Source organism: Streptomyces sp. a15 (assembly GCF_059026085.1).
Window position 1 is genome coordinate 1 of the sequence record NZ_JBWLKM010000006.1, and the last position, 115,343, is coordinate 115,343.

90 protein-coding genes and 5 pseudogenes (1 of these 95 running past the window's edge) are annotated in these 115,343 nt (G+C 70.6%); 52 read left to right on the top strand and 43 right to left on the bottom strand.

Translation table 11 applies throughout. The features are described 5' to 3' along the window. Positions 1–1,884 (bottom strand): annotated as a pseudogene (locus AC5P09_RS08955) (RHS repeat-associated core domain-containing protein); the annotation flags it as partial. 312 nt (positions 1,885–2,196) lie between these two features. On the opposite strand from AC5P09_RS08955, the gene AC5P09_RS08960 reads away from it, so the two are divergent. Beyond that, on the top strand, positions 2,197–5,385 hold the full coding sequence (locus AC5P09_RS08960; protein WP_493873318.1) for a VCBS repeat-containing protein: 3,189 nt from the start codon (positions 2,197–2,199) through the stop codon (positions 5,383–5,385). A gap of 148 nt (positions 5,386–5,533) precedes the next feature. Here AC5P09_RS08960 and AC5P09_RS08965 read toward each other — a convergent pair whose 3' ends face one another. After that, a complete protein-coding gene (locus AC5P09_RS08965) occupies positions 5,534–6,556 on the bottom strand; it encodes an NADP-dependent oxidoreductase (protein WP_493873319.1) in 1,023 nt (340 codons plus the stop codon). Between the two features lie 92 nt (positions 6,557–6,648). On the opposite strand from AC5P09_RS08965, the gene AC5P09_RS08970 reads away from it, so the two are divergent. Further along, the gene (locus AC5P09_RS08970; protein ID WP_493873320.1) at positions 6,649–7,092 is read left to right on the top strand and encodes a MarR family winged helix-turn-helix transcriptional regulator; all 444 of its coding nucleotides are present in this window, start codon (positions 6,649–6,651) and stop codon (positions 7,090–7,092) included. A 68-nt stretch (positions 7,093–7,160) separates the two neighbouring features. Here the strand turns inward: AC5P09_RS08970 and AC5P09_RS08975 are convergent, their stop codons facing one another. The 6 genes from AC5P09_RS08975 to AC5P09_RS09000 all read right to left on the bottom strand — a co-directional run bounded on the left by AC5P09_RS08975 (position 7,161) and on the right by AC5P09_RS09000 (position 14,575). Continuing rightward, complete coding sequence (locus tag AC5P09_RS08975) at positions 7,161–8,210, bottom strand: SCO2400 family protein (RefSeq protein ID WP_493873321.1); 1,050 nt, start codon at positions 8,208–8,210, stop codon at positions 7,161–7,163. A 218-nt stretch (positions 8,211–8,428) separates the two neighbouring features. Next, complete coding sequence (gene yjfF / locus AC5P09_RS08980; RefSeq protein WP_493873322.1) at positions 8,429–9,457, bottom strand: galactofuranose ABC transporter, permease protein YjfF; 1,029 nt, start codon at positions 9,455–9,457, stop codon at positions 8,429–8,431. Continuing rightward, positions 9,457–10,566: an ABC transporter permease gene (locus tag AC5P09_RS08985; protein WP_493873323.1), complete on the bottom strand. Its 1,110-nt coding sequence runs from the start codon at positions 10,564–10,566 to the stop codon at positions 9,457–9,459. Before AC5P09_RS08985 ends, yjfF begins: the two co-directional genes overlap by 1 nt. Further along, complete coding sequence (locus AC5P09_RS08990; protein ID WP_493873324.1) at positions 10,563–12,101, bottom strand: sugar ABC transporter ATP-binding protein; 1,539 nt, start codon at positions 12,099–12,101, stop codon at positions 10,563–10,565. Before AC5P09_RS08990 ends, AC5P09_RS08985 begins: the two co-directional genes overlap by 4 nt. Before the next feature lie 248 nt (positions 12,102–12,349). Beyond that, positions 12,350–13,354, bottom strand: a complete 1,005-nt coding sequence (locus AC5P09_RS08995; protein WP_493873325.1) for an ABC transporter substrate-binding protein — start codon at positions 13,352–13,354, stop codon at positions 12,350–12,352. 174 nt (positions 13,355–13,528) lie between these two features. Next, positions 13,529–14,575, bottom strand: coding sequence for a LacI family DNA-binding transcriptional regulator (locus AC5P09_RS09000; RefSeq protein ID WP_493873326.1), 1,047 nt, complete (start codon positions 14,573–14,575; stop codon positions 13,529–13,531). Between the two features lie 477 nt (positions 14,576–15,052). On the opposite strand from AC5P09_RS09000, the gene AC5P09_RS09005 reads away from it, so the two are divergent. From AC5P09_RS09005 to AC5P09_RS09040, 8 genes and pseudogenes are all read left to right on the top strand, one after another. Beyond that, positions 15,053–16,210, top strand: coding sequence for a mandelate racemase/muconate lactonizing enzyme family protein (locus AC5P09_RS09005; RefSeq protein ID WP_493873327.1), 1,158 nt, complete (start codon positions 15,053–15,055; stop codon positions 16,208–16,210). Beyond that, a complete protein-coding gene (locus tag AC5P09_RS09010) occupies positions 16,207–17,220 on the top strand; it encodes a zinc-dependent alcohol dehydrogenase (RefSeq protein WP_493873328.1) in 1,014 nt (337 codons plus the stop codon). The genes AC5P09_RS09005 and AC5P09_RS09010 overlap by 4 nt, the downstream gene beginning before the upstream one ends. A gap of 109 nt (positions 17,221–17,329) precedes the next feature. Next, positions 17,330–18,298 carry a hypothetical protein gene (locus tag AC5P09_RS09015; RefSeq protein ID WP_329341090.1) on the top strand — a complete coding sequence of 323 codons (969 nt, stop codon included), beginning with the start codon at positions 17,330–17,332 and terminating at the stop codon, positions 18,296–18,298. Between the two features lie 145 nt (positions 18,299–18,443). Continuing rightward, on the top strand, positions 18,444–19,556 hold the full coding sequence (gene chvE / locus AC5P09_RS09020) for a multiple monosaccharide ABC transporter substrate-binding protein (protein WP_493873329.1): 1,113 nt from the start codon (positions 18,444–18,446) through the stop codon (positions 19,554–19,556). Positions 19,557–19,589: 33 nt separating this feature from the next. Further along, positions 19,590–21,140: a multiple monosaccharide ABC transporter ATP-binding protein gene (mmsA, locus tag AC5P09_RS09025; protein ID WP_493873330.1), complete on the top strand. Its 1,551-nt coding sequence runs from the start codon at positions 19,590–19,592 to the stop codon at positions 21,138–21,140. Beyond that, positions 21,137–22,381 (top strand): multiple monosaccharide ABC transporter permease, encoded by a 1,245-nt coding sequence (mmsB, locus tag AC5P09_RS09030; protein ID WP_493873331.1) that lies wholly within the window; start codon positions 21,137–21,139, stop codon positions 22,379–22,381. Before mmsA ends, mmsB begins: the two co-directional genes overlap by 4 nt. Before the next feature lie 47 nt (positions 22,382–22,428). Then, positions 22,429–23,499, top strand: a pseudogene (locus AC5P09_RS09035) (aldose epimerase family protein); the annotation flags it as partial. Between the two features lie 162 nt (positions 23,500–23,661). Continuing rightward, the gene (locus AC5P09_RS09040) at positions 23,662–25,338 is read left to right on the top strand and encodes a pyridoxal phosphate-dependent aminotransferase (protein ID WP_493873332.1); all 1,677 of its coding nucleotides are present in this window, start codon (positions 23,662–23,664) and stop codon (positions 25,336–25,338) included. Positions 25,339–25,357: 19 nt separating this feature from the next. On the opposite strand, the gene AC5P09_RS09045 is transcribed toward AC5P09_RS09040, so the two are convergent. The 6 genes from AC5P09_RS09045 to AC5P09_RS09070 all read right to left on the bottom strand — a co-directional run bounded on the left by AC5P09_RS09045 (position 25,358) and on the right by AC5P09_RS09070 (position 30,811). Continuing rightward, on the bottom strand, positions 25,358–26,791 hold the full coding sequence (locus AC5P09_RS09045; RefSeq protein ID WP_493873333.1) for a family 43 glycosylhydrolase: 1,434 nt from the start codon (positions 26,789–26,791) through the stop codon (positions 25,358–25,360). Further along, positions 26,773–27,765, bottom strand: a complete 993-nt coding sequence (locus AC5P09_RS09050; protein ID WP_493873509.1) for an arabinan endo-1,5-alpha-L-arabinosidase — start codon at positions 27,763–27,765, stop codon at positions 26,773–26,775. The genes AC5P09_RS09045 and AC5P09_RS09050 overlap by 19 nt, the downstream gene beginning before the upstream one ends. Before the next feature lie 205 nt (positions 27,766–27,970). Next, entirely contained in the window at positions 27,971–28,267 is a 297-nt protein-coding gene (locus tag AC5P09_RS09055) for a hypothetical protein (RefSeq protein WP_493873334.1), read from the bottom strand. 223 nt (positions 28,268–28,490) lie between these two features. Beyond that, positions 28,491–29,144 carry a DUF4360 domain-containing protein gene (locus AC5P09_RS09060; protein WP_493873335.1) on the bottom strand — a complete coding sequence of 218 codons (654 nt, stop codon included), beginning with the start codon at positions 29,142–29,144 and terminating at the stop codon, positions 28,491–28,493. 181 nt (positions 29,145–29,325) lie between these two features. Beyond that, a complete protein-coding gene (locus AC5P09_RS09065; protein ID WP_493873336.1) occupies positions 29,326–30,234 on the bottom strand; it encodes a sulfite exporter TauE/SafE family protein in 909 nt (302 codons plus the stop codon). Between the two features lie 118 nt (positions 30,235–30,352). Beyond that, entirely contained in the window at positions 30,353–30,811 is a 459-nt protein-coding gene (locus AC5P09_RS09070) for an RrF2 family transcriptional regulator (protein WP_493873337.1), read from the bottom strand. Positions 30,812–30,894: 83 nt separating this feature from the next. On the opposite strand from AC5P09_RS09070, the gene AC5P09_RS09075 reads away from it, so the two are divergent. Beyond that, on the top strand, positions 30,895–33,894 hold the full coding sequence (locus AC5P09_RS09075) for a glycoside hydrolase family 35 protein (protein WP_493873338.1): 3,000 nt from the start codon (positions 30,895–30,897) through the stop codon (positions 33,892–33,894). A gap of 42 nt (positions 33,895–33,936) precedes the next feature. On the opposite strand, the gene arfA is transcribed toward AC5P09_RS09075, so the two are convergent. From arfA to AC5P09_RS09100, 5 genes are all read right to left on the bottom strand, one after another. Next, complete coding sequence (gene arfA, locus AC5P09_RS09080) at positions 33,937–35,451, bottom strand: arabinosylfuranosidase ArfA (RefSeq protein ID WP_493873339.1); 1,515 nt, start codon at positions 35,449–35,451, stop codon at positions 33,937–33,939. 104 nt (positions 35,452–35,555) lie between these two features. Further along, complete coding sequence (locus tag AC5P09_RS09085) at positions 35,556–36,524, bottom strand: arabinan endo-1,5-alpha-L-arabinosidase (RefSeq protein ID WP_493873340.1); 969 nt, start codon at positions 36,522–36,524, stop codon at positions 35,556–35,558. A gap of 22 nt (positions 36,525–36,546) precedes the next feature. Beyond that, positions 36,547–37,407, bottom strand: coding sequence for a carbohydrate ABC transporter permease (locus tag AC5P09_RS09090; protein WP_307674564.1), 861 nt, complete (start codon positions 37,405–37,407; stop codon positions 36,547–36,549). Further along, positions 37,404–38,342, bottom strand: a complete 939-nt coding sequence (locus AC5P09_RS09095; protein ID WP_493873341.1) for a carbohydrate ABC transporter permease — start codon at positions 38,340–38,342, stop codon at positions 37,404–37,406. The genes AC5P09_RS09090 and AC5P09_RS09095 overlap by 4 nt, the downstream gene beginning before the upstream one ends. Continuing rightward, the gene (locus AC5P09_RS09100; RefSeq protein ID WP_493873342.1) at positions 38,339–39,688 is read right to left on the bottom strand and encodes an extracellular solute-binding protein; all 1,350 of its coding nucleotides are present in this window, start codon (positions 39,686–39,688) and stop codon (positions 38,339–38,341) included. Before AC5P09_RS09100 ends, AC5P09_RS09095 begins: the two co-directional genes overlap by 4 nt. A 249-nt stretch (positions 39,689–39,937) precedes the next feature. On the opposite strand from AC5P09_RS09100, the gene AC5P09_RS09105 reads away from it, so the two are divergent. Genes AC5P09_RS09105 through AC5P09_RS09115 form a run of 3 tightly spaced genes read left to right on the top strand, consistent with a single transcriptional unit; the run spans position 39,938 to position 43,225 of the window. After that, positions 39,938–40,540: a toxin-antitoxin system, toxin component family protein gene (locus AC5P09_RS09105; protein WP_493873343.1), complete on the top strand. Its 603-nt coding sequence runs from the start codon at positions 39,938–39,940 to the stop codon at positions 40,538–40,540. Between the two features lie 38 nt (positions 40,541–40,578). After that, positions 40,579–41,829, top strand: a complete 1,251-nt coding sequence (locus AC5P09_RS09110; protein WP_493873510.1) for an MAB_1171c family putative transporter — start codon at positions 40,579–40,581, stop codon at positions 41,827–41,829. Beyond that, a complete protein-coding gene (locus tag AC5P09_RS09115; protein ID WP_493873344.1) occupies positions 41,822–43,225 on the top strand; it encodes an NAD(P)/FAD-dependent oxidoreductase in 1,404 nt (467 codons plus the stop codon). Before AC5P09_RS09110 ends, AC5P09_RS09115 begins: the two co-directional genes overlap by 8 nt. A gap of 558 nt (positions 43,226–43,783) precedes the next feature. On the opposite strand, the gene AC5P09_RS09120 is transcribed toward AC5P09_RS09115, so the two are convergent. From AC5P09_RS09120 to AC5P09_RS09135, 4 genes are all read right to left on the bottom strand, one after another. Next, positions 43,784–44,635: an SMP-30/gluconolactonase/LRE family protein gene (locus AC5P09_RS09120; RefSeq protein WP_493873345.1), complete on the bottom strand. Its 852-nt coding sequence runs from the start codon at positions 44,633–44,635 to the stop codon at positions 43,784–43,786. Next, entirely contained in the window at positions 44,632–45,405 is a 774-nt protein-coding gene (locus tag AC5P09_RS09125; RefSeq protein WP_493873346.1) for an IclR family transcriptional regulator, read from the bottom strand. The genes AC5P09_RS09120 and AC5P09_RS09125 overlap by 4 nt, the downstream gene beginning before the upstream one ends. Before the next feature lie 146 nt (positions 45,406–45,551). Next, positions 45,552–46,802, bottom strand: coding sequence for a PucR family transcriptional regulator (locus AC5P09_RS09130; protein ID WP_493873347.1), 1,251 nt, complete (start codon positions 46,800–46,802; stop codon positions 45,552–45,554). A gap of 3 nt (positions 46,803–46,805) precedes the next feature. Then, positions 46,806–46,958, bottom strand: a complete 153-nt coding sequence (locus AC5P09_RS09135) for a hypothetical protein (protein ID WP_266439968.1) — start codon at positions 46,956–46,958, stop codon at positions 46,806–46,808. A 342-nt stretch (positions 46,959–47,300) separates the two neighbouring features. Here AC5P09_RS09135 and pgfA point away from each other — a divergent pair, with 342 nt between their 5' ends. The 10 genes from pgfA to AC5P09_RS09185 all read left to right on the top strand — a co-directional run bounded on the left by pgfA (position 47,301) and on the right by AC5P09_RS09185 (position 59,585). Continuing rightward, positions 47,301–48,287, top strand: coding sequence for a cell envelope lipid trafficking protein PgfA (pgfA, locus tag AC5P09_RS09140; protein WP_493873348.1), 987 nt, complete (start codon positions 47,301–47,303; stop codon positions 48,285–48,287). Positions 48,288–48,487: 200 nt separating this feature from the next. After that, complete coding sequence (locus AC5P09_RS09145; protein WP_493873349.1) at positions 48,488–49,639, top strand: glycosyltransferase family 4 protein; 1,152 nt, start codon at positions 48,488–48,490, stop codon at positions 49,637–49,639. 35 nt (positions 49,640–49,674) lie between these two features. Continuing rightward, the gene (locus AC5P09_RS09150) at positions 49,675–50,469 is read left to right on the top strand and encodes a class I SAM-dependent methyltransferase (RefSeq protein WP_493873350.1); all 795 of its coding nucleotides are present in this window, start codon (positions 49,675–49,677) and stop codon (positions 50,467–50,469) included. After that, positions 50,466–54,674 carry a DUF3367 domain-containing protein gene (locus AC5P09_RS09155; protein WP_493873511.1) on the top strand — a complete coding sequence of 1,403 codons (4,209 nt, stop codon included), beginning with the start codon at positions 50,466–50,468 and terminating at the stop codon, positions 54,672–54,674. The genes AC5P09_RS09150 and AC5P09_RS09155 overlap by 4 nt, the downstream gene beginning before the upstream one ends. Beyond that, on the top strand, positions 54,671–56,275 hold the full coding sequence (locus AC5P09_RS09160) for a condensation protein (protein WP_493873351.1): 1,605 nt from the start codon (positions 54,671–54,673) through the stop codon (positions 56,273–56,275). The genes AC5P09_RS09155 and AC5P09_RS09160 overlap by 4 nt, the downstream gene beginning before the upstream one ends. Continuing rightward, entirely contained in the window at positions 56,272–57,000 is a 729-nt protein-coding gene (locus tag AC5P09_RS09165) for a class I SAM-dependent methyltransferase (protein WP_493873352.1), read from the top strand. The genes AC5P09_RS09160 and AC5P09_RS09165 overlap by 4 nt, the downstream gene beginning before the upstream one ends. 15 nt (positions 57,001–57,015) lie before the next feature. Next, complete coding sequence (locus AC5P09_RS09170) at positions 57,016–57,921, top strand: hypothetical protein (protein WP_493873512.1); 906 nt, start codon at positions 57,016–57,018, stop codon at positions 57,919–57,921. Next, positions 57,918–58,172, top strand: a complete 255-nt coding sequence (locus AC5P09_RS09175; protein WP_493873353.1) for a Trm112 family protein — start codon at positions 57,918–57,920, stop codon at positions 58,170–58,172. Before AC5P09_RS09170 ends, AC5P09_RS09175 begins: the two co-directional genes overlap by 4 nt. Next, positions 58,169–59,002 carry an FkbM family methyltransferase gene (locus tag AC5P09_RS09180; RefSeq protein WP_493873354.1) on the top strand — a complete coding sequence of 278 codons (834 nt, stop codon included), beginning with the start codon at positions 58,169–58,171 and terminating at the stop codon, positions 59,000–59,002. Before AC5P09_RS09175 ends, AC5P09_RS09180 begins: the two co-directional genes overlap by 4 nt. Next, a complete protein-coding gene (locus AC5P09_RS09185; RefSeq protein WP_493873355.1) occupies positions 58,968–59,585 on the top strand; it encodes a hypothetical protein in 618 nt (205 codons plus the stop codon). The genes AC5P09_RS09180 and AC5P09_RS09185 overlap by 35 nt, the downstream gene beginning before the upstream one ends. Here the strand turns inward: AC5P09_RS09185 and AC5P09_RS09190 are convergent. Further along, on the bottom strand, positions 59,582–60,400 hold the full coding sequence (locus tag AC5P09_RS09190; RefSeq protein WP_493873356.1) for an IclR family transcriptional regulator: 819 nt from the start codon (positions 60,398–60,400) through the stop codon (positions 59,582–59,584). The genes AC5P09_RS09185 and AC5P09_RS09190 overlap by 4 nt on opposite strands. A 154-nt stretch (positions 60,401–60,554) precedes the next feature. On the opposite strand from AC5P09_RS09190, the gene AC5P09_RS09195 reads away from it, so the two are divergent. From AC5P09_RS09195 to AC5P09_RS09215, 5 genes are all read left to right on the top strand, one after another. Further along, complete coding sequence (locus tag AC5P09_RS09195; protein ID WP_493873357.1) at positions 60,555–61,394, top strand: ABC transporter substrate-binding protein; 840 nt, start codon at positions 60,555–60,557, stop codon at positions 61,392–61,394. A 67-nt stretch (positions 61,395–61,461) separates the two neighbouring features. Then, positions 61,462–62,208, top strand: a complete 747-nt coding sequence (locus tag AC5P09_RS09200; protein ID WP_493873358.1) for an amino acid ABC transporter permease — start codon at positions 61,462–61,464, stop codon at positions 62,206–62,208. Then, the gene (locus AC5P09_RS09205) at positions 62,208–62,858 is read left to right on the top strand and encodes an amino acid ABC transporter permease (RefSeq protein ID WP_493873359.1); all 651 of its coding nucleotides are present in this window, start codon (positions 62,208–62,210) and stop codon (positions 62,856–62,858) included. Before AC5P09_RS09200 ends, AC5P09_RS09205 begins: the two co-directional genes overlap by 1 nt. Beyond that, positions 62,855–63,622 (top strand): amino acid ABC transporter ATP-binding protein, encoded by a 768-nt coding sequence (locus tag AC5P09_RS09210; protein WP_493873360.1) that lies wholly within the window; start codon positions 62,855–62,857, stop codon positions 63,620–63,622. The genes AC5P09_RS09205 and AC5P09_RS09210 overlap by 4 nt, the downstream gene beginning before the upstream one ends. Further along, positions 63,619–64,524 (top strand): sugar kinase, encoded by a 906-nt coding sequence (locus AC5P09_RS09215; RefSeq protein WP_493873361.1) that lies wholly within the window; start codon positions 63,619–63,621, stop codon positions 64,522–64,524. Before AC5P09_RS09210 ends, AC5P09_RS09215 begins: the two co-directional genes overlap by 4 nt. Here AC5P09_RS09215 and AC5P09_RS09220 read toward each other — a convergent pair whose 3' ends face one another. After that, the gene (locus AC5P09_RS09220) at positions 64,525–65,403 is read right to left on the bottom strand and encodes an ATP-grasp domain-containing protein (RefSeq protein WP_493873362.1); all 879 of its coding nucleotides are present in this window, start codon (positions 65,401–65,403) and stop codon (positions 64,525–64,527) included. Between the two features lie 150 nt (positions 65,404–65,553). Here AC5P09_RS09220 and AC5P09_RS09225 point away from each other — a divergent pair, with 150 nt between their 5' ends. From AC5P09_RS09225 to AC5P09_RS09235, 3 genes are read left to right on the top strand one after another with little or no spacing between them, the layout of a single operon-like run. Next, the gene (locus tag AC5P09_RS09225) at positions 65,554–66,633 is read left to right on the top strand and encodes a MerR family transcriptional regulator (RefSeq protein ID WP_493873513.1); all 1,080 of its coding nucleotides are present in this window, start codon (positions 65,554–65,556) and stop codon (positions 66,631–66,633) included. Positions 66,634–66,673: 40 nt separating this feature from the next. Beyond that, on the top strand, positions 66,674–67,189 hold the full coding sequence (locus AC5P09_RS09230; protein WP_493873363.1) for an ArsR/SmtB family transcription factor: 516 nt from the start codon (positions 66,674–66,676) through the stop codon (positions 67,187–67,189). Between the two features lie 3 nt (positions 67,190–67,192). Continuing rightward, positions 67,193–68,272, top strand: a complete 1,080-nt coding sequence (locus tag AC5P09_RS09235; protein ID WP_493873364.1) for a serine hydrolase domain-containing protein — start codon at positions 67,193–67,195, stop codon at positions 68,270–68,272. 42 nt (positions 68,273–68,314) lie between these two features. Here AC5P09_RS09235 and AC5P09_RS09240 read toward each other — a convergent pair whose 3' ends face one another. Further along, positions 68,315–69,022 carry a FadR/GntR family transcriptional regulator gene (locus AC5P09_RS09240; RefSeq protein WP_266448557.1) on the bottom strand — a complete coding sequence of 236 codons (708 nt, stop codon included), beginning with the start codon at positions 69,020–69,022 and terminating at the stop codon, positions 68,315–68,317. A 230-nt stretch (positions 69,023–69,252) separates the two neighbouring features. Between AC5P09_RS09240 and AC5P09_RS09245 the strand changes: the two genes are divergently transcribed. The 9 genes and pseudogenes from AC5P09_RS09245 to AC5P09_RS09285 form a co-directional block, all read left to right on the top strand. Then, complete coding sequence (locus AC5P09_RS09245; protein ID WP_493873365.1) at positions 69,253–70,611, top strand: SLC13 family permease; 1,359 nt, start codon at positions 69,253–69,255, stop codon at positions 70,609–70,611. 52 nt (positions 70,612–70,663) lie between these two features. Then, positions 70,664–72,124 (top strand): acyl-CoA synthetase, encoded by a 1,461-nt coding sequence (locus AC5P09_RS09250; protein WP_493873366.1) that lies wholly within the window; start codon positions 70,664–70,666, stop codon positions 72,122–72,124. Beyond that, the gene (locus AC5P09_RS09255; protein WP_493873367.1) at positions 72,117–73,469 is read left to right on the top strand and encodes a carboxyl transferase domain-containing protein; all 1,353 of its coding nucleotides are present in this window, start codon (positions 72,117–72,119) and stop codon (positions 73,467–73,469) included. Before AC5P09_RS09250 ends, AC5P09_RS09255 begins: the two co-directional genes overlap by 8 nt. Before the next feature lie 82 nt (positions 73,470–73,551). Then, complete coding sequence (locus AC5P09_RS09260) at positions 73,552–73,944, top strand: CU044_2847 family protein (protein ID WP_493873368.1); 393 nt, start codon at positions 73,552–73,554, stop codon at positions 73,942–73,944. Next, positions 73,941–75,662 (top strand): VMAP-C domain-containing protein, encoded by a 1,722-nt coding sequence (locus tag AC5P09_RS09265; RefSeq protein ID WP_493873369.1) that lies wholly within the window; start codon positions 73,941–73,943, stop codon positions 75,660–75,662. Before AC5P09_RS09260 ends, AC5P09_RS09265 begins: the two co-directional genes overlap by 4 nt. Before the next feature lie 49 nt (positions 75,663–75,711). Next, positions 75,712–76,734, top strand: coding sequence for an AAA family ATPase (locus AC5P09_RS09270; RefSeq protein WP_493873370.1), 1,023 nt, complete (start codon positions 75,712–75,714; stop codon positions 76,732–76,734). Continuing rightward, a complete protein-coding gene (locus AC5P09_RS09275) occupies positions 76,724–81,133 on the top strand; it encodes an SAV_2336 N-terminal domain-related protein (RefSeq protein WP_493873371.1) in 4,410 nt (1,469 codons plus the stop codon). Before AC5P09_RS09270 ends, AC5P09_RS09275 begins: the two co-directional genes overlap by 11 nt. 126 nt (positions 81,134–81,259) lie before the next feature. After that, positions 81,260–82,297: a rod shape-determining protein gene (locus AC5P09_RS09280; protein WP_493873372.1), complete on the top strand. Its 1,038-nt coding sequence runs from the start codon at positions 81,260–81,262 to the stop codon at positions 82,295–82,297. A 19-nt stretch (positions 82,298–82,316) separates the two neighbouring features. Continuing rightward, positions 82,317–82,718 (top strand): annotated as a pseudogene (locus AC5P09_RS09285) (histidine kinase); the annotation flags it as partial. Between the two features lie 66 nt (positions 82,719–82,784). Here AC5P09_RS09285 and AC5P09_RS09290 read toward each other — a convergent pair. Beyond that, positions 82,785–83,726 carry an anti-sigma factor RsbA family regulatory protein gene (locus AC5P09_RS09290; RefSeq protein WP_493873373.1) on the bottom strand — a complete coding sequence of 314 codons (942 nt, stop codon included), beginning with the start codon at positions 83,724–83,726 and terminating at the stop codon, positions 82,785–82,787. Further along, positions 83,723–84,070: an STAS domain-containing protein gene (locus tag AC5P09_RS09295; RefSeq protein WP_493873514.1), complete on the bottom strand. Its 348-nt coding sequence runs from the start codon at positions 84,068–84,070 to the stop codon at positions 83,723–83,725. Before AC5P09_RS09295 ends, AC5P09_RS09290 begins: the two co-directional genes overlap by 4 nt. Positions 84,071–84,266: 196 nt before the next feature. Between AC5P09_RS09295 and AC5P09_RS09300 the strand changes: the two genes are divergently transcribed. Then, the gene (locus AC5P09_RS09300; RefSeq protein WP_493873374.1) at positions 84,267–84,956 is read left to right on the top strand and encodes an ANTAR domain-containing protein; all 690 of its coding nucleotides are present in this window, start codon (positions 84,267–84,269) and stop codon (positions 84,954–84,956) included. A gap of 98 nt (positions 84,957–85,054) precedes the next feature. After that, a complete protein-coding gene (locus AC5P09_RS09305) occupies positions 85,055–85,927 on the top strand; it encodes an LLM class flavin-dependent oxidoreductase (protein ID WP_493873515.1) in 873 nt (290 codons plus the stop codon). 30 nt (positions 85,928–85,957) lie between these two features. Here the strand turns inward: AC5P09_RS09305 and AC5P09_RS09310 are convergent, their stop codons facing one another. From AC5P09_RS09310 to AC5P09_RS09320, 3 genes and pseudogenes are all read right to left on the bottom strand, one after another. Next, positions 85,958–87,079 (bottom strand): T6SS phospholipase effector Tle1-like catalytic domain-containing protein, encoded by a 1,122-nt coding sequence (locus AC5P09_RS09310; RefSeq protein ID WP_493873375.1) that lies wholly within the window; start codon positions 87,077–87,079, stop codon positions 85,958–85,960. Between the two features lie 13 nt (positions 87,080–87,092). After that, positions 87,093–87,854, bottom strand: a complete 762-nt coding sequence (locus tag AC5P09_RS09315; RefSeq protein WP_493873516.1) for a DUF6424 family protein — start codon at positions 87,852–87,854, stop codon at positions 87,093–87,095. Next, positions 87,767–89,254, bottom strand: a pseudogene (locus AC5P09_RS09320) (heavy metal translocating P-type ATPase); the annotation flags it as partial. The gene AC5P09_RS09315 and the pseudogene AC5P09_RS09320, both read right to left, overlap by 88 nt. 93 nt (positions 89,255–89,347) lie before the next feature. On the opposite strand from AC5P09_RS09320, the gene AC5P09_RS09325 reads away from it, so the two are divergent. After that, positions 89,348–89,920, top strand: coding sequence for an MTB12 C-terminal domain-containing protein (locus AC5P09_RS09325; RefSeq protein WP_493873376.1), 573 nt, complete (start codon positions 89,348–89,350; stop codon positions 89,918–89,920). A gap of 221 nt (positions 89,921–90,141) precedes the next feature. Here the strand turns inward: AC5P09_RS09325 and AC5P09_RS09330 are convergent, their stop codons facing one another. The 7 genes from AC5P09_RS09330 to AC5P09_RS09360 all read right to left on the bottom strand — a co-directional run bounded on the left by AC5P09_RS09330 (position 90,142) and on the right by AC5P09_RS09360 (position 98,542). Further along, complete coding sequence (locus AC5P09_RS09330; protein WP_493873377.1) at positions 90,142–91,620, bottom strand: ricin-type beta-trefoil lectin domain protein; 1,479 nt, start codon at positions 91,618–91,620, stop codon at positions 90,142–90,144. A 991-nt stretch (positions 91,621–92,611) separates the two neighbouring features. Beyond that, a complete protein-coding gene (locus AC5P09_RS09335; protein WP_493873378.1) occupies positions 92,612–93,019 on the bottom strand; it encodes a PIN domain nuclease in 408 nt (135 codons plus the stop codon). Then, on the bottom strand, positions 93,016–93,249 hold the full coding sequence (locus tag AC5P09_RS09340; protein ID WP_493873379.1) for a type II toxin-antitoxin system VapB family antitoxin: 234 nt from the start codon (positions 93,247–93,249) through the stop codon (positions 93,016–93,018). Before AC5P09_RS09340 ends, AC5P09_RS09335 begins: the two co-directional genes overlap by 4 nt. A gap of 1,271 nt (positions 93,250–94,520) precedes the next feature. Then, entirely contained in the window at positions 94,521–95,135 is a 615-nt protein-coding gene (locus AC5P09_RS09345) for a GTP-binding protein (RefSeq protein WP_493873380.1), read from the bottom strand. Further along, positions 95,083–95,523 carry a DUF742 domain-containing protein gene (locus AC5P09_RS09350; protein ID WP_493873381.1) on the bottom strand — a complete coding sequence of 147 codons (441 nt, stop codon included), beginning with the start codon at positions 95,521–95,523 and terminating at the stop codon, positions 95,083–95,085. The genes AC5P09_RS09345 and AC5P09_RS09350 overlap by 53 nt, the downstream gene beginning before the upstream one ends. 48 nt (positions 95,524–95,571) lie before the next feature. Then, positions 95,572–96,048 (bottom strand): roadblock/LC7 domain-containing protein, encoded by a 477-nt coding sequence (locus tag AC5P09_RS09355; protein ID WP_493873382.1) that lies wholly within the window; start codon positions 96,046–96,048, stop codon positions 95,572–95,574. After that, positions 96,029–98,542 carry a sensor histidine kinase gene (locus AC5P09_RS09360; RefSeq protein ID WP_493873383.1) on the bottom strand — a complete coding sequence of 838 codons (2,514 nt, stop codon included), beginning with the start codon at positions 98,540–98,542 and terminating at the stop codon, positions 96,029–96,031. Before AC5P09_RS09360 ends, AC5P09_RS09355 begins: the two co-directional genes overlap by 20 nt. Positions 98,543–99,077: 535 nt before the next feature. On the opposite strand from AC5P09_RS09360, the gene AC5P09_RS09365 reads away from it, so the two are divergent. Continuing rightward, positions 99,078–100,232, top strand: a complete 1,155-nt coding sequence (locus tag AC5P09_RS09365; protein ID WP_493873384.1) for a substrate-binding domain-containing protein — start codon at positions 99,078–99,080, stop codon at positions 100,230–100,232. A 45-nt stretch (positions 100,233–100,277) separates the two neighbouring features. Beyond that, positions 100,278–100,487 (top strand): annotated as a pseudogene (locus AC5P09_RS09370) (IS630 family transposase); the annotation flags it as partial. Between the two features lie 88 nt (positions 100,488–100,575). Here the strand turns inward: AC5P09_RS09370 and AC5P09_RS09375 are convergent. Then, complete coding sequence (locus AC5P09_RS09375) at positions 100,576–102,156, bottom strand: glycoside hydrolase family 32 protein (protein WP_493873385.1); 1,581 nt, start codon at positions 102,154–102,156, stop codon at positions 100,576–100,578. A 220-nt stretch (positions 102,157–102,376) separates the two neighbouring features. Here AC5P09_RS09375 and AC5P09_RS09380 point away from each other — a divergent pair, with 220 nt between their 5' ends. The 4 genes from AC5P09_RS09380 to AC5P09_RS09395 all read left to right on the top strand — a co-directional run bounded on the left by AC5P09_RS09380 (position 102,377) and on the right by AC5P09_RS09395 (position 107,110). Continuing rightward, on the top strand, positions 102,377–103,786 hold the full coding sequence (locus AC5P09_RS09380) for an ABC transporter substrate-binding protein (protein ID WP_493873386.1): 1,410 nt from the start codon (positions 102,377–102,379) through the stop codon (positions 103,784–103,786). Then, positions 103,783–104,778 (top strand): carbohydrate ABC transporter permease, encoded by a 996-nt coding sequence (locus AC5P09_RS09385; RefSeq protein WP_493873387.1) that lies wholly within the window; start codon positions 103,783–103,785, stop codon positions 104,776–104,778. Before AC5P09_RS09380 ends, AC5P09_RS09385 begins: the two co-directional genes overlap by 4 nt. A gap of 65 nt (positions 104,779–104,843) precedes the next feature. Further along, entirely contained in the window at positions 104,844–105,704 is an 861-nt protein-coding gene (locus AC5P09_RS09390) for a carbohydrate ABC transporter permease (protein ID WP_033327945.1), read from the top strand. 5 nt (positions 105,705–105,709) lie between these two features. After that, a complete protein-coding gene (locus tag AC5P09_RS09395; RefSeq protein WP_493873517.1) occupies positions 105,710–107,110 on the top strand; it encodes a glycoside hydrolase family 32 protein in 1,401 nt (466 codons plus the stop codon). Here the strand turns inward: AC5P09_RS09395 and AC5P09_RS09400 are convergent. From AC5P09_RS09400 to AC5P09_RS09410, 3 genes are all read right to left on the bottom strand, one after another. After that, entirely contained in the window at positions 107,073–108,137 is a 1,065-nt protein-coding gene (locus AC5P09_RS09400; protein WP_493873388.1) for a LacI family DNA-binding transcriptional regulator, read from the bottom strand. The genes AC5P09_RS09395 and AC5P09_RS09400 overlap by 38 nt on opposite strands. Positions 108,138–108,980: 843 nt before the next feature. Then, on the bottom strand, positions 108,981–109,646 hold the full coding sequence (locus tag AC5P09_RS09405) for a hypothetical protein (RefSeq protein WP_493873389.1): 666 nt from the start codon (positions 109,644–109,646) through the stop codon (positions 108,981–108,983). A 234-nt stretch (positions 109,647–109,880) separates the two neighbouring features. Then, a complete protein-coding gene (locus AC5P09_RS09410; protein ID WP_493873390.1) occupies positions 109,881–110,972 on the bottom strand; it encodes a hypothetical protein in 1,092 nt (363 codons plus the stop codon). Positions 110,973–111,299: 327 nt separating this feature from the next. On the opposite strand from AC5P09_RS09410, the gene AC5P09_RS09415 reads away from it, so the two are divergent. Then, entirely contained in the window at positions 111,300–112,316 is a 1,017-nt protein-coding gene (locus AC5P09_RS09415; protein WP_493873391.1) for a hypothetical protein, read from the top strand. Between the two features lie 422 nt (positions 112,317–112,738). Next, complete coding sequence (locus tag AC5P09_RS09420; RefSeq protein WP_493873518.1) at positions 112,739–114,469, top strand: DUF7380 domain-containing protein; 1,731 nt, start codon at positions 112,739–112,741, stop codon at positions 114,467–114,469. 80 nt (positions 114,470–114,549) lie between these two features. On the opposite strand, the gene AC5P09_RS09425 is transcribed toward AC5P09_RS09420, so the two are convergent. Next, positions 114,550–115,343 carry the 3' portion of a hypothetical protein gene (locus tag AC5P09_RS09425; protein WP_493873392.1) on the bottom strand. The gene runs 73 nt beyond the window's last position, so only the last 794 of its 867 coding nucleotides appear in the window; the start codon falls outside the window, past its right edge; its stop codon occupies positions 114,550–114,552.

A 115,343-nucleotide genomic window follows, 5' to 3' on the forward strand; every position in this document is an offset into this window, starting at 1 on the left:
GGACTCCAGCCACAGGGCCGGGGAGGTGCCGTCACCGGTGGCCGGGAAGGACTGGTCCAGCGCCCAGGAGTCGACGGGCTTCAGCGCGGTGCCGGAGAGCGCACTGGTGCTGATCTTCGTCAGGCGCTTGGTCGACCAGAACGTCGGCGAGTACTTGTCGGTGCACTTGGCACCGGAGGCGCACTCCTGGTCCAGCGGGGTGTCCGGCCAGCGCTTGGCGTTGGCGGTGGTCCGCTTGGCCTCCGCGCAGTCGAACGCGGCGTCGGCGATGCACCGTTCGGCCAGCGTGAACGCGACCCGGCCGGCCGGCAGGACGCCGAACAGCTTGTCGGAACGCAGGCCGTAGTCGATGCGCGAGAGCTGCGCGTTGCGGTCGTAGGACGCCTGCTGGTCGGCCTTCATGTTCTGGCCGTAGAAGTTGGCCCACTTGGTCCACCACAGGGTCATGGCGTCGCCCAGCGGGTCGACCACGTAGTCCAGGTTCCAGCGGTAGGCCTGGGCGCAGTCGGAGTCCATGAACGCGGTGGCGTGGCACGGCTCGTCCGGGTGGTTGCCGAACACCGGAACCGTCAGTGCCGAGTTGGTGACCGTGCCGTCCGGGGCGCCCGGCAGCTTGTTCAGGCCGAAGTGGTACTGGGTGCCGTCGGTGGTGGTCAGGACCCAGTACTCGCCGCCCTTGGCGCCGTTGGCGGCACCGGTCTTGCGCTGGAGGCGGGAGCCGTCGTCGTCGGCGGGACGCCACTCGTCGGTGCCGTCCTTCTTGACGAGCTCGGTGGTGTTGCCGCCCAGCGACATCACGACATGGTCGGAGCCCCAGCACAGGTCGCCGCTGTCGCCGGTGTTGTTCGGCTTGACCTCCTGGCCCTGGGCGTTCTTGATCGGGGCCTTGTCGTCCGAGCAGGAGCGGTACTTCCGCTCGATGTAGCCCGGTTCGTAGTCCCAGCCCTCGGCGATCCAGGAGGACTGCGCGTTGGTGGAGGCGGTGCGACCGTCCACGGCCTGCGAGGAGTAGGACAGTTCGACCTCGGGCTGCGGGCCGCCGGGCACCTCGGGCGCCTCGACCGGGTACGCCCAGGAGAACCCGCCGGAGGACGAGCCCGCCATCCATGAACCGGAGGGCGACAACGAGGTGGCCTCGTGGCTGCCGCCCGGCCCGGAGGCGTCGGCAGTCGCGGCGAGCACGGTGGGTCCGGCACTCGCGGTGGCGAGGTCGACGGTGGCGGTCACCGTCTTCGCGGCCGGGTCGTTCGCGCCGGGCAGTGCGGTACGGGTGCGGCAGCGTTCCAGCTCGGGCGTGGTCAGCGCACAGGCGGGAAGCCGGTGGAGCCGGAGCCGGGAGCCCCAGTCGCCGCCGTAGGTGTCCTTGAACGACGCGTAGTCCAGCTCCAGTTCGACGGAGCCGGAGGCGGCGGGAGCCAGGCCGTCACGGGCGGGTGCCGCGGTGAACAGCAGCCCCTGCACGCCGGTCTTGCGGGCGGTGGCCGCGTCCTTGACCTGGACCTCGACGGCGGTCCCGACGTCGGCGGTCGCGTGCTTCGGGGCCGCACCGCGGGTGCGGACGCCCTTCTTGGCGGCGGCCGCGGTGGATGTCTGACGGGCCTTCACGAGTCTGGTCCATGCGGCGGTGTCACCCAGGGTGGCGCCGGTGGTCAACGGCGCGCGGTTCGGGAGTTCGGCCCGGCTGTCGGTCACGACAGTGGTGAACGTACGGGCCTTGATGGTGCCGGCCACGGGCTTGAAGTCGGCCGTGGCCTCGTCGCGTACCTTCGGGCGCTTCTTGGTGAAGTTCTTGCCCGGGACGGACGGGTCGCCGCGCTTCACGTCGGAGATCCGGGTGCTTCCGGAGGCGGCTCTCGCGTCGTCGGGTATCAGCCCGATGAACATGACGAGCCCCGCGAACAGGGAAACAGATCTGTGCCAGTGTCCGAAATAGCGTAACTGTCTTATTAGTTGGTCCACTAAGGACCCCCCCCCCTCACTCTCTGTGACCGAGTGTTGAAAAACGTTCAGACAGTAAGCGCTTTCGATCGCTACGGACAAGCAAAGCGAGGGCAATGCGACAATCCCCACTTCGCCCAAGTGTTCGGAAAGAAATCGCTTTCTGCCCTGTACTGTTCGGCCTCGCGGCCCGCGTCCAAGGGCCCGCGGCGACCCCGCGAGGGGCTCGCACGGCAACGACTCCGGGGGGATTCGCCCATGCCAGAAACATCCCGAAGACAGCGCCCCATCAGGCGCTCGGCGCGCGCCGCGCTCGTCGCGGTGCTCGCCGGCGGGACGCTGGGGCTGACACCACTGACACCGCTCACGGCAGCGGCGGCCGACACCGAACCGACCACGGTGGCCGCGAACGCCGAGGAGCGCGCACTCCAGGACGCCGCCCGTACCGGGAAGGCCGTGGAGGTGCTGTCCGCCCGCACCGAGACCAGCGAGACGCACGCATTACCCAACGGGAACCTGCGCCAGACCCAGCACACCCTGCCCGTCCGCGTGAAGCGCGAGGGCACCTGGACCCCGGTGGACACGACGCTCACCGAGGTGACCGGCCGGATCTCGCCCAAGGCGGCACCCGGTCACGTCACGTTCTCCGCCGGCGGCGACACCCGCCTGGTGACCCTCACCGACCAGGGCGGCGAAATCGCCCTGACCTGGCCGAACCCCCTGCCCGAGCCCGTCCTCGACGGGGCGACCGCGACCTACCCGGACGTCTTCCCGGGCGTCGACCTGGCCGTCAAGGCAAGCCTGGACGGTTTCAGCCAGGCACTGATCGTAAAGACGCCCGAGGCGGCCGACCGCCCGGAGCTGACAGAAATCGACTTCGGGCTGCGCACCAAGAACCTGGAACTGACCAAGGACACCGAGAACGGCACCCTGCGCGCGGTGAACGCGGCCGGACAGACGGTGTTCGCCTCCTCCACGGCCCGGATGTGGGACTCGTCGGGCACGCCCGAGGAGGAGACGGCGGCGGCCCAGGCGCCGCCCCCCGCCAACGCCCCGGCCAATGCCTCGGCGAAGTCGCCCCGTACGGCCGGCGCCGGCACGGTTCGGGCCACGGCCGCGGCCGCGGCCGCGGCCGACGCCGAGCCCTCCCCGCTCACCCCGGGCACCAAGAGCAGCGAGGTCGGCGTCCAGGTCACCGACGAGAAGATCGTCCTGACCCCGGACCAGAAGCTCCTGGACGCCCCGGACACCGAGTTCCCGGTCTACATCGACCCGCGGATGACCGGCACCCGCGAGGCCTGGACGATCGCCTACAAGCCGCATCCGACCAGCAGTTACTGGAACGGCACCGGCTGGGACGGCGGTACGACGAGCGAGGCGCGCGTCGGCTACGAGTCGTCCACGGGCGGCACGGCCCGCTCCTTCTTCCGCGTGGGCTCGAAGTTCCTGGCGGGCGTTAAGGTGATCGACGCCCAGTTCCAGATCACCGAGACGCACTCGTGGTCCTGCACGCCCAAGCCGGTCGAGCTGTACCTGACCGGTTCCATCAGCTCGGCGACGACGTGGAACAAGCAGCCGTCCTGGTCCACCCGCCAGGACAGCCGCAGCGTCGCCCACGGCAACGAGACGTACGGCTGCGCGAACGCGCCGGTCGACTTCGCGGCCAAGGACGCGGCGGTCAAGGCGGCGGCCGCCAAGTGGTCCAGCATCACCTTCGGACTGCGGGCCCCGCAGAGCGCGGAGGACAACAAGGACGAGTACAGCTGGAAGAAGTTCAAGCCGGACGCCAAGCTGATCGTCGAGTTCAACCGCCCGCCGAAGGCGCCCTGGGCGCTGGACACCATCCCCAGCACCAAGGTCAGCAGCACCGAGTGCGGGAACGGTTCGTCGTACATCACCCTCGGCAACACGGACGTGACGCTGACCGCACAGGTGTGGGACCCGGACGGCGGCGCCGTCAACGTGCAGTTCCACCTGTGGGCGACCGGCAAGCACGACGTCTCGCCCGGGATCATCTTCGACAAGCGGATGAAGGTCACCGTCAAGGCGGCGGACTCCAAGGGCGCGCAGGCCCGGGTCGTCGTGAGCAAGGCCCTGCTCACGCAGCACATCGGCGCCAGCAACGGGCAGTTCTCCTGGAAGGCGCAGGCCGAGGACACCGCGGACGCGTCCTTCGCCTCCGACTGGACTCCGCCGGCGGGCGCACCGGGCTGCCGCTTCGGCTTCGACCCGAAGGCGCCGGCCGTGATGCCGCTCGTCGGCACGAAGGACGGTCTCTACCCCGAGACAACGGCCGACATGGAGCCCGTCGAAGGCGCGCTGTCCCGCACCGAGGGCGTGTTCGAGTTCAAGGCCAACGGCGTCTCGGACACCACGGAATACCGGTGGGGCCTCGACCGGACCCCGCCGGTCAACTCCGTGAAGCCAGCGGCCAAGGGCGGCTCGGTGGAACAGAAGGTCACCCCGCCCACGCCGGGACCGCACACGCTGTACGTGCGCCTGGTGGACGCGGGAGGCAACGTGGGCCCGATCTATCCGTATCGCTTCTACGTGAAGAGCCCGGGCGTGATGGACAAGCCGGGTGACCTCAACGGCGACGGACTGCCCGACATGGTCGCCGTGGACGGCACCGACAACCTGCGCCTGTACGGCGGTACGGGCAACGGCACCCACGCGACGATGATCCCCCTCTCCTCCGGAGGCGGCTGGGGCGGCTCGCTGCTGACGCACCGGGGCGACTGGACGGATGACTTCTACGAGGACCTGGTGGCACGCCACTCCAACGGCACGCTCTGGCTGTACCCGAACAGCGGCGGCCAGGGCGAGTTCACCGCCGACAACCGGGAGCAGGTGTACGTCTACCCTGACGAGGAGACGGATCAGGCGACCGACCCCGCGACCATCAAGCAGATCGTGTCCGTGGGTGACATCACCGCCGACTCCGATGCGCGCTACCCCGATTTCGTCGCGGTCATCGGCGACCAACTCTGGTTCATGCAGGGCCGCTACGGCGCGAAGATCGATTCGGGCTACCTGATCGGGGCCTCCGGCTGGGGCAACATGCAACTCGCCTCGCCGGGCGACGTCGACGGGGACGGCTTCACCGACCTCATCGCCCGCAACACCACCAACGGCGAGCTGTGGCTGTACCACGGCCGCAGCCCGGGCGACGCGGACGGCGACGGGATCTCCGACGGCGGCACGGACCCGGCATCCCTGGGCGGCGGGTCCAACCGCACGGCATACGCCACGGGGTGGACCACGGCCGCACGCCCCCTGCTGACCGCCACGGGTGACTCCAACGGGGACGGCATCCCGGACCTGTGGACCACCACCTCCAACACCACGGCGGGCTTGGAGTTCGTACCGGGCCGCAGAAGCGGCCTGGTGGGCCCCTCGGCGGTGGTCGGCGGCGGCGGCTGGCAGGCGATCAAGTTGATCTCCTGACCCGGACTCCCGGACTGCCGGACTGCCGGACTGCGGAACGAGGCGGCCGGTCGCACCACGCGACCGGCCGCTTTTGCTTTTGTCCGGCGGACAAGCGGACGACGTCCTGGCCAAGGCGCCCAGTAGGCGACCGAGCCATCCAGCACAGCTACAGCTTGACGATCATCTTTCCGGTGTTGTCGCCGCGCAGGACGCCGAGGAACGCCTCCAGGTTGTTCTCGATGCCCTCGACGACCGTCTCGCGGTACTTGAGCGCGCCCGAGGCGACCCAGGGGCCGACCTCCTGGACGAACTGCGGCTGGAGGTCCGCGTGGTCGTTGACGAGGAAGCCCTCGATGCGGCCGCGGGTCTGGATGAGGCGGGCGAGGTTCCGCGGGCCGGGGGCGGGCTCGGTGTTGTTGTAGACCGAGATCATTCCGCAGACCGCGATCCGGCCGTCACGGTTGAGCTGCCCGATGGCGGCTTCCAGGTGGTCGCCGCCGACGTTGTCGAAGTAGACGTCGACGCCGTCAGGGGCGGCCTCGCGGAGCTGCCGGGCGACCGAGCCGTTCTTGTAGTTGAACGCCGCGTCGAAGCCGTACTCCTCGACGAGGAGCTTGACCTTCTCGTCGGAACCGGCCGAGCCGATGACCCGGGAGGCACCCTTGAGCCTGGCGATCTGGCCGACCTGGCTGCCGACGGCACCGGCCGCGCCGGAGACGAAGACCGAGTCGCCCTCCTTGAAGGCGGCGGTGCGCAGCAGGCCCGCGTAGGCGGTGAGGCCGGTCATGCCGAGGACGCCGAGGTACGTGGAGAGCGGGGCGGCCTCGGGGTCCACCTTGACCGCCTGCTGGGCGTCGATGGTGGCGTACTCGCGCCAGCCGCCGAAGTGCAGCACGTGGTCGCCGACGGCGATGCCCTCGGCCTGCGAGGCGACGACCTCGCCGACCGCGCCGCCCTGCATGGCCTTGCCCAGCTCGAAGGGGGCCACATAGGACTTGGCGTCGCTCATCCGGCCACGCATGTACGGGTCGACGGAGAGGTACGCGTTGCGTACGAGCACCTGGCCGGGACCGGGCTGCCGGATCTCCGCCTCGGCCAGCTCGAAGTCCTCGGGCTTGGGCCAGCCGACGGGGCGGCTGAGCAGACGCCATTCGCGGCTTGCGGAGGGGAGTGTGCGGGTGTCGGACATGGAACCGGGCCTTCCTCAAAATACTTCAGTGCCTGAAACAACCATGCTCCTGAACATTTCAGGATGTCAAGTAACGGGGTACCCTGGATCCCATGGCCACACCCGAGAAAACCCGCCGGCCCGACGCGTTGACCATGGAGGTGGTCGAGCTGATCGGTGACGTCGTGGCGCGTTTCTACGAGGACTACGAGGAAGCGGCCGCGGAGCACGCGCTGACCGGAGCGCAGGCGCGGCTGCTGAGCCTGCTGTCGCTGGAGCCGCTGCCGATGCGGAAGCTGGCCCAGAAGCTGAAGTGCGAGCCGTCCAACGTCACGGGCATCGTCGACCGGCTGGAGGCCCGGGGGCTCGTCGAGCGCCGGCCGGCCCCGGCGGACCGCCGCGTGAAGGTGGCGGCCGCGACGGATGAGGGGCGGCGGGTCGCCCGGGAGCTGCGGGAAGGGCTGCGCTTCGCGCGGGAGCCGATGGCCGGGCTGTCGGACGAGGAGCGGCAGTCTTTGCGGGATTTGCTGCGGCGGATGCTGGAGCAGGGGTCTTAGCCGCACACCACACCCCTCGCTCACAGGGCGTCGACGCGATGAGGGTTCCGCCGGACAGGCCCTGAGCCCTAGGTGCACCACCACAAGAAGCGGTTGCACGTTTCCGGTGACGGGTCCGCGGTCGGTTCAGATGTCGTGGGGTCCGCCGTGGGAGTCGGGGACTGTGCCGGGGGCGCGGGGTCCGCGGTGGTGGGGGACGTGCCCGGGTCCGTGGTGGCCGACTGGGCGTCCTTGCCGGGGTCGTCCTCGTCCTTCTTCGCGTCGTCGTCCTTCGCGGACTCCGAGGCGGAGGGGGAGGCCGACGCGGTCGGGGAGGGCGAGTCCGACGCGCCCGCTCCGGTGCCTGCCGCGCCGTCCCGCGCCTTGGCCGACTCGCTCACCTCCGTCGCCGCGCCGTCCGCCGACTCGCCGCCGGCCGCCGCGCGCTTCGGGCTGGAGACCGGGGCGTCCATGCCGAGTTCCGCGAGGCTCAGCCCGCCGGCCGCCAGCACGAAGCCGGCGGCGACCAGGAGGGTCCGGCGGCGTCGGCGCCGGTGCGCGGCGGCCTTGCGATCGCGCCGGCTCGCACCGCCCGCGGGGCCGTCGTCCTCCTGGGAGTCATCCTCGTCGTCGTGGTCGTCGTAGCCCTCCGGAACCTCCGCGCCCCGGCCGCCACGTCCTCGCGCGCGTCTTCGTGCCGCCCGGCCGCCCGAGGGTTCCGCCACCGCCTCGGACCGGTGAGCGACCGCCTCGGTCTCGGCCGTGCCGGTGTCGTCGCCGTCAGCATGGTCGTCGCTCTCGCTCGCAGCCCCGGAGGAGGCGTCTCCGTACCCTCCAACCGTCCCCTGAGCGTCCTCGTAGGGGCCGACAGCCTGGCCGCCGCCCCCGTACGCCTCAGCCGCGTGGCCGCCTTCGTACGCCGCGCTCGCGCCCCCGCTCGGGTACCCGCCCGCGTATCCGACGCCGTACGTCCCGTCGGCCCCGTACTCCTGGTACGCCCCGGCCCCGCCCGGCGCCGCAGCCTGGGCCGGCGCGTGCTGCTGCGTCGCGTACGCGCGGACGGATTCGGCTGGGGTGCCGCACCCCGGGCAGGCGAGGGCGCCGTTGAGGTGCCGTCGGCACGGGAGGCAGTAGTCCATGACGCCGGAAGGATAAGTTCCGCACAGGGAGCGCTCCTAGAGATCTCCGTGAAGGTTCCGTGCGGAACTGGTGTTTCGCGTTTGCCCAGTTGAGGTCAAGCCCCGCCATTCCACGCTACTTCCGACACACCGGAGCGGTCCGGCGCACGGCGTACGTGCGTCGGACCGCTCCGGCGTGACAGCGTCCCTTTCAGCCGTCCCTTTCGGCGTGCCTCGGGTCAGGTTTTCCTACGGGTCGTCATGGCGCGCTGGATCAGGATGAACGCGCACAGCAGCACACCGGTGGCGATCTTCGTCCACCAGGAGCTGAGCGTGCCCTCGAACTGGATGATGCTCTTGATCAGGCCCAGGACGAGGACACCGAAGAGGGTGCCCAGGACGTAGCCGGAGCCGCCCGTCAGCAACGTGCCGCCGATGACGACCGCGGCGATCGCGTCGAGTTCCATCCCGGTCGCGTGCAGCGGGTCACCGGACTGGATGTACAGGGTGAAGAGGAGGCCGGCCAGGGCCGAGCAGAAGCCGCTCACCGTGTACACGGCGATCTTGGTGCCGCCCTGCGGCAGGCCCATCAGCATGGCCGACTGCTCGTTGCCGCCGATGGCGTACACCCGCCGTCCGAAGCGCGTGTAGTGCAGGACGTAGAACGCCACGGCGAGGACGACGAGCGCGACGATGGCGCCGACCGACAGGAAGCCCATCCCCAGCGACGCCTGTGCCTGGGCCATGCTGCTCACCGAGGAGTCGTCGATGGCGATCGACTCCTTGCTGATGACCAGGCACAGGCCCCGGAAGAGGAAGAGGCCGGCGAGGGTCACGATGAAGGGCTGGATCTCGAAGTTGTGGATCACATAGCCCATCAGGAAGCCGCCGAAGGCTCCCACGCCCAGCGCGATGGGGATGACGACCAGGATGGGCAGGCCCTGCTTCTCCACGAGCCACGCGGTGAGCATGGTCGTGAAGCCGATCACGGAGCCGACGGACAGGTCGATACCGCCGGACAGGATGACGAAGGTGGCGCCGACGGCGGCGACCAGAAGGTAGCCGTTGTCGATGAAGAGGTTGAGGAAGACCTGCGGTTCGCCGAAACCGTAGTTCGTGTAGCGGCTCAGGCCCGCGACGTACATCGCGAGGAAGAGCGTGGCGGTCACCAGGACGGGCAGGCGCCGGTCGCCGAGCAGCCGAGCGCCCTTGGACGCCGTACGACTGTCCGGTGCCTTGGCCTTGGGGGTCTGGGTGGTCGCGCTCATCACGACACCTCCATCTTGGGGGCTGCCGCGGTGGTCGGGGTGGTGTCCGCCGGGGTGGCGGCCGACGTGCCGCTTCCGTTCGCGCCGGGTCCGGAGCCCAACCTGGCGCCGAACACCTTGGCGCGGAACTTCGGGGACTGGAGCAGGCAGACGACGATGACGACGGCGGCCTTGAAGACCAGGTTGGTCTGGGTCGGCACGCCGATGGTGTAGATCGTGGTGGTCAGGGTCTGGATGACGAGGGCGCCCACCACCGTGCCGCCGATGGAGAACCGGCCGCCCAGGAGCGAGGTGCCGCCGATCACCACGGCGAGGATCGCGTCGAGCTCGATCCACAGACCGGCGTTGTTGCCGTCCGCGGCCGAGGTGTTGGAGCTGATCATCAGGCCCGCGATGCCGGCGCACAGCGCGCAGAACACGTACACCATGATCTTGATGCGGCGGGACCTGATGCCGACCAGGCGGCTGGCCTCGGCGTTGCCGCCGACCGACTCGACCAGCAGGCCGAGGGCCGTACGGCGGGTCAGCGCCACGGTGACGGCCACGACCGCGGCCACCACGAAGATGGAGAAGGGCAGGGTCAGCCAGTAGCCGCCGCCGATCAGCTTGTACGGCTCGCTGTTGATGGTGATGATCTGGCCGTCGGTGATCAGCTGGGCCACGCCGCGTCCGGCGACCATGATGATGAGCGTCGCGATGATGGGCTGGATGCCCATCCGGGCCACCAGGAAGCCGTTCCACAGGCCGCAGACCACCGCGGCCACCAGGCCGATGCCCATGGCCAGGAACACCCCGGACAGGGCGTCCTGGTCGGACTGGTCGCTGATGTACGAGCAGGTCAGGGCTCCGGTGATGGCGACCACGGCGCCGACCGAGAGGTCGATGCCGCCGGTGGCGATGACCAGGGTCATACCGACCGCCACCAGGATGAGCGGCGAGCCGAACAGCACGATCGAGACGAGGCTGCCGTAGAGGTGGCCGTCCGTCATCTTGATCGAGAAGAAGTCGGGGGTGAAGGGAACGTTGATCAGCAGCAGGACGACCAGCACGGCCACCGGCCAGAACAGGTGATGCTGCGTCAGCGCTCGCCATCGGGGAGTGGTGGTCACTGGTGCTCTCCGCTCGCGATGGTCTCCAGGATCCGGGTGGGGGTGATCTCGGGCCCGTTGGCGAGCTGCGCGACGAGCTTGCGGTCGCGCAGCACTCCGATGGTGTGGCTGAGCCGGAGCACCTCTTCCAGCTCGGCGGCGATGTACAGCACTGCCATGCCTTCCTCGGAGAGCGAGACCACGAGTTTCTGGATCTCCGCCTTCGCGCCGACGTCGATGCCGCGCGTCGGTTCGTCCAGGATCAGCAGCTTCGGCTGGGTGATGAGCCAGCGGGCGAGCAGCACCTTCTGCTGGTTGCCGCCGCTGAGCCGGCCGACGCGGGCCTCGGGGTTGGCGGGGCGGATGTCCAGCGCCTTGATGTACTTGGCGACGAGTTCGTCGCGCTGGGCGGCCGGGATGGGCCGGGTCCAGCCGCGGGCCGCCTGGAGCGCGAGGATGATGTTCTCCCGCACCGTCAGGTCGGGTACCAGGCCTTCGGTCTTGCGGTTCTCCGAGCAGAACGCGACGCCCGCGGAGATCGCGTCGTTCGGGGCGCTCATCGAGACCTGCTTGCCGCCGATGGTGACCTTGCCGCTGTCGGGCTGGTCGGCGCCGAAGAGCAGCCGGGCGAGTTCGGTGCGCCCGGAGCCGAGCAGGCCGGCCAGGCCGAGGACCTCGCCCTTCTTGATCTCCAGGTCGAAGGGGGCGACGCCGCCCACCCTGCCGAGGCCGTCAGCCTTGAGCAGCGTCTCGCCGACGTCGGCTTGCAGCTGGTGCTCGTGGATCTCCTCCAGCTGGTCCATGGCCTTGCCGATCATGAGCTGGATCAGTCCGACCTGGTCGAGCTCGCTGACCAGGTGCTCGCCGACCAGGGCGCCGTTGCGCAGGACCGTCATCCGGTCGCAGATCTCGTAGATCTGGTCGAGGAAGTGCGAGACGAACAGGATCGCGACGCCTTCGTCCCTCAGCTGCCGCATCAGGCGGAACAGTTCGAGGACCTCGTCGCGGTCGAGGCTGGACGTCGGCTCGTCCAGGACCAGCACCTTGGTGCCGGCTCCCGAGCCGTCGCTGTCGCCGGTGCCGACCGACCGTACGATCGCGACCAGTTGCTGCACGGCCAGCGGGTACGAGGACAGGGGCGCGGTGACGTCGATGTCGAGGCCGAGCCGGTCGACCAGCTCCGCCGCCTCCTGGCGCATGCGCTTCCACTGGATGCGGCCGAAGCGGGTGGGTTCACGTCCGATGAAGATGTTCTCCGCCACCGACAGGTTGGGACAGAGGTTCACCTCCTGGTACACCGTGCTGATGCCGGCCTGCTGCGCCTGCAGCGGGCTGCCGATCCGCACGGACTTGCCGTCGAGGGTGACCGTGCCGCCGTCCAGCGAGTAGACGCCGGTCAGCACCTTGATCAGAGTGGATTTTCCGGCGCCGTTCTCGCCCATCAGGGCGTGGATCTCACCGGGGAAGAGCCGGAAGTCGACACCCGACAGAGCCCGTACCCCCGGAAACTCCTTGACTATGCCCGTCATCTCCAGGACGGGCTTCGGCTCTGCCATAACTCTCCTAGCGCGGGACCACCGGCTTTGTCCAGTGGGGAAATTCACTTACCTGGCCTGTATTACGTTCGTTTCGCCCCCGGAAGGGGTCGGTTCGGGCTGGACCGCAACCTTCGGGTTGGAAGCCCCCCTCATGTGGGGTGGAGTCACGGCAGCGCTCCTCATCGAATCGAGTCGCTGCAGGCCCAGCGGGCCCGGCCGACCGAGGCTTCGGTCGGCCGGAGGCTCCTGCCGGTGGGTGCGGTCGGTCAGTACTTGCGGGTGGGGAGGGCGGCCTTGGCCTGGTCCTGCATGAAGTCGCTCTCCTTGGTCTTGATCCAGCGCTCGACCGTCTCGCCGTCCTTGACCTTCTGCACGACCTCCATCAGCTGGGGGCCGAGCAGCGGGTTGCACTCGACGATGGCGTTGATCTTGCCCTCGGACATGGCGACGAAGCCGTCCTTCACGCCGTCGACCGTGACGATCAGGATGTCCTTGCCGGGCTTCTTGCCGGCCGCCTCGATGGCCTGGATGGCGCCTATGCCCATGTCGTCGTTGTGCGCGAACAGCACGTCGATGTCCGGGTTGGACTGGAGGAAGGCGGCCATGACCTGCTTGCCCCCGGCCCGGGTGAAGTCGCCGGTCTGGCTGACGACGATCTTCCAGTCGTCCGCGTGGTCGGCGTCCATGACCTCCTTGAAGCCCTTGGCACGCTCGATCGCGGGGGCGGCACCGGTGGTGCCCTCCAGCTGGGCGATCTTCACGGCACCCTTGTGGCCGGCCTTCTCCAGGACCTTCTCCAGGATCTTGGCGGCGCGCCGGCCCTCGTCCGTGAAGTCGGAGCCGACGAGGGTGACGTACAGGGACTCGTCGGAGGTCTCGACGGAGCGGTCGGTGAGGACCACCGGGATCTTCTTGGCCTTGGCCTCCTTCAGCACCGCGTCCCAGCCGGTGACGACCACCGGCGAGAAGGCTATGACGTCCACGCCCTGCGTGATGTAGCTGCGGATCGCGGAGATCTGGTTCTCCTGCTTCTGCTGCGCGTCGGAGAACTTGAGGGTGTAACCCGCCTCCTTGGCCGCCGACTTGACCGAGTCGGTGTTGGCGCTGCGCCAGCCGCTCTCCGAGCCGACCTGGGAGAAGCCGAGGACGAGCGCCTTGCTGTCGCCGGAGGTGGAGCCCGAGGGGCTGTCGTCCTCCTTGGCGCAGGCCGCCAGGCCCGTCGCAGCCGCCACGCCGACCGCCGCGGTGAGGAAGTTCCTTCTGTTGAGCATGGGTCTTCTCCTTTGAAGAGCCGGTCCGGGGATGGACCACTGGTACTCGATGGGACCGGCCGCACTGCGTCCAGCCTGTCGATCATTGTTCGAGATTTCGTCCGCACCGGTGGTGGAAGTCGATCAGTTGGTGCGGTTGGTGCGGTTAGTGCGCTTGGTGCGGTTGGTGCCGCGTCAGCCGGGAGCGTTCCCCGGCTGCGGGACGTACGGGAAGGTGCTGGCGCGGACGACGAGTTGAGGTTCGATGGCGACGCGGGACGTCCCGGAGGGGGGCCGGCCCTCGATGAGGTCCAGCAGCAGGGCAATGCTCCGTTTGCCCACCGTCGCGAAGTCCTGCCGGACGGTGGTGAGCGGCGGAGCGAAGAACTCCGACTCCGGGATGTCGTCGAAGCCGACCACCGCGACGTCCTGGGGAGTGCGCACTCCCGCCTCACGCAGAGCCCGCAACACCCCCAGTGCCATCTGGTCGTTGGCGACGAAGACGGCGGTCAGGCCACGGCCCACCCAGCCGGCCAGTTCCTGGCCCGCACGGTAGCCGGACAGCGGACTCCAGTCACCCCCCAGCGGCAGCGGCGGTTCGACACCCGCCTCTTCGAGGGTCGCCCGCCAGCCGTCGACCCGGTCCACCGCCTCCTGCCAGTCCTCGGGTCCGGCGAGATGCCAGACCGTGCGGTGACCGGAGGCCAGCAGATGACCGGTGGCCAGCCGCGCGCCCAGGCGCTGGTCCACGTTGACGCTGGGGATCTCCACGCCGGTCCCCGTTCCCACGGCCACCACCGGGAAGGGCTGGCGCAGTTCGGCGAGGGCCTCGACCGCCGACCGCTGCGGGGCGAGGGCGATCACTCCCTCCACCCCACCCTGGCTGAGGTGGTCCAGGGCCTCGGACAGTGTCTCCACCGTCAGTCTGCGCAGACTGACCGTCGAGACGACGTATCCCTCGGTACGCGCCGCATCCTCCAGCGCGAACAGCGTGCTGGCCGGTCCGTAGAGCGTGGTGTTGGAGGCGACGACACCCAGGGTGCGGGTGCGCCGGGTCACCAGGGCCCGTGCGGAGGAGTTGCGGCGGTAGCCCATCTCCTCGATCGCACGCTGCACCCGGGCCCGTGTCTCGTCCCGCACGTTGGGGTGATCCCCCAGTACGCGGGACACGGTCTGGTGGGACACACCGGCCAGGCGTGCCACGTCGGCCATGGTGGGCGGCCGGAGCTGAGTGTGGTTCACGGCCGCACCTCCTTGGTGATCGGCTGCTGGTGAGTCCTGCGGGCCGGGCGGGTGGTTCCGCGCCGTCGGCTTCACGCCGGGGTTCCGGAGAGCCCCAGGACACCGGGCGGGAAGGCGGGTTGAGGCACTGCCGACACGACGCTCACACCTCCTTGGATGCCATGGGACGACGACTGGTGAATGCGGAGGTCATTGTGAGCGCTAACAATTCCCGTCGGTCAAGAGGGCTGCGCCAGGGTGGTCGTCACGGTTGGATAACGCGCCGGACGGGCGCCCCGACCGGCGGGTGACCGGTAACGTCCCTGGGTGCGGACGTGAAAGCCGGGACGACCGGACCGTCGCCGGCCGCCCCGGTCGTCGCACCGGAACCGTTGTGGGTTCGAACCATTGACACTCCGACCGGGTCGTCTTTACTGTCGCGACAGCATTTCGAACAAGTGACGATATCTCGAACAAGCCAAGGACTTAGGGAGTACCGTGCGCATCACGGGAATCAGCACGCACGTGGTCGGGACGCCGTGGCGGAACCTGACCTACGTCCAGGTGCACACCGACGAGGGACTCAGCGGCGTCGGCGAGACCCGCATGCTGGGCCACACCGACGCACTGCTCGGCTATCTGCGCGAGGCGGAGCAGAACCACATTCTCGGCTCCGACCCGTTCGCTGTCGAGGATCTGGTCAAGCGCATGAAGTACGGCGACTACGGCCGGGCCGGCGAGATCGTGATGTCCGGCATCGCCGTGATCGAGATGGCGTGCTGGGACATCAAGGGCAAGGCTCTCGGGGTGCCGGTGTGGCAGCTCCTGGGCGGCAAGGTCACCGACAAGGTCAAGGCCTACGCCAACGGCTGGTACACCACCGAGCGGACGCCGGAGGCGTACCACAAGGCCGCCAAGGGAGTCATGGAGCGCGGCTACAAGGCGCTCAAGATCGATCCCTTCGGCACCGGGCACTTCGAGCTGGACCACCAGCAGAGCCTGTACGCCGTCTCCCTCATCGAGGCCGTGCGCGACGCCATCGGGCCGGACGCCGAGCTGATGCTGGAGATGCACGGCCGCTTCTCCCCCGCCACGGCCATCCGGCTGGCGAAGGACCTCGCGCCCTTCAAGCCCGCGTGGCTGGAGGAGCCCTGCCCGCCGGAGAACCTGAAGGCGCTGGAGAAGGTCGCCGCCAAGGTCGACATCCCGGTCGCCACGGGTGAGCGGATCCACGACCGGATCGAGTTCCGGGAGCTCTTCGAGAGCCAGGCCGTGGACATCATCCAGCCGGACGTGGGTCACATCGGCGGCATCTGGGAGACCCGCAAGCTGGCCGCGACCGCCGAGGCCCACTACGTGCTGGTCGCGCCGCACAACGTCGGCGGCCCGGTCCTCACCGCCGCTTCCCTCCAGGTCGGCTTCACCTCGCCGAACTTCAAGATCCTGGAGCACTTCAACGACTTCGCGGACGCGGAGATCAAGAAGGTCATCAAGGGGGCGCCCGAGGTGATCGACGGGTACTTCCACCTCTCCGACGCCCCCGGTCTGGGTGTCGAGCTGGACGTCGACGCCGCCGCCGAGTTCCCGCAGCAGCAGGCCCGGTTCGACCTGTGGGCCGAGGGCTGGGAGCAGCGGAAGCCGAAGGGCGCCAAGTGAGCACGGCCGTCGTCGTCGAGGCGCCCGGCGAGCACCGCCTCACCCCGCACACGCCCCGCGAGCCGGGCGCCGGCGAGGCGCTGGTGCGCGTCCACGCCGTCGGCATCTGCGGCAGCGACCGCGAGGTGTACCAGGGCAACCGGCCCGAGGGGTACGTCCGCTACCCGCTGACCCCGGGCCACGAGTGGTCCGGCACGGTCGAAGCGGTCGGCGCCGGGGTCCCCGAGGCGCTCGTCGGCCGGAAGGTCGTCGGGGAGGGTTTCCGCAACTGCCAGGTCTGCGACCGCTGCCACGCGGGCGAGACCACCCTGTGCACGGCGGGGTACGAGGAGACCGGGTTCACCCAGCCCGGGGCGATGGCCACCACCCTCACCCTGCCTGCCCGGCTGCTGCACGCCCTGCCGGACGACGCCGACCTGACGGCGGCGGCCCTGCTGGAGCCGGCCGCGTGTATCGCGGCGGCCGCGATCAAGGCGAACGCGCGGCCGGGTGAGCGGGTGGCCGTCGTCGGCACCGGCACCCTCGGCATGTTCGCCGTGCAGTTCCTGAAGGCGGGCTCCCCGGCGGAGCTGCTGGTCGTCGGCACACGCAACGACCGCGAGGCCCTGTCGAGGCAGTTCGGCGCCACGGACTTCCGCACGAAGGACCAGACGGACCCCGGACTCCCCGACGACTTCGACGTCGTCATCGAGACCGCCGGGTCCGCGTCCGCCGCGCGCACCGCCGCCTCCCTGCTCAGGCGCGGCGGACGCCTGGTCCTGACGGGCATCCCGGCGCCGGGCGCCGAGGGCCTGGACCCGACCGACCTGGTCGTACGGCAGCTGGAGGTGCACACCGTCTTCGGTGCGCCGCCGGACGCCTGGGCGCACACGGTGCGGGTCTTCGGGGCAGGACTGCTCGATCCGTTGCCGCTGGTCACGCACGAGCTGCCGCTCGACGGGTTCCCCGAGGCCATCGAGCTGGTGGGATCCGGCGATCCGAAGGTGGGCAAGGTCCTGCTCCGCCCCTAGACGTACGCCGGTACGGGGGCGACCTGACGGCTTCCGTACCGGCGTACACCCAGCCCCCCACGCCTTGAGCCGCGAACTTCGTCCGAAATACCGAACAGAAGGACAGACAGTGACCGACGCTTCCGCCACGGCGGCCCGCAGGCCCGGTGAGCAGGCACTCACCACCCTCGGCCTGGGCGCGCCCGCCCTCGACCCCGCGGACGCCTCACCGCACACCTTCCCCGGCGGCGGCAGCTGGCGCACCGAAGTTCCCTCGTGCGAGGGTCCCGAAGCGCTGGCCGTCGTCCTGAAGGAGGCCTCCCGCCTCGACGTGCCGATCCACCGGATCAGCCAGGGCAGCGGTGTGTGGATGCTGACCGACTCGGAGATCACCGAGATGGTCGAGGCGACCGACGAGCGTGACATCGAGCTCTGTCTGTTCACCGGCCCGCGCGGCACCTGGGACATCGGCGGCTCGACCCGGACCGACTCGCGCGGCGGCGGCCTGCGCGCCCGCGGCCACGACGCGGTCGCCGGATGCGTCGAAGACGCCGTCCGGGCAACCGAGTTGGGCGTCAAGTGTCTGCTGGTCGCCGACGAGGGCGTGCTGTGGACGCTGCACCGGGCGCGGCTGGCCGGGATCATCCCGGCCGACACGACTCTCAAGGTGAGCGCCCTCATTGGGCCCGTGAACCCGGCCGCGTACGCGGTGTACGAGAACCTCGGCGGCGACTCGATCAACGTGCCGAGCGATCTGACGCTCGATCACCTCACCGAGATCCGGCGGGTTTCCGCCGCTCCCATGGACATGTACATCGAGGCTCCCGACGATCTCGGCGGCTACGTGCGGATGTACGAGGTCGCCGAGCTGATCCGGCGCGGCGCACCGATCTATCTGAAGTTCGGCCTGTCGAAGGCCCCGGGGATCTACCCGTACGGTCATCACATGCGCGACGTGACCTTGAACAGTGCCCGGGAACGGGTGCGGCGCGGCCGGCTCGCCCTGGACCTGCTGGCACGGCACGGAGCGGACGGCGACATGGCTCCGCTGGGCTCCCGGCTGCCCGGCGATCTGCGTCGGTTCGAAACGCCCTCATAACGTTCCGGACAACGCCCCTTCACAAAAGACCACGCAGCCGCACACAATCCCACACACCCCTTCTTCGGTCAGCACCTCGCACCGCTCCAGGCAGCGTCCCCGCATCGCCAGACCGAGCCCGCCCCACACATCAAGGATGATGATCATGCGTACTCGCCGAGCCTCACTCGCCGCCATAGCCGGCGCTGCCTCCCTCGCCCTGACCCTGTCCGCCTGCGGCCAGAGCGGCGAGGGCGGCAGCGAGACGGCGACCGACAGCGCCAAGGGAGGCACCATCGGCATCGCGATGCCCACCAAGTCCTCCGAGCGCTGGATCGCCGACGGCAACAACGTCAAGAAGGACCTGGAGTCCAAGGGCTACAAGACCAAGCTGGTCTACGGCGAGGACGACCCGGACCAGCAGGTCTCCCAGGTCGAGAACCTGATCACACAGGGCGTCAAGGCGCTGATCATCGCGGCCATCGACAACAAGTCGATGAACAACGTCCTGCAGCAGGCCAAGGACGCCGACATCCCGGTGATCTCCTACGACCGCCTGATCCTCGGCACCGAGAACGTCGACTACTACGCCTCCTTCGACAACGAGAAGGTCGGCGAGCTCCAGGGCAACTACATCGTCGAGAAGCTCGGCCTGAAGGACGGCAGCAAGAAGGGCCCGTTCAACATCGAGCTCTTCGCCGGCTCGAACGACGACAACAACACCCGCTACTTCTTCCAGGGCGCGATGAACGTCCTGCAGCCCTACATCGACAAGAAGCAGCTCGTCGTCCGGTCCGGCCAGACCAAGCTGACCCAGGTCAGCACCCTGCGCTGGGACGGCGGCGTCGCCCAGAAGCGCATGGACGACATCCTGACCTCGGCCTACAAGAGCGAGCGGGTCGACGCGGTCCTGTCGCCCTACGACGGCATCTCCATCGGCATCCTCTCCGCGCTGAAGTCGGACGACTACGGCTCCAAGAGCAAGCCGCTGCCGGTCGTCACCGGTCAGGACGCCGAGGTCGCCTCGGTGAAGTCGATCATCGCGGGCCAGCAGTCGATGACCGTCTACAAGGACACCCGCGAGCTCGCCAAGGTGTCCTCGAACATGGTCGACGCGCTGCTCAACGACAAGAAGCCCGAGACGAACGACACCAAGACGTACGACAACGGCTCGAAGGTCGTCCCGGCCTACCTGCTGGAGCCGGTCGCCGTCGACAAGGCCAACTACCAGACGGTCGTCGTGGACTCCGGCTACATCAAGGAAAGCGACCTGAAGTAACCGCCACCCCCCTAGTGATTGGAAGGCACGACCATGGCGGGACCCGTCCTGGAAATGCGCTCGATCGTCAAGACCTTTCCCGGCGTCAAAGCGCTGTCGGACGTCACACTGACCGTCCAGCAGGGCGAGGTCCATGCCATCTGCGGGGAGAACGGCGCCGGCAAGTCGACCTTGATGAAGGTCCTCTCCGGCGTCCACCCGCACGGCACGTACGAGGGCGAGATCCTTTTCGAGGGTGACGTCTGCGAGTTCAAGGACATCCGGGCCAGTGAGCATCACGGCATCGTGATCATTCACCAGGAACTGGCCCTGGTGCCCTACCTCTCCCTCGCGGAGAACATCTTCCTCGGCAACGAACACGCCACGCGCGGGTTCATCAACTGGAACGACACCCTCAAGCACGCCAGCGAACTGCTGCGCCGGGTCGGTCTCTCCGACCACCCGGAGACCCGCGTCGCCGACATCGGCGTGGGCAAGCAGCAGCTCGTGGAGATCGCCAAGGCGCTGTCGAAGAAGGTGAAGCTGCTCATCCTCGACGAGCCGACCGCGGCTCTGAACGACGAGGACAGCGGCAAACTCCTGGATCTCATCCTGGAGTTGAAGAAGCAGGGCATCACCGCGATCATCATCTCCCACAAGCTGAACGAGATCCGCAAGGTCGCCGACTCGGTGACGATCCTGCGGGACGGGCGCACCATCGAGACGCTCGACGTGAAGGCCGCGGAGACGACCGAGGACCGGATCATCAGCGGGATGGTCGGCCGCGACCTGGAGAACCGCTTCCCGGAGCGCTCTCCGCACGAGCCGGAGGAGGGCCGGGCGCCCGCCCTGGAAGTCCGCAACTGGACCGTGCACCACCCGATCGACCAGCAGCGCAAGGTGGTCGACGACGTGTCGCTCCAGGTGCGCCGCGGGGAGATCGTCGGCATCGCGGGCCTGATGGGCGCCGGCCGCACCGAGCTCGCGATGAGCGTCTTCGGGCGCTCCTACGGCCGGTACGCGGGCGGCACGGTCCTCAAGGACGGCACGGAGATCCGTACGAAGTCCGTCCCGGAGGCGGTCAAGCACGGCATCGCGTACGTCACCGAGGACCGCAAGCACTACGGCCTCAACCTCATCGACACCATCGGGCGGAACATTTCGCTCAGCGCCCTGGGCAAGGTCGCCAAGCGCGGTGTGGTCGACGAGCACGAGGAACGGCAGGTCGCCGAGGGCTTCCGCAAGTCCATGAACATCAAGGCGCCGACCGTCTTCGAGCCGGTGGGCAAGCTGTCCGGCGGCAACCAGCAGAAGGTCGTCCTCAGCAAGTGGATCTTCGCGGGTCCCGATGTGCTGATCCTGGACGAGCCGACGCGCGGCATCGACGTCGGTGCCAAGTACGAGATCTACACGGTCATCGACCAGCTGGCGGCCCAGGGCAAGGCGGTCGTCTTCATCTCCTCCGAGCTGCCGGAGCTGCTGGGCATGTGTGACCGCATCTACACGATGGCCGCGGGGCGGCTGACCGGTGAGTTCTCGCGGGCCGAGGCCTCGCAGGAATCACTGATGCGCCAGATGACAAAGGACAAAGAGGTAACCCGATGAGCACGGACGTGACCGCCAAGACGCCGGCCCCCGCGCCGCCCGGCAAGGGCGGTTCGGCGACCGGTGACAGCCTGCTGCACCTGATGCTGGACGGCATGCGCCGCAACATGCGGCAGTACGGCATGCTGTTCGCCCTCGGTCTGATCGTGGTGCTGTTCGCCGTGTGGACCAACGGTGACCTGCTGCTGCCGCGCAACGTCTCCAATCTGGTGCTGCAGAACAGCTACATCCTGATCCTCGCGATCGGCATGATGCTCGTCATCATCGCGGGCCACATCGACCTGTCGGTCGGCTCGCTGACGGCGTTCGTGGGCGCGGTGGGAGCCGTGCTGATGGTCAACCACGACATCGCCTGGCCCATCGCCCTGGTGATGTGTCTGGCCATCGGAGCGGCGGCCGGTGCCGCGCAAGGGTTCCTCATCGCGTATCTCGGCATCCCGTCGTTCATCGTGACGCTGGCGGGCATGCTGACCTTCCGCGGGCTCACGGAGATCTTCCTGGAGGGCCAGACGATCGGCCCGTTCCCGGAGGGCCTGCAGAAGGTCGCCAACAGCTTCCTGCCCGAGGTCGGCCCGGACACCAACTACCACAACCTCACGCTGCTGCTGGGCCTCGCCGTGATCGTGTTCGTGGTGCTCCAGGAGCTCCGCGACCGCAAGCGGCAGCAGGAGTTCGCCCTCGAGGTGCCGCCCGCCAAGCTCTTCGCGCTCAAGCTCGTCGCGCTGGTGGCCGCGGTGCTCACCGTCACGATGCTGCTCGCCAGCTACAAGGGCGCCCCGATCGTGCTGCTGATCCTCGGCACCCTGGTCGTCGGCTTCGGCTACATCATGCGCAACGCGATCATCGGCCGGCACATCTACGCGATCGGCGGCAACCTGCCCGCCGCCAAGCTGTCGGGCGTCAAGGACAAGAAGGTCACCTTCCTCGTCTTCCTCAACATGGGCATGCTCGCGGCCCTGGCGGGTCTGGTCTTCGCCGCCCGCTTCAACGCGGCCTCGCCCAAGGCCGGCCTCAACTTCGAGCTGGAGGCCATCGCGGCCGCCTTCATCGGCGGCGCGTCGATGAGCGGCGGTGTCGGTACCGTCCTCGGCGCGATCATCGGCGGTGTGGTCCTGGGCGTGCTGAACAACGGCATGAACCTGGTCGGCATCGGCACCGACTGGCAGCAGGTCATCAAGGGCCTGGTACTGCTGGCGGCGGTCGGATTCGACGTATGGAACAAGCGCAAGGTCGGTTCGTAAACGACCACGCCAGCACGTAAGGGCCCCGCCGGCAGGCGGGGCCCTTTTCCACGGGAGGCAGGAGAAAGCCGGTGAAGTCGCTCTTCGGCAAGCTCGCCGACGGCACGGAAGTCCACAGCTGGGCCCTGGAGAACGGCGGCACCCGCCTGAAGGTCCTCTCCTGGGGCGGCGTCGTCCAGTCCCTGGAGATCCCGGACCGCGAGGGCCGGTACGCCAACGTCTCCCTGGGCTTCGACACCATCGAGGACTACGTCGCGGGGAGCCCGTACTTCGGCGCGCTGATCGGCCGCTACGGCAACCGCATCGCCGAGGGCCGGTTCACCCTGGACGGCGAGAGCTACCAGGTGAGCGTCAACGACGGCGCCAACAGCCTGCACGGCGGCGCCCAGGGCTTCGACAAGCGGGTGTGGGACGTCGAGCCGTTCACCGAGGGTTCCGACGTCGGCCTGTACCTGTACCGCACGAGCGTCGACGGCGAGATGGGCTACCCCGGCACGCTCAGGACGAAGGTGACCTACACCCTCACCCGGCAGGGCGACTGGCGCATCGACTACGAGGCCACCACCGACCACGCCACCGTCGTCAACCTCACCAGCCACGTGTACTGGAACCTGGCCGGCGAGAGCAGCGGCACCATCTACGACCACGAGCTGGAGATCGCGGCCTCCCGCTACACGCCGGTCGACTCGGGGCTGATCCCCACCGGCGAGATGGCGGACGTGGCGGGCACCCCCTTCGACTTCCGTCGCCCCAAGACGGTCGGCGAGGACCTCCGGGCCGCCCACCAGCAGCTGCTGTACAGCAAGGGCATCGACCACAACTACGTCCTCGACAAGGGGATCACGGGCGAGCCGGAGCACATCGCGACGCTGAAGGACCCGTCCTCCGGGCGGACCATGAAGATCGCGACGACCGAGCCGGGCCTGCAGTTCTACTCCGGCAACTTCCTCGACGGCACCCTCGTGGGCAGCGGCGGCACCGTCTACCGCCAGGGCGACGCCCTCTGCCTGGAGACCCAGCACTACCCTGACGCTCCGAACCACCCGTCGTTCCCGTCCACCGTGCTGCGGCCGGGGCAGACGTACCGGACGACGACGGTGCACTCGTTCGACGCGTGAGTCCTCTTCACAGGTAACGCACAAGTTCTTACCCGTTTCTCAGCGGTTGAACAGCGCCACCCCAGCCTCCGTATGTAAGGGCGGCCCGTGCTCCCCCGCGCGGGCCACCCAAGACGACGGGCCCGGTCGTCCCCACCGGGCCCGCCCCATACGGAGGCTCCCTTGGCTGACAACGTCACCTCGCTGTTCCGCAGCACCGCGGCGCACAGCCCGTCGATGGCGGCGCTGACCCGTGAGGGCGGCGAAGGGGCCGGGCCGGTCGACTTCTGTATCCCCTGCAACCCCTACTTCCCCACCCCCGCCATGTTCGACGACATGGCGGCCCGGCTGCGGGACATCATCACGTACTACCCGAGCAGCGCCGACACCATCACGGCCGAGCTGTGCAGTCTGCTCCAACTCCCGCCGCAGTGCGTGGCGATGGGCAACGGCTCCACCGAACTCATCACCTGGATCGACCACCTGCTGGTGCGCGAGTCCCTCGCCATCCCCGTCCCCACCTTCGGCCGCTGGACCGACCAGCCGATGGAGACCGGCAAGCGGGTCGACATGTTCCCGCTCCAGGAGTCCAGCGGATTCGCCCTGGACCTCGCCCAGTACGCCGAGTTCATCCGCGCCCGCGGCACCCGGGTGGCCGTCATCTGCAACCCGAACAACCCCGACGGCGGCTTCCTGCACAAGCACGCGGTCGTGCAGTTCATGGACGCCATGGCCGACCTGGACCTGGTCGTGATCGACGAGTCGTTCCTGGAGTTCGCGGACGCGGAGGTCGAGCCGAGCGTCGTCCACGAGGCCATGCTGCGGCCCAACGTGGTCGTCCTGCGCAGCCTCGGCAAGAACTTCGGCCTGCACGGCATACGGTTCGGCTACCTGGTCGCCAACCCGGCCCTGGCGGGCCGGATCCGCTCGATGCTCCCCAAGTGGAACCTCAACTCCTTCGCCGAGCACGTGGTGTTCATCCTGAAGGAGCACGGCGCCGAGTACGCGCAGAGCCTCCAGCAGGTCCGCCGCGACCGGCTGGACATGGCCGGCCAGCTCGCGAACCTGCCCGGCCTGACCGTCTACCCCTCCCAGGGGAACTTCCTCTTCGTACGCCTGCCGGTGGGCGCCGAAGGCACCGTGGTCCGGGACCGGATGCTCACCGAGCACCGGATCCTCGTCCGCGAGTGCGGCAACAAGATCGGCTCCTCAAGCCGCTTCCTGCGACTCGTGGTGCGCCCCCAGGTGGACGTGCGTCGCCTGGTGTCCGGCCTGGAACAGGTGCTCTACGGGACCAGGAGGGGAGCCGCCGTGCCCGAGCTGGCTACAGGGACCAGCTACAGCTCGGGTACGGCGGCAGTTGACCGGTTGGTCGGTGCCACCAACGGCGCGGGCATGCAGGGCCTCGCCGCTCAGGCCATGGCCGCCGCGCCGGGGTTCTCATCCGCCCCGTCCGTCGGCGCCGGCATGCCGATGCCCGCCGCGGCGCAGACCGCTCAGCCGGGTCAGCCGTTCGGGGCCGGGATGCCGATGCCGGCGGTGGCCCAGGCAGCCCCGCAGCCGGTCGGCTACCCGGCCCCGACTCCGGTACCGGCGCCGAGGCCCGCGCCCATGCCCGCGCCCGCGCCCATGCCCGCGCCCGCGCCCATGCCCGCTCCGATGCCCGCGGCGGCCGCCGCACCCGCCGCCGCGATGGGGCAGACCCCACCGGGCGTCCCGGCCCGCGGCGGTCTCACCGCGGCCCAGGTCCGCGGCATGACCGCCCCGAGCTCCGCACAGGACCTGACGGCGGCCCCGGCGACCGGCTGGCCCAACGCCCAGAGCTGGCCGAACGCGGCAGGGATGGGCCAGGCCGGGTAGCCCCGTCCTACACGCCGTCCTACACCGGGTTCAGCCGCCACTGCTGGCAGGTGTTGTTCAGCCACGTCCACTGACGTACGTCGGCGGAGTCCGCGGTGGAGCAGTCGGCGACGTCGGCGACCTTGCCGGTGGCCTGGTTCGCGATCCTGACGTAGCCGCTGTCGGTGGCGACGAACCGGTACCGCTGGCAGGTGTTGTTCAGCCAGGACCACTGGCGCAGGTCGGCACCGTCGGCGGAGGAGCAGCCGGCGGTGTCGAGCACCTTGCCGGTGGCGACGTTCACCAGTCTGCTGGTGTCGTCGCCCTGGTCCTCGATCCGCCACCGCTGGTTGTTGCCGCCGCTGCAGCTGTACTGCTGCACATTGGCACCGTCGGCCGTCGAACTCCCGGCGACGTCGAGGCACTTGCCGCTGTTGCGGTTGGTGATCGTGTACGTCGTCGAGGCGGTGGAGGGCTCACCGGACGGACCCGTCACGCTCGCCCCGAGCCTGACCGGCGTACCGAAGTTCGGCGTGCCGTCGGAGTTCCAGGCGATCTTCTGGGCCCGTGCCGTACGCCCGTTGTCGCAGCCCTCGGAGGCGGCGTCGTTGGCGTGGTAGACGATCCAGTCCTCGGTGCCGTCGGGGGACTTGAAGTGACCGTGGTGACCGGGGCCGTAGACACCGTTCGCGTCGTTGCGCTGGAACACCGGTGTGGACTTCTTCGTCCAGGAGGACGCGGCCAGCGGGTCGGAGCCGGTGAGCGTGAGCTGGCCGAGCTTGTAGTCGGGGGTCCAGCAGCCGCTCGCCGAGTAGATCAGGAAGGTCCTCCCACCGCGCTGGAGGATCTCCGGTCCCTCGTTGACCGTACCGCCGGACGTCTCCCAGGAGTTGGTCGGCGTGGAGATGGTGGAGAACCCGGTGGCGAGGGTGTACGGGTTGGACATCCGCGCCGCGACGAGGTTCTGCGTTCCGCCGCTCGCGCTGCCGAACAGATACAGCTGCCCGTTGATGGTGGCGACCGACGGGTCCAGCATCCAGGCGGAGTTGAGCTGGTTCCGGTACGTGTACGGCCCGGTGGGATCGGACCCGGCGCTCTCCAGTACGTGCGTCCGCTGGGTCGGGATGTAGTCGGACACGTTCTGCCCGGCGACGTAGTACAGGTACCAGCGGCCGTTGAGGAAGTGGATCTCGGGAGCCCAGATGTTGCAGCATCTGGACGCGGCGTCGCCCTTCCACACCTCGATGTTGGGCGCGGTGGCGAGTCCGGCGAGCGTCGCGGACTTGCGCATGGTGATGACGTCGGTCCAACTCGTCGTCACCATGTAGTAGTTGCCGTTGTGGTACGAGATCCAGGGGTCGGCGCCCTTCTGCGCCTTGACCGGGTTGGCGAACGAGGCCGCGCTCGCGGAGGGCTGCCCGAGCGACAGGGCGAGCAGCAGCGCGGCCAGCAGGGTCAGTATGCGACGGGCCATCCGCTGCTCCAGTTCAGAAGGTTGATGCCGAGCTTGGGCGTGCCGTTGGCGTTGCCGTCGTAGTAGTGGTAGACGATCAGGTCGCCGTCGGCGTCGTTCATGACCGACTGTCCGCCCGGGCCGATGACGCTGCCGTGGGACTCCAGCACGGGCGTCCCGCCGTTGTTCATCAGCGAGACGCCGTTCTTGTCGTAGTACGGCCCGGTGATGCTGGTGGCGCGGCCGACCTTGACCTTGTACGTCGAACTGGTGCCGGCGCAGCAGGTGTCGTACGAGGCGAAGAGGTAGTAGTAGCCGCCCCGTTTCACGATGTACGGCGCCTCGACCGCCTTGGTGCCGGTGGGGCGGGAGGCGAGCGAGTACCGGGTGGTGTTGGTGGAGAGCTGCTTGCCGGTGGCGGGGTTGATCTGGATCATCTTGATCCCCGTCCACCAACTCCCGAAGGACAGCCACCACTTGCCGTCGTCGTTCACGAAGAGGTTCGGGTCGATGGCGTTGAAGTCGCTGGACGAGCTCGACGTGTAGACGGTGCCCTGGTCGGTCCAGCTTCCCGGCTGGCCGGTGCTGGAGGTCGCGAGCCCGAGGGCCGAGGTGTTCGAGCCGAACTTCGAGACGGAGTAGTACATCAGGTACTTGCCGCCGTGGTACGAGATGTCGGGCGCCCACGCCTCCGGGACGGAGGAGTAGGTCCGCCACCAGCTCGGCCGGCTGGAGAAGGCGTCGCTGCCGTTCCTGAAGGCGGTGCGGTCGCCGGACGTCTTGCTGGCGATGCCGCCGCCGGTGGCGTAGAGCAGGTACTGCCCGGACGAGGTGCGGACCATCGTCGGGTCGTGGGTGACCACGTCGCCGGTGACCCGGCCGGGGTTGGGGTACGCGGACGCGCTGCTCGGGATCAGGGCGAGCAGGACGGCCGCGGGGACGGCGAGGAGTGCGGTTCTGCGGGGGATACGGGGCATGCGTGGCGAGCGGGGCATGCGGGAGGTGTGGGAGGTGCGGCTCACGCGGGGCCTCCTTGCGTGGGGGTACGGTCCGTTCGGTGTTCGTTCGGTATTTCGATCACCGATCAGAACTTCGGACGGACCGTAGAATCGAACCCCTTGCGCGTCAATGGTCCGCGCAGCCCCAGTAGTCGCGGCTACGGCTGGGGCGAGGCCCCCTCAGACCCTCTTCGGACCCCCTTCAGACCCCCGGCCCGAAGTCCGCCTCCAACCGCTCCCTCCAGCCGGCGTCCGCCAGCCCCGCTCCCACCAGCACGTCGCGCCAGTCCTCCTTGGCCAGCTGCAGTGCGTCGAGGAGGCGGTCCATCCGGCCGCGGCTGCACAGGAGGGTCGCGGCGGCGATGCGCTCCTTGTCCTCCTTGTCGCCGCGTTCGGCCAGGTGGTGGACGAGTTCGGCCAGGAGTTCCTTCACGACCTGGCCGTCACGTCCGGGGAAGTCCTTGGCGATGCGCTGTTCGACGCGTCCGGTCAGCCTCATTCGTACTCCCATACGCAAGCCCTCCGAAACTTTTGTCCCGTTTCGTCCCTTTAGGACGCCACGCTACCTCGCCCCGGCCCGCCCGCCGGGCTGTCCGACGGGCTGTCCGCAAGGGACTTGACGGATCGTCGCTTCATCCGTCAACGAAATGACCGACGGCGGCCCCGTCACCCACGGGGCCGCCGCGGAACCGTCAAGGGCGACCGGACCCGGCGCCGCTCCCCTACGCCTCCGGACACTCCTTCCACGCCAGGTGGTAGACCGTGCTGATGTCCCCGTCCGTCGAGTCCATCGTCATGAAGCTGACCTTGCCGGGGGACTGCGTCCCGGCGCTCACGCGGAGCTCCGTGTTGATGTTGAAGTTGCGCTGGACTCCGCAGGGCGCCCAGACCAGTTGGGCCCAGTCCGTGGTGTCGGTGGCCTGCCAGTTGTCGCTGTGAGGGCCGGCGAAGGGGTGGTTCTTGTACACCGTGCTCGACGAGCCCTGGAAGTAGTACGACGCTCTCTGGACGGCGCTCGCGCCGGGCTGGAGCGCGGCGAAGCCGCGGTAGTCGGCGCTGGCGATGGCGTAGGTGAAGCCCTGCGGGACGTGGACGATCAGGTTGAGCTGGCAGTTCTTGCGGAAGGCCGTGGGGTCGGAGTTGCCGCCGGCCTGGGCGAGGTAGTCGCTGTAGGTCACGGTGAAGGCGGTGTTGTCCTCGGAGACGGCGATCGCGGCCGTGCCCTGCGGGCAGCCGGAGCCGTTCACCGTGGCGACCTTGATGACGATCTTGTCCGGGGGCGGGTCCTCGAACCCGGAGGACGGGCCCTGCGCGGGCAGTGCGGCGGTGAGCAGCGCGGTGATCGCGGCGCCACTCAGGAGCAGGCCAGTAGTCACTGTCTCTCCCCTTCGGTGGGATCGGTGGGGGGTGGATGCGCCCCGGCTCCGAGCTCCGGCTCTGTGGAGAAACTGTGAAGTCGCTGTGGAGGATCGGGGCGTTCGCATCGTAGGAAGCCCGATGCGTCATGGACAGGTCAAACTCCGGCCATTCACCCCGGCCCGTTCACACCCACCCGGATCACACCCGCACCGGCTGCGGTTCGGCCGCCGCCTCGGCCGCGGCCTTCTCCCTCAGGTGCGCCCGGACCGAGTACGCCAGCGCCCCCGCCCACAGCGCGTACAGCACGACGTACACCGCCGCCGCGAGCGTCCCGGACACCGCGAGCCAGTCGCTCTTGAGCAGCGTCCGGGCGTTCGTGACGAGGATGACCCCTCCCACCGCCGAACCGAGAACGCGCGGCGGCATCAGGCGCACCAGCCACGCGGCGAGCGGCGCCGCGATCAGGCCGCCGAGGAGGAACGCGGCGACCCAGAGGAAGTCGATGCCCTGGGAGCCGAGGGAGAAGAGAAAGCCGAGGCTCGCGGCGACGGCGACGAGGAACTCGCTGGTGTCGATGGAGCCGATCACCTTGCGCGGCTCCATGCGGCCGTCGGCCAGCAGCGCGGGCGTGCCGACCGGGCCCCAGCCGCCTCCGCCGGTCGCGTCGAGGAAGCCGGCGACCAGGCCGAGCGGGGTGAGGAAGCGGCGGCGCAGGGGCTTGCCGAGCTTGCCCTCGGGCAGGCCGCGGAAGGTGAAGCGGGACAGGACGTAGAGGCCGAGGCCGAGCAGGATCAGGGACATCACCGGCGCGGCGACCTCGGTCGAGAGCTTCGACAGGACGGTCGCGCCGAGGAAGGAGCCCACCGCTCCCGGCACGCCGATCTTCGCGACGACCTTCCAGTCGACGTTCCCGAAGCGCCAGTGCGAGGCGCCCGACATCAGGGTGGTGCCGATCTCGGCGAGGTGGACCGTGGCCGAGGCGGCGGCCGGGTTGGTGCCCAGGGCGAGCAGCAGGGTGGTGGAGGTGACGCCGTAGGCCATGCCGAGGCTGCCGTCCACGAGCTGGGCCCCGAGGCCCGCGAGGGCGAGCAGAATCAGCGTGCGCATGGATCGTCGTCCCGTCGTGTCCTGGGTCTCCTACCGGGTGAGCAGGGATGAACGGGACGTGACCCTAGGTCGTCATTCTGAGTGCAACCTGAGACCCGGATGAGGGCCCTTCACAGGCTCAGGGGTTCTCCCAGGCCGCCGGCTCCGCCGCCAGCTGCCGTACCGGCTCGGGCAGGGCGTCCGCCGCGATGTCGGCGACGGTGACGCCCTCCAGGATCCTGCGGACGTTGGCGCGCAGCGCGATCCACAGCGGCAGCAGGGGCTGGGCCGATCCGGTGTACGCGAGGCCGGTGGGACGCTCGCCGCGCACCGACACGATGGGCCCGTCGACTGCGCGGATGACGTCGGCTACCGTGATCGCGGTGGCCTCGCGGGCGAGCCGGTAGCCGCCGCCCCCGCCGCGCCGGCTGTCGACGATCCCGCCGCGCCGCAGATCGCCGAGAATGCCCTCCAGGAACTTGTGCGGGATGCCCTGGACGGCCGCGACGGTCTCCGCCTTCACCGGCCCGTCGTCCTGTCGTACGGCGAGCTCCAGCACCGCCCGTACCGCGTAGTCCGCCCGCGCAGAGATCCTCATACGACAATTGTGCGGCGTCCGACCGTACAGAATGACCCAGCACCCACGGTCGCGGACGACCAGGCACAACAGGAGGCGCTCCCTTGGGGCTCAGCAGACGTACTTTCAGCGCCCTCGCCGGCACCACGGCGCTCGGCCTCGCGCTGACCGGCAGCGGCGGCCTTGCGACGAACGCCCGCACGTCCCGCGGCGTGCCCACGGGCCCTCCGCCGAGCCCGCCCACCGCCGACGGCCGCCGGCACTCGGTCGGCTTCGACCGGTACTCGCTGATCGTCGACGGCCGGCGGCTGGTCCTGTGGTCGGGCGAGATGCACCCCTTCCGGCTGCCGAGCCCGTCGCTGTGGCGGGACGTCCTGCAGAAGATGCGCGCGCACGGCCACAACGCGGTCAGCGTGTACGTCGCCTGGAACTACCACTCGCCCGCGCCCGGCGCGTACGACTTCACGGGCGTCCGCGACCTCGGCCTGTTCCTGCGCACGGCCGCCGAGACCGGCCTGTACGTCATCCTGCGCCCGGGTCCGTACATCAACGCGGAGGTCGACGCCGGCGGCTTCCCCGGCTGGCTCACGGCGACCGAGGGCCGGGCCCGCACCGCCGACCCGGCCTATCTGAAGCACGTCGACGAGTGGCTGACCCAGGTGAACGCGATCGCCGCCCGGCACCAGTTCACCAAGGGCACGGGCACCGTCCTGCTCTACCAGATCGAGAACGAGTACGACCCCTCCGGCGGTGGCGACGGCCTCGGCGCGACCGCGCGGGACTACATGTCCCACCTGTACAAGAAGGTGCGGGCCGACGGGATCGACGTACCGCTGTTCCACAACGACAAGGGCCAGAACGGCCGGTGGATCCCCGGGTCGTTCGACACCGGGGGCGAGAAGGGGCGTTGGCTGTACGGCTTCGACGGGTATCCCGATCCGGCCCAGACGCCGCCGGACTGGGGGCACTTCGGGGCCGACGGCCGGACGGGCGGGGCCACGGCCAGTCCGCGGACGCCCGGGTTCCTGCCCGAGTTCGGCGGGGGCTGGTTCGACGGGTGGGGCGGGGCGACGTTCCAGGGCAAGGGGTACGCGGAGGCACGGCGGACCCGGGACGCGGCCTACGAGCGGCGCTTCCACCTCACCAACCTGGCCAACGGCATCACGCTGAACAACGTCTACATGACCTTCGGCGGCACCTCGTGGGGCTGGCTGCCCGCGCCGGCCGTCTACACGTCGTACGACTACGGGGCGGCCTTCGACGAGGGGCGCAAGGCCGCCACCGCCAAGCTGGCGCCGATGCACCAGCTCGGGCATCTGCTGCAACGCGTGCCGGACTTCGCGAAGCTGGACCGGGCGGAGGAGGTGCGGGCGACGGACGACCGGCTGAAGGTGTACCACCTCACCAATCCCGACACCGGCTTCCATGTCTACGTCGTGCGCAACGACACCGACGAGGACATCTCCTCGACCATGCCGGACGCCGGGTTCGCGGTGCCGTTCACCGTCCCGGCCCGGGACGCGCTGCTGCTGACCGCCGATCTGGCCCTCGGGCGGCGGAAGCTGAAGTACGCCACCGTGCCGCCCATGTTCTGCATCACGGCGGGGCGGCAGGACATCGCCCTCTTCGCGGGGAGGTACGGCGACATGGCGCAGATCGCGCTGGAGAGCGAACAGGACGTGGAGGCGACGCGGCTGGACCCCGAGGGCGCGTGGATCTACGACCGCGGTCTGCTGCGCGTGAACGCGCCGCTCGGCGTGGGCGGGCTGACCCGGGTCAGGGTCGAGGCCGCCGGGTCCGAGCGGCCGCTGCTGCTGCTCTTCGCCGACGACGCGACCTCGCTGCGGCTGTGGCCGTTCGACACCCCGTCGGGCACGGTGCTGGTGTACGGCCCGCCGCTGGTGCGCGAGGTGACCGTGCGCGGTGACACGGTGCACCTGACCGGCGACACGTACGGCGCGACCGGGCTCGAGGTGTGGGCTCCGCGGGGCGTCGGTCGCGTCACCTGGAACCAGCGCCCGTTGCGCACCAGGATCAGCGTCACCGGCAGTCTGCTGGCCGAGCCGCTGCTGCCCGGCGTGGCCCCGGTGACGCTGCCCGCGCTGGACTCGGGCTGGCGGCGGCGGACGGAGGACCCGGAATCCGAGCCGGACTTCGACGACTCCGCGTGGACCGTCGCCGACAAGAAGACGTCGTTCAGCATCACGCCCATGCCCGAGGGGCAGCCCGTTCTCTTCGCGGACGACTACGGCTTCCACTACGGCGACGTCTGGTACCGGGGGCGCTTCACGGAGGCAGCGGGCGCCGAATCGGTTGCCCTCTCCTACAGCACGGGCACGCAGGGACTGCTGATGGCGTGGCTGGACGGGACTCCGCTGGGCACGCACCGGATGCCGGTGCCGGACAAGGACACGGTGGGCAAGGGCAGTTGGGCGGACACCGTCACCTTCGACCTGCCCGGGGTGCTCTCTCAGGGGGCCAGTGACTCGCACGTCCTGTCCGTCCTCGTCCGGCCGATGCAGCACGACCAGGACGGCGGGGCGGACGACGCGCACAAGGTGGCCCGCGGGCTGACCGCGGTCACCTTCAAGGGGACCTCGTCCCAGCCGAAGGTGAGGTGGCGGCTGCAGGGCGCGGCCGAGCCCGATCCCGTGCGCGGGCCGCTGAACAACGGCGGGCTGTTCGGGGAGCGCGAGGGCTGGCACCTGCCGGGGTTCGCGGACGGCGAGTGGCGGACGGTGGACCTTCCGCACGCAGACCAAGGCCAGGGCGTCACCTGGTACCGGAAGACCTTCCGGCTGGCCGTCGACCCCGGGACCGACGCCTCGATCGGACTCGTCCTGGACGACGATCCGGCCCGCGCCTACCGCGTCCAGATCTTCCTCAACGGCTGGAACATGGGCCAGTACATCAACGACGTGGGCCCGCAGCACACCTTCGTCCTGCCGAACGGGATCCTGCGCACACGTGGCACCAACACACTGGCCCTGGCGGTCCTGTCCGACGGGACCACACCGTCGGGCCTGCGGGACGTACGGCTGACGCTGCTGGGCGTGGCGGCCGGAGGAGTCCCGGTGACACCGGTGAACTCCCCCGGCCGCTGATCAACGACGTCTACGCCACTGCTACGCCGCTGCAATCCGCCTCTACGCCAGCCGGATCACGTTCCAGGACAGCGGCTCCAGTACGGCGGTCAGGGTGCCGTCCGTCAGGGCCGTGCCCTCGACCGGGTGCGGGGCGACCCGCCCGGGCTCGTCGAGGGTGTTGCGGGCGTCCGGGTCGGCGTCCGCGAGGGCGCTGTGCTCGACGACCGAGGTGAGGTCGAGTCCGTTCAGGGCGACCTCGAGGGGCAGCGCGTCGGACTGGCTGCGGTTGACCGCGAAGACGGTGACCGTGCCGTCCTCGGCGCGGACGGCGGTGGCGTGCAGCAGGTCGGTCTCGCCGTACTTCTTCGTCTCGTACGTCGGTGAGTCGACGCGGACGTCGAGGACCTGGCCGCGGCCGTACTTCGAGGCCTGCGCGAACGGGAAGAACGTCGTCTGGCGCCAGGCCGGGCCGCCCGGCTCGGTCATGATCGGCGCGATGACGTTGACGAGCTGCGCGAGGCAGGCGACGGTGACACGGTCGGCGTGCCGCAGCAGTGCGATGAGCAGCGAGCCGAAGACGACCGCGTCCATGACGCTGTAGTTGTCCTCCAGCAGGCGCGGGGCCTCGGGCCAGTCGTCCTGCCCGAACGACTTCGCGTGCTCCTCCCAGTCGGGCAGGTACCAGACGTTCCACTCGTCGAAGGAGAGGTTGATCTTCTTCTTCGACTTGAGCCTCGCGCCCACGTGGTCCGCGGTCGCGACGACGTTGTCGATGAAGGACTCCATGTCGACGGCGGAGGCGAGGAAGGAGCCGACGTCGCCGTTCTCCGGCCAGTAGTAGGCATGCAGCGAGATGTAGTCGACGAGGTCGTACGTCTCCTTGAGGACCGTCGCCTCCCACTCGGCGAACGTCGGCATGCTCTGGCTGGAGGAGCCGCAGGCGACCAGTTCGACGGTCGGGTCGAGCTGGCGCATCGCCCGGGCCGTCTCGGCGGCGACCCGGCCGTACTCCTCGGCCGTCTTGTGGCCCGTCTGCCAGGGGCCGTCCATCTCGTTGCCGAGGCACCACAACTTGATACCGAAGGGGTCCTTGTCGCCGTGGGCGATGCGCTTCTCGGCGAGTGCGGTGCCGGAGGTGTGGTTGGCGTACTCCTGGAGTTCCAGGGCCTCGGCGACGCCTCGGGTCCCGAGGTTGACGGCCATCATGGGCTCGGCCTGGGGGCCGACCTTGCGGAGGAACGCGATGTATTCGGAGAGGCCGAAGCGGTTCGTCTCGGTCGAGTGCCAGGCGAGGTCGAGGCGGCGGGGGCGGTCTTCGGCGGGGCCTGTCGAGTCCTCCCACTTGTAGCCGGAGACGAAGTTGCCGCCGGGGTAGCGGATGGCTGTCGCGCCGAGTTCGCGGACCAGGTCCAGGACGTCGGTTCGGATTCCGTCCTCGTCCGCGGTGGGGTGGCCGGGTTCGAAGATGCCGGTGTAGACGCAGCGGCCGAGGTGTTCGACGAAGGATCCGAAGAGGCGGGGGTTTACTTCGCCGATGGTGAAGGCGGGGTCGAGGGTGAAGCGGGCGGTGCTCATGGGGTCCTTTCGGGGTGGTTCTGTTTCATCGCCGGGTGCGGGTCCGTCTGTGGCTGGTCGCGCCCGCGCGGCGGTAGCCGCATATCGAGCACTGCCCCGCGCCCCTAAAAGACCCTTGGCCAGCCGTTCTTTGCCCAGCTCAGCCTATTGAGCCCCAGCTTCGGCGTGCCCTCGGCCTCCGCGTCGTAGTAGTGGTACGCCAGCCAGTCCTGGCCACGGTCATGGAAGACCGACTGGCCGCCCGTGCCGACGTACCGTCCGTGGCCGGCCAGCAACAGGTCGCCGCCGCCCTCCAGCATGGGCGTACCCGTGCTGTCCACGTACGGGCCCGTCACCTTCGTCGACCTGGCCACCCTGATCTTGTACGTCGAGTTCACGCCCGAGCAACAGGCGTCGTACGACGCGAAGAGGTAGTAGTGGCGGCCGTGCTTCACGATGTACGGGCCCTCCACCGCGTACGGCGCGTCCGGTCGCGTCGCCAGGTGGTGCACCGTCGCTCCCGGCACCGCCTTGCCCGTCCGCTCGTCCAGCTCCACCATCCGGATGCCCGTCCAGTACGAGCCGAAGGACATCCACAACCGTCCGTCCGCCCTGATGAGGGCGGGGTCGATGGCGTTCCAGGTGTCGGTGGTCTCGGAGGTGAAGACCTTGCCGTGGTCGGTCCAGGTGCCGGGCAGGCCGGTCGGGGAGGTGGCCACGCCGATCGCGGAGTGGTTGGTGCCCCAGGAGGAGACGGCGTAGTAGAGCCAGTACGTGCCGGCGCGGTAGGAGATGTCGGGGGCCCACGGGTCGCCGGTGTCGTTGTACTCGTACCACCAGCTCGGCGGCTCGGCGAAGGCGTTGCCCGCGTCGTCCCAGTGGACGCGGTCCTTCGACGTGCGGGCGCCGATCACTCCGCCGGTCGAATAGGCCACGTAGCCACCGGACTTGAGGCGGATGACGGTCGGGTCGTGGATGATCTGCTGGCCGGTGATCGGCTGGGGGTCGGGGTAGGTGACGTCCGCCGTGGCCGTGGTGGGCAGCAGGGCGAGGAGGGCCGCGGCGACGACCGCGGCGAGTCTGAGGCGCTTCAACTGCGCAGCTCCTTCGGGGGAGTTACTGGCCCGCGAGGCCGGTGTGCGCGACACCCGCCACGATCTGGCGCTGGAAGAAGACGAAGACGATGATCAGCGGCAGGCCCGCCATGAGGCCGCCTGCCATGAGCTGGGCCCACTGGATGCCGTAGGAGTTCATCACGGTGGCGATGCCGTTCGGCATGGTCATCAGGTCGGGGTTGTTGGTCACCATGTACGGCCACAGGAAGTTGTTCCAGGAGGCGATGAAGGTGAAGATGCCGACCGCCGCGAGGGAGGGGCGGGACAGGGGCAGGACGATGGTGAAGAAGACGCGCCAGCGGCCGGCGCCGTCGATGAACGCGGCCTCCTCCAGCTCGCGCGGGATGCCCTGGAAGAACTTGTAGAGGATGTAGACCATCGCGGCGGGCGCGCACTGCGGCAGGATCATGCCCCAGTAGGTGTCGACCATCCCCATCTGCTGGACGGTCGTGAAGAGGGGGACGCCGAGGACCGCGGGCGAGACCATCAGGCCGGTCATCACGAGGCCCATCAGGGCGCCCTTGCCGCGGAACTCGGTGCGGGCGAAGCCGTATCCGGCGAGCGCGCTCACGAGCAGCACGACGGCCGTCACGCACACCGAGACGACCAGCGAGTTCACGAACCAGTTGGTGATGTTGCCGGTCTCGAAGATGGCCTTCCAGGCCTGGACGGTCCACACCTTCGGCAGCCAGTGCGGCGGCACCTCGACGGCCTCGGTCTCGGACTTGAGGGACGTGAACAGGGCCCAGACCAGCGGCGCGAGGAACACCGCGGAGACGGCGGCGCCGAGGAGGGTGAGCACGATCTGGCTGGGCGTCCAGACCTTGCGGGGCTTGACGCGTATCGGTGCGGCGGTGGTCATCGGCCGCCCTCCTCACGGTTGCGCAGCAGCCACATCCGGGCGAGGGCGACGGCCGCGATGAGCACGAAGAAGATGATGGAGATCGCGGAGGCGTAGCCCACGCGGTAGCTGGTGAAGCCCTGTTCGAGGGTGTACTGCACGAAGGTGCGGGTCGATTCCTCGGGGCCGGGGGTGAAGTCCATCATCACGACGGCCTGGTCGAAGACCTGGAGCGAGGCGAGGATCTGGAGGGCGATGACGAGGCCGGTGATGTTGCGCAGCATGGGCAGCGTGATGTGGACCATGCGGTGCCAGGCGTTCGCGCCGTCCAGCTTGGCGGCCTCGTAGAGGTGCGCGGGGATGCCCTGGAGGGCGGCGAGGTAGAGCAGGAAGCTGAAGCCGACGGTCCACCACAGGGTCGTGATGACGACGGCGAGCATGGCGTACGCCTTGTCGGTCAGCCAGGGCGTCTCGATGCCGAAGACGTGGTTGACCATGCCCGTGCCGGGGTTGAACAGCCATTGCCAGAGGTTGCCCGCGACGGTCGAGGGCAGCAGGAACGGCGCGAAGAAGCACAGCCGCCACAGCCACTTGGCGTGCTCGATGTGGTGGGCCAGCATCGCGAGGAGGAAGGCGAGGACGGTGATGCAGGGCACGACCAGGAGCGTGAAGTAGGCGCTGTGGCCGAGCGCGTCCCACATCAGGGGGTCCTGGAGGGCTTCGCGGTAGTTGTCGAGGCCGACGAAGTTCGCGCCGTCGCCGGAGATGTTGGCGTCCGTGAGGCTGAGGTAGACGCCGCGCAGCAGCGGCCAGATCACGAAGAGCACGAACAGGACGAGGAACGGGGCGACGAACCAGCCGCCGTGCTGGAAGCCCTGCCTGCGGCGGACGGTGGCGCCGGCCGCGGCGGTCCTCGCGCGGGCCGGGGCGAGGACGGTCTGTGCGCTGGTCGTCATGCGACCGCACCTCCCTGCGCGGCGGTCTTGCCGTCCATGGGGTTCTTCATGGCGAGCAGCTCGGTGAGCGTGTTCTTCATCCGGCGGGCGGCGGTCTCCGGCTTGGCGGAGCCCATCGTCGAGGAGACGACGATCGGGCCGACGCGCTGGGCGAGGATGCCGGTGGAGCCCGCGAACCACACCTTCGGCTCGGTGGCCTGGTGGTCCATCGCCGAGGCGTACTCGTTCTGCGGGCTCAGCTTCTTGTACGCGGCCGTGGACAACGTCGGTGTGTAGGCGGGGATGTGGCCGCCGGCCGCCCACTGCTGGGCGTGCTGGACGACGTAGGCGGCGAGCTGGTGGGCGGCCTCGTTCGTGGCGCCGCCGCGCTCGGACTGGTGCGGCAGGACGAAGGAGTGCGACTCGGCGTGGGTGGCCTGTTTGCCGAAGACGGGCGGCAGCGGGGTGGCTCCGTAGTCGAGCTTGGCACCGGAGAAGACGGGCACCGACCAGTTGCCCTCCCAGGTGAAGGGCGCGCCGTTGATGAACTGCTCGCCGTCGGCGGCGCCGGCGGTGGAGTAGCCGTCGGTGACGTGCCGGCGCAGGAACTCCAGGACCTCGGTGGCCTTGTCGGTGTCGAAGGTGACCTCGGTGTCGGCGTCGTTGAAGTAGGTGCCGCCGAGCTGGGTGTAGAACGCGACGAAGAACCACCACATGAAGTTCTGGTCGTTGGCGTGCAGCCCGAGGGTCTGCAGTCCCTTCTTGGTGGCCTTCTTGGCCTCCTTGAGCACGTCGAACCACTCGTCGGTCGAGGTGACCGGGACCATCCGGCCGTCGTCGCCGAGCAGGCCCGCCTTCTTCAGCACGTCCTTGCGGTAGAAGCAGAGCTGGACGTGGATGTCGAGCGGGAGGGCGTAGAGCTTGCCGTCGATGACCGCGCGCTTCCACAGCGCCGGGTTGAAGTCCGCTTCCCGCACGCCGTACTGGGCGAGCAGGCCGACGTCCCAGGGGTCCAGGAGGCGGCCGGGCGAGAAGCCGGTGACCCGGCCCAGGTGCATGACGCCGAGGTCCGGTGCGCGGTTGCCCGCCGCCGCCATGGCGAGCTTGGTGTAGAAGGGGCTGCCCCACTGGAGGGTGGAGTCCTTCACGTCGATGCCGGAATTCTCCTTACGGAAGGCGTCCAGCATCGCGATCATGTTGTAGCCGTCGCCGCCGCTGAAGAGGTTCCAGTACCGCACGCGCGTCTGTGAGCCGCTGGCGAGCGCGTCGGCGCCGGTCCCGAGTGCGGCGAAGCCGAAGCTGCCCGCGACCGTGAGTCCGCCCGCCGCGGCCAGGAGTTGCCTGCGGTTCAGGCCAGGTTGTCCCATTCCCTGCCCTAACTGTTCGATATTCCGGATCACGCTCGTAACTTCGAACGGGACCGTAGGTTCGAAGCGCTTGCGCGTCAATGGGGCGGACAGAAAGGGCCGCACCGAAAACCCGGCCGAAAAGAGTCGGCAAGGCTTTCGAAAAGTGATCGTTCCTGATTGAACAACGGTCGCGGGATCGCATGACGCGGACAGTTGTGGGCGCGTAATCTCGGACGAGCCGCCGAACGGCGGTGAGAAGGGGGAACGATGGACATCGCGGGCGCGCGGAGGACTGCGTCCCGGATCGCCGCGGCGCTGCGGATCCCGCGGCGCGGCGCCACGATGCGGGGCCTGGCGGCCGACCTCGCCACCGCCCTGCGCGCCAGACCCCGTCCCCCGGCCGACGTCCGCGAGTTGTGCGCGGCGCTGTGCCAGGAGATGAGCGTCCGCCGCGGCGGGCGACCCCTGGAGCTGCGCTTCGAACGGTTCCCCGACGAGCTCGAAGTCACCGGCCTGTGGGTGGAGTTCCACGACTTCGACCTCGTCATCGTCGAGGAGCGGGCCGAGGCCGTGCAGCAACTGGTCATCCTCGGCCACGAGTTGTGGCACATGCACGCCGCGAACACCCACCACCACGTGGCCGGTACGGCGGCGGCGCACGCCCTGGCCGACCAGCCCGGCTGGAAGGACGTGGCGCTGACCGTGGCCGCCCGCGACGGCTCCCGCGAGCGGGACGAGGCCGAGGCCGACGACTTCGGCCACCGCCTGGCCGCCGCCTTCCGGCCCCTGCTCTCCTCGGGCGGGGACACCCGCCTCGACCCGGTGCAGCGGTCCCTGGGCTACCGCGGACACGGAGGTACGGCGCGGTGAGCACCGCCTTCGCACCAGTGGGCAGCGCGCTGCACCTGGTGGCGGGTCCGGCGGCCCTGGCGCTGGACACGTCCCTCGGCGAGCTGAACCTCACCTTCTGGGTCCCGACCGCGGTCCTGACCGCCGCCCTGGCGATCAAGCTGCCCAGCATCGTCAAGATGTGGCGGGACCCGCTGCTGCGCGCCGTCGGCGGCCTGCTGCTCTTCGCCTGCGCGGTGTTCGTCTTCGCGGCCCCGGGCACCGTCGCCTGGACCAACCGGGTCACCGGTGTCCCGAACATCTCGTCGCCCTGGGTGTACTCGCTGATCACCACGCTCTGCGCGTCCTGGCTGCTGCTGATCATCGCCTGGCGCAACGGCCTCACCGACCGCACGGAGCGCACGCGCCGCGCCACCCGGTGGGTCGTCGCCGTCTACGCGGGGGTGATCGTCGCCCTGTGGGTGCTCTTCGCGTTCGCGGACGCCCCCGTGGAGCGGCTGCGGGACCTGGACACGTACTACGCCAACACGCCGTTCATGCGCGAGGAGATCCTGCTCTACCTGACCGCGCACACGGTGGCCTCCACGGTCACCGCCCGGCTGGTGTGGAACTGGATCCGCACCGACGGCCTCGACGCCTGGCTGCGCTGGGGGCTCCGGCTCCTCGGTATCGGCTTCACGACGAACCTGTTGTTCGCCGTGTTCAAGCTCACCGCCATCATCGCCCGCTGGACCGGCCACGACCTGGACTGGCTGTCCACCGACCTGGCGCCGCTGGCCGCCGGTGTCGCCGCCACCCTGGTCGCGATCGGCTTCATCGTCCCGCACGCCGGCCAGTACCTGCAGGAACGCTGGCGCGTCCGGCTCCGCCACCGGCGCCTGCGGCCCCTCTACCTGCTGATGCGGACCGCGGCGGGCGGCCGCGAGCCGTTCACCCTGCGCGCCACCGCCGAACTGCGCCTGATCCGCCGCGAGACGTTCATCCGCGACGGACTGCTCCACCTGTCCCGGCACCTCGACGAGAACCTGCGCGTACGGTCCTACGAGGCCGCCGTCGCCCTCGGCTTCGAGCGCGGCCGTGCGCAGGCCCTGGCCGCCGCCGTGACGATCCTGGACGCCGCCGCCGGACCACAGCGGTCCTCGGGGGGAGCGTCGGAGGCCGCCTCCGAAGAGCGGTCGCCGGAACCGGACACCACCTATCTGCTGCGGGAGATCCAGGCCGTCTCCGAAGCCCTTCGCCGCCCCGACGACCTCAAGGCGGTGCGCGCCCGCGCCGCCGCCCCGGCAGAGAGCGTGTCCGCGCATGACTGAACCGCCCGCCCCCGTCAGAACCGCCGTCGTCCTGGGGGGCTCCCACACGGGCATGCTCGCGGCGCGCGCACTGGCGGAGTCCGCCGACCGGGTCGTCGTCGTAGAACGCGACGTACTGCCCGAAGGCCCCGAGCCCCGCAAGGGCCTGCCGCAGGCGAGGCACGCCCACATGCTGTGGTCGGGCGGCGTACGGGCCGTGGAGGAGCTGCTGCCGGGTGTCACCGAAGTGCTCCGGGAGGCCGGGGCGCGCCGGGCGCCGGTCACGACGGACATGGTCGTCATGGGCCCGCGGGGCTGGTTCCGGCGCTGGCCCGAGTCCCACCACGTGATCCTGGCCGGCCGGGATCTGCTGGACGCGACGATCCGCGCGCGGGTCCTCGCGGACGAGCGGATCGAACTGCTCGACGGGGCCGAGGTGGTGGGCCTTGAAGGTACGGCGGCCGCGGTCACCGGCGTGCGGGTACGGGTGCGCGACGAGGGCGAGCGGGTCATCGATGCCGGCCTGGTCGTCGACGCCACGGGGCGCGGCTCCGGGGCCTCCCGGTGGCTGACGGCCCTCGGACTGCCCGAGGCGGAGCGGCGGGAGGTCGACTCGGGGCTGGTGTACGCCAGCCGTCTCTACCTCGCCCCCGACCAGGCCCGGGACGGCTATCCGGTCGTCAACGTGCAGCCCGACCCGCGGGACGAGGGCCCGGCCCGGGCGGGCTTCCTGCTGCCCATCGAGGACGGCCGGTGGATCGTCACCCTGAACGGCACCCGCGGCGGCGAACCCTCCGCCGACAACGACGACTTCGTGCGGTTCGCCCGCGAGGAGCTGCGACACCCGGTCATCGGCGAACTGCTGGAGCGGGCCGAGCCGTTGACCGACGTGTCCGTCACCCGCACGACCCTCAACCGCCGTTACTTCTACGAGCGGATGCGGGCCTGGCCCGAGAACTTCACCGTCCTCGGCGACGCCCTCGCCGCGTTCAACCCGCTCTACGGCCACGGCCTCGCGGTCGGCGCCCAAAGCGCCCTGCTCCTGCGGAACGTGATCCGGCGTCAGGGCTGGGGCGCGCCGGGACTGTCCCGCCGTATCCAGAAGGCGGTGGCCCGCCCCGCCGCCGCGGCCTGGGACCTCGCCATAGGCCAGGACGTCTTCTACCCCGGCGCCACGGAAACCGGCCCCACCCTCCGGGACCGCATCCTCGCCGCATACGTCGGCCGCCTCATGTACACGGCCACCGGCAACGGCCGAATCGCCCGCCGCGTGACCGACGTGACGTCCCTGGAACGGGGCGCGGCGGTCCTGCTGACCCCGCCGGTACTGCTGGCAGCGACCCTGGGACCGCTCAAGCCACCACTGAACGGCCCCCCGCTGACAGCGGAGGAACGAAAGGCGGCAGGGCTGGAGTGACACGCCCGTTGACTCGCGAGCAATCGGCCCACCGAGGCGACGAACAGCCAAAGCCGCCACTGCGGGCAACCATCCCGCCGAGAACAACGGACAGCCAAAGCCGCCAGGCTGCGGGCAACCATCCCGCCAGGGACGACGGACAGCCAAGGCCGCCAAGCTACGAGCCGCCACCCCGCCACAGGCGAAAGACAACCCAAGCCATCAAGCTGCGGGCAGTCATGCCGCTGAGGGCGGCGGACAGCCAAAGCCGCCAGGCTGCGGCCCGCCACCCCGCGCGGACAACGCACAGCCAAAGCCGCCAGCCTGCGGGCAGTCGTGCCGCCGGGGCGGCTCCCGACCCAAAGAGGCGCGGCACCCCATCAGCGCCGGGCTGCGCGACCCACCCCCCGGCGCCCACAATCCCGCCAGCCTGCGGACAATCGATGCCACCATGCCGCGGACAGTCGACGCCGCCAGCCTGCGGGCAGTCGCACCGCCGGGGCGGCTCCCGACCCAAAGAGGCGCGGCACCCCGTCAGCGCCGGGCTGCGCGACCCACCCCGCCCCGCGCCGACACGCCTCAGCCTTCGAACGCCGGTTGCTGCAGTCCCTTCCCCGCCCCCCGCACCACCAGCAGCGACCCCGCCACCGGATGCGGCGCGGACAACCCGACCCGGGCTGTCGTGATGTACAGGTCGGTCAGGTCGGCGCCGCCGAACGCGCAGGCCGTCACGCGGGGTGTGGGCAGTTCGATGACGCGGTCCAGCTCGCCGTCCGGCGTGTACCGGCGTACCGCCCCGCCGTCCCACAGCGCGACCCACACACAGCCGTCGGCGTCGACAGTGAGGCCGTCGGGGAAGCCCGCGCCCTCCTCGATCTCCACCAGCGGACGCCTGTCGACCGGCCGCCGTCCGTCCACGAAGTCGAAGACGTCGACACGGCGGGTCGGCGAGTCGATGTAGTACATCAGCCGCCCGTCGGGACTCCACCCCGTGCCATTGCTCACCGCCACGTCGTCGAGGACGACCTCGGCCGTGCCGTCACCGGTGACACGGGAGAGCGTGCCGCCGCCCGCGGCCTCGTCGTAGCGCATGGTGCCGGCCCACAGGGAGCCGTCGGGGGCGACGGCGGCGTCGTTGGCGCGACGGCCGGGGACGGGGTCGTGGTGCAGCCAGCGGAAGGTGTCGTCCTCGTCCAGCAGCCCCACCCCGTCGCGCAGGTTGAGGACGAACCCGCCGCCCGCGCGCGGCTTGACCGCGCCCACGTGCTGCTCGGTGGTGCGGGACGTACGCCGGCCGGAGACCGGGTCGTACGTGTTGATCCGCGAGCCCAGGATGTCGATCCAGACGAGCCGGCCGCCCGCCGCGTCCCACGTGGGGCCCTCGCCGAGGGTCGCCTCCGCCCGGACCGCCACCTCGTACGCGTCCGTCATGCCACGCTCCGGTAGCCGAGCCGCTCGGACAGTTCGGCGGCGCCCTTCGCGGCGAGCTGCTCCAGCTCGATCCGGCGTTCGTCGCTCCAGCGGATCATCGGCACCGAGATGGACAGCGCGGCGACGACCCGGCCGGTGCGGTCGCGGACCGGCGCGGCCACGCAGGAGACGTCCGGGTTGGACTCACGGCTCTCCACCGCGATCCCGCGCTGCCGGATCTCGGCGAGGGCCTCGCGCAGCGCGTCCGGGTCGGTGATGCTGTTGGGTGTCATCGCGAGGAGGTCCGCGTCGCCCGGGACCCGCGCGCTGAGCTCGTGCTCGGGGAGGGAGGCCAGCAGCATCTTGCCGACGGAGGTGCAGTGGGCGGGCAGGCGCCGGCCCGCCGCGGAGACCATGCGCACGGCGTGCGTGGAGTCCACCTTGGCGATGTAGATGACGTCGGTGCCCTCCAGGATCGCCACGTGCACGGTCTCGTCGCAGGTCTCGGCGACCGAGCGGGCCACCTGCTGGCCCTCGGCGGCGAGGTCGAGCTGCTCGGCGTACCGGCTGCCCAGCTGGTACGGCCGTACCCCGAGCCGGTAGCGTCCGGGCTGGCCGGGCACCTGCACGATGTACTGCCGGGCGGCGAGCGTGGTGACCAGCTCGTGCACGGTGGTGCGCGGCAGCTGGAGCCTGCGCACTATGTCGGGGGCGGAGAGCGTCCCGTCCCCGTCGAGGAACAGCTCAAGAATGTCGAGAGCCCGGGTCACCGCAGGTACAAGACGTCCCATGACCGGCCCCCTCCCTTGTATCTAAGAAGTCTGTGTTCGAAATTTCAACAGACGATCGGCATGACGAACACAGGCTAGTCACATGCGTTTGCCCGGGCAATGGGCGCGGGTGATCGGACGCCCCCGATCGCGCGCGGACGTGCTGCTCAGCCCCGCCCCCGCAGCTCCCCCAAGGTCCCCCGCAGCCGCTGCGCCCGCAGTACCAGTTCCAGCTCGAAGCGGCGGTCCGGGTCGTCGATCCCGGCGCCCCACAGTTCGCGGATCTGGCGGAGCCGGTAGCGGACCGTCTGCGGGTGGACGCCGAGCCGTGCCGCGACCTCCGGTGCCCCGCCTCTGGTCTCCAGCCACGCCAGTAACGTTTCCGCGAGTCGTCGGCGGTGGGTGGGGCCGCAGTGGGTCAGGGGGGCGAGGCAGCGCAGGGCGAGGTCGTCGATGAGTTCCTCGGGCTGGAGGAGGACGAGGGCCTCGGTGTGCTCGGTGCAGTACAGGACGCCGCCCGCCGGGAGCAGATCGCGTTCCATCAGGCGTACGGCCGCCTCGGCCCAGCGCAGCGACTTCGCCGCGTCGGCCAGGGGCACCGGCGGGCCGATCGCCCCGGCCCATCCGGTCAGGGCCCGGTGCAGCAGTTCCGGGCGGCCGGCGGCGTCCGGCTCCGGGACGACCATGCGGGGCTGCTCGTACTCCATGTCGAGCAGCACCCCCTGCCCCACGGCCGGCGCCACCGCCTCCCGCGCCGGGCGCAGCAGTACGCCCACCGCGACCTTCCCGGGCAGCGGCCAGCCGATGCGGGCGGCGCGTTCGGTGAGGGCGTCGGCGGGGTCGCCGCGGTGGTGTTCGGCGAGCAGCAGTTCCATCAGGCGGCGCTGGAGCCTGAGCCGCTCACCTGCCTGCCGTGCCGCCGCCTCCGCGTAACCCCGTACGGACTGGTCGACCAGTCCGTCCAGGTACTCGTAGCCCGCGTCCACCAGCTCGTACATCGCCGGGGGCGGGATCTCCACGCGCTGGCCGATCTCGGCGAAACGGCGCCAGGCCAGCCGTACGCCCATGCGGTAGATCGCCTGGAGCGAGTCGAGGCTGCGGCCGCCGAGGCCCTCGCCGCGGCCGAACTCCTGGAAGACGCCGGGCGGTACGGTCGGGCGGCCCGCCGAGTGGTCGGAGTGCTCCAGGTGCTGGACGAAGACCTCGATGGCGCGGCGGATGCCGATCAGGGCCATCGGCTCGCCCGACTCGTCGAGGACCTCGGGCAGATGCGGGTACTCGCGGCGGATCTCGCTCAGGATCTCCTCGGCGAGCGCGGGCGCCTCCGCCATGGCGATCGCCGCGAACCGGCGGACCTGGAGGCGGGGCACCTCGTGCCAGGCCGAGCGGGTGGTGATGGTTGCCGGACGGGACGTCACGGGTCAACTCCCCTGGCCCGCTTGCTCATACGTGATCAAGGGGGTGTTGGGCTGGTCGGGCGTCGCTTCGAGGAGCGCGACGACGCCGAGGGCCGCGCCCACGGCGAGGGCGGCGCCGAGCGCCACGGCGAGTGCGGCGGCAAGCAGTCTGGACATCGCAGGGTCAGCCTCTCTGTCCGGCACGATCCGGAGGTCCCACCCCGGCGTTCCGCCCTGCCTGTCGGGCCCAGTGTCGACAAGCATTGACACTCCGTCAAGGGGGGCTTACGGTTCCCGGCCCAAGGGCCCTGTCGTCACGCTCCCGTCAGCCCCGCGGCGTCCGGCACGCGCATCTGCGGCGTTGTCGCAGGTCACCGACGCTCCGCGTCAGCTCCCTCCGCCACCTTGCCGTCGCACGCACCAGACGCCGCGGGGCCCGCCCTCCGGGCGGACGACAGGAGCCGACGACAGGGCCGGAGCGGCCCGAACTCCGTCATCCCACGCCTCAGGAGTGCCCGGATGCGCCGTACAGCCTCACCTCTGTCTTTGATTCTGCTGGGACTCGGCACGTTTCTGCTGGTGCTGGCACCCCTGTTGGCCTGGTACGTGCAACCGCGGGCCGCCGTGAACCCCATCGACATCGACACCACCGCCGTCTACCGCGGCACGGGCAGCGTCTTCGACACCGAGCGCGTCGAAACCGTGCCCGACCAGCGGATCACCGTCACCCAGCGGGTGCGCGGCAACGTCGCGGAGAGCGAACGCAGCGGCAACGCCGTGTGGGACGTGACGACCACGGTCGACACGGACAAGTCGCTGCCGGCCGCCGATCCGCACGACGCGCTGGACTTCGTCCCGCACCGCTGGGTGATGGACCGAAAGACCACCGAGCCGGTGCACTGCTGCAAGGAGACCCCGTACATCGAGGGCGAGGCCTATCTGAAGTTCCCCTTCGACGTGCAGAAACGCTCTTACCGCTGGTGGGACAACACCCTGGGCGGGACGGTCATGCTGAGCTACCGGGGTACCGAGAAGGTCCAGGGGTACACGGGTTACAAGTTCACCGGGACCGTCCCGCCGACGAAGGTCGGCAGCCGGCTGGTGCCGGGCGCGATCGTCGACCAGCCCGACCGGCCGCAGGTGCTGGCCGAGGAGTGGTACTCCAACCACGGCTTCGAGCTGATCGTCGACCAGGCCACCGGCCGCGTGATCTACGCGCAGACGGGCCCGAAGCGGACGCTGCGGGCGCCCGGCGCGGACCAGGACGCGGCGGTCCTGCTGGACAGCCGGAAGATCGCCTTCACCACCGCGACGCAGAAGGAGGCGGTGCGGCAGGCGAAGCAGGACAGCGGACAACTGCGCGCGGTGGGCGTGACATTGCCGATCGGTGCTGCTGTGGCCGGATTCGTTCTGGTGGTCGTGGGGGGCGTTTTGGTGGTACGGGGGCGTAGGCGTCCCGAATCCGATGAAACACCCGATACGTCCAGGGTCCCCCTCACGATATGACGTGACGTCAGCTCCAACAAAGCCGGAAATTGTCACTTCCGTGAGTAGCCGTGGCGAACGGCTGGGCGAAAACTGTCCACCCCACCCCGAACACAGTCCGTCCACACCCGCCTCGCAAGAGACCCTCAGATCCCCCACAGGAACCGAAAACCCTCTTCCCCCACGCTGAGTTCCGCACCCTGACACGAGTTGGAGCACACATGCCCCAGCACGTACCACCCACGCTGCGCCCCCCGCTCCCGCGGGTGTCGCAGCACTCCTCGGCGCTCCCCCCACCTCCGCGCCGAATCGTTTTCCTTGCCCATCGCGATCTGGACAACCCGGCCGCCGGCGGCTCCGAGCTGCTGGTCGACCGGCTCGCCGACGGTCTGACCCGGCTGGGTCACGAGGTGACCCTGTTGTGCGGCGGTCCCGCCTCCTACCGGGACTACCGGGTCGTGTCGGCGGGCGGCGAGTTCGGCCACTACCTGCGCGCCCGCTCGGCCTTCGCCCGTCAGGTCGGCGACTGCGACCTGCTGGTCGAGGTCTGCAACGGCATGCCGTACCTGGCACCCCTCTGGCACCGCGGCCCCACCCTGTGCCTCGTCAACCACGTCCACACCGACCTGTGGAAGATGCGCTTCGGCGGGCCGCTGGCCCCGGCCGCGCGCATCGGCCGAAGACTCGAGCACTGGGCGCTGTCCGGTGCCCAGCAGCGGAATCTGCTGGTCGCCGTCTCCCCGTCGACGGCCCACGCCCTGCGCGCGATCGGCGTGGAACGCGACCGCATCCGGGTCGTGCACAACGGCGTGGAGGAGCCCGGCCCCCGGGCCGACCGTTCCCCCGACCCGCTGTTCGTCGCGGTGGGCCGGCTCGTCGAGTACAAGCGGATCGATCTGCTGCTGAGGCTGTGGGAGCGGGTGCGGCCGGTCACCGGCGGCCGGCTGCTGATCGTCGGCGACGGGCCGGAGCGGGAACGCCTGGAGCAACTCGCCGGTCCCGGCGTGGAGTTCACCGGGCATGTCTCCGAAGCCGAGAAACACCGTCTGCTGTGCGAGGCCTGGCTGCTGGTGCACCCATCCGCGGTGGAGGGCTGGGGCCTGGTGGTCACGGAGGCCGCCGCCCGGCAGACCCCGTCGATCGCCTTCGACGTACCGGGCCTGCGGGACTCGGTCGTGGACGGCGTGACGGGTGTCCTCGCCCACGGCGAGTCGTCGTTCGCGGCGGCCTGGTGCACGCTGGCGCTGTCGGGACATCGCCGGGAGCTGATGGGGAAGGCCGCGCGCGACCGGGCGGCGAGCTATCGCTGGGACCGGACGGTGCGGCAGTTCCGGGCGGTGGCCGCGGAGGCGGTGCGGAGCTGGGTGCCGTGACGCCTATACGCCGTGGAGGTAAGGCCGTCTCGCGAGTGCCGGTCGTTCGTGGCTGGTCGCGCAGTTCCCCGCGCCCCTTTCGGGGCGCATCACCGGACCGGAAATCGAAGGATCCCTCCTTTCGCCGTTCCCTCGCCCTCTTCCGGGCCTTCCTGCGCGAGCAGGAGGACCCGGAAGCCTGTTACTCACTCCTCGCCCGGGACGCCGTCGACCAGGTGGAGGCCTACGACGGTCCGGTGGCCGGCCGTACGGTCGTGGACGTCGGTGGTGGCAGCGGCCACTTCACCGAGGAGTTCCGCAGACGTGGCGCCCAGGCCCACCTCTTCGAACCGGACGTACGGGAGCTGGGCGAGAAGCCGCCCGAGGGGACCGTGATCGCCGACGGCTATCTGCTGCCCCTGTACGACGGGGTCGCCGATGTCACTTTTTCGTCCAACGTCCTTGAGCACGTGGCCGACCCGCAGACCTTCATCAGCGAGCTGGTGCGGGTGACCCGCCCCGACGGGCTGATCTATGTGTCGTTCACCAACTGGCTGTCCCCGTGGGGCGGCCATGAGTGGGCGCCCTGGCACTACCTGGGTGCCGAGCGGGCCCGCGCCCGCTACCGGCGCCGTACCGGAAAGGCCGCCAAGCACACCCTCGGCGAGAACCTGTTCGCCGTGCACATCGGCCCGACCCTGCGGCAGGTGCGCGCCCGTGACGACGTCAGGATCGTCTCGGCGCGCTCCCGCTACTGGCCGTTCCTCGCGGAGACCGTGGTCAGAGCCCCCGGGATCCGCGAGGTCGCCACCTGGAACCTCCTCCTCATCCTCCGGCGGTGTCCACCATGACGACGTCCACGGTCCAGGCTCCTCCCCCGGCAGCCGTTCCCACCACCGCGATCATGTCGCGCCCTCCCGAGGGCCCGAGGTCGCGACGCTGGCTGCTGGGGTTCTGGGCCGTGGTGTTCGTGCTGTTCCTGGCGGTGCAGCCGGGCCGCCAGACCTTCGACACCAAGCTCGGCGTCACCACCGACCCGGGCCGCTTCCTCGCCGACCTCGGCCAGTTGTGGCACGACCAGGGCTCGTTCGGCGGGATCCAGGACCAGTACGTCGGCTATGTGTGGCCGATGCTGCCGTTCTACTGGCTCGGCCACGCCGTGCAGCTGCCGGTGTGGCTGGTGGAACGGCTGTGGCTGTCGCTGGTCGTGTCGGTGGCCTTCTGGGGTGCGCTGCGGCTGGCCGAGCGGCTGCGCATCGGCAGCGGCGCCTCCCGGCTGCTCGCCGCCGTGGCGTACGCGCTGTGGCCGGTGTTCACGATCGTCGTCGGCTCCACGTCGGCCGCCGCGCTGCCCGGCGCGTTCCTGCCCTGGGTCCTGCTCCCGCTCGCCGACGAGCGCTACAGCGCCCGGATCGCCGCCCTGCGCTCGGCGTTGATCATCCCCTTCATGGGCGGCGTCAACGCGGCCTCGACCCTGGCAGCCCTGCTCCCGGTCGGCCTCTACCTCCTCTCCCGCCCGCCCTGCCCGAGACAGCGCAAGCTGATCGCCTGGTGGACGCCCGGCGTGATCCTCGCGACGGCCTGGTGGTGGATCCCGCTCCTCCTGCTCGGTGCCTACGGCGAGAACTTCCTTCCCTACGTGGAGAGTTCGCAGACCACGACCGAGACCATGTCGGCGACGGAGGCGCTGCGCGGCGCCGGCAACTGGGTCGCCTATCTGCACCTGGTGGACGCCTGGCTGCCGGCGGGCTGGACGGTCGCGTCCTCGGTCGTGGTGATCCTCTGTTCGGCGTTCGCGGCCGGGCTGGGGTTCGCGGGGCTGGCCCGGCGGGACCTGCCGGAGCGGCGCTGGCTGGTGCTGACCGCGCTGACGGCCGTACTCGTCCTGCTCGCCGGGTACGGCGGCCCGTTCGGCGCCCCCTTCCACGGGGCCGTGCAGGACTGGCTGAACGGCGGCCTCGCGCCCTTCCGCAACATCTACAAGTTCCAGGTGGGTCTGGCCCTCGCGCTGGTGCTGGGCCTCGCCCATCTGGTGGGCGTGGCGGCCGAGCCGCGCGGTGCCCGCCAGGTGCGGGGCCGCCGTTTCGCCCCGCTGATCGCGGCCGTGCTGATTCTGCCGGGTCTGCTGTGGCCGTACCTCAACGGCTCGATCCTCCAGCCGGGTTCCTTCCAGGAGCTTCCCAAGTACTGGCAGTCCACGGCCGACTGGCTGGAGAAGTACTCCCCCGACTCGCGCGCCCTGGTCGTCCCGGCGACCGCGCACGGCATATACACCTGGGGTTCCCCCATCGACCAGCCCCTCGACGTGCTCGCCGAGTCCCGCTGGGCACAGCGCGACTACGTCCCCTTCGGCACCCCCGGCAACCGGCGCGCCATGGACGCGGTGGAGGAGGCGCTGCTGACGGGCAGTCAAGTCCCCGGCCTGGCCGACTACTTGAGCCGGGCGGGCGTCTATTACGTCGTCGTCCGCAACGACCTCGACCCCGACCAGATCGGCAACGTGCCGACCTCGACGGTGAAGCGGACCCTGGAGCAGTCCGGGTACCAGCGGGTGACGGGCCTCGGCCCGCTCATGACCGGCGGCAAGATCCAGCCCGACACCCCGCTCCAGGTGGAGGGCCTGTACCCGAGGCAGCGGGCGGTGGAGATCTACCGTCCGGCGAGCGAGGACGTGCAACGGCCCGGGCAGGCCGGGCTGACGCCGGTCGCCGACACGGCCGTGGTCTCCGGCGGCCCGGAGGCGCTGCTGCCGCTGGCGACCGAGCTGCGGGGCCGGGCGACCGTCCTGACCGGCGACAACCATCCCGGGCTCGGTACCCCGCCGCTCCAGGTGGTCGGCGACGGGCTGCGCCGTGCGGACACCCGCTTCGGCCTGGTCAACGCGAACACCTCGTACACGTACACCCGCGACGAACGCAACGCGTCCGGCGCCGCCCAGGACGCCGGCGACAAGCCGCACCAGATCCTGCCGACCACGGGCCAGGACCACCAGACGGTCGCCGAACTGCGCGGCGCCCGCGAGGTCACGGCGTCCTCGTACGGCAACTGGCTCTTCCACCTGCCGCAGTTCGACCCGGTGAACGCCTTCGACGGCAACCCGGACACGGCGTGGACGGAGGGCGTGGCGGGTTCGCCGAACGGGCAGTGGCTGCGGATCGGCTTCACGGAGAACTACGACATGCCGTCGTCCTTCAAGGTCACGCCGTTGCCGCAGGAGAGCGTGCGGTCCGCGCCGACGCGGGTGCGGGTGGAGACGGAGAAGGGGTCGGTGACCAGCTTCCTCCGCCCGGACGGCTCGACGCAGAGCGTCAAGGCGCCAGAAGGCGCGACGAACTGGATGAAACTGACGATCACCGACTCGGTGGCCCGGCGGGCCGGGCTCGCGGGCGCGGGCTTCACCGAGATCGACCTGCCGGACGTCCAGGTCACCCGCCTGCTCCGGCTCCCCACCGACGCCGCGAAGGCCGAGACCACGGCCGCCTCCGCCGAGGTCATCTCCCTGCACCGCACCGCCGACCCGGCCGGGTTCTCCCCGACCGGCACGGAGGCGGGCCTGCACCGCCGCTTCTCGACGGTGACGGCGGGGACGTACGACGTCAAGGCGAGCGCGGTCCCGGTCACCGGCGAGGAATTCGACCGGATGCTGTACGAGATCGCGCCCGACCAGGCCGGCCGCATCACGGCGACCGCCGACTCCACGGCCGCTCTCGGCGCGGGCCTGTCGGCGCGGAATCTCACCGACGGCGATCTGACGACGGCGTGGATCGCGGGCGACCGTCCCACGATCCATCTGCGCTGGCCCGACAAGCAGCCGGTCGGCGAGCTCGTCCTGCCCGGCGCGGGCGGCCTGTCCGCCCGGCCCACCGAGGTCGACATCAGCTCCCCCGACGGCGCGGTGATCGCCGGCGTCGACGAGAACGGCTGGGTCCGCTTCCCGCCGATCACCACGGACCGCCTCGACATCACCATCACCGAGACGGCCCCGATGACCCTGCACAACCCGGTCGCCGACGAGGACCTGCAACTGCCGGTCGGCCTCACCGAGGCGTACATCCCGGCCCTCGACCGCTACCGCACACCCCAGCCGGCGGCCACACGGACCTTCTCGCTGCCCTGCGGGTCCGGGCCGGTGCTGGCGGTCGACGGGGAGCTGTATCAGACGAGCGTGAAGGGGACGGTACGAGACCTGACCGAGCGCCGGCCCGTGGACGTGACGCTCTGCCAGTCCGGCCCGGCCGACAGCGAGTTGGAGCTGACGGCGGGCTCGCACCGGGTCGAGGGCGGCGACGCGGGACCGCTCGCGCTCACCGACGTGACACTGACCCGGGGCACGGTCACGGCACCCACGCCGGTCGCCCGTGACCTGCGGATACGGGACTGGCTGGGCGACCAGCGCGCGGTCACGGTCGGCTCGGGCGCGGCGTCCTACTTCACGACCTACGAGAACTTCAACGACGGCTGGAAGGCAACGCTGAACGGCAAGGAACTGTCGCCGGTACGGCTGGACGGCTGGCAGCAGGGCTGGCGGATCCCGGCGGGGGCCGGCGGCACCGTGAAGCTGTCGTACGAGCCCTCGACGACGTACGACGCCGGGCTGATCGGCAGCGGGGTGGCGATCGTCGGGCTCGCGGGCCTTGTGCTCTGGCGGCGCCGGTCCCCCAACCCGGACGACCCGCAGCCGCTGCCGCCCGCGCCCGGCGTGTGGCTCGGCGCGGTGGCGCTGACGCTGGTCGGCGCGGTGATCGCCGGGTGGTTCGCGCTGCTGGTCCCGGCGCTGGCGCTCCTCGCGTACCGACGGCATTCGCTCCTCGTACCGATCGCGTTCGTGGCCCTCGCGGGGGCCGGGATCGCGGCGGCCGTGGGTGCCGGGAATCCGGTGGGCGCGGAGGAGGGGGCGTTCGGGCCCGCGGCCCAACTGCTGGCGTTGATCGGGTTGTTCGCGGGACTGGTGAGCGTGTGGGAGCGGCCCAAGACGCCTGTGGCCGTGGCGTCCGAGGCGCCGACGCAGCAACTGCCGCCGGTGGAAGTGACCAAGGGGAGGAGCGAGCCCGCATGACCAGCACTCCGCTGCGCATCCCGTTCCCGGTGGTGGACGAGGTGGCCCGGCACTGCCTCCAGGAGGAGGAGCCGGAGACAGTCCACATCGAGGTGCACCTGCCCGGCCGGCTGGACCCCGTACGCCTGCGGAAGGCCTTCACGGAGGCCCTGCACCGGCACCCGCGCATCCTCATGCGGGAAGCGCCGGGTCGGTGGTACCGACGCCGCTACGAATGGGAACTGACGGCCGAACCGGACGTGGAGGTGGTCAGCTTCCCGGCACCGGGCAGGGACGCGCTCCGGGACGCGCGGACCCGGGCCCTGGTGGAGGCACCGTCACTTTCGGCTTCGCCGCCGGTGCGGTTGGAGGTGGTGGAGGGGGCGGGGCCGGTCGAAGGCAGCGAGGCGACGGACGCGGTCGGCGTATCCGCCGGAGCGGCGGGCAGTCGTGCCGCCGCGTCGGCGCCCTTCCCGGCAGCGACAGGCGGCGCCCCGTGGACAGCCACAGCCGCCGCAGCCGGCGGCATTCGCGCTGCCGGGCCGGCGCCTGCCCCGGCCGCGGCGAGCAGCATGCCGGCAGGCGCTGCCGTCGGCGCCGATGCCCGCACATCCGCCGCAGCCGCGGGCTGTCGTGCCGCTGGGGCGGCTCCCGACCCACACAGAGCGGCACCCCGCGAGCGCGGGCAAGCGCCCCCACCCCCCGGCAGCAGCCCTGGCCCACGCCCCCATGGCACGGTGCTGTTCCTGACCATCAACCACACCGCCCTCGACGGCCCCGCCTGCCTCCGCGTACTCGCCACCGCCGCGGAGCTCTACGGCGGCAAGGACAACGCCCCCGCCGCACCACCCGTCCGCACGCCCGAACCCCCGCAGGGCCCCCCGGACACCCCTTCCAACTGGTCCAAACCCGCCCGCGTGGCCCCCGGCGCCCCGGAACCCTCCCCCGGCAACGGCCTCCTCGTCACCGAGCTCCCCCTCCCTCACCGCCCCAAGGGCTCGCCCTACACGGTGAACGACCAGCTCATGGTCACCACGGCACTCACCATCGCCCACTGGAACAGGGAACACGGCGCCCGCCCCCGCCCCCTGCGCATCACCATGCCCGTGGACGACCGCCCCCGCGACACCACCATGCCCATAGGCAACGGCACCCGCCTCGTCGAAGTCCCGTTCGCTCCGCACGAGTTGGACCATCCCCCGATGCCCGACCTCCTGCGCCGCACGGCGACCCGTACCCGGGCCCTCAAGTCCCTCCCCCGCCCCCAACTGGGCCACGGCGCCTCCCTCCTGACCGCCCCGGTCACCCCCGTGGCGTGGCGGGCCGCGCTCACCAGGGGGCTGCGCAGGGCCGCCGCGCCATGGACGTCGACGACCCTGCTCAGCAACATCGGCCGGATCCCGTACCCCCTGGACTTCGGCGAGGAGGCCGGCCGCGCGCACGCCGTGTGGTTCTCCGCGCCGGCCCGGATGCCCCGCGGCCTCACCGTCACCACCGCCTCCACCGCGGGCCGCCTCCACCTCGCCCTGCGCTGGTCGCGATCCCTGCTCGGCCACGGCGACGGAGCCCATCTGCGGGACCTCTTCGAGCACTACCTGCACACCACGGAGGCCGGCGCATGACCACCACCGCGCAACTCCCCAAGGAACTCCGGGACTTCTACGAGGATCCCGCCGTACCCGTCGCCTCCGGCGCCTCCCGGTCCCTGCGCCAGGCCCGCATGCTGGCATCCGCCCTCGGCACCGGGAAGGCGCACACGATCCTCGACATCGGCTGCGGCGACGGCACCGCCGCGGCCACCGCCGCCCCCCTCCTCAAGGGCCACCGCATCGTCGGCGTCGACTGGTCCCAGGACGCCCTGAAGCGTGCCCGCGCCCACCTGACGTACGCGATCCGCGGCGAACTCACCGGCGAGGGCCTGCCGTTCGGCACCGGCTCCGCGGACGCCGTTCTGTTCAGCGAGGTGATCGAGCATCTCGTCGACCCGGACGCCGCGCTCGACGAGATCCGCCGCGTCCTGCGCCCGGGAGGCCACCTCATGCTGTCCACCCCGAACCTGGCCGCCTGGTACAACCGGGCCCTGCTGCTGGCCGGCGTGCAGCCCGTGTTCTCGGAGGTCAGCCTGCGGGCGATCCACGGCCGGCCGGGCACGGAAGTCGTCGGCCACCTGCGTCTCTACACCGCCCGCGCGCTGCGGGAGTTCGTCGGCGCGGCCGGCTTCGAGGTCGTACGGGTCGAAGGCGCTCCCTTCCACGGCGTACCGCGTCCGCTGCGGCCGCTGGACCGGCTGGCCTGTGCCAGACCGTCCCTCGCGTCGATCCTCCTCCTTCACGCCCGAAGGACGTAGGCGATGTGGTGGGGGGTGGCCGCGGCGCTGCTGGCGAACGTCCTGTACAGCACCGGATTCGTCCTGGAGAAAAGGGCGTTGGCCACCCTGCCCGAGGTCAGCATCCGGCAGCCGGCCCGGCTGCTGGGGCTCGTGCTGCGCAGCCCGCTGTGGATCGGGGGGTCGCTCTCGCTCGCCGCCGGTTTCGGCGCGCAGCTCGCCGTGTACCGGACGCTGCCGATCGCCGCCGCGCAGGGCATCTTCGTCTCCGGCCTGGTGCTGCTCGTGCTGCTGTCCGCCCGGCTGCTGGGCGAGGAGACCACCGGCCGCGAGCGGTACGCGCTGGGCGCGATCCTCGCCGCGCTGCTCATGGTCGTCCTGTCGCTGAGCGAGAGCTCCGACACGGTCAGCGAGGAGGCGCCGTACCCGCTGATCCTGTTGGTGTGCGTGCCCTCGCTGGCGGGGGGCGTCTGGCTGTACAACTCCGCCGAGCGCCGCACCCGGCACCGCCACCGCGCCCCGACCACGGGCGTCGAGTACGGCGTGGCGGTGGGCCTGCTCTACGGCGTCAGCTCGCTCGCGATCAAGGGCATGTCGGGCTATCTGACGGCGAGCGGCCTGGGCGGGGCCCTTGTCGACGTGCTCCGCTCCCCGTATCCGTATCTTCTGCTGTTCACCGGCGCGTTCGGTCTCGTCATGTCGCAGGCGGCACTGCAACGCTGCCGGGCCTCGCTGATCGTGCCCGTGTGTACGACGGTGACCTGCCTGTACACGGCGGTGCTCGGCACGCTCTCGTTCGGCGAGGCGCTGCCCCAGGACCCGCTCAGACTCGCGCTGCGCCTCGCGGGCATCGTGCTCGCCGTCGCCGTGCTGCTGAGCATGCCGAAGCACGACCGGGCGCCCCAGCCCTCCCTCAGTGCCAAGGAGTTGACTCCCCCGTGAAACCCGACGACCCACTGTTGAAGATCCTGGCGTGCCCGCTCGACAAGGGTCCGCTGCACCTCGTCGTACCGGACGGCCCGGCGCGGACCGAGGCCCTCTACAACCCTCGTCTGCACCGGCGTTACCCGATCCTCGACGGCATCCCGCAACTGCTGCCGGCCTCCGGGGAGCAGGTCTCGGACGACGAGCACGAGGAACTACTGCTGCGCCTTTCTGGGGATTCCCCCCAGACCCCCGGGATGACCTCATGACGGGCCCCGCGCGCACCTGGGCGGCCCGAGTGGCCCCGCACCTGCCCACCCGCCTGGTCGCCGCCGCCGCCAGAGCCGTGTACCCGCGGTTCGAACCGGAGCTGGCGCGGCTCGCCGACCTGTGCCCGGAGGGCTGCGCCACGGCCGTGGACGTCGGCGGCTGGTACGGCCCCTGGACGCGGCGGCTGTCCGAACGGGCGAGCCGGGTGGTGACCGTCGAGCCGGTTCCCCATCTGGCACGGCTGCTGACCTCGGCGGCCCCGGCGAACGTCCGCGTGGTCCAAGCCGCCGCCGCGGACCGCCCGGGCACGGCCCGCCTGTGGCTGCCGCCGGACGACGCGGGCGACCGGGGTGTGTCGTCGCTGGTCCGCCGGGACATCCACGGCCGCGCGCTGGAGGTGCCCTGCATCACCCTCGACGAACTGGCCCTCAAGGACGTCGGCTTCATCAAGGTCGACGTGGACGGCAGCGAGCTGGCGGTGCTGCGCGGGGCGACGGGGCTGCTGGCCCGCGACCGGCCGGCCCTCTTCGTCGAGCTGGAGTCCCGTATCCAGCCGATCGCGCCGGTGGTGACGTATCTGGCCATGCTCGGCTACGACGGCTGGGTGCTGCCCCGCGACAACTGGGTGCCGCTGGCCGCGTTCCCGCTGGAGGCCCATCAGTCGGTGGCCTCGTACGTCGTCGCGCACGGCCTGCTGCGCCGGGTCCTGCCCTTCCGCAAGCGCCCCCGGTACGTGAACTCGGTGCTGTTCCTCCCGGACGGCCGTCGACCGGGGTCCCATCAGGTGGGGGACGATGGTTCGCATGCCCTCCGGAAAGCCCGCCGCTAGTCCCTTCACCCCGCTCGACTTCCAGCTGGTGCTGCTGCGCCGCATGGCCGACCACAACCCCGACCTCGTGGAGGAAGCCCGCCACCGCCTCGGCGTCTCCCTCACGGACATGAGGGAGGCCAACCGACGCTGGCAGGCGATGGTCCGCTCCCCGCGCTCCCGGTCCGCCGCCGCCCGCTACCGCTCGGTCCTCGGCGAGCCCGAGTCGGTGCTCACCCGCAAGGTCGGCGACCTGGAGTGCGAGGCCCGCCTCTGGCCCCTCCCCCTCTGGCCCGACCTGCGTTTCGAGGTGCTCCTCGCCCCGAACGGCGGCGTCTGGAACGAGTGGCTGATCCGCGCCCCGGGAGCCGAGGCACCCGCGCTGCGGACCCTCGACGACCTCACCCCCTGGTCCTGCACGGTCGACGAGGCGGCCCGCGCCTTCGCCCCGGCCCGGCCGCTCCAGGGGTCGGCGCCGACGCGATGGGGGCTGGCCTTCACGGCGCCGGACGGGCAGGGCGGGCGGTGGGAGTGTGCCGCCGAGTTCACCTGGGGGCTGTTGCAGCGGGTGGCGGTCAACGACCGGTCAACCGGGGGCAGTTAGGCCAGATCCTCCACCCCCGGCGCCACTCCCCCGAGGCTCTCCGTGATGGCGCCGGTGGCGGCGACGAGGAGGGCACCGAGTTCCGGGACGCGGTCGCGGGTGACGCGGGCGGCCGGGCCGGAGACGCTCACGGCCGTGGTGACCTCGCCCTTGTGGTCGTGGACCGGGGCGGCCACGCAGCGGATGTCGAGTTCGTTCTCCACGTCGTCGACGGCGTAGCCGCGCTGCCGGATGAGCGCGAGCTCCTCGCGCAGCCGCTCGGGCGAGGTGAGGGTGGCCGGGGTGCGGGCGGGCAGCCCGGCCGCGATCACCTTGTCGACGACGTCGTCGGCGCTGTGGGCGAGGAAGACCTTGCCGGTGGCGGTGCAGTAGGCGGGCTGGCGGCTGCCGATCCGGGAGTGCATACGAACCGCCTGGGTGCTCTCGACCTTGTCGATGTAGACGATCTCCGGGGGGTCGAATGTCACGAGGTGGACGGTCTCGCCGCTGTCCTCGGCGAGCCGGTGCAGCACCGGCGAGGTGATCTGCCGGGTGTCGCGCCGCTCCAGATAGGCCTGGCCGAGCAGCGCGTTCTGCGGGCCCAGACGGTAGCGGCCCGACTCGGGGTCCTGATCGACCAGCCGCACCTCCCGCAGCGGGGCGACGAGGCGCAGCACGGTGCTCTTGCTCATCCCGAGCCCCTCGGCGAGGTCGGTCAGGGTGACGCCGTGCGGATGGCCCCTGTCCTCGGCCAGGTACATGAGGATGCCGAGCGCGCGCCGCAGCGAGGAGGAGGCGTTGCGGCGGGCCGGAGGCGTGTCGGGTGCGTCAGTCACGTCCGCATCCTACCGTGCTGCATAGCAAAACTCCGTGTTACATATTGAAATCCCCCATTGACGGTCACGAACACCCGGGGCTAGCTTCGGCGCAACGTTCTGCGAAACGAAGTTTTGCATTGCAGAACAACCTCTCCCCGAAGGGATCCCCGCGATGCGACTTCGTCACCGTAACCGCCCCCTGATGCTGATGTGCACCGGTGTGACCGGCGCCGCCCTCCTCACCGCCTGCAGTTCCGCTTCCGGTACCAGCGGCGCCTCCACCGCCCAGTCCTCGACGCTCCAGACGGTCATCAAGCGCGGCACGCTGAACGTCGCCAGCTGTCTGACGTTCCCGCCCTTCGGCTCGCTCAGCAAGGACAACAAGCCGCAGGGCTTCGACGTGGACGTCGCCGACGCGATGGCCAAGGCGCTCGGCGTCAAGGTCAAGGTCGTCGACACGACCTCCGCCAACCGCATCCCCAACCTGCAGACCAAGAAGGTCGACGCGGTGGTCTGCAACTTCACCACCACCGCCGAGCGCGCCAAGCAGGTCGCCTTCAGCGACCCGTACATCGTCGCGGGCGAGGTCCTGCTGGTGAAGAAGTCCAGCGGCATCGCCACGATCAAGGACCTCAGCGGCAAGACGGTCGCCGTCACCAAGGGCTCCACCAACGGGGACGCGGTCAAGGCCGGCAACCCCGCCGCCAGGATCCAGGAGTACGACACCTCCTCCGCCGCCGTCCTCGCGGTCAAGCAGGGCCAGGCCGACGCCATGGTCGAGGACTCCAACTTCCTCAACTTCCAGGCCAAGCAGGACCCTTCGCTCAAGGTCACCAAGGACTCCGTGGTCCCGCTGGAGTACAACGGCATCGGCGTCCAGCTGGGCGACCCCACCTGGCTCCAGTGGGTGAACACCTGGCTCAGGGAGTTCAACACCTCCGGTGAGTCCGGCGCCCTCTACAAGAAGTGGTTCGGCGTCGACCGCGTCTACCCGCTCACCCCGTCCTACTGAGTTCCGGCGGGCGGCGGCACCCGGCCCACGGACCGTCGCCCCGCCCGTGAACGTGTGGAGGAGCCCCATGCTCACCGACTGGTCCTATGCCCTCCAGGACTGGCCCACCTACCTGAGCGCGGCCTGGCTGTCGCTGAGACTCTCGCTCGCCGCCTTCGCGCTGGCCTTCGCCCTCGGCCTGGGCGGCGCCCTTGCCCGCAGATCCCGGTACGCCGTGCTGCGCGCACCGGCCGCCGTGTACGTCGAGGTCATCCGCAACACCCCCGTGCTGCTGCAGATGTTCGTCGCGTACTTCGCCCTGCCGTCCGCCGGTATCCGGCTGAGCCCCGTCCAGGCGGGCGTCCTCGCGCTCGGCGTCAACGTGGGCGCGTATCTGACGGAGATCTTCCGCGCCGGCATCCAGGCCGTCCCGCCCGGCCAGCGCGAGGCGGCACGCGTCCTCGCCCTGAGCCCCGCCCGCGCCTTCGCGCACGTGGTGCTCCCGCAGGCGCTGCGCAACGTCTACCCGGCGGTGGTGAACCAGCTCGTGCAGATCATCCTGGGCTCGTCGCTGCTGTCCGCCATCTCGGTGCCCGAACTCACCGGCACGTCGATGGTCATCAACTCCCGCACCCTGCTGACCGTCCAGGTCTTCGGCATCGCCGCGGTGCTCTACCTCGTCCTCACCAACCTGGTGGTCCTCGCGGCCGGGCTGATCGGCCGGGTGGCCTTCAAACCGCCGCTGCCGACGGCCGTACGACCGCGCCCGCCGGCCGCCGTACGCCGGCTGCTGCCCACGCGAGCCGTGCCCAACGTCCGTAAGGGGGCGGCGTGATGGACTGGTCGGTCATCTGGTCGAACCGCGAGCTGTTCACCGACGGCCTGTGGGCCACGGTGCTGCTGTCGCTCGCGGCCATCGCCACCGGGACGCTCACCGGGCTCCTCGTCGCGGCCGTACGCACCAGCCGCATCCCGCTGCTGGCCCAGCTCGCCCGGGTCTATCTGGAGGTCTTCCGCGGCACCCCGCTGCTGATCCAGATGCTGTTCCTCTACTTCGGCGCGGCCTATCTGAACCTCGCGGGCATCACCGTCTTCGGCGCGGCCCTGCTCGCGCTGACCCTGTACCAGGGCGCGTACATCGCGGAGATCTTCCGGGCCGGCATCGAGGCCGTGCCCCGGGGACAGTGGGAGGCCGCGCGGGTCCTCGGTCTCAGCCGGACGCAGACCTTCACCACCGTGATCCTGCCGCAGACCCGGGCGATCGTGCTGCCGCCGCTGGTGGGCCAGTACCTCTCCCTGGTCAAGGACACCTCGATCGCCGTCGTGATCGGCTACGTCGAACTCGTGCGCCAGGGCCAGGCGGTCATCGACCGCGCGGGCGGTCCGGCCACCACCTATCTCGCCGTGGCCGCCCTGTACTTCGTCATCTGCTACCCGCTGTCGCTCGTCGTGCGACGGATGGAACGAAAGGCTGTCATCGCATGACGACCACCGACACCACGACCGCGGAGAAGACGGTCGCCCGTATCTCCCTGTCCGGCGTGCACAAGCGGTTCGGCGCGCTGGAGGTCCTCAAGGGCGTCGACATCGACGTCGAGCCGGGCGAGGTCGTCGTCCTCATCGGCGCCAGCGGCTCCGGCAAGAGCACCCTGCTGCGGATCATGTGCGACCTGGAGCGGGCGGACGACGGCGACGTGTGGGTCAACGGCGTACCGCTGCACGACCGCAAGCGCGCCCCCGAGATCTTCGGCCAAGTGGGCATGGTCTTCCAGCAGTTCAACCTCTTCCCGCACAAGACCGCGCTGGGCAACGTCACCCTCGCCCTGCTCAAGGTCAGGAAGCTCTCGCGGGCCGAGGCCGAGGAACGCGGCCGTGCCGCACTGGCCCGGGTCGGGCTCGCCGACAAGGCCGACGCCTACCCGGCGCAGCTCTCCGGCGGCCAGCAGCAGCGGGTCGCCATCGCCCGCGCGCTCGCCATGGACCCGGCGATCATGTTCTTCGACGAGCCGACCTCCGCGCTCGACCCGGAGCTGGTCGGCGAGGTCACCGGCGTCATGCGCTCGCTCGCCGAGGACGGCATGACCATGGTCGTGGTCACCCACGAGATGCGCTTCGCGAAGGACACCGCGGACCGGGTCGTCTTCATGGACGGCGGGGTCGTCCTCGAACAGGGCCCGCCTCAGCAGGTGTTCGGCAACCCGGCGGAGGTCCGCACGCAGCAGTTCCTGCACCGGGTCCTGGACACGTGAGCGGCACCGGCCCGGACGTCGTGTGCCTCGGCGAGACCATGGCCGTGCTCAGCCCGCCGGACGCCGGGCCGCTCGCCCGTCAGCGCACCCTCGCGCTGACCGTGGGCGGCGCGGAGTCCAACGTGGCCTGCTCGCTGGCCGCCCTCGGGCACCGCGTCGCCTGGCTGAGCCGCGTCGGCGCCGATCCGCTCGGCCGCCGCGTGCTGGACGACCTCACGGCCCGCGGCGTCGACGTCCTGGCCGTGGAGACCGACCCCGAGCGCCCCACCGGCGTGTACTTCAAGGACCCGACCCCGGACGTGACCCGCACCTACTACTACCGCCGGGGCTCGGCGGCGTCGGGCATGAGCCCCTCCCTGGCCCGCCTCCCCCTGCTCCGCGAGGCCCGGCTGCTGCACCTGTCCGGCATCACGCCGGCCCTGTCGGACAGCTGCGCCGCCCTGATGGACGTACTGATCACAGGAAGGACCGCCCCGGGCCCGCTCATCTCCTTCGACGTCAACCACCGCCCCGCCCTGTGGCGGCACCGGCCCGCCGACGCGGCACGGGTGCTGCTCCGGCTGGCCCGCGGCGCCGACGTCGTCTTCGTCGGCCGGGACGAGGCCGAGACTCTGTGGAGCACCGGCAAGGCGGCGGACGTACGGGACCTGCTCCGCCCCGCCCGCGTCGTCGTGGTCAAGGACGCCGGACACGGGGCGACGGCGTACACCGAGGACGGCGAGGAGACCTTCGTCCCCACGCCCCCGTCCCGGGTCGTCGAACGGGTCGGCGCCGGCGACGCCTTCGCCGCGGGCTATCTCTCGGCGGCGCTGCTGGAAGGCCGCGGCCCCGAGGAGGGACTGCGCCGCGGCCACGAACTGGCCGCGGCGGCACTGGCCACGAGGGACGACGTCCCGGCCTGATCAGCGAGCCGCCGCCAGGATCGCCGCCACGACGGCGGGCAGCGAGTCCGGGTGCAGGAACAGGAACAGATTCGGCTCCACCAGCTCCAGCTCCATCACCCGCGGCTCCCCGTCCTCCCCGTCCACCCCGTCCACCAGGTCGACCCGGGCGTACAGCACCTCGTGCTCGTCCGGTACGACGGCCAGGGCGCGCTCGGCGACGGAGAGTTCGGCCGGGGTCGGCGTCCAGGGCTCCAGGCCGGGATGCGCGACCTTGGCGGCGTCGAAGGCCGTACCGGGGGCGAGGACGGCCCGCTTGCGGCTGGCGTGCAGCAGCCGCCCGCCGAAGAACTGCAACGCCCGCTCACCACGGGCGTCTATGCCCTTCATGTACGGCTGCACCATCGCGGTGAGCCCCTCCGCGTGCATGCGCGCGAGGTGTCGTAGGGCCGTCTCGTGCTGCTCGGGCGTGTAGCGCGCGGCGTACCGGGCGCCGGCGCCGGAGGTGGGCTTGACGACGTACTCGTGGTCGTCGGGGAGCTCGGCGGCGTCACCCGGCGCGAGGTACCGGGTGGGGACGACGGGCACCCCGGCCGCCGCCAGATCCCCGAGGTACCGCTTGTCGGTGTTCCACCGCACCACGTCCACCGGATTCGCCAGCCGCGTGACCTTGGCGCAGCGCTCCGCCCACGCCACGAACTCGGCCGCCCGCCAGCTGTAGTCCCAGGTGGACCGGATGACGGCGAGGTCGTAGGCGCCCCAGTCGACACCGGCGTCGTCCCAGAACACGACGTCCGCCTCGGCCCCGGCCGCGCGGAGCGCGTCCCGCAGCACGGGCAGGTCGTCGTCCCTGCTGGGCTCCGGCCGGGGATCGTAGGTGACGAGGGCGACTCGGGGCACGGCGGGCTCCATTCTCGTACTGCTCGACTCTCGTACGGCTCGACCAGGCAGGTTAACCGCCGCCCACGCAACCGCGGCAACCCGTTTGACCTTCACCTTTGGTGAAGCCCCAGCATCGGTGGCGAGGAACGAAGGAATCCGGGGGTGCCCATGGACGACGGCCTGCTGACGATCGGCACGTTCGCGAAGGCGTCCCGGCTGTCGCCCAAGGCGCTGCGGCTGTACGACGAACTGGAGTTGCTGCGTCCGGCACGGGTCGACCCCGACACGGGTTACCGGTACTACGCGGTCGGGCAGCTGGAGCGAGCGCGGCTGGTGGCGTGGCTGCGGCGGCTCGGGATGCCGCTGGCCCGGATCCGTGAGGTGTGCGACATGTACGCCCTCGACTCCGAGGCCGCCGCCGGGGAGATCCGTGCCTACTGGGCGCGGGTCGAGGCGGAGACGGCCGTGCGGCGGGAGCTCGCCGCGTTCCTCGTGGACCAACTGACAGTGAAACCGAGGAAGGACACCACCATGCTGGAACTGCGCTACTTCGCCCACTCGGACCGGGGGCGGGTCCGCCCCGAGAACCAGGACACGGCGTATGCGGGCACCCGGCTGCTCGCGGTCGCGGACGGCTTCGGCCCGGCGGGCGCGCCCGCGAGCGGCGCCGCCGTGGAGGCGCTGAGGTTCCTGGACACGGAGGATGTGCCGGCGGGCAACGTCCTCAACCTCCTGGAGGTCGCGGTACGGAGCGCCACGGAGGCGGTCCAGGACGTCACCCGGGGCGCGGAGGACATGGGCACCACCCTGACCGCCCTGCTGTGGACGGGCTCCCGCCTCGCGCTGGTCCACATCGGCGACTCCCGCGCGTATCTGCTGCGCGACGGCGGCCTGTTCCGCATCACCGACGACCACACGATGGTCCAGTCGCTGATCGACGAGGGCCGCCTCACGCCCGAGGAGGCCACCGCCCACCCCCAACGCTCCCTGCTCCTGAAGGCCCTCCCGTCCGCCGCCCCCGCGACCCCGGACCTCCGCCTCCACGACGCCCGCCCCGGCGACCGCTACCTCCTGTGCTCCGACGGCCTGTCCACCGTCGTCCCCGACGACCGCATCCGCACCCTCCTCGGCGCCGCCCCGGCCCCGGACGAGGCCGTACGCACCCTGGTCGCCGAGGCGAACACGGCCGGCGGGCCGGACAACGTGAGCTGTGTGGTGGCGGACGTGGTGGAGACGGCGGCGACCTGAGAGGTTGCTCCGTTATTCCGGAATAACGTAACGTCGGAGCATGGCCGATGACCCCTTGCAGGAGCGAGTCGCCGCGCTCGAAGAACGGGTGGCGCGGCTGGAGTTGAGACCGCGGGCGCCCCAGAGTGAGGTGTTCTGGGCCCTCGAAGGGCTGCGCGAGCGGCTCACCGGGGACGGTGAGGTCCTCTTCACCGGCGCCGTGAACCTGCCCACAGGCGAGCACTACGCATGGCAGCAGGGTGCGGCGACGGCGGGACTGCTCGAAGCGAACTGGGCGGACCACGCCGCGCCGTACGCCGCCCTGGGGCATCCGGTGCGGCTGACCCTGCTGCGCGCGGTGCTCCGTGGCACCCGCTCCGCGGCCGAGTTGCAGGAGACGGCGGGGCTGAACACCACCGGGCAGCTGTACCACCACCTCAAGCAGCTCACCGCCACCGGCTGGCTCCAGGCCGAGGGGCGTGGCCACTACCAGGTGCCCGCGGGCAGAGTGGTCCCGCTGCTCGTGCTGTTGTCCGCGGTGGTGCCGGCACCGAACCCGACGACGACGCAGGAGTAGTTCATGAACCGACGGAGTTTCCTGGGCGCGGCGACGGCCGCAGCCGGGATATCGCTGTTACCCGGACACGCCACGGCGGCCAGGAGCGACCTGGCCGCGCGGGTGCGGCCCTACCTGGACCGTGCGCTGGCCGCCGGCAGCCCGAGCGTCGTCTGCGGAGTCATCCGCGGCGCACACAGGCACGTGGCGGGTGCGTCCCAGGCCGGCAGGGCACCGGACGGCAGGACGGTCTTCCAGCTCGGCTCGATCGGGAAGACCCTCACCGCCACGGCTCTCGCGCGCGCCGTGAGCAGGGGGAGGGTCCGCCTCGACACACCGCTGGCCCTGCCCCCGGGCTTCCCGGTCCCCCGCAAGGGCCCTCGGCGGATCACCCTGGCCGACCTGGCGACCCATACCTCCGGCCTGCCCTCCCTGCCGCCCAACCTCCTCGCGGAGGCGGACCCGTACGACCCCTACGCGCACTACACACTGGACGACCTGGCCGCCGGCCTGGCCGAGACGCACCTGAACACCGAGCCGGGCAGCACCTACCTCTACGCGAACCTCGGGTACGGACTGCTCGCCCAGGCACTGGCCTTCGACGACGTGGACGCGATGCTGTGGCGCGACGTGGCGGCCCCGCTGCGCCTGCGCGACACGACGACGACCCTGCGACCGGACATGGCCCTGCGTAAGGCCACCGGCCATCTCGCCGGAGACGCCGTCCCCGACTGGCACGACCACGTCCTCACCGGCGCGGGCACGTCCGTCTACAGCACCGCCGACGACATGCTCCGCTTCCTCGGCGCACACCTACGCCCGGACCGCTCACCGTTTCGCGACGCGATCGAACTGACCCAGCGCCCCCGCTTCACCGTCGACCGGACCCTGCGCGTCGGCCTCGGCTGGCACCTCAGCACGCTCCCCGACGGCCGCACCATGACCTGGCACAACGGTGGCACCGGCGGATTCAGCACCTGCGCGGCCTTCGACAGGAAGAGCGGGACAGCGGTGGTGATGCTGGTGAACACCTTCAGCGAGGAGTCCACCGACAGCCCCCGCCCGGTGGACGAACTGACCTTCGAGTTACTGGAAGCGCTGTAGGGGCGACCTCAGCAAGACGCCGGAACAAGACCGCCCCAGGTCCTACCGCTCCTCGTCCGGCTCCCAGTCGAGCAGGCGGACCTTCGCGACCGTACGCACATGGCGGCGCATCGCGGTGGCCGCCTGCTTCGGCTGTCCCGCGGCGATGGCGTCGAGGATCGCCTGATGTTGGGTCAGGGAGCGGTGCGGGCGGTGGGGCTGGCGCAGGGACTCGGTGCGGCTCTCGGCGATCTGGTCGGCGATGGAGCGCATGAACTCGGCGAGGAGGCTGCTGTGGGCGGCCGCGGTGACCGCCGCGTGGAAGAGCCGGTCGCCCTCGATGCCGTGACCGCCCGCCTCGATCTCCTCGGCCATGTGGGCGAGTGCCGCCCGCATCGCCGCGAGGTCGTCCTCCGTGCGGCGCTCGGCGGCCAGTTCGGCGAGCTTCGTCTCCAGGGCCTCGCGGGCGTCCAGGACGTCCGGGAGGCGTCGGCGGCGCTCGACCATCCTCTCGACGGGTTCGACGTCCAGGCTGTCGCGGACCAGGTACGTCCCGCCGCCGTGCCGTGCCTCCACCAGGCCCTGGACCTCCAGGACCACGATCGCCTGCTTGACCGAGGCCCGGCTGACACCCAGCCGCTGGGCCAGGTCACGCTCGGGCGGGAGGCGGTCGCCGGCCTTGAGGCCGCCCTCGGCGACGTACTGGCGCAGCCGGTCGAGCACCTGCTCGTACAGGCGCTGTTTCGTCATGGGGCGCAGGGCGTCGGTCACGTGCTCGGTCATGGACTCCCCCTCTCGTCGGGAGCGTAACACCGGGCCTTTGGGTGGCCGAGTGGCTGAGCCAATTTCTGCGCGACCCCTTGACGGCGCCCCGCCGCGCGCCCACGCTAACCAGCCAACCGACCCGTAAGTGGCTCAGCCACTCGACCACTCGCTCGCCTGCCCCGAAGTACTCACGCAGTACCCACCAACCGCTCCGGGACCCAAAGACGGGAGCCCGTATGTCCCCCGAACTCATCTCGATCCTCGTCCTCGTCGTGGTGTTCGTCATCGCCACCACCCGTTCCGTCAACATGGGCGCGCTCGCCTTCGCCGCCGCCTTCGCGGTCGGCGAGCTCGTCGCCGACCTCGACGCGGACGGCATCTTCGCCGGTTTTCCCGGCGACCTGTTCGTCGTGCTCGTCGGCGTCACCTACCTCTTCGCCATCGCGCGGGCCAACGGCACGACCGACTGGCTGGTGCACGCGTCCATCCGGCTCGTCCGGGGGCGCGTGGCGCTGATCCCCTGGGTGATGTTCGCCATCACCGCCGCGCTCACCGCGATCGGCGCGGTCAGCCCGGCCGCGGTCGCGATCGTCGCGCCGATCGCGCTGAGCTTCGCCTCCCGTTACGGGATCAGCCCGCTGCTGATGGGCGCGATGGTCGTGCACGGCGCCCAGGGCGGCGGATTCTCGCCGATCAGCATCTACGGCACGATCGTCAACGGCATCGTCGAGCGCGAGAAGCTCCCGGGGAACGAGATCACCCTCTTCCTCGCGTCACTGATCGCCAACGTGATCATCGCGGGGGTCGTGTTCGTCCTGTTCGGCGGGCTGAAGCTGTGGGCACGGGGGGCGGTCGCGCCGGACGGCGCTCCCGGCGAGGGCGACCTGCCGGAGGGCGGCGGGGGTGCCCGTACAACAGCCGGCACCGGCACCAGCACCAGCCCCTCCAGCACCGCCACCCTCGTCGAAACCCAGCCCGGCACCCCGGACACCACCCGCCTCACTCCAGCCCGGATCGCCACCCTCACCGCCCTGGTCGCCCTCGTCGTCGCCGTCCTCGCCTTCGACCTCGACGCCGGTCTGACCGCGATCACCCTCGCCGTCCTCCTGAGCACCGCCTGGCCGGAGGACAGCCGCAAGGCGGTCGGACAGATCGCCTGGTCGACGGTGCTGCTGATCTGCGGAGTCCTGACGTACGTCGGTGTCCTGGACGAGATGGGCACCATCACCTGGGCCGGCGAGGGCGTCAGCGGCATCGGCGTCCCGCTGCTGGCCGCCGTCCTGCTCTGCTACATCGGCGCGATCGTGTCCGCGTTCGCCTCCTCCGTGGGGATCATGGGCGCACTGATCCCGCTCGCCGTGCCGTTCCTCGCGCAGGGCGAGATCGGGGCGGTCGGGATGGTGGCGGCGCTCGCGGTGTCGGCGACGGTGGTGGATGTGAGCCCGTTCTCGACGAACGGCGCGCTGGTGCTGGCCGCGGCGCCGGACGTCGACCGCGAGCGTTTCTTCCGGCAGTTGATGATCTACGGAGGGATCGTGGTGGCGGTGGTCCCCGCGGTGGCGTGGCTGGTGCTGGTCGTGCCGGGCTGGGGGTAGCAGCGACAGACAGCAGCAGACAGTGACAGTGAACAGTTAAGGAGTACGACGCGTGTCCTCTCTCTTCCCGGCCCTGACCGAGGGCCGGACCGATGGCCGGACCGACCGGCCCGCCCTCCGGTTCGGCGACCGGTCCCTGACGTACGGCGAGCTCGACGCCGCCTCCGGTGCCCTCGCGGCGCGGATCGGCGGGGCGGGCCGGGTGGCCGTCTGGGCGACCCCGGCACTGGAGACGGCCGTGGCGGTGGTGGCGGCGCTGGAGGCCTCAGTCGCCGCCGTGCCGCTCAACCCGAAGTCCGGGGAGAAGGAGCTCGGGCACATCCTGGCCGACAGCGCGCCCGCCCTGGTCCTCGCCGCACCCGGCGACGAACTCCCGCCTTCCCTGCGGGACTTGGCCCGCGTCGACGTCGACGTGCGGGCCACCGGACCCGTCCCCCACGGCGAGGCATCCGTGGACGACGACCCCGCCCTCGTCGTCTACACCTCCGGCACCACCGGCCCGCCCAAGGGCGCCGTCATCCCCCGCCGGGCCGTCGCAGCCACCCTGGACGCCCTCGCCGACGCCTGGCAGTGGACCGGCGAGGACGTGCTCGTGCACGGGCTGCCCCTGTTCCACGTCCACGGCCTGGTCCTGGGCATCCTGGGCCCGCTGCGGCGCGGCGGATCGGTCCGCCACCTGGGCCGGTTCACCACGGAGGGCGTGGCCCGCGAGCTGAACGCCGGCGCGACCATGCTGTTCGGCGTGCCGACGATGTACCACCGGATCGCCCAGACCCTGCCCGACGACCCGGAGCTGGCGAAGGCACTGGGCCGCGCCCGGCTGCTCGTCTCCGGTTCGGCCGCCCTGCCGGTGCACGACCACGAGCGCATCGCGGCCGCGACCGGCCGCCGGGTGATCGAGCGGTACGGCATGACCGAGACGCTGATGAACACGAGCGTGCGGGCGGACGGCGAGCCGCGCGCGGGCACGGTCGGCGTGCCGCTGCCGGGAGTCGAGCTGCGGCTCGTGGAGGAGGACGGGGCGCCGATCACGTCCTACGACGGCGAGACCGTGGGCGAGATCCAGGTGCGCGGGCCGAACCTGTTCACGGAGTACCTCAACCGGCCGGACGCCACGGCCGCCGCCTTCACCGCCGACGGCTGGTTCCGCACCGGGGACATGGCGGTGCGCGACCCGGACGGCTATGTCCGCATCGTCGGCCGCAAGGCCACCGACCTGATCAAGAGCGGGGGTTACAAGATCGGGGCGGGCGAGATCGAGAACGCGCTCCTCGAACACCCGGGGGTGCGGGAGGCCGCGGTCACCGGGGAGCCGGATGCCGACCTGGGCGAGCGGATCGTGGCGTGGATCGTCCCGGCCGATCCCGAATCACCGCCCACCGTTGCGGAGTTGGCGGATCACGTGGCGAGCCGCCTCGCCCCGCACAAGCGTCCCCGGGTGGTCCACCACCTGACCTCCCTCCCCCGCAACGACATGGGGAAGATCATGAAGCGGGCGCTGACCCGTGACTGACCGGCCGACCGCACGCGAGACCATCGCCGCGGTCACCGACGACTCCACCTTCACCGAACTCCCGTACCCCGCAAGGGAATCCAGGCCGGACGGCCCGATCGGCTGGCAGGGCTACGACGCCTCGCACGCCCGCGCCGCCGAACGCACCGGCGAGCAGGAGTCCGTGGTCTGCGGCACGGGTCGGGTGGAGGGCACGCGGGCGGTGCTGATCGCGTTCGAGTTCGGCTTCCTGGGCGGGTCGCTCGGCGAGCGCACCGGGGACCGGCTGGAGGCGGCGTACACCCATGCCCGCGAACACCGGCTCCCGGTCGTGCCGTTGATCGCCACCGGCGGCAGCCGCATGCAGGAGGGCATGCTCGCGCTGACCCAACTCCAGCGCGTGGCCCGGCAGTCGGCGCTCACCAGGGAGGCGGGGCTGCCGCAGATCGCGGTGCTGCGGGACCCGACCACCGGCGGCGGCTGGGCCACGCTGGGCGCGGGCGCCGACGTGATCCTCGCCCTGCCCGGCGCGCAGGTCGGCTTCGCGGGTTCCCGGGTACGGCCGCCGGACGCGGACCCGGCGGCGTACACGGCCGAGGCGCAGGTGGCGGCGGGCGCGGCCGACGCGGTCGTACCACCGGAAGAGCTGCGGGGGACGCTGGGCCGGTGGCTGCGGCTGCTGACGTCGCCGGCACAGCAGGCGCCGGTGCCGCCGCCCCTCGGCGCCACCGATCTGCCGGCCACGGGAGGGGACGCGGTGCGGCGCGCCCGTTCTCCCCGACGCCCGCGCGCCGAGCGCTACTTGGACGCCTACTTCACGCACCGTCTCCCCATCAACGGCGACCGCTGCGGCGGCACCGACCCCGACGGCATGCTGTGCGGCTTCGGCGAGCACGAGGGCCGTACGGTCGCGTACGCCGCCCAGACCGGCACGGCGACCCGCCCCGCCGGCTACCGCACCGCCGCCCGCCTGATCCGCCTCGCGGACCGCCTCGGCATCCCGGTCCTCACCCTGGTGGACACCCCCGGCGCGGCCAACGACGCCGAGGCCGAACGCCAGGGCGCGGGCGCCGCGATCGCGGACCTGTTCCTCACCGTGGCCGCCGCCCGCACCCCCCTCACCACGCTGCTGATCGGCGAGGGCGGCTCGGGCGGCGCGCTGGCCCTGGCGGCACCCGGCAACACCTGGGCCACGCCGGACAGTTACTTCTCGGTGATCGCACCCGAGCAGGCGGCGGCGATCCTGAAGCGGCCGGCCGAGGAGGTCGAGGCGACGGCGGACCAACTGCGGATCCGGCCGCAGGACTTGGCCGAACTGGGACTGGTCCGGCATGCGCCACGCGACAACCTCAAGTACCGTCCGTAACAATAGAGATGCTCAGTGCTGCGAGAGCGGTGACAGAGCAGTGCGAGCGTGCAAGAACGCGTGACGGGACGACGGGGGCACCATGGAACGCTTAGTGGAGTTCGAGACCGCCGACGGGGCCGTGGTGTCGGTCGAGGCCTTCGAGGAGCGGTCCGGCTCCCGGCTGGTGTCCCGCGGGGACGGCACCGTCCAGGCGGCCCGCACCTTCGAAGGTGCCCTGGAAGGAGTGCGCGCCGCCGCCTCCTCGGCGCTCCGCGTCTTCCGCGACGGCTCGCTGCGGCCCGACGGGATCGAGATCGAGTTCGGGGTGAAGCTGTCCGCCGAGACCGGCGCGATCATCGCGAAGGGGACGGCGGAGGGCCACCTGGTGGTGAAGCTGACCTGGTCACCGGAGGCGGCCCCGGAGACCGACGTGTCCTCGTCCTCGCCCTCGTCCTTGTCCGCGTCCGTCCCGGAGCCCAGCCCGTCGTCATGAACAGCGCCGAATGGCACGCCCGGATCGAGTGCGGGGGCGAGGTGGCCGGGGCAGGCTTCCTCGTGTCCCCGAACAAGGTGCTGACCTGCGCCCACGTGGTGAAGCGGGCGGACGCGGGGCTGGCCGTGACGTTCACGGAACGTCCCGGCTCCCCCGCCGTCCCGGCCCGTGTCGTCGCCCACGGCGGCTGGGCGGGCGGTGACACCGACCCGGGGGACCTCGCGGTCCTGGAGCTGGAGCGGGACATGCCGATCGTGCCGGCCGCGCTGGCGCCCGTCGACACGGCACACGGCGTCACGGCGCCCCGCAAGCTCGTCGTGTACGGGTTCCCGGTCGGCTTCGACGAGGGCACCCTCGCCGAATACCGCATCACCGCACCGCAGTTGATCAACCGGGAGTGGATCCAGCTGGAGGCCTGGCAGCAGGGCGGCCAGCCGCTCGCCCCCGGGTTCAGCGGCTCGGCGGTCACGCTCGTCGACACCGGCGAGGTCGTCGGCATGGTCACGGCGGAGGGCGCCCCGGGTGTGCGCAACGGGCGGATGATGCCCACCGAGGTCATGGTCCGGTACTGGCCCGACCTGGAGGGTCTGGTGCCCACCTCGGACCATGCGAGCGCCGACCGGGCGCGGCTGCGCGCGCTGGTGGAGCGGGCGGTCCGCACCGGCCTGGAGTGCGATCCGGTACGGCTCTACACCGCGGCCGCCGACCGGTTCGACCCGCCGCCGCCCGAGGAGGGCTTCGACTCGCTGTGGTCGGCGGCGCTGTTCGTGCTGTGCGAACTCGACGGGCCCGGTGCCGCCGGCACGGTCACCCGGTTCGCCGACCACCTGGAGACCCGGCTGGAAGCCCTGTTCCGGGCGCCCGCGCCCGTCGAGCCGGAAGCGGCCCCCGACTGGTCGCCGATCCTCGTCGAGCTGGCGCACAGCGGCGCCGGTGACGACCTGGTCCGCGTGGAGGTGTCCGCGTACAGCGGAGGGCACCGTCACCCGGTCGACTCGGACACGGTTCCGCAGAACCGGCTGCGCGCCTTCATACAGGACCGGATCGAGGCCGCGTTCCGCCATCTCACGCCCGGTGCCGACGAGTTGATCGCGTTCGCGCTGCCCCGGGACTGGCTGGACTGGCCGGTGGACCGCTGGGAGAGCGCCCCCGACGACGCCACCCCGCTCGGCTGCCTCTACCCGCTCGTCGTCACCGACCACGCCCGCCGCAAGACCAGCACCCGGCACATCCTGACCCGCGCCTGGAACCGCCTCGACTCCTCCCCGGGTGCCCGGGTGCACCGCGTCGAGTGCTCCGGCCCCGAGGAACCCGGCCGGCTCCGGTTGCGGCTGCGCAAGCCCGACGCCTGTCTGGCCGGCTTCGCCACCGCGCCGGCCGCGGCCCGCACCCGCCCGCACTTCGACACCTCGCTCACCGCTCCGGCCCCGGTGATCGTCTGGTCGCGCAGCGGCTGCGGCGCCGGCCGGACCGACGAGGAGACGGACTGCGGAGGTACGACCGCCCCCTGCACCGGCAAGTCCTTCCTCGACGAACTCGACGCCCACGTCGCCCACGTGCCGCCCGCGGAACTTCCCCGGCACATCCTGGCCCTGCGCGAGGAGGCCGACGCGGAGGACGGCCACTGGGCCCGCGACATCCAGCTGCTGTGGGACGACCCGCGCTGCTTCACCGACCCGCACGACACCACCGCGCACGTCCGCTCACCCGTGGCGTGACCCCACCCCCGGCACGAACCCCAGTAAGAAGGAGCCCGGAGACCACCTCATGGCGCACTGGTCCGTCTACACCGGCAAGAGCGAGCCGCACGACGGCATCGACGAGCTGCCCGCCCCGCCCCCGTGGCGGGCCTTCGACGGCGGTCCCGCGCTGCCGCCGCCCGCCGAGGAGGAGGACGAGGCCGCCGTCTCCCCGGACCGCATGCACCGCGCGAAGACGTACGTCGCCTCGCCGGAGACCGTCCAGCTCGTCAACGCCGCGCTCTGTCTGCGCCGCCCGCTGCTGGTCACCGGGCCGCCCGGCACCGGCAAGTCCTCCCTGGCGTACGCCGTCGCCCGCGAACTGCGCCTCGGCCCGGTCCTGCGCTGGAACATCACCAGCCGCAGCGCCCTCGCCGACGGCCTCTACCAGTACGACCCGCTGTCCCGGCTGTACGCTTCCCGGCCCGGCCCGGGAAGCGACCGCGGTGGCCGGGGCGGCGTGGAGGACCACCTCCGCCTCGGCCCTCTCGGGACCGCCCTGCTCCCCTACGGGCGCCCCCGCGCCCTGCTCGTCGACGAGATCGACAAGAGCGACCTCGACCTGCCGAACGACCTGCTCAACGTCCTCGAAGAGGGCCAGTACGAGATCCCCGAACTGGTCCGCGCCGCCCGTCACTCCGCCGACGACGGCCGCGCCGAGGTCCTCGCCGACGGTACGGACAGTCCGGTGGCGATCACCCGCGGCCGGGTCCGCTGCCGCGCCTTCCCCTTCGTCGTCCTGACCAGCAACGGCGAGCGCGAGTTCCCGCCCGCCTTCCTGCGCCGCTGCGTCCGTCTCAAGCTGCGCCGCCCCGACCGGGGCCGCCTCACCGACATCGTCCGCGCCCATCTCGGCAGCCCGGACGGCGAGGCCGAGCCCTTGATCACCCGTTTCCTGGAGCGGGCGGGCAGCGGCGAGCTGGCCACCGACCAGCTGCTGAACGCGATCTACCTCACCGGGGTCGCCGGTCTCGACGCCGCTTCCCGCGACGAGCTGGCCGAGCAGCTGATGCCGTACCTGAGCGCGGCGGCGGACGGCGATGGCTTCTGAGCGGGCGGGTTCGAGTACGGGCTCCGATGACGCCTCGCCCGTCGCCCGGCTCTCCGCGGTCCTGTCGGCCGCGGCGGGGGCCGACGGGCCGACTCCACGCGAGCTGGCGGAACTGCTGTGGCTGGCAGGGCAGTTGGAGCGTACGGAGGAGGAGGGGGCGGCGTCCGCGGGCGGGGAGCCCCGGACCGCGCCCCCCGCGCCGGACGCCCCCGTCGCGGTACCGCCCCGCCCCAAGGCCGACCGCCCACGCCCGCCGGACCAGGCACCCGCCCCGCATCACGACGGCCGGGTCCCCCTGCTCCTGCCCACCCCGGCACCCCGGGCCCCCGGCCCGAACGGCGGCGGCACCCGCTTCCTCGCCCCCGCACCCCCGATGCTGCACCGCCCCCTCGCGCTGCAGCGGGCCCTGCGTCCCCTCAAGCGCAAGGTGCCGGCGCCGCGCGCCCGCGTCCTGGACGAGCGGGCGACGGCCGACCGGATCGCCCGGCTGGGCGCACACCCCGAGGTGTGGGTGCCCGTACTGCGTCCCGCCCCCGACCGCTGGCTGCGCCTCAATCTCGTGCACGACACCGGTCCCACGATGCCCGTGTGGCGTCCCCTGGTCCGTGAACTGCACACCGTCCTCGCCCAGTCGGGCATCTTCCGCACGGTCACCCTGCACCCGGCCGGCCCCGACGGCCGGGCCCGCCAGGTCCCGGCCCTCGACGACGGCCGCACGGTCACCCTGGTCGTCAGCGACTGCATGGGCCCGCAGTGGCGCCCGGGCGAGGCGGGCGCGCGCTGGTACGGCACGCTGCGCCACTGGGCGGCCCGGATGCCGGTGGCGGTGGTCCAGCCGCTCCCCGAACACCTGTGGGCCGGCACGGCACTGCCCGCCGAACCGGGCCTGCTGACACCTCCGGCCGCGGCGGCCCCGTCCGCCGCGCTCTCCTTCCTGCCGTACGACCCGGAGGCCCCGGTGCCGCCCGCCACGGCCGTCCCCCTCCCCGTACTGGAGCCCGGCGCGCCCTGGCTCGCCAACTGGGCCGCGCTGCTGGCCGACCCGGGCGGCAGCCGGATGCCGGGAGCGGCGGCCTGGCTGCCGGAGGTTCCGCGGCGACCTGCCGAACCGGCTCCCGACATAGCCGAGTTGGGCCCGGAGGACTTGGTGCTGCGCTTCCGCGCCACCGCCTCCCCGGAGGCCTTCCGCCTCGCCGGCCACCTCGCACTGGCCGTCCCCTCCGTGCCGGTGATGCGCCTCGTCCAGCGCACGGTGGACCGCGATCCACGCCCGCAGCACCTGGCCGAGGTGATCCTCAGCGGCATGCTGCAGGCCGTCCCCGGACCGGCGGGGAGGTATGAATTCCGGCCGGGTGTACGGGAGTTGCTCCTGCGGTCGTTGCCGCGTACGGCCCGGGGGCGGACGCGGGAGTTCCTGGCCCAGGTCGGCGGGCTGATCGACGAGCGGGCGGGGCTCGCGGCCGGGGAGTTCCGGGCGGAGACGGGCGGGGCGTCCGGCGGCGCGGGGTCGGTGTTCGCGACGGTGAGCGAGGAGACGGTACGGCGGCTGGGCGGGGGTGGGGCGGAGCGGCTGGTCGGGGGTCGGTATCGGCTCGTCGGCCGTCGTGGTCCGGGGTGGCGGATCTGGGAGGCCGTGGACACGCGGACCGAAGGGCGAGTGGTCGTGCACCGGTATCCGGAGCAGGCCGAGCGGCATCGGGAACGGTTCCTGCGGGAGGCCGCCGCTCTGGCGGAGGTCGACAGCCCCTTCGTGGCACGGGTGACGGACTTCGGGATCGACGGGAGAACGCCGTATCTGGTCGTGGAGTTCGAGGACGGAGTAACACTGCGGGAAGTGGTCGACGGGTACCGGTCCCACCTGCCCTTCGCCACTTTCACGCGACTGGCCCCTCAGGGGGTCTCGGCACTGGAAGCCCTGCACGCACGGGGCCTCGTGCGCGGCCAGCAGAACATCCTGGGCCTGCTGCTGCGGCCGGACGAAACGGTGGTGATCAGCCGTTTCGCCCTGGGCGAGGAGTCCCTGGACAAGGACCAGGCCGGGGATTACCACGAATTCGAACAGCTGCTCAAGATCGCGGCCCGTGCGGTTCCCGACACGCCGCCGGAGTATCAAGCGCTGGTGAACCGCATCGCCTACGGCGACGAGCGCGTCCCCGCACGCGTCGCGGCCGAGGAACTCGCGAACGCGAGGCACACCGACGCCCTACGGTTCACCCTCCTCGGCGAGCCGCGGATCCGTCGGCAGGACTCGTCCCTGCCCCCGCTCTCGTCCTACGGCCAGGCACTGCTGTGCATGCTGCTCCTCGCACACGGCCGGCGTCTGACCTACGCCGAGCTGACCCGCGGCCTGTGGGAGCATCCGCCCGCGGCGCGTGAGGCGGAGCGTGTCATCGACGGGCTGGCCGAGGATCTGCGGCGGCTCCTCCCTGGCGATGTCGTCGGCCTCATCGACGGGTACGCGCTCCACACGACGAGCCACCACCTCGACGTGGACCTGTGCGAGAAGCTCAGCCACCGCGACCCCGACCAGTCCCCCGACCTCCGACGCACCCAACTCCGCCAGGCCCTGGACCTCTTCTACGGCGACCCCCTCGACGGCGTCCCCGGCCCCGCCGCCCGGGCCGCCCGCACCCGCCTCAGCGCCCTCCGCGACGAACTCACCCGTGAACTCGCCGAGTTGGACAGGACCACGGTCGCCCCGCGCTCCGCGATCCTCTTCGAGGCCGACGAGCTGAGCGGCCTCCCCGAGGCCCGTATCTCCCTCGAGTACGCGGTGCACGAGTTCCTGTCCCGCGGCACCCTCGCCCCCCACCAGCACGAGGTACGCGTCCGCGACAACGGCTACGTCGTGCTCGCCGACCCCGACGCCTACCTGCTCCCCCTCCTCGTAGCCGTCCTGCGCGGGCTCCCCGAGGCCTTCGCGAGGCTGGCCGACCCGCCGCGTCTCCAGGTGACGTTCTGGGACCGTCCCGGCCTGCCGCCCGAGCTGGCGACCCTCCAGGACCGCACCCCCTCCGACCTCCTGGTCGTCGTCCCGCCCGCCCTGTACGAGGAGTTCGCGGCCAGCTCCGCGGCGCTCGGCACCCAGCGCTTCCAGCCGCTGTACGGCAGCACCGCACCGGACACCCCGCCCCTCGCCTGGTACTGCCCGCTCGCCCCGTCGCAGCCCCGGACCGACGACCGCGACCTGGTGCACGGCCCGCTGATCACCCACGACCTGCACAGCCTCGGTATCCCCGCCCCCGGCCGCACCGCCATCGTCCACACCCAGCCCGACGGGCCGCTCACGCTCCTCAACCCGGCCCGGCCGCACGGTTCGAGGCCGCCGCGGGCGACGACGTACTACGAGGTCGACCTCACCACCCACCAGGCCTTCCACCAGGTGTCCCTGCCCAGCTCCGGCAAGGGCGCCTTTCACGCGGCCGTGGAGCTGTTCTGGCGGGTGGAGGACCCGGTCGCGTTCGTGCACGGCGAGGTCCCGCGGGTCTCCGAGGCACTGCTCGAACACCTACTCACCGCGGCCGGCCGTATCACCCGACGTCACCCCCTGCGCCGGGCGGGGGCGGCCCAGCGGGCGGCGAACGCCAGGCTCCACACCTCGCCGTGGCCGGTGCCGGGGCTGGCGGTGTCGTGTTCCGTGCAACTGGCACCCGAGGGAGCGCCGTTGCCCGTACCGCAGCGGACTGTGCCCGCGCGGCGCCCGTTGTCCGACGTCCTCGGCGAGGCCGAGACCGTGCTGCTCGGTTTCGACGGTCCCGTCACCCGTCTGTACTCGGCGCAGACCGCCCGCGAGGCCGTGCTCGACCTGCTCTCGGTCGTCGCCGAGCACCGCGACCCCGAGGACGCACTGGCGGGACGGCACCCCCTGCCCACCGCCGACGGCCCCGGGCGGGAGGTCTTCGTCCACCCTCTGGACGTGCTGCGCGCCTTCGCGCACGACCGTCTCGGACCGACCCTGCGCCGGCGCCTCGACAAGATCGAACTGCGGGCCGTCCCGGACGCGCCCACGACCCACAACTCCGTCGCCCTGGTGCGGGCACTGCACACCGCCGACCGTCGGGTCCTGGTGGTCACGGACGTCTGCGAACAGGCGGTGCACCGCTACCTGGAGCCGTACCGCCTCCCCCTGGCCGGCGTCCACGGCCGCAGTGACGATCTCAGCCTGCTGATGCCGCACCCCGACTGTCTGCTGCGCGCCCTGCGCTCCCCCGACGTACCCGCTCCCACGGGCGTGCTGATCGGCTCCACGGTCGCCGAACTCACCGCCGCCCAGCAGGTCGGACTGCGCTTCATCGGCCTGGCCCGCAACCCGACCGTCGACCAGAGTCTGCGCGAGGCCGGCTGCGAGATCACGGTCCCGTCCCTCGCGCCGGTGCTGGAGGCCGCGCGCTCCCTGTGACACATCGCCCGTTCAGCGGCACCCCACCCGGCCCACCACAAGACGCGCCCCCTGCCCCGCCCCCGCACGATGCCTATGAGGCCGCCACCCGGCGGCTCACGGTCTGTGCTCTCGGGAGGACCTGCCATGACCGCCAGTCTGGAGCAGCTGCGCCGCTGCCACTTCGCCGTAGACCTGGGTGCGGCGAGGACGCGGGTGTACGTGAAGGGGGCCGGGCTCGTCGTCGACCAGCCGTCCGCCGCCGCCGTGAACACCCGTACCGGCGCGCTGATCGCGGTCGGCGAGTTCGCGGAGAAGATGACGGGTCGTACGCCCGACTACATCCGCGTCGTCAGGCCCGTGTCCGGCGGCACGGTCGTCGACATCGAGATGGCGCAGCGCATGCTGCGGCACCTGCTCGGCGACAAGGTCCGCCGCGCCCTGCGCCGCAAGCCCCGACTGCGGGCCGCCGCCTGCATCCCGCACGACGCCGACCCGCTGGCCCAGCGCGCCGCGATCGAGACGCTCGTCGGGCTCGGGGCGCGTCGCGTGGAGCTCGTCGACACGCTCATCGCCGCGGCCGTGGGGTGCGGGCTGCCCGTCGAGCGGCCCGAGGCGACCATGATCATGGTGTGCGGGGCCGCGGCGACCCAGGTGGCCGTGCTCTCCCTCGGGTCGATCGTGACCGCCGAGCGGATCCCGGTGGGCGGCGAGGCCGTGGACCACGCGATCGTGCAGCACCTGCGTCACGAGCACGAGCTGATGCTGCCCAGCCAGTCAGTACGGCCGCTGCAGCTCGCCCTCTCCGGCAACGGCCTCACCCCGCAGGGCCCGGCCTCCACCGAGATCCACGGGCGGGACGTGGCCACCGGCCTCGCCCGTTCCGTCCAGGTCGACACCGCCGCCGTACGGGACGCGATCGAGACCCCGCTGACGGCCGTACTGGACGGCATCGGCCGGGTGCTGCGCAACTGCCCGCCCGACCTGGTGGCCGACCTCGCCGACCGCGGGATCATGATGGTCGGCGGCAGCGCGCTGCTGCCCGGCTTCGACCAGATGCTGCGGCACGCGACGGGCATGCCGGTGCACATCGCCGAACAGCCGGACGTGTGTGCCGCCCAGGGCCTGGGCTACATGCTGGAGGGCAAGATCAAGCCGCTGGTCCTGGACCCGCTGGCCACCTGACGCCGCAGGATGAGTGATCGGCATCGCGATCGGCAGCCCCCGGCTGTACGAGGCGGCCCGGCAGCGTGAGCGCTGGATCGAGGGCGCGGCGGCCGTCACCACGGCGCTGCTCACCGGCGAGAGTGCCGCCGACGCGCTGATGACGGTCACCGAACGGGACCGCCTGCTCGCCGACGCCTCGTGACGGCGTCGACGTACGCCGATCCGGGCAACCTGGTCGGGACGACCATCGAGCCGGGCAGCGCGGTCCTCGGACAACTCCTGGGCGGCCGGCCGGTGTTGGTGGACGACTCGGCGACCGACCCGCGGATGACGACGCAACGTACGGCACCGGTTCGGCCCCAGCATGGCACCGCCCAGAAGCACGCCCAGGAGGCCGACGCCCGCTTCGACTGCTCCTGGGGTCAGGGGGAGATGGCCGGACTCGGGCGGCGGGGCCGGGACATCGCCGCGGTGTTCCGCGATTGGCCGACGACCGCCGCTGACGTCAGCGCGCGAACCAGCACCGCACCGTCGTCCCGTCGGCCCCCGTGTGCACCCGCACCAGATCGGCGAGCAGGTTGACCATGAGCAGGCCCCGTCCGCCGCGCTGATCGCGGGGGGCGGGCCGGCGGCCGGCCAGGGGATCCACCAGGCGGCCCTTGTCGTGGACCTCGCAGACCACGCGCTGGTCCTCGGCCCACACCCGCAGCGTGCCCGAACCGCCGCCGTGCACCACGCTGTTGGTGGTCAGCTCGGCGGTGACGAGGGCCAGGTCCTGCAGCCGGGTGCCGGCCAGACCGAGCCGCGCGGCCAGGTCGGTGGCGACGTGCCGGGCCTGCGAGAGGCCTTCCGTGTCGAAGGCGAAGGCCGGCACGCCGGCGACGGGCGGCAGCGGCTCGTTGTAGCGGGCCACGACGTCGTCGGGGTCGTACGCCCCGCTGTCCCGCTCCTGCCCCGCGCCCGCCTGGATGACGGTCGGGTGGGTGGCGTACGCGTCGGCGACGACCTCCGGTGCGAGGCGCCGGACGTCGTACGGACACAGGATGCTCACCGTGCGGCCCTGGAAGGCCGCGTTGATCAGCGCCTCGTGCTGGACGCAGGCGGGGTACTCGGTCTCCGAGCGGCCCGCCCAGATGGGCTCGCCGATGATCCGCACGCGTCGGCCGGGCGGCTGGGCGTCGGCGAAGGCGCGCAGCACGCCGGGGATGATCCGGCCGGGGTTGCGCCCGGCCTCCCGCATGTCCAGGAGCCGTACGGCGTCGGCGTCGGCACCGAGCCCGTCCCGGATGAGCTGGAGGTTCTCGCCGGGGACGGCGACCGCCACGGGGTCGCCGGCGGCGAGGCCGTCGCGCACGAAGGACACCGTGCCCGCGAGGTACTCCTGCTCGTCGCCGTAGAAGAGGGCGGGGTGGACGAAGGGGTCGAAGAGTTCGGCCGCGGCACTCATGACATCGACACCTCGATCGCCGAAAGGTCGGGCCAGAACATCTCCAGCACCCGTTGCAGGGTGTCCGGCGGCCGGTCCAGCACGATCCGCCGGCCGTCGCCCAGTTGCTGGGCTGCGGCGGCGAGCGCTCCGGCGCCGGCGACGTCGACGAAGGTCACGGACGACAGCTCCAGGTAGTAGACGTCTTCGTCCTCACGCACGGCCTGTTCCAGCGCGCGTTCCCACACCGCGTGCGTCGTCAGACCGACCTCCCCCGCCACGCGCAGCCCGCTGCGCTCGACCAGGGGGGACACCGTCAGCTCCGGGACCGCGCCCGCGATCCCGGAGACGGTCAGGTATCGGATGCCCACACCGCCTCCCCACTTTTCCCGGACTCGATCGCACATACCCCGGACCGGACCGGCCATTCCCACGGCCTGTGTGTACTACGCCGTACGGCGGGCAGGCGCTCAGTCAGCACCGCCTGGCACCACCTGGTCGGCCGGGCGGACGGGGGCACGCAACGTCATGAAGGCTGTCGGTGATCTACAAGGCGGGGACATGACCTCAGCGGCACACACATCTCTCGCGGGGCGGATGAAGGCCCTGGTGATCGAGAGCCGCGTGGACGCGGGCCGAGCGGTGCTCGTTCCGCGCGGGGAGCTCATCCACGGATCGGCGGACATCCTGGCGAAGGCACTGGCCGAGTTGCCGGACGGCATCGGCCGGCTGGAGCTGGACATGACCGAGGTACGCTTCATGGACACGGCGGGACTGGAGTTCCTGGAGACCCTCGGCGACTACGGCCACCGGCACGGGATCCCGGTCATGACCGCGAACTGGGACGGCCAGCCGCGCCGGATCCTGGAACTGGTCGGTCTGGACACCGCGGACCCGGTGCGGCCCGCGGACGACGGATCCGCCCCCGAGCCACCGCACCCGCCCGCCTCCTCGGCGGTGGCCGTGGAACGCGCGGAACAGCTGCGGCACCTCCAGGAGGAGGTCGACCAGCTCCGCCAGGCGATCGCCTCCCGTCCGGTGATCGACCAGGCGCGCGGCATCCTGATGGCCACCCAAGCCTGCACCTCCGACGAGGCCTGGATCATCCTCCGGGAGGCCTCCCAGCTCTCCAACACCAAGCTCCGCACGGTCGCCGCGGCGGTCACCGCCAGCACCGGCACCGACGGCGCACCGCCCCCGGAGGCGCTCCGCACGGCCCTGCGCACGGCGGCGGCACGGCACGGCCGGTGACGGCTCGGGGCGGCCCCGCACCGGGCGTTGATCCGCTCGTCCGAATACGGCGTTGATCCGTTCCTCGGCCGGGGCATAGGTTCCGACGCATGACGAACCTGACGAACCTTCGCATCGGTGTGATGTACGACCGCGACTGGGCCCCGGAGGGGCTGCCCGGGTTCGCACGGCAGGCCGAGGCGCTCGGTGTGGACGACCTGTGGGTGGTCGAGGACCTCGGCTGGAACGGCGGGGTGTCGGCGGCGGCCGTGGCGCTGGGCGCGACGGAGCGCCTCCGGGTCGGTATCGGCATCACGCCCGCCCCGTTGCGCAGTCCTGCCCTGCTGGCCATGGAGCTGGCGACGCTGGCCCGGGTGTTCCCGGGACGGCTGGTGGCCGGGATCGGGCACGGGGTACGGGGGTGGATGGTCTCGGTGGGCGTCGCGCCGAGTTCACCGCTGGCCCTGCTGGAGGAGACGATCACCTCGGTGCGCGCGCTGCTTCGCGGGGAGCGGGTCGAACTGGCGGGCCGGGAGGTGCGCCTGGACGGCATCCAGCTGGTGCACCCGCCCGCCGAAGTGCCGCCGGTGGTCGCGGGCGTGGTCCGTTCCCGCTCGCTGGAGCTGTCCGGCCGGGTCGCGGACGGCACGCTGATCGCCGAGGGGCACGGCCCGCGCGACCTGGAGAACACCCGGGCGCTGACCGCCAAGGGCGGAGCCACCGCCGACCACACGCTGACCGTGCTGTCCTTCTGCTGCGTCGGCGAGGACCCCGACCAGGTGGCCCGGACCCTGCACCCGGTCACCGAGGGCCACGGCGCCTGGCTCGGCCGCCCGCAGGAGGAGGTGTTCACCGTCTCCGGCCGACCGGCCCAGGCCGCCGCCCACGTCCGGGACCTGGCAGCGGCGGGAGCGGACACGGTCGTACTCCGGGTCATCGGCCCCGAGCCGCTGGACCAGCTCAAGGCCGTACTGGGGGCACTGGGACGCTGAACGCCCCGTCACCCCGGCTGAACGCCCCCGTCACCCCGGCCCGGTCACCGGTTCCGTCCACTCCGGGTCCGCCCAGCGGGCCAGGTCGTCCGGGTCGGGGAGGCCGCGGCGGTATCCCCGGTCCTGCTGCTGCCGGACCCTGACGCTCGCGTGGAACACCGCGTCCTCGGGCACGGCACGCGACCGCCTGCCCGCGAGGAACCAGAGCGGGCCGTTGCGGTGGACGGGGGCGCCGGCGAACTCCTTGGTCAGCGCCGTCGCCTCGGCGTAGGCGCCGGCCCGGAAGAGCAGGTCCTCGTGGACGCCGTCGACGATCCACTTGAGGGTGACGGTGGAGAGCAGGGGTTCGCCCTTCGCGTGGTCGAAGGTGCCGCCGACGTCGGAGTGCACCCCGGCGAACCAGACCTCCTCGAGTGTGTCCCGGGTCAGCTGCGGCCGGGGTTTGACGAGGTACTCGCGGTAGGGGCGGCGCCGCTCGTCGAGGGACACGGCGTGCCGGATGCGGGCGGCGTTGGGCAGGGAGCGGGTGTAGGGCCACTGCAGATTGCCCAGGCGGAGGATGCCGGCCGCCTTCACGGTGTCCCAGAGCCCCAGGTAGGCGGCCGGCACGGCGTAGCGCGAGACCTGCTTGGAGTCGTTGCGCTTGACCGTCTCCCACAGCGGGTCCGTGTGGGTGTGCCGGCAGAAGGCCCGCGAGAACCGCGCGACCTCCTGCTGGCTGCGGTCGATGTCGTGGTTGAAGGCGTACTTCGCCACGGCGTACGGGACGAGGTTCTCGGCTCCGGGGCGCATGAGCCCCGGCTTGTTGAGCATCCCGACGAGTGCGCGGGCCGTGTAGGCGCCGCGGCTGAATCCGAAGACGTACACGCGGTCGCCCGGCTCCCAGTGCCGCATCAGGTACGTGTAGGCCTCGGCGAGGTTGGCCCGGAGCCCGGTCCCGAAGGCGAGGCCGCTGAGCCGGGAGAGCCGGTGGCCGAGCGGCCCGCGCGCGCCGGCCGACGACATGGTGCCGACGCCGGGGTCGTAGTAGAGGAGCTGGTGCGAGGGGTCGTCGGTGCTGAGCATCTCGTACAGCTTGACCACGTTGGTGGGGTTGCGGGCGCCGACCTGGTTGCCCGTTCCGTCGAGGCAGATGACGATGTTGCGCGGCATGATCGCTCCTCGCCTAACCGACGGGCGGGGTGGACGCGGTGTCCGCCCCGGGCGGTATCTGCTGCTCGAACGCCGCCAGGGCCACGGGGCTGTCCGGCGCGGCGACCGCCATCATGCGGCGCCGCTGCGCCTCCGCCAGGACGTCCCCGGCCGGTGTGCCGTGCCGGGCGTGGACGATGCGCACATGGCCGTCACCGGAACCCCGGCGGTCCACCGGAGCGACGCCGGCGTGGGTGCCGTCGGGCAGCGTGACCCACAGCTGGAAGTCGTCGAACCTGAAGAAGTCCGCGGACTTGGTCGGCCAGGGGTAGTGGTGTTCGCCGGCCGCCTTGGGCAGGACCCCCGAGTGGTGCGGGTTGCTCATCGGCACGCACGCGTTGAACAGCGAGTCCGTCCAGGCCTCGACGCTGTCGGCATCCGTGACGGGCCTGCTCAGGAGGTCACGGGCGCGCTTGTAGCCGAGGGCGTCCAGCGCGGGAAGCGTGAACGGGAAGGCGGCCACGAGGTCGGCGGCCTCCTGCCGAAGCCGGTCGATCTTCGCCGGGTCGGCGCAGAACTGCATGCTCCACTCGATGCCGACCCGGGCCCGGTACATCCGCCAGCCGCTCCCCGTCATGACCCAGAGGCTGCCGCCGTGGTGCATCTCCCAGGGCCCCGGTCCGTACGGCGCGTCGGCCCCGTCGGCGCTCAGCTCCTCGAGGATCTTCTTGGCCACCTTCTTGGCGGCGCGGAAGTGACCGGACACGGAGCGCTCCGGATGCTTGACGATGCGTATCTTCCAGGGGCGGGTTTCCCCGTGGGTGTGGTCCACCTCGAGGAGAGCACCCGCCCCCGGCGCCGCACCCCCCGGTACTGCCACGGAACCGGCGTCAGCCATGGCCGGCCTCCTTCGGTCGGCGGCCCCGCACGCCATGACCGCGCCCGAGCGCCGCTCCCTCCATCGTGCAGCGCCCACGCGACGGCGTCGACTTGTGGGCGTTCCGTCGCACAGAAACCACGCCCCTCACCGGGACTTGACGGGGTGACAGCCGCTACGACGCGCTCGGCGCCGGAGTCGGCCCGCGCCCCGGTGCACGGTCGCCGTGGCAGGTGGCCGGCCAGGTCCCAGACGACCAGGGCGGCGATGAAGACTCCGGCGATGACGAGGTTCTGCACGACGAGCTTGCGGGCCCGGCGGGACAGGGCGATCACGGCGGGCACGGTGGCGAGTTCGTCGCGGACGATCACCGCGTCGGCGGTCTCCAGGGCCAGGTCGGAGCCGGCCCGGCCCATGGCGACACCGGTGTGCGCGGCGGCGAGCGCCGGGGCGTCGTTGACGCCGTCGCCGACGACCATCACCCTGCGGCCGCCGTCCTCCAGCTCCCGTACCGCGTGCACCTTGTGCTCCGGCAGCAGTCCGGCCCGTACGTCCTCGATGCCGACCTCGGCGGCGAGGCGGGCGGCGGCGCGAGGGTTGTCGCCGGTCAGGAGCAGGGGTGCGGCCCCGGTGAGGGAGGCGAGCGAGGCCACGGTCTCCCGCGCGTCCGGGCGGAGCCGGTCGGCGATGCCGAGCACGCCGGCCGGAGCACCGTCCAGGGTGATCAGCACGGCGGTCCTGCCACCCTCCTCCAGCTCACCGGCGAGCACGGCCGCGCGGGCGGAGGCGGCGTCGGTGGCCTCGTTCAGCAGCCGGGCCGGGGCGCCGACCGTGACCGCGCGCCCGTCGACGGCGGCCGTCACCCCAACGCCCGGCGTCGAGTCGAAGCCCTCCGCCGGGGCGAGCGCGAGCCCGCGTTCGCGCGCCGCGGCGACGACCGCCCTGGCCAGGGGGTGCTCGCTCGGGTTCTCCGCCGCCGCGGCGAGGGCCGGCAGCTCGCCCTCGTCCAGTCCGGATCCGGGGAACGGCCGGATGTCGGTGACCCGCGGGGTGCCCTCGGTGAGCGTGCCCGTCTTGTCCAGCGCCACCGCGTCGACCTGCCCGAGCCGCTCCATCACCACGGCCGACTTGACCAGTACACCGTGGCGTCCGGCGTTGGCGATGGCCGACAGCAGCGGCGGCATCGTCGCCAGCACGACCGCGCAGGGCGACGCCACGATCATGAAGGTCATCGCCCGCAGCAGCGAGTCCGCGAGGTTCGCTCCGAAGGCGAGCGGCACGAGGAACACGGCGAGGGTCGCGACCACCATGCCCAGCGCGCGTCCACACGGCGGCCATGCTCTCGGAACCGTCCGGATGATTCCACCCACCTCGGGTAGTCCTGCCACAGGCGACCCCGGAGGTGCAGTCCCATGACCGCCACGACACGGCGCGGGGCCTGGGCGACGGCTTCCGCCGTCACCCTCGTCCTCGCCCTCACCAGCGCCTGCGACAGCGGTGGCGACGACGGCGACGACACAGCCCCCTCGACGCGCACGCCCGCCACCGCCCCGCCCGACCCGACAACGGCCGCCACGTCACCGCCGGTGTCCCGATCCCCCACGCCGACCGGTACGGCACCGGAGGACCCGGTGGAGGCCGAGAAGGAGATCAGGAAAGCCTGGCGGACCCTCTTCGCCCCGGAGTCGTCCGTCGACGAGCGAAGCGACGTCATCGAGGACGGCTACGAGAACGCGCTGATGACCGAGAACCTCTTCGCGGACCCGCTCGGCAGTCGCCTCCGCGCCGACGTGGCCTCGGTGTCGTACACCTCGTCCCTGAGCGCCGACGTCCGCTACACCCTCACACGCGAGGGCCGTCGGCTGGACACCGGCGGCCCGGGAGTGGCCGTCCTCCAGGACGACACCTGGAAGGTGGCGCTGCAAACGGTCTGCGATCTGACGCGGCACGCCAAGGACGCTCCGCAGGCGCCGAGCTGCGAGTGACCGATCACGCCTGTCCGCCGACGTACCCCACGCCCGAGCGGGTCAGCTCACCGTCGGCCCGGCCAGCCGGCCGAGGAAAGCGGGCGCACACGATCGACAAGACCTTGGTCCCGGCCCGGCTGGTGGTCCGCGCGAGCTGACTCGCACGGGCCCGGCGAGGGTACTCGCCGGGCCCGTGCGGTCGGATCAGTGGTCGAGGTCGAGGGGAACAGACGCCGGCATCAGCTTCTGGTCCACTGCTGGTTGCTGCTTCCGTTGCAGTACCAGACATCGACCGCCGTGCCGTTGCCGGTGCCTGCTCCGGCCGCGTCCAGGCAGAGCTCCGGGTTCGCGACGCTGGTCACAGTGAGATCCGCGTTCAGGTTCCACTGCTGTGCCGTCGCGCCGGTGCAGTCGGAGATGACCACGGGGTCTCCCGCCGTGGCTCCGGTGCCTCCCACCGTCATGCACTTGTTGCCGTAGACGGTGAGTTGTTTGTCCGCGTTCCAGTTCCAGGACTGGTTGCCGCCGTCGTTGCAGTCCCAGAGGTCGAGTTGGGTGCCGTTGGTCGTGCTGAAGCCGGGCACGTCGACGCAGCGGTTGGAGGCCACTCCGCGCAGGACCTCGCCGGGAGGCGCGGGCGGCAGGTCGTTGACGGGCGGGGTCGTGCCGAAGCCGTAGCCCCAGCGCAGCTGCGCGACTCCGCTGGCGTTGTTGTCCACCAGGTTGCCCTCGGAGTCCAGCGACTCGATCGAGTAGGCGTCGCCGAACCGCAGCCCCGGCCAGTACACCAGCCCCATCCCCTTGCTGCGGGCGGTGTTGGTCACGGCCGCGAGATACGACGTGTAGATGTTGCCGTCCCACGCGCCGTAGTTCAGACCGGTGGTCATCGGGGAGCCTGCCTCGTCGATGATGGTCCGGCCGGCGTACGTGCCGATCCGGGCTTCGAGGTCGGCGACCCAGTCCGCCTGCTGGGTGTGGCTGGCCCAGAAGCCGTAGAAGTGCAGCGACAGCAGCGTTCCCCGCAGTTCGGGTGCCGCGCCGACACCGGTGACGTTGTCGTTGTAGCCGGTACCGCTGATCACGACACGGCCGCGCGGGACGTCCTTGTGCTGGGCGAGCCAACCACTGGTGACGGACACCCACTGGTCCAGGGTGTAGCCGTGCGGCTCGTTCATGGGCTCGAAGTAGACCCGTGGGTTGTGCTTGTACTCCCGCACCACGGTGTTCCACATCGTTTTCCAGGCGGCCGTGTCGTCGACCAGCCCGTCCTTGCTGGTGTTGGCCTCCCAGTAGCTGACGATGACCTTGTCACCGTAGGCCGTGGCCGCGTCGATCGTCGCCCGGTACGACTTCCACCAGGTGGTGCCCACGCTTGCCGGGTTGATCGGCAGTCGCAGCGTGTTGGCGCCCAGGTTCTTCTTGAAGCCGCGCACCATGTGACCCGTGGTGCGGTACACGGTGCGGTAGTCGTCGGTCACCGACAGCCCGCTGGGCACCACGGCGTCACTGGCGTAGTTGTCCCGCGGGTCTGCCCAGTTCACCCCGCGGAAGTCACTGGTACCGCCCTTCGCCGCGGTCTTCACCGCCGCGTGCGAGCCGTCCGACGTCTCGGCTGCCGACTGGGCGAGGGCGGGGGCGGTCAGGAACAGGAGTGTCGCGCCGAAGCCGGCCATGAGCACACTGGCCAGTCTTCTCGACCTCGTCGGGGTCTTGGTCATGTCGTCTCCAGTGACGGGAATCGCAGAGGGCGGAGTGCGGGTTCGCCACCTGAGCCGAGGCAGTGATGAACCAGGGTCCGGATACAGACACTCGGACCCGCGTAAACCGGCCATGGTTACGTAACCATTGCCCGGACACTGGCACGACGCCCGCACTGGTGACAAGACCCGTGACGGTTCCGGATACGACGAGGGGTCTGGGTCCGCTGAGGACGGTGGGGCGATTGAGGCCGGAGTCGTAGGGATCGGTGCAGTCTGCCCATCCGAGGACGGCAGCGGGTGCCCACGGCGGTGCAGCGGCCGGTGCCGCCGTCGTAGTCACGGGCGCGCATGTCGTACAGACCGGTGACGATGTCGAGGCGTACATCGACTGGTTCGCCGATCCGCCGGTCACGCCAGGACCACACTCACCCAGGCACGCGAGGGCAGTAAGGCATCGGCAGCGCACGACGCGCAGAGGGGGGCACATTGCCGCAGCGAGCTTCTCGGCAGTCATCACGCATGACCGGACGGTCCCGATCGCCCGCGCGGAAGGTCGAACCGCTTCCGCTTCGGCCGCTTCGGCCCCCGACCCTCCAGCGAAGTTGCCGGTCAGATCGTTTCTCCCCGCGTAGCGGGTGGTGGGGCGGGTGGGACTCGAACCCACGGCCGACGGATCAAGAGTCCTTTGAGGATCTTGGCGGTCCTTGCCGATCAACGTTCGTCCTTGACGTCTTCGCAGGTCAGATGGGGTTATCCAGGTGGGTGCTCCTCAGTCCTTGTCAGTCTGTTCCTGTCCTTGCGGCCTCGACTCGCCCAGGACGTTCGCGCCAGCTCAAAACGGGATTCGAACTCACCCGCAGCGGATTGCCCCTCCAGCGCTCAGAGGCTGCGTCCCCGAGTACCGGTGCAGGGTCGCACTGCCAACTCGGCTCGCTGTGGCCACCCTCACCGCACTGCTCACAGATCTGGACGGTGCGACGGCTGCGCTCAGAGGACCGGCCCCAGGAGATCAGGCTCGTACGTCTCGCTGCTGAACTTCCTTGAGCACTCCTGCCACCGTCGCGAAGTCGTTGTCTACATGGAGGACGGTATGGCCGTGGTGGACCGCAGTCGCACACACCAACAGGTCGGTCGCTCCTGCCGCGCGATGCTGGCCCCGCTGGGTCAGTTTGTATTGGGCAGTGTCGACCCAACGCCAGGCATTCTTCGGAACGGGAGAGAGCAGGCAGAGTGCGTCCAGTTCCTCCGCCAGATCGTCCCGGTGGGACGGACTGGTCGCCGAGTAGAGAAATTCGGTGCGCGTCGGCTCGCAGAGGTAGAACACCCCGGCGGCGATGTGTCCCTCCCAGGGTGGCAGTGCTCCTGGGGTGCGGAACAGGTGCCACAGGGCGGAGGTGTCGAGCAGATATCTGATCACTCGAAGGCCTCGCGTCGCGCACGCTTGGCTGCGTCATGCGCCGCCGAGGCCTGCTCGAACTCGCCCCGCGCACCGCGCGCGGCCAGCTTCTCGGCAGCATCGAGCCGCTTGATCCGTGCCACGTAGTCCCGCAGGGCCGCGTTGACCGTCTCCTTCTTCGTCGTGACACCCATCAGCCGCATGGCCTCGGCAAGTGCCTCATCATCGAGATCAATCTGCGTGACGGACATCGAGCACCTCCAGCATCCGTGATGTATGCCATCAAGGTACATCGCCAACATTGGAGCGCGCCACCACTCAGGATCCCCGCCGGAGGTGGTGGGGCAAGGTCTGGGCAGTTCTCTGTACGGGCCGTTGCCCAGCAGGCGTCAACGATGCAGTCCCGCCGGATAACGACGGAAGCCCCCTAGCCCCAACATCACTGAACGACCTCCGAGCGACGCACAGCGCCTTGACCGAGGCCATGGACGAGCAGGCCGACCCCCAACCGCCGGGCGCGCCAGCACGCACAGGCCGCTGGGCGAGTAAACAAGAAACGAGGCGTCGGCACCCGCAGGACCGCGTTCCACGACCAGCAGAGGACCGCCGCCGAAGCACCGCGCGCGGATCGCATTCGACAGCCACCAGACCCCGCACCGCACGAAGCTGACGTGCGCGGCGCACACGACGGCTAGGCCCAATCCAGCGACAACGCGACATGTCCGATTCGAGGGAAATCGGCGGCCTCAATCTCGGCCTCAGGATCATGCAAACATGACCACCCAGGGCCACCGGGCCCCCACAACTCACTCGATCCTCCAGCAAAGTTGCTGGTCAGCTCGTTTCTCCCCGCGTAGCGCAAAGTGGGGCGGGTGGAACTCGAACCCACGGCCGCCGGATTATGAGTCCTTTGAGGATCTTGGCGGTCCTTGACGATCAACGCTCATACATGACGTTTTAGCAGGTCAGACGAGGTGAGTGGGGTCGATGTTTCACAGCCCTTGTCAGTCTGTTCCTGTCCTTGCGGCCCCAACTCGGCCTCAATGGTGCTCTCCAGGGCCAGACTCCGTGCGGGGCGGGCCATCGCAGCAGCCCGCGCACACGACTCGCAGCAGCCCGCAGCGGATTGCCCTGCACACCTCGTACGCCACGTCACCGAACGCCCGGGTCGCCTTCTCGGCCGGCCGACCGCGCGCCGCCTGCCCTTCGGCGGTCAGGGCGCGGAGCGCGTCCGCCATCTCCGCCGGGGCGGGGTGAGCTGGATGGTGCGCTCCCCGTCGACCGACCAAAGCCGGTATCCGGTCCTCCGCGAGATGCCGGAGAGCGTGCCGAGGGTCGGCTGCCCGGCTGACACCGTCAGCCCGGCCCCTCACAGAGCCTCGAACGCTTGCGTGAACCGGCCAGGGTCGACCACGAGGATGACCTCGATCGGCACGACCGGGACGTCTCGTTCACGTGGCCTGGACCCCGCAGGCGGGCACGACCATCGCTTCATGGCCCGGCTCGCTCTGCGGGCGTTCCATCAGGGCACCGCGGCAGCTTCCGCGCGGAGCAGGGCGACTTCCAGTACGACCAGCAGCGCGTCGCGGACCGAGCCCGTCTTCCGCGCGTCGAAAACGATCAGTGGTACGTCCTCGGCGATGTCCAGTGCCCACCGCACCTCGTCAAGGTCGTGCTCGACTCCGCCGTCGAAGGCGTTGACGGCGACCGCGAAAGGGACGTCCCTGTGCTCGAAGTAGTCCACCGCCGCGTAGCAGTCGTCCAGTCGGCGGGTGTCCACGATCACCAGGCTGCCGAGGGCGCCCTCCACCAGGTCGTCCCACATGAAACCGAACCGGTCCTGACCCGGGGTGCCGAACAGGTACAGCTTGAGTGTCGGGTCGATGGTGACGCAGCCGAAGTCCATGGCGACCGTGGTGGTGGTTTTGCCCGGAGTGTGAGTGAGATCGTCCACTCCCGCTGCGACCTCGGTGATCGCGGCCTCGGTGGTCAGCGGTCGTATCTCGGATATCGAGCCCACGGTCGTGGTCTTGCCGACTCCGAAGCCTCCGGCGATGACCAGCTTGACCGGCGTCGGAGTCTGTTCAGCTCGTGTCACGGAGTGAGTCCCGTGAGTCGGGGACGGCACGGAGACCATCGATAACCCTTCGCAGTACGGAGAGATCCTGGGCAATCGCGGCGTTCGGCCGATGGACCGCCAGATGCCCGGCGACACGCAGGTCCTCGGCCAGCACGCGCACCACGTTGAGGTGCAGTCGCAGTCCGGCAGCCAGTTCCGCCACCGACTGTGGCTGTCGGCAGGCCGCAACCATTTCCTGTTGTTCAAACGTGAGCGAGTGAAGTGCCAGAAGCCCGGCCGAGGTCGACACGACCTGGGTCTCCACCGGCATCGGCGGCACGGTGCCGCCTGCGGACACCCGGCCGGTGGTCAGCAGGAACGGCCGGATCGCGGGGGCACGACCTACCGGCTCCGGTGAGCCTTCGGCGTCCCCTGCCGCCTCGTGTGGTGGTCCGACGACGCCCATCACGGTCCCTTCACGATGTTCCTGTACCCGTTCTCCGGCCCAGGACGGTCAGCGGGCCGACGCCGCGCCGACACTGTTCTTCAGCTCCAGCACCAGTTGGGGGGTGAGCGCGGCCCCGGCCCGGTTGGCGAAGAGGGTCATCTCGTAGGCGATGTTGCCCAGCTTGGCGTCCTCGGAGGTCACCACTCCCAGGACGGCGCCGGAGGCGATGGCCGACACCAGCACATGGCCGTGCTCCAGGTCGACGATGACCTTGTTGAGGCAACCGAGACCGTAGTTGCCGGAGGCGCCCGCGGCGAGGCTCGTCAGACCGGCCACGATCGCGGCGAGCCGTTCGGAGTCGGCCTGGTCGCGCAGCTGGGACACGGCGATCAGCAGGCCGTCGGACGACACCGCGATGGCGTCCACCACGTCGGCCGTCTCCGTGGCGAACCGCTCGAGCAGCCAGGTGAAATCGGCGGCGGCGGCTCTCAGATCGGTTGGTTCCGGCTGCTCGGAACTGCTTTCAGCTGTCGTCGCTGTCACTGCCCGACTCCTTCTTGGATTCCTGGTGCTGAGAGGGCGACGGCCCGGTCAGGGCGCGGGCGCTGTCCTGCTCCGCCCGGCGTACGGCGGCTTCGAACTCGTCGAGTTCCGATCGGACGGCCTGGGCGTCCACGGGCTGCCGTGCGGCCGACGACCTCCGGTCGGCCGGTGAAGCGTTCTGTGCGAGTGTCGCTCCCCGCACTCGTCGGCGCAGCGGCCGGGAGGTCCGTGCGGAGGACGGTTCGTCCGGGGCGATGGTGCGCTCCGCGCCGGTCTGCGCGACGTTCGGTTCCGTGGTGGTGGACCCCGAGCCGGTGGGGGCCACGACGCGCCGGGGGAGCTCACCGCGTGGCGACGGAGCCCCCAGCTGCCGTGTGGGGACGCCGACGGCAGAGGCCGGTACGGCCGACGGCGCCGGTACGGCGGTCTCCTTCCCGGTCCTCGCCGGGAGCGGCGTCACGTTTGCGACCGGGCCCGTGGAAACGGGCTGGGGGAGGTCGACTGGGCTCATGACCGGCAGGAGCGCGGGAGGGATCCAGACAGTGCCGGTGACCCCGCCGCCCGGCGTACGGCTCAGGGTCACCCGCACACCCCAGCGCCGGGCGAGGCTGCCGACCACGAAGAGACCGAGCACCTTGGTCGGTACGAGGTCGAGCCGCTCCCGGCGGATCAGCCGGGCGTTCTCGTCGGCAAGGCGCTCCGCTTTCATACCGAGGCCGTGGTCGATGACCTCGATCAGTGCCCCGCCGTCCTCGGTGACGTCGGCCCCGGGGCGGACCACCACCTCGACGGGCGTGTGGGACGGGGAGAACGCGACCGCGTTCTCCAGCAGTTCGGCGAACATCAGCGTCAGGTCGCCGATGATGTCGGGCACGACGGTGACCTCCGTCTCCGACCGAAGGAAAACCCGCTCGTAGCCCTCGATCTGGGCGAGCGACGCCCGGATGATGTTGGCCAGAGGGATCGGCCGGGACTCGACGCCGCTCTCCCGGATTCCGGCGAGCAGCAACAGGCTGTCGGCGTTGCGCTGGAGGCGTACGGCGATGTGGTCGATGCGGTAGAGCTGTTCGAGGATCTCGAGGTCGGTCTCCTCGCGTTCCATCGTGTCGATCAGATAGAGCTGACGTGTGGTCAGATTGCTCACTCTGCGGCCGACGTTGCCGAACATCTCGGCGACGTTGCGGCGGCTCAGTACCTGTCGCTCCAGCAACTGCACGGCGGTGCTCTGCACTTGGTTGAACACCTCGGCCAGCTCACCGATCTCGTCGCGCACCGGGACCGGGATCGGCCGCGGCCGCAGGGGGGTGGTGTCGTCGGACTCGTCGTCCGCGACCCGGGCGAGTTCCTCGCCCGCCACGTCGACCACCTGCTGGGCGGCGCCCGTCAGGGCCACCAAGGGACGTACGACCGAGCGCCGGACCAGGACACAGAAGGCCAGCCAGGCGACAAAGCCGAGAAGGGCCAGACCGAGCAGGTACAGCGCGCCCCGCAGGGCGTCCGCGGAGACGGCGTCGGCCTGGGTGGCGGTCTGCTCGATCAGCGACCGGGTGATGCCGAGACGGGTTTCGGCCTGCCGGGTTCCGTCGGCGATCGCCTTGCGCAGCTGTGCCGGCGTCGCGTCCTGCAGGGCGCCGGGATCGATCTGCAGCTGCGCGAACTGGGCCTCGATGCCGTTCTGCTCGGCGCTGCGTCCGATGCCGTCCATGCGCAGCACCTGGTCCGGGGTGGCGATCCGCTGGAACCGGGCGGCCTGGTGGTCGTAGAGCCCGCGGGCGTCGACCGCACGGCTGTACTCGGTGAGTGCGTTGGCGTCACGGGTCTGTGCGGAGAACACCGCGCTCTCGAAGGCGGCGTGGGCCGCGTCGGCGCGCAGCACCGTGTCGAGCAGTGTCGTGACCGAGGACGACGAGGTGCTGGAGTAACGATCCAGAGCGAGGCCGTCGATCAGGTAGTCGACCGCAGCAGCGTACGCGGGGTCGATCTCGGCGGCGGCGACGTAGCCCCGTTCGAGCTTCTCACGCAGGACGCCGAGCCCGTGGATGTAGTCGAGCGCCTGCGCCTCCTCGCGCGGCAGGCTTCGGGAGAAAACCGAACGCACGGCGACGACCTGCGCGTGGGTGTTCCGCTGCGCCTGGCGGTAGTCGGTGGTCGGCGGCAGCGGGGCTCCGGGGCGGGCCGCGTCGTACTGCACGGAGAGCAGGAGGGCCTGTCGGTGTTCGGCCTGTACCTCGTTGATGAGCTTCGCGACCTGTTCACTGTCGCGCACCAGGCCCGCGACCCGGTCCGCGTCCCAGGCCTGTTGGGCCTGGCCATAGGCGCCGACGCCGAGGAGTACGCCGACGACCACGATGGGCGCGATCACCAGGACGTTGAGTTTGCGGCGGAACGGCCACCGGTCGAGGACGGTCGCCGTCTTCCGGCGGAACCGCGGACTTCGGTCTTCGCGCCCCGGCGGCTCCGCGACGGGCGGCGGGTTCCCTCTGTTCCCGGACACCCGGGCCTCCTTCGACGTGTTGCTGAGCGGTGGCAGGGGCGTCGTGACAGCCGGACCGCCGTGGCCGGCAGCGGACGTGACACTTTCGCGGCGTTCGCCGCTGAGAGGAGTGAAGCAATCACGCCAAGTGTCCGAAACCGGCTGCGTGAGCGTACTGCGCTCACAGCGGAATGACAGGTTTCAGGTCATTAAGAGATGATTACGAAATACTTACGACGTATCTACGGAGTGTGATACTTCATCCAGAGAGGTACGCGCCTCACCGCAGGCCGCGGGGCGATGTACTGTGCGCGGCGGGGGAATTGACGCGAACCGACCGGTTCAGCATGATCCTCGGCATCGAGCGCGCTGCCGCACCCTCACCCGAGCCACCGCTCGGGGCATCCCTGCCTGCCCGTCGTCGCCGTGGGCCTCTCCTTCCGAGGCGAAGCGGGTCCTCCCGACGGTGACTGGGCGCCGGAGCCGTCGCCGAACCGCAGAGTTCCTCCTCCCCGCCCAGTGCTGCCTGCCCCTCTCACCCCGTGTTGGAGACCCCGTGCACCCCACCCGCAAGGCGGCCGTGACGGCCACCGCCCTCCTGGCCACCATCACCCTCGCCGTCGGCTGCGAGCGCGGTTCCACGACGGCCGAATCCGGCGCCGGGTCCCCCGATGGTGCGTCCAGACCCGGCTGCCCCACCGCCCTTGCCAAGGCCAAGCGGGCCGTCAAGACGGCCGAGGACGTCAACGCCCCCTGGTCCGGACCGACCAGCGGACCCCGGGCCGTCCCGGACCGGACCATCGTCTACATCGCCCAGACGCTGACCAATCCCGGCGTCGAGGGTGTCGCCAAGGGAGTTCAGGAAGCCGCCGACGTCATCGGCTGGCGCGTCCGCACCATCAACGGCCAGGGCACACCCTCCGGACTCACGGCTGCCTTCGACGAGGCCCTCGCCCTCAGACCCGACGGCATAGTCATCGGCGGCTTCGATCCCACCTCGACGGCCGAACAGGTCGAGCAGGCGAACGCAGCCGGCATCCCGCTGATCGGCTGGCACGCCGTCGCCACCCCTGGCCCCAGCGAGAACCCGAAACTGCTCAGCAACATCACCACAAGGGTCGAGGACGTGGCGAAGCTCAGCGCCGACTGGATCATCGCGCGCTCCAACGGCCACGCGGGTGTCGTGCTGTTCACCGACGCCTCGATCCCCTTCGCCAAGCACAAGTCCGATCTGATCAAGAAGGAACTCGCCACCTGCTCCGGTGTCAAGCTGCTGAGCTACGAGAGCATCCCAATCCCCCAGGCCAACAGCCGCACCGTCGAGAGAGTCTCCTCACTGACCGCCCGCCTGGGCGACAGGTGGACCTACTCCGCTGCCATCAACGACCTCTACTTCGACTACGCGGGCCCCGCCTTGCGCGCCGCCGGCAGGGAGGGTGCGGGCGCTCCGTTCAACATCGGCGCCGGAGACGGCGACCCGTCGGCCTTCCAGCGCATCAACGGCAAGGAGTTCCAGGCCGCCACCGTGCCCGAACCGCTGTCCGAACAGGGCTGGCAGATCATCGACGAGTTCAACCGCGCCTTCGCCGACGAGCCGTCCAGCGGATACGTCGCCCCCGTCCACATCACCACCGCGACCAACAGCGGCGGCGCACTGTCCTGGGACTCCGCGGGCTACCGCGAGGCCTACCGCAAGATCTGGGACAAGTAACCCGCACAGCAGACCCTCAACCGGCGGCACCCGCTCAGCGGTGGGATCGAAATCGCCTACACCCCGACCAACCGCTCCTGGCTCAACCGCATCGAGGCCCAGTTCACCGCCCTGCGCTACTTCACCCTCGACGGCACCGACCACGCCAGCCACAAGGAGCAGGGCAGCACGATCCGCCACTACATCATCTGGCGAAACCGCCACGCCGACGACCGGCGTCTACGCGCCCTCGTGGACAAGGCAAACGTTGCCTGATGCGGCACTGGCTTGCCTCGGTACAGAGAGCCCTGGCGCGCCGGTCGTCGGCAGCCTCTCGGCCCGCCCCGGCCACCTCCCCGTCGGATCAGACCGTGAACTCCCGGATCACCACGTTCCGAAACACCGCCTGCCCGTCGATCGTGAACAGCGCCAGTGCGGTGTCGGACGGGTCGGGGAAGGCCTCGGTCGAGTGCACGTACCGGCCGTCGCCGACGAACATCTCGACGGACGTGCGGTCGACGAGGATCCGCAGGCGGACCGTGCCGGCGGACAGGTCGAACGGCGTGCGGCTCTCCTGCCAGCGGCCGGAGGTGTCGGGGCTCACGGTGTAACCGCGGTTGACGAAGGCGTAGTCGCCGTAGACTCCCGCGTCGATGTGCCGCCCACCGTCCGACGACCGCCGCAACTGGAGGCCGGCGCCCGCCAGTTGGTCCCAGGTGATCTCACAGGTCAGCTCGTACGCGGTACCCGTGTGGTCGAGCAGTCGCGTGCCGTCGACCGTGATGTCGCCGAGGTTCACCGTGCGCGACACATGGTCGTCCAGGGCCGCCACCGGCTGGGACGCCAGGTAGTACGTACCCGACGACGTGCGCCTCAGCCGCACCTCGCGGACGATCGAGTCGGTGCCGTTGAAGCCGTCGCACTCGATCGTGGGCGTGGTGTTCGCGTAGTCCCAGTGGTTCATCCAGCCGATCGCATACCGCGCGTCCGGGTCCAGGACCCCGCTCGCGTCACGTTTGTCGAAGGTGACCGCCGCGTACCAGTCCCAGCCGTGGTCCAGCCACTGGGGATCGGACGCGTCGGCGGTGAAGGTCGTACCGTCGAAGGAACCCGTCCAGTACGCGAACGTGCTCGGCCGCCCGGAGCCCTTGCCGTTGGCGCTGACGCCCAGCACCCACTTCCAGGTCCCGTCGTCCGCCCTGATCCGGAACAGGTCGGGGCACTCCAGGACGCCGATGCCGCCCCTGATGAAGCCGCCGACGTACGTCCACGCCCTGAGGTCGGCGGAGTGGTAGAAGCCGACTTTGTCGTTCTCGGCGAGCAGCATCACCCACCGCCCGCGCTCCTCGTCGCGGATCACCTTGGGGTCGCGGAAGTCCCGTACGCCGGGGTTGGGGAGGACCGGGGCCGTGCCGTGGTTGGTGAACGTGCGGCCGCCGTCGGTCGAGTAGTACAGGTACTGCGCCTGGGTGACCTCGTCGGGCGCCATGGTGGCGAGGACGATCACCGCGCCCGCGCCGAAGCCCGCGGTGTTGCCGGTGTCGATCACGGCCGAGCCGGACCAGACGTCGCCGTTGGGAGTCGTGTTCTTCGGCACGGCGATGCCCCGGTCGGTGAAGGAGACGAGGTCGGTGCTGGTGGCCAGGCGCCAGGCGGTGCCGGCCGTCGTGCCGCCCGTCGAGTAGTCGGGGTTGTAGAGGTAGTAGTAGTGGTACTCGCCGTCGATCCAGACCGGGCGCTGCGGGTCGTTCATCCACTGGTCGGGGACCGTGAAGTGGTACTCGGCGCGGTAGCTGCCCGTGCACGCGGCCGTCGCCTCGCGGGGCACCGCCACCGCCGGTCTCGCGAGGTCCGGCAGCAGAACACCGGCGGCGCCGACGGCCGAGGCCGTCAGCAGCGACCGCCTGGACAGTGTCTCCCCTGGGCCGAGCGAACTCCTCTTCATGCCACGCATCGTGCGGCTCCCTTCCCCGACGTCGTCGTCGGGACGCGGCTCATGTTCAACGGAACCGTAGACCTAACTCGTTAAAGGTCAAGCCCTCGCGCACCGGCCGTTCGTCACTTCCCATCCGTACTTCCCATCCGCGCACATCCCTTGACAGAGCCGCAGCGGGGTTCTCATCATCATGAAATCAAACTTCGGCTAACACGAGTTAGGCTCGCCGATGACCGACTCGCTCCTCTCCCGACGGGCCCTGATGCGCTACGGCGCATACGGCGCCGGAGCCACCGCTCTCGCCGGTGTCGCGGCCGGCTGGGACCGCCTCACCGCCGCCGACATCCCCGGCCGCGACGACGGCTCGCTCGTCATCGCCACCCTGGGCTCCGCCTTCAACCCCGAGGCGCAGCGCACCCTGCGCGACGGATTCCGCGAGGTCCACCCCGGCATCAGGATCCGCATCAACCCCGTACAGGCCTACGACTGGTCGGACTTCTTCTCCAAGATCCTCACCCAGATCGCCGCGGGTACGGCACCCGACCTCGTGTACGTCGCCACCGAGGGCGTGCAGCTCTTCGCCCAGCGGCTCGGCGTACCGCTGGACAGGTGGGCGAAGCGGGACGCGGCCGAGCTGCGCACGTACTTCGCCGACGTCCACCCCTCGCTGGTCGAGTCGATGATGTACGAGGGGAGCCTCTACCAGCTGCCGGTCGAGTTCAACGCGGCCGACATGTACCTCAACAGCCGGGTCCTCGAACGCGCGGGTGCCGACCTCCCCGACGACGACTGGACCCACGACGACTTCACCACGCTGCTGCGAGCGATGAAACGCAGCAACGGCGACCGGTTCACCCCGTACTTCTGGACCAACCGGCTGTGGGGCGGAGTGGTCCCCTGGCTCTTCGCCAACGACACCAACCTCCTCACCGAGTCCAAGGCCCCCGGCGGCGACTGGCTCTGGAACTCCTTCTATCCCGAGGCACAGCGGCGCGGCCGGGGCGGCGGCTACCGGTGGACGACACCCCTGGCCGACTCCGACCGCGTCGCCGAGGTCTACGACTACCTCTCCTCCCTCATCCAGGAGGACCTGTGCACCCGGCCGGAGGGCGGCGACGGCCGCAACCTCGTCGGCGTGTTCTCCACCGGCCGCGTCGGTGTCACGCCCGCGGGCGGCTTCTGGGCGGGCGGCCTGCATCAGGCGGGCATGAAACCGGCCGACTACGACGTGCAGTACTTCCCGCGCTGGCGCACCCGGCGTCACCAGTTCGGCGCCGCCGGGTACGCGATGCTGCGCACGTCGAAGATGCGGGACGAGGCCTGGGAGTTCATCAAGTACACCGCCCGCAAGGACGTGATGACCCAGCTCTTCGCGGCCAACCAGACCACTCCGGCCCGCCGCTCCATGGTCGACGAGGCCCGCTACCGGGAGACCGGCCCGGCCCACTGGCAGGTCTTCTACGACACCCTCGACAAGATCCCCACCACCGGCCCGATCCCGGCGCCGCCGCAGGTCAACGAGGTCGAGCAGCTGCTGATCAAGCACACCGGAACCGCCCTTGCGAGCCCCGGCGCGGTGCGTCCCGCGCTGCGCCGGCTGCAGGGGGACCTGGAGAAGGCCATGGAGCGTGAAGTGTGACGAACACCGAGATCAGGCCCGTAGGGCCGGAGCCCGCCCGCACCCGCAAGAGCCGCAGGAACCGCAGGACCGGTCAGACCCGTAAGGCATCCGAGTCCACGGCCGCCACCACCATCCGCACCCGGGGCACCCGCCTCCTCGCCGTACTGTTCCTCGCGCCCACCGTCGTCGGCATCGTCGTCTTCACGGTCGTACCGATCGTCGGCTCGGTCGTCCTCAGCCTCTTCCAGTGGGACGTGATCGACGACCCGCGGTGGGCCGGAGGGGCCAACTACCGGGAGATCCTGACCGATTCGACGGTCCTCGTCTCCTTCCGCAACACGCTCGTCTTCATGGTGCTCGCGGTCGCACTCCAGTTGCTGATCGCGCTCGTGCTGGCGATCGCGGTGAACGGCCGGATGCCCAAGTGGCTGCGGTCCGTGTTCCGTTCGGCGTTCTTCTTCCCGCTGGTGCTGTCCGCCGCGTCCATCTCGGTGGTGATGAAGTACCTGTTCAACCAGGACTTCGGCCCCGTGAACTGGCTCCTCGGCACGGTCGGTATCCCCTCGGTCCCCTGGCTGACCTCGGAGAACGGGGCGATGGCGGCCGTCGTCCTGGCGTACGTCTGGCAGCAGTTCGGCTTCTCGTTCCTGCTGTTCGTCGGCGGCCTGAACAACATCCCGAAAGAGGTGCACGAGGCGGCTTCGCTGGACGGCGCGAGCGGGGTGCGCAAACACCTCGCCATCACCCTGCCGCTGCTGTCGCCCACGCTGCTGGTGGCGTCCGTGGTCGGCATCATCAACGCCCTCCAGGTCTTCGAGCAGCCGTACGTCCTCACGGCGGGCGGTCCCGGCGACTCGACGCGCACGGTCGTGATGGTCATCTACGAGACGGCCTTCGAGCAGCTCCGCTTCGGCGAGGCGTCCGCCGTGGGCGTCCTGCTCTTCGCCCTGATCATGGCGGTCACCGCACTCCAGTTCCGGCTCAGCCGGCGTTACGTCCACTACCAGTGAGCCGGGTGAGTCAGATGAGTACGAGTTCCCTCTCGGGTTCGGTATCGGGTCCGGCATCGGGTTCGATGCCGGGTCCCCGCACGAGCCCCACCGCGTCACGCGTACGGCACGGCCTGGCGCCCTGGGGCCGGATCGCAGGCCTGGCGCTGTGCGCCCTGTTGACGCTCGGCCCGGTCATCTGGACGGTGTCGACGTCACTGCGCACGCCGGCGGAGTCCTTCGACCTGCCGCCGAAGATCATCCCCACGGACCCCACCGTCGACGCCTACCGCGGGGTCTTCGACCAGATCGACGTCTGGCTGTACGCACTGAACTCCACCCTGGTGACAGCGCTGATCGCGGCCGGCCAGATGATCACCGCGGGCCTGGCGGGCTATGCCTTCGCCCGCCTCGAATTCCGCTTCAAGAAGCCGCTGTTCGCGCTGGTCCTGGCCACGATGATGGTGCCGTTGCAGGTCACGATGGTCCCGGTCTTCCTGGAACTGAAGACGATGGGTCTGACCGACACCCTGCTCGGCCTCATCGTCCCGGCCTTCCCGACGGCCTTCGGCACCTTCCTGATGCGCCAGTACTTCCTGGGCATGCCGAAGGACCTGGGCGAGGCGGCGATGATCGACGGCGCGGGTCCGTGGCGCGTCTTCCGGTCGGTGTACGCCCCCTTGGCGGCCCCCGGTCTCGCCATCGTCGGCGTGCTGGCCTTCAACTACCACTGGAACGAGTTCTTCCGGCCGCTGATCCTCGAAACCTCCACCGAGAACCTCACGCTGCCCCTGGGCCTGGTCTCCCTCCAGGGCAACCTCGGCACCGGCTCGATCTCCGTCGTCCTCGCCGGAGTCGTCCTCTCCATGATCCCCGCCGTCGTCGTGTTCGTCGTCGGCCAGCGCCCTCTGCGCGAGGGCATCACATCCGCAGGAGTCAATCGTTGAGTTCCGTGAGCCGGTCGACCGACGCCCACAGCCCGCGTTTCAGGGTCCGCCCGCCGGCCAACTGGATGAACGACCCGAACGGCCCGTTCCGCTGGGGCGATCGATACCACCTCTTCTACCAGCACAACCCCGACGCCCCCGTGCACACGAACGTTCACTGGGGTCACGCCTCCAGCCCCGACCTCGCCCACTGGGACGACCACGGGATCGCCCTGCGCCCCACGCCCGACGGCCCGGACGAGGCGGGCTGCTGGTCCGGCTGCGTGGTGGACGACGGTGGTGTACCGACAGCGGTGTACTCCGGGATCGACCACGACCACCAGGGCCTGAGCGCGATCTGTCTCGCCGTGACCGAGGACGACGACCTCCAGAAGTGGAAGCAACTGCCGGTGCCGGTGGTCGCCGGCCCACCACCCGGTCTGGACGTGACGATGTTCCGGGACCCTTTCGTCTTCCGCTTCGCCGGACGCCGCTGGGCGCTGATGGGCGCCGGCCACGCCGACGGCACCCCGTCCGTCCTGGTGTACGACTGTGAGGACCTGTACGACTGGCGGTTCGCCGGGGTCCTGCTGGACGGCCGGGACCCGGCGGCGGCCCGCGCCTTCGGCAAGCGGGCGATCGGCTGGGAGTGCCCGCAGTTGTGGGCGACCCCCGGGGGCGACTGGGTGCTGGCGGTGGCCCTGTGGGACGGCGACCCGCTGAGCACCGCGTACGTCACGGGCCGTCTGGTGGAGCAGGCGGACGGTGGGCCGAGGTTCGCGGCCGGTACGGGCGGCGGCCCGCTGGACCTCGGCCGTGACTTCTACGCCCCCTCCGTCCTCCAGGACACGGAGTCCGGCCGCGCCCTGCTCTGGGGCTGGTCCTGGGAGTCACGCCCGCCCGAGGAGGTGGACCGCACGGGCTGGTCCGGCGTCCTCACGGCACCCCGGGTGATGGACACCCACGAGGACGGCACGCTACGGGTCGTACCGGCTCCGGAGCTCGAACTACTGCGAGCGGCCGTCCCGTTCACGACCGCACCAGGACCGCACCGGCCACTCCCCCTCGCGTACGACCTGCTGGTGACCGCCCGCTCAGCGGCGACCGTGAGTCTGCTGCGGGCCACGTCCGGGGCCGAACTGACCGTGCGGCTCGATCCGGCGTCCGGCACGGTGACCCTGGACCGCACGGCCTGGCCACGCTCCCGCCCGGACGGCACGGCCCCCCTGGTCCTGCCGACCCCGCCGGGCGAGCCCCTCACCGTACGGATCCTCGTGGACGGCTCCCTGCTGGAACTGTTCGCGGGTGACCGGGCGACGGCCACGGAACGGGTGTACCGACGGGACGACGACATCGCGGAGCTGACCGTGCGGGGGACGGACGTCGAGGTCACGGGCTGGGAGCTGGTCCCACCGAACCCCGCGTGACGACGGGGCACTCCAGCCGCCGGGTGGTGACCGGCGGCGCGGTCCCGCTGTCGATGGCGTCCAGGAGCAGGCGGACGGCCGTCTCTCCCATCGCGCGATGGGGCAGAGCGACCGTGGTGAGGGGCGGGCTGAGGAAAGCCGCCATGTGTTCCTGGTCGTCATAGCCGACGACGGACAGCTCGGCGGGCACGTCGAGGCCCAGGCGCGCGGCGGCGTGGAGGACGCCCGTGGCGACCCGGTCGTTGTAACAGACGATCCCCGTGGGCCGCCGGTAGGCGGGAACACCGTCCAGCAGCCGCAGCGCGCCCTGGTACCCGGCGGCGATCTCCCCTCCCGTCCGCAGGATCCAGTCCTTCTCGGCGGTCAGCCCCACCGTCCGCAGCACGTCCCGGAAGCCGCGCAGCCGTTCCGCGGTCGCGATGTCGTCCAGACCGCCCACCAGGGCGACACGGCGGTGGCCCGCGTCGACAAGGACGCGCGCGGCGCTGCGGCCACCGGCCCGCTCGGCGGGGATGACGGCCGGGAGGGAGCCGTCCTCGGGGAGACAGTTGGCGAGCACGGCGAACGTGCGGTGCAGCCCTTCCGGGACTCGGGCGCGGCGCAACGACAGCGCGGCGTAGATGATCCCGTCGACCCTCCGGTCGAGCAGTTCGGCGACAGCCGCGTCCTCGGCGACCGGGTCCTGCCCGGAGTCGACGGTGAGCACCAGGTGCTCACTGCTCCACGCCATGTCCATGGCCCCGCGCAGCAGCCGCCCGGCGAACGGCGAGGTGGCGATCGCGTCCGTGACCAGACCGATCACGGCGGTACGACGCCGGCGCAGGCCACGGGCGACCGCGTTCGGCCGGTAGCCGAGCTGTTCGGCCGCCTTGCGGATCTTCTCCTGCGTCTCGGCGGAGAGGTTGCCCTGGGCACGCCCGTTGAAGACGAAGGACACGGCCGTGTGTGACACCCCGGCAAGCCGGGCGACATCCCGCGAGGTCGCCCGCTCAGCCCCGCCACCCCGCGTCTTCTCGACCCCGCCCATGCCTCGTCCCCGCCGACTTCGCCTGATCAGGCAAAGCCTACCCGCGGGAGATGGTGCGGAGCCCGCCGCCGCAGACCGAATGGGACACCGCGGTGGAACAGCCGCTGCCCTCGGCACGCCGGGGTGCAGGTCGCCGTGCCCTCAACGAGACTCGGCCTCGACCGCCCCCGACAACCGTCGAACTCTTCGACCGCATGCTGACGCCGGACCGGCGGGCGCTCGACGTGCTGAGGGTTGAAGTGCGCACCGGAGACGGGACCGAGAAGGCACGCCCGCGCCGTCGGGGTCTACCGCCTCAACGCAGCAGCAGAGCCGACCAGAACACGCCTCACCAGCTACGTTTCCGGGCTCATATGTGCAGGTCAGAAACGTTTCCGCAGGTCATCAACCTGCGCAGGTGGGGCGGGTGGGACTCGAACCCACGGCCGACGGATTATGAGTCCATTGGGGATCTTGGCGGCCCTTGCCGATCATTGCCGATTCACGCCGTTCTTGCAGGTCAGACATGCTGATCCGTGTCAGCCCTGTGCAGTGCTTGTCGGTCTGTTCCTGTCCTTGTGGCCCCTCAATGGCCCCTGGGGCGAATGAGTTGGACGCCTACCACAGCAGCAGCCGCGTCCGCCCAGTTCAGCCAGAGGGATAGAAACCTCGCACAGCGGATTTCCCTTCCAACGCGCGGAGGCTCCGCCCCTCGACTCGGGGCGGAGCCTCGATAGCCGTTTCCGCAGGCCAGACGTCTACGCGCAGCTTAGTCGAGTTCAGACACAACGAGGTTCCCACGGCTTCCATCTCGGCACTGGCAACGCGGCGCCCCTGCCGACTACTCCAGATCGGGGGGCAGCCCTACGCGGCACTCTCGGCTTTGGCGTCGCTGGATGAAGTCGCCGGCGTCTCCGTAACGGGGGCAAGGCTTCGCTTCTTCCCCGCGCCAGTAGCCTTGGCTTGGACGTACCAGCCAGCCTTGATTGCCCTCCGGGTCTTTTCCGTTAGCCAGGAACAGTCGTCGGCCTCGTGCTTGTCCGTGTGCAACAACGCCAACAGTTCAAGAAGCCGATCAGCCCGGTTTAGGTAGTAGTCGGCCTGCTCGGAGGCCACAGCACCTGTGCGATTTGCCCAGTACAGGTCAACGTCGAACTTCTCGATGTCGCAGAAGTCCTTCCCGAAGATGCCGCCAACCTCCTCCTTCGCCCATTGGGTTTCGAAGCGCGCGATGTCACTGGCGGTCTCCCCCACCTGCCGGGCCAGATCTTCCCGCGACATGTCCATGTTGAGTCCAGCGGCGATGAGTACGCCTTGCGCACTCTCGATTTCTCGCGACATGGCTTGGAGGTAGACGAGCATGCCCCGGATCCACGGCCTGGCAGTCTCTGCTGCACGGGCACGCTTCTGTGTCGTCAGTGCCTCACTGAGATATGCGCCCAGGTTGTCGAGAGACCAAGAGATCGAGGCGTCAAGGGCACGTGGCACAACTGATGTCTCGTCATCGGAACTCGTGATAGTCGAAGTCATGTCCAGCCTCCGGGATATGCGAAGTCGTGGAGACCAACGAGCAGAGCCATGTCCCGCGGCGCTTGATCACGAGATTCATCCGGACGCAGTACAGCGTGGCTCCTGGCTTACGTGCTGTCACATAACTGCCCTTGCGCGCTGAAGAGTAGGGACGTGGATGCTGCTCCGCAGAGGGGCGGTCCATGAGTCCATCGCCGTGCTCGTGGAGCCGCCACCGTTCGTGGGCAGCGAAAGTCACGGGGAAGCTCCAAGCCTCGATTGGTAGGCGTCAGCCGCAGCACTCAGCTCATCTAGGTAGTGCAGCAAGGCCGTCGGGTCGGAGTTCACTACTGCGAGATGGGCCATTGTCCTCACGACCGTCAGGTCGTCCAAGGAGGACACCCATGCCCTGACCGTTTCGGGCCGTGCCTCCACCGGCGGCATAGAGAGGATTTCCGGAAGAGCGCGGCGGGCCTGCGTGGCCTGGATGCTCAGAGTGCCCCGCTCCGTTGCGGGCGTAGTGCCTGCCGACAGGAGTGCGCGCCGGAGATCGCTGTGCCCAATCGCGATGTCGAGCTGAGGTGGGATCGGGGTGTTCTGCCGGGACCCGGTGACGAGGATGGGTATGGCCGTCGTCCGGACCCAGTCTTCGAGGTAGCCGAGTTCCTTCACCGCAATGTTCCAGACCCCGGTATGAGGACGCTGAAGGCAGACGGGCGGGACGATCGAGAGCTCGATCCTGGCGTTGCGGGGGACGCTGGCCAGGACGGCTCCAGGCTGGAGACGAAGGCCGTGGCCGGGCTGTGGGTTGCGTTCCAATGGGAGGGCGACGGTGAGGTCGGGGTGCTGACGGTCGGGGTAGACGGCGCCGAGTCGGACGGCAGCGACGGCCGGCGTACGGTGCTTTGCCAAGTTGGTGTGCTCGGCCAACAGCCGCAGCGGATGGTCGTCGAAGTCGCGCCGCTGGAAGGGCTGAAGTACCCGAATGCGCTCGGCAAGCACAGCACCGGCGGCAAGCGGGGACAGCTGGCTCCGGCGCCCGTGTGCGAGCCAGGTGTCGAAGCGGGCCGGCTCGGTACAGGCGGGCATCTCGATACATCGCGCCTCCTGATCGGTCAGCGGGCGCTGTAGGAGGTGCTCGACCTCGGCGTACAAGGTGTGCTCCAGGGCGGCGCGGAGCTGGGTGAGGGCGTCCGCAACCAGGCGGGGCATCAACTCGGGTATCGGTGCGATAGCGGTCACCTTGATGTGAGCCCGGTCGTCGTGCACCACCTCGGTCAGGGTCAACGGGTCCTGGTCGGTGTAGTCGTGGACGATCCGCGTGACGTGATCGATCAGCTGGTCCACATGAGCCAGGGTGGGCACCACGTGCAGTTGGTGGTCAGGCAGCCAGTCGTAGTCGGCGGCAGAAGTCCTCATGGCCAGGAGCGTAGCCCCGTCGCCTAGGCCATAGCCTTGGATGTGCTTGGCGGCCGAGGCGCTTGCACGGTCCCAGGTGCCGCTGTTCCGCCCAGCGGTGCATCATGCCAAAGGTGGTGAAGATCTTCCGAGCGAAGAGACTGACGCTCCTCATTCGAGATCCGGATATGCCAGTCGGCCGCCCCGCTGCTGGGGAAGCCTTGTTATCGGAAAAGCATGATGCATCAGGCGAACGGGCGACCTAGCATCGCGGACATGGCAACACCCCTTCCGCTGAAGGTCTATCTCGACCTGAACCACTGGTATGCCCTAGGAGACGCACTCGCGGGCACATCCAAGAACCCCGACCATGTCTTGGCTCTCAAGCAGTTCCGCGGCCACGTCGAGCGGGGCGAGGTCGTCTTTCCGCTCTCGTCCGTCCACTACATGGAGTTGACCGAGAATCCCCGGGGCGCCTACCGACAGCGGGCGGCGGACGCGATGGCCCTGTTGTCGAGGTTTGTGACCATAGCGCCCGATTTCAAGATCCTTGATGGGGAACTGGCGCAGGAGCTCCACCGTCGCCTCGGGCGCCCCGCCTTCCCGGTGAAGGTGACCAAGTTCGGTATCGGCGTGGGTTTCGCGTTCGGTGAGGCGGGTCGGATGGCGTTGAAGGGGGTCACGGAGGAGAACCGCCCGGAGCTGGAGGCTCGCCTGGGGATGTCAGTGTCGGAGTTCGAGGCCTCAGTCAACGTCTTCACCGAGTACGAGATCCTGAGGGGGCCGCCGGAAACACTGCGGTCCGCGGGGTCGACTTATGACCCCTATGCAGCCCGGCGTATCGCAGACGCTCAGCTTGCCGACTTCAGTGTCATGATCAACACGCTGCGCACAGTCCCGGATATCGCCAAGCAGCCGATGGACGCCATTTGTGCCCGCCACCTCGGCTGCGACATCATCGACAACTACACCCGTGCGCTGATGAGTGCCGGCTTCGTGAAGCGGACCCCATTTCACACGCGGGCCGAGTTCACCGACTTCCTGACGGCACTTCCCTCCCGCAAGGTCGTCACGAAGATGCACTTCCACTACCTCAAGGACGTGCACCGGAACTGGACGATCAACGATCTGCGTGATATCGCCGCGCTATCGATCGCCATTCCCTACTGCGATGTGGTCGTCACGGACAAGAAGGCGTGGGATACCGCGGTCAACCGTGCCCACCTCGACAAGGACTTCAACACAGCGATCTTCAGCAACCTCACCGATCTTGCCAAGCATCTGGCGGTCTGACCCCCCTGCACCGGGCGCGGTACGGATGAGCCGTCTGGAGCGTGAACACGGGTCAACGCACCCTGCGTTCCGCGCCCGAACGGATCCGGCAGCCGACGGTGCCGTGCCCCCACAAGCTAGCCCGCCGGGCGACCCGGCTCCACGAACCGGTCGATGCTGGCATCCCGGGCCCATTTACCGTCGGGCCAGATCAAGTCCGCCCCAATGTGCCGAGCGAACGCGCGGAGCTCCCCTCCAGGATCACGCGGCACAAGGAGACCTGCGTAGCAGACGCTAACAGCGCCGGGCGGTAAGCAGGTTACGACTCGCCCGACCGCATCCCGCCGGGACTCCGCCCCGATCTTGGCGCGGCTTAATCGGTATGCCGCTGGTTCCGCTGTTCCCAGATACTGGAACAGGCGGTCAAGAAGAGAGAACAGGTGATGAAGATGGAGGCCCGTGTCAGGGAGGCCTTGGACGACGCCTCGACCGACTTCGTCTCCTACGAACAGTTGCTGGAACGCTTCATCAGAGCCGTGAACGAGGCGGGTCTGCAGAATGAGGGAGAGGCCATCGCCCTGTGGGCCGCCTTCAGCTTCCACCGCAACGAGCAGAAGAGCTTCACCGGTAGCTACGCTGGGACCAATCCAGGCGATCCGTGGTCGACCGATCCGCGTGAGATTCCGGCGGATGTGCTGGCGGTGTGGGCCTCGTATGCAACTCATGCCCGTCATCCCGGGGTGCGGGCCCGGCTGCACCACTTGCTGTGGGAGGCTCGGAAAAGCGGTGCCTTTCAGCATGCCAGGCAAGCGATCGAGGCCTATCGGGATGCGGCGGCCGAGTTCCTCAGCGCGCCCGAACAGGATTCCGGGTTGGTGGAGGCGTGCGACTGCTTGACTGTCGCCCAGGACTTGGCCGCGTCTCTGAGGCAGACCGCGCTTGAGGACAGCGTGCGTGACGCCATGAAAGACCTCGTGACTGCGATGCTCGACGAGCGGGTCGACGCCCCGGGCATGGTCTTGCAGCTGCTGCGGGCTCTCAGCGTGAGGCGGCCGACCGACGAAGGCGTACGGAGCCTTCTGGACAGGGCGTGCGGCCGGTACGCGTCGGACGCTTTCTTGCTCGTTGACCTGCTGGAACTGTGCCGGGCCATGGAGACGGACGAGGCGGCGCGCACGGACCTCGACCGCCGTATCATCACAACGGTCTTGGACGATGCCGAGCGATTCCCGGGCTTCGTACGCATCGACCGTCTGAGCACGGCGGCAACCATGGCCCGAGAGCGGGGGCTGACGGACCTGCACGACTTGGCGATCCTGCGCATGCAGCGTACCGATCCCGACGATCTCGGCATGTCACGCTTCGAGGAGACCATCCACGTGCCCAAGGCCGTGCTCGATGCCTACACCCAGTGGGTGTCAGGTGCCTCCACCCTCGGTGAGGCACTGGGAAGACTGGCCGCTCTCCCCTCTCCGGCCGGCACCTCCGCCAACGCTCGGACGGCCGCGCAACGAATCGCCCAGTCTTCAGTCGTCCTCTCCCTCGCCGCCACCGTGCGGATCAACCCGGTGGGGCCGGTCCCGGTCGCGCCGGCCACAGCGGATCCGCTGGCAGATCACGCAGCGCAGTGGCGGCTGGTGTCCATGGAACTGACGGGGCTGGGCGTTGCGGCCGCGCTGGACCAGATCGGGGAACGCTTCAATCCCGACGAGGACACACTCGCCCGGCTGCTCACCCATCCCCCAGTGGTGTCGGCTGGCCGCGCCCGCAGGATGGCCTTGGCGCTGCTTCACTACTGGAGGCAAGAGCACACTGCCGCCTACGCTTTGGCGCTTCCGCGGGTTGAAGGACTGCTGCGTGAACTGCTGCGCCAACAGGACGTACTCGTTGTGCGTGTCGCCCAGGGTGACACGCGCGGAGGAGCCAGCCTGCTCGGCACCCTGATCGACCGCATGACCGAGGCGGGGCTCGACCCTGACTGGCAGGATTTCCTGCGACTGCTGCTGACGGATGGCACGCGCGGCATGAATCTGCGGAACGAAGAACTGCACGACCTCGCCGACGACGAGCCCCAGCCCCATCGCGTCGCTCTCGTACTGCTCGCCGGCCTCTACCTGATCTCCCAGGCCCACCAGCTGGACGCACTCGAGACAAACGATCCACAGGACGGCTGAATCCCGAAAAGGGCCGCCCCAGGCCTCTGTTGCCTAGGGAGCGCGGCACGGGCCGCGCTCCCTGGTCGAGTCGTACGTAGTCAGGTGGAGCTGGCCTTCGGGCGGCGCTTGGGGGTGCGGCTGCGGGGACGCCGTTTTGCGCCGGGATCGGCCTCGGCTGCCGGTTGGTCATCCGCTTCCCCGCTGAGCTCGCCGGAGGGCCTCGGCTCCGAGGCGGAGTCTGTTTCGGGCTCGAACCTCGGGGGCTGCGTGACTTCGGGGTCGGGTTCTTCGGCGGGTGACGGGGCTCCCTCCTGGACCTCGTCAGCTGCGGGGTTTTCGGCCTGCTGGTCACCGTCGGGCGTTGGGGTTGGATCGAACTCCATCGCCGCATCGTTGTCGGCGACGGGGCCAGATTCGGTGTCGGTAGTGGGCTCGGCGTCTTCACCGACGTCGGACGGCGTCGTGTGGGCGTCGGGGCCGCAGTCGCGAAGCGAGGTGCCCGTGGCCGGCGGGGCTTCATCCATCACCTGCGAGAGTGCGCTCTCAAACAGGTGTATCCATGGCCGGTGGCCGACGTAGCGGGGTTTGTAGTCGAAGGCGGGGAGGAGTTCGTCTTCGAGGGTTCGCAGGATGATGTGGTCTGGATCTTCGTCGGTTTCGGTGACGAGGGTGGTCGCCTTGTTGTAGCGGTGCCCTTCAGCCAGGCGTGCGGTGAGTTGGGCTTCGCGGAGGGCATGGTCGGCCAGGGTGGCGTCGTCGGGGAGCGGGGTTGCGGCGCTGCCGGTGATCCAGAGTTGGACGGTGGTTCCGCCGAAGATGGGACGGAAGCTGATGCCTCGTCCGTCGCTGTAGACAAGGTGGGCTGCGCCGTCGGCGGGCGCAGCGGTGTCGA

Bases quoted from the DNA above. Each gene is read 5' to 3' on its own strand.
- AC5P09_RS09390 (WP_033327945.1), top strand. From the start codon at position 104,844: ATGCCGGGTCCCCGCACGAGCCCCACCGCGTCACGCGTACGGCACGGC.
- AC5P09_RS09050 (WP_493873509.1), bottom strand. From the start codon at position 27,765: ATGCCCCGCTCGCCACGCATGCCCCGTATCCCCCGCAGAACCGCACTC.
- AC5P09_RS08970 (WP_493873320.1), top strand. From the start codon at position 6,649: ATGGCCACACCCGAGAAAACCCGCCGGCCCGACGCGTTGACCATGGAG.
- AC5P09_RS09065 (WP_493873336.1), bottom strand. From the start codon at position 30,234: ATGCGCACGCTGATTCTGCTCGCCCTCGCGGGCCTCGGGGCCCAGCTC.
- AC5P09_RS09300 (WP_493873374.1), top strand. From the start codon at position 84,267: ATGACCTCAGCGGCACACACATCTCTCGCGGGGCGGATGAAGGCCCTG.
- AC5P09_RS09290 (WP_493873373.1), bottom strand. From the start codon at position 83,726: ATGAGTGCCGCGGCCGAACTCTTCGACCCCTTCGTCCACCCCGCCCTC.
- AC5P09_RS09185 (WP_493873355.1), top strand. From the start codon at position 58,968: ATGGTTCGCATGCCCTCCGGAAAGCCCGCCGCTAGTCCCTTCACCCCG.
- AC5P09_RS09125 (WP_493873346.1), bottom strand. From the start codon at position 45,405: ATGGGACGTCTTGTACCTGCGGTGACCCGGGCTCTCGACATTCTTGAG.
- yjfF (WP_493873322.1), bottom strand. From the start codon at position 9,457: ATGAGCGCGACCACCCAGACCCCCAAGGCCAAGGCACCGGACAGTCGT.
- AC5P09_RS09120 (WP_493873345.1), bottom strand. From the start codon at position 44,635: ATGACGGACGCGTACGAGGTGGCGGTCCGGGCGGAGGCGACCCTCGGC.
- AC5P09_RS09265 (WP_493873369.1), top strand. From the start codon at position 73,941: ATGAACAGCGCCGAATGGCACGCCCGGATCGAGTGCGGGGGCGAGGTG.
- AC5P09_RS09350 (WP_493873381.1), bottom strand. From the start codon at position 95,523: ATGGGCGTCGTCGGACCACCACACGAGGCGGCAGGGGACGCCGAAGGC.
- arfA (WP_493873339.1), bottom strand. From the start codon at position 35,451: ATGAGCACCGCCCGCTTCACCCTCGACCCCGCCTTCACCATCGGCGAA.
- AC5P09_RS08995 (WP_493873325.1), bottom strand. From the start codon at position 13,354: ATGCTCAACAGAAGGAACTTCCTCACCGCGGCGGTCGGCGTGGCGGCT.
- AC5P09_RS09270 (WP_493873370.1), top strand. From the start codon at position 75,712: ATGGCGCACTGGTCCGTCTACACCGGCAAGAGCGAGCCGCACGACGGC.
- AC5P09_RS09195 (WP_493873357.1), top strand. From the start codon at position 60,555: ATGCGACTTCGTCACCGTAACCGCCCCCTGATGCTGATGTGCACCGGT.
- AC5P09_RS09180 (WP_493873354.1), top strand. From the start codon at position 58,169: ATGACGGGCCCCGCGCGCACCTGGGCGGCCCGAGTGGCCCCGCACCTG.
- mmsA (WP_493873330.1), top strand. From the start codon at position 19,590: ATGGCGGGACCCGTCCTGGAAATGCGCTCGATCGTCAAGACCTTTCCC.
- AC5P09_RS09260 (WP_493873368.1), top strand. From the start codon at position 73,552: ATGGAACGCTTAGTGGAGTTCGAGACCGCCGACGGGGCCGTGGTGTCG.
- AC5P09_RS09155 (WP_493873511.1), top strand. From the start codon at position 50,466: ATGACGACGTCCACGGTCCAGGCTCCTCCCCCGGCAGCCGTTCCCACC.
- AC5P09_RS09165 (WP_493873352.1), top strand. From the start codon at position 56,272: ATGACCACCACCGCGCAACTCCCCAAGGAACTCCGGGACTTCTACGAG.
- AC5P09_RS08965 (WP_493873319.1), bottom strand. From the start codon at position 6,556: ATGTCCGACACCCGCACACTCCCCTCCGCAAGCCGCGAATGGCGTCTG.
- AC5P09_RS09095 (WP_493873341.1), bottom strand. From the start codon at position 38,342: ATGACGACCAGCGCACAGACCGTCCTCGCCCCGGCCCGCGCGAGGACC.
- AC5P09_RS09340 (WP_493873379.1), bottom strand. From the start codon at position 93,249: ATGTCCGTCACGCAGATTGATCTCGATGATGAGGCACTTGCCGAGGCC.
- AC5P09_RS09200 (WP_493873358.1), top strand. From the start codon at position 61,462: ATGCTCACCGACTGGTCCTATGCCCTCCAGGACTGGCCCACCTACCTG.
- AC5P09_RS09420 (WP_493873518.1), top strand. From the start codon at position 112,739: ATGAAGATGGAGGCCCGTGTCAGGGAGGCCTTGGACGACGCCTCGACC.
- AC5P09_RS09045 (WP_493873333.1), bottom strand. From the start codon at position 26,791: ATGGCCCGTCGCATACTGACCCTGCTGGCCGCGCTGCTGCTCGCCCTG.
- AC5P09_RS08990 (WP_493873324.1), bottom strand. From the start codon at position 12,101: ATGGCAGAGCCGAAGCCCGTCCTGGAGATGACGGGCATAGTCAAGGAG.
- AC5P09_RS09310 (WP_493873375.1), bottom strand. From the start codon at position 87,079: ATGCCGCGCAACATCGTCATCTGCCTCGACGGAACGGGCAACCAGGTC.
- chvE (WP_493873329.1), top strand. From the start codon at position 18,444: ATGCGTACTCGCCGAGCCTCACTCGCCGCCATAGCCGGCGCTGCCTCC.
- AC5P09_RS09405 (WP_493873389.1), bottom strand. From the start codon at position 109,646: ATGACTTCGACTATCACGAGTTCCGATGACGAGACATCAGTTGTGCCA.
- AC5P09_RS08960 (WP_493873318.1), top strand. From the start codon at position 2,197: ATGCCAGAAACATCCCGAAGACAGCGCCCCATCAGGCGCTCGGCGCGC.
- AC5P09_RS09345 (WP_493873380.1), bottom strand. From the start codon at position 95,135: ATGGTCTCCGTGCCGTCCCCGACTCACGGGACTCACTCCGTGACACGA.
- AC5P09_RS09160 (WP_493873351.1), top strand. From the start codon at position 54,671: ATGACCAGCACTCCGCTGCGCATCCCGTTCCCGGTGGTGGACGAGGTG.
- AC5P09_RS09230 (WP_493873363.1), top strand. From the start codon at position 66,674: ATGGCCGATGACCCCTTGCAGGAGCGAGTCGCCGCGCTCGAAGAACGG.
- AC5P09_RS09275 (WP_493873371.1), top strand. From the start codon at position 76,724: ATGGCTTCTGAGCGGGCGGGTTCGAGTACGGGCTCCGATGACGCCTCG.
- AC5P09_RS09235 (WP_493873364.1), top strand. From the start codon at position 67,193: ATGAACCGACGGAGTTTCCTGGGCGCGGCGACGGCCGCAGCCGGGATA.
- AC5P09_RS09115 (WP_493873344.1), top strand. From the start codon at position 41,822: ATGACTGAACCGCCCGCCCCCGTCAGAACCGCCGTCGTCCTGGGGGGC.
- AC5P09_RS08975 (WP_493873321.1), bottom strand. From the start codon at position 8,210: ATGGACTACTGCCTCCCGTGCCGACGGCACCTCAACGGCGCCCTCGCC.
- AC5P09_RS09400 (WP_493873388.1), bottom strand. From the start codon at position 108,137: ATGGGCGGGGTCGAGAAGACGCGGGGTGGCGGGGCTGAGCGGGCGACC.
- AC5P09_RS09100 (WP_493873342.1), bottom strand. From the start codon at position 39,688: ATGGGACAACCTGGCCTGAACCGCAGGCAACTCCTGGCCGCGGCGGGC.
- AC5P09_RS09330 (WP_493873377.1), bottom strand. From the start codon at position 91,620: ATGACCAAGACCCCGACGAGGTCGAGAAGACTGGCCAGTGTGCTCATG.
- AC5P09_RS09070 (WP_493873337.1), bottom strand. From the start codon at position 30,811: ATGAGGATCTCTGCGCGGGCGGACTACGCGGTACGGGCGGTGCTGGAG.
- AC5P09_RS09245 (WP_493873365.1), top strand. From the start codon at position 69,253: ATGTCCCCCGAACTCATCTCGATCCTCGTCCTCGTCGTGGTGTTCGTC.
- AC5P09_RS09380 (WP_493873386.1), top strand. From the start codon at position 102,377: ATGACCGACTCGCTCCTCTCCCGACGGGCCCTGATGCGCTACGGCGCA.
- AC5P09_RS09135 (WP_266439968.1), bottom strand. From the start codon at position 46,958: ATGTCCAGACTGCTTGCCGCCGCACTCGCCGTGGCGCTCGGCGCCGCC.
- AC5P09_RS09225 (WP_493873513.1), top strand. From the start codon at position 65,554: ATGGACGACGGCCTGCTGACGATCGGCACGTTCGCGAAGGCGTCCCGG.
- AC5P09_RS09210 (WP_493873360.1), top strand. From the start codon at position 62,855: ATGACGACCACCGACACCACGACCGCGGAGAAGACGGTCGCCCGTATC.
- AC5P09_RS09325 (WP_493873376.1), top strand. From the start codon at position 89,348: ATGACCGCCACGACACGGCGCGGGGCCTGGGCGACGGCTTCCGCCGTC.
- AC5P09_RS09205 (WP_493873359.1), top strand. From the start codon at position 62,208: ATGGACTGGTCGGTCATCTGGTCGAACCGCGAGCTGTTCACCGACGGC.
- AC5P09_RS09280 (WP_493873372.1), top strand. From the start codon at position 81,260: ATGACCGCCAGTCTGGAGCAGCTGCGCCGCTGCCACTTCGCCGTAGAC.
- AC5P09_RS09375 (WP_493873385.1), bottom strand. From the start codon at position 102,156: ATGAAGAGGAGTTCGCTCGGCCCAGGGGAGACACTGTCCAGGCGGTCG.
- AC5P09_RS09055 (WP_493873334.1), bottom strand. From the start codon at position 28,267: ATGAGGCTGACCGGACGCGTCGAACAGCGCATCGCCAAGGACTTCCCC.
- mmsB (WP_493873331.1), top strand. From the start codon at position 21,137: ATGAGCACGGACGTGACCGCCAAGACGCCGGCCCCCGCGCCGCCCGGC.
- AC5P09_RS09090 (WP_307674564.1), bottom strand. From the start codon at position 37,407: ATGACCACCGCCGCACCGATACGCGTCAAGCCCCGCAAGGTCTGGACG.
- pgfA (WP_493873348.1), top strand. From the start codon at position 47,301: ATGCGCCGTACAGCCTCACCTCTGTCTTTGATTCTGCTGGGACTCGGC.
- AC5P09_RS09105 (WP_493873343.1), top strand. From the start codon at position 39,938: ATGGACATCGCGGGCGCGCGGAGGACTGCGTCCCGGATCGCCGCGGCG.
- AC5P09_RS09415 (WP_493873391.1), top strand. From the start codon at position 111,300: ATGGCAACACCCCTTCCGCTGAAGGTCTATCTCGACCTGAACCACTGG.
- AC5P09_RS09145 (WP_493873349.1), top strand. From the start codon at position 48,488: ATGCCCCAGCACGTACCACCCACGCTGCGCCCCCCGCTCCCGCGGGTG.